The following is a 112,876-nucleotide window of genomic DNA, read 5'->3' on the forward strand; positions in this document are numbered from 1 at the left end:
CCCGCGGGGATCGCGATGGAATCACCCGGGAAGATGATCGATGCCAGGGAGAGCCCGTTGGCCGCGAGGACCGCGGTCAGGTCGGCACCGTAGCTGGCGGAGATCGCGCCGAGGGTGTCCCCTGCGACGACCGTGTGCGTCGCACCGGTCGCAGCTGCTGCCGGAGCGGCGGCGACAGCGGGAGCGGCCGGGGCCGCTACTGCTGCGGGAGCGGCCGGGGCCGCTACTGCAGCGGGAGCCGTCGTCGTGCCCTGGTCCGAGTAGGTGCCGGCGTTGGCGGTGCCGACGGCGCTGAGCGCGAGGCCCGACGTGACGGCGACGATGGCAACGGGACGGCCGATCATCGTGGCGTTGGCCTTGGCGGCGCGGGACAGGCCCTGCAGCGCGAGATTGCCGTCGATATCGGCACGGTGGCGCGCCGAAGAGATGTTTCGTGACATGGATGTATACCTCTCCCATGCCTGCGGGGTGAGCTGTCGGGTTCGGATGGGAGTCACCCGGTCGCGCGCGTCACCTGGTCGGCGTGTGCAGTGCGACTTAACCCCAAGGACGTCCGCAGTCAGAGCTGCGCGTCCACTGGAACTGTGGTTCCCCCGTCCCCGCCGTGGTGATTGCGAACGTATCCCGGACGACGGCAGGGCTCGGCATTCCGTCCAGGAGCACCTCTCATGGGCAGAGGCACCAGAAGAACATAGCTACTGCTCGAACGTTTTGTCACATTCCCGTAACGGCGGTTATCCTGCCCCTCCGACGCGGGCCGATCGCCACCGGCGGAGGGCGAGCGCGGTGCCTGCCACGGTGAGGACGAGCAGGACGGACTGCTGGAGATGGAACCAGAGGGCCGCCCCTGGTTCCGCGCTGATCGCCGCAGCGATGAGGCTGCTGGACAGTGCGGCCGTCAGCGCCACGCCGACGCAGAACAGCGTGCCCCAGAGCCTCCGCTCGTGGGCACGCTGCGCGTTCTTCCAGCTCTCCATGTCCTCCAGCCTAGGCGGCAGGGGCGTGCGCGGTGTGCTGGGACCGCGCACGCCCCTCGTGCATCAGCGCCGGGCGGGGGCGCCGGCGTTCCTGATCAGGTCGAGGGCCTGCTCCGGGAACCAGCCGCCTGCCGCGGGGTCCACCCGGCCCCACTCGGGATCGACCCCGCCGTTGGTGGTCAGGCCGCGGCTGCACTCGCCGTCCGACTCGCCGGGCACCTTGATCCACAGGAAGGCGTCGGCGAGGTCGTTGCCCGTGTCCGTGGTGGGCGTATGGCCCAGTCCGCGAGCCGGAGGATTGCACCAGACCTGCGGATCCGGGTAGGTCGCCGTCGGCACCCACGGCCCGCGGCCGTTGCGGCTGGTATCGACCACGAAGTGCGCCAGGTCCTCCGACGTCGGCGCGTTGCGGGCACCCGCCACGTTCTGGGCGTACCAGGCATCCGTCAGGCCCCACGTCGAGAAGTCGGAGGGTGAGGCCGGGTAGAACTGGCTGGCGCAGGAGCCGTAGGCGCCCGGGTCGATCTCGGTGGCGTAGTAGATGCACTGGGACACCCAGGAGCCGTACTTCAGCTGCCGCTCGGTGAGCTCGTAGTTGGAGACGTTGAGGAAGAACCCGTCCGCCTTCTGCACGCCGGCCTTCACGAGGCGGCTGGCGATCTCCCCCGTGCCGAGCCAGGCGCTGTGCGTGCCGTCGAGATAGACCTTCGTGTTCGGCAGCGCCTTGAGCCGGTCCACCGCGTAGTCGAGCATCTCGAAGCGTTCCGCGGCCGCGGTCGCGGCGTCGGCCTCCGCCGGCTGGCACCACTCGAGGTTGCCGTCGAGCCCGCGGTACCAGGGGATGATCCCGAGCCCGTCCGGCTCGAGCACCACCATCGCGGCCCGATCCTCGATACCTGCCGCGAGGGCGTCGATCCAGGTCTTGTAGCCGGCGACGTCGGTCGCCCCGCCGGCCGAGTACTGCGCGCAGTCGCGGAACGGCAGGTTGTAGGCGGCGAGCACGGGCATCTGCTTCTTGCCGGCGGCGCGATGCGTGGTGGCACGGACCTCCCGCGTCACCGTGGTGGGGTCGCCGTCCGTGACCCACACGGCCTGCGGCGTGGAGACCATCGCACTGAGGCCGTCCGCCGTCCGACGGTCACCCGAGGACCGCAGCCCGGCGATCTGGCGCTGTGCCTCGTTGCTCCTCATGTCGATGATGGGTGGTTTCGAGAACCCGAACGGAATGCGCCCCTTTCCCCGTGGAAGCGCTCCCACGGCCGGTCTTTGTTGCGCCGGTCAACTTTGTCAAGGGTCCCGGCACTCCCCGCACGAGCGGGTGGCGAGCTCTTCGGGGGACACATTGTTTGGTTCCGCGAGTGCACGGTGTCACACTCGTTCTGACCATCCCGAGCGGCTGAGAGATCTGGCTCACTGACGCCGCAGCAACCCTGGCCTCCGCGATCCGCGGCGACAGTAGGGTGCTACTGCCAGACCGATGGAGGACATGATGAGCGTCGCCGACCTTTCCACCCCGCTGAAATTCGCCTACTGGGTGCCGAACGTCAGCGGCGGCCTCGTGGTCTCGACCATCGAGCAGCGCACCGGCTGGGACTTCGAGTACAACCGGAAGCTCGCCCGGATCGCGGAGGACGCCGGTTTCGAGTACGCCCTGTCGCAGACCCGTTACGCCGCGTCCTACGGCGCGGACAAGCAGCACGAGGCGACGTCGTTCTCCCTCGCGCTCCTCGCCGCGACCGAGAAGCTGAAGGTCATCGCCGCGGTGCACCCCGGCATGTGGCACCCGGGCGTGCTCGCGAAGTTCATCATCACCGCGGACCACATCTCCAACGGCCGTGCCGCAGTCAACATCGTCTCCGGCTGGCTCAAGGACGAGTTCGTGAACTTCGGCCTCGACTGGCTCGAGCACGACGAACGGTACGTCCGCACGGAGGAGTTCATCCGCGTGCTGCGCGGCCTGTGGACCGTGGAGGGGTACAGCCAGTCGGGGAAGTACTACGACATCACCGACTTCACGCTCAGCCCTGCGCCGGTCGACGTGCCCGGGCGTCCGCACCCCGAGATCTTCTTCGGAGGCAATTCGACGGCGGCGCAGGCCACCGCGGGCCGGGTGGCGGACTGGTACTTCTCGAACGGCAAGGACCTCGAGGGATTCAGGGAGAACATCGCAGGCGTGCGGGCCTCCGCTGCCCAGGCGGGCCGGCACCCCCGGTACGGGCTCAACGGGTTCGTCATCGCCCGAGACTCCGAGAAGGAGGCCCGGGACACGCTGCGCGAGATCGTTGCGAAGGCGCACCGCCCCGCCGTCGAGGGCTTCCGTGACGCCGTCCAGGAGGCGGGCGCGGCCACGAAGGACGGCAGGGGCATGTGGGCCGACTCCTCGTTCGAGGATCTCGTCCAGTACAACGACGGCTTCAGGACCCGGCTCATCGGCACGCCCGAGCAGATCGCCGAGCGCATCGTCGAGTACAAGAAGATCGGCGTGAATCTCCTCCTGACCTGCTACCTGCACTTCCAGGAGGAAGTCGCCGCCTTCGGCACGGACGTCCTGCCGATCGTGCGGCAGCTCGAGGCGGACGCCGCGCGCGCCGCCGGAGTCGATTTCGATCCGGACGCCACCCTCGCAACCCACGAATCCACCAAGGCAGGTATCTGATGGCAGAACGTTCCTTCGGTTTCCGCACGCGTGCCCTGCACGCCGGCGGTACCCCCGACGCCACGCACGGCGCGCGCGCCGTGCCGATCTACCAGACGACGTCGTTCGTGTTCAAGGACACCAACGACGCCGCCAACCTCTTCGCGCTCCAGAAGTACGGCAACATCTACTCGCGCATCGGCAATCCCACCGTCGCGGCGTTCGAGGAGCGCATCGCGTCCCTCGAGGGCGGCATCGGCGCGGTGGCGACGGCGTCGGGCATGAGCGCGGAGTTCATCACCTTCGCGGCGCTGTGTCAGGCGGGCGACCACATCGTCGCCGCGTCGCAGCTGTACGGCGGGACGGTCACGCAGCTCGACGTCACCCTGAGGCGCTTCGGCATCGAGACCACCTTCGTGCCCGGCACCGATCCGGCCGACTACGCCGCCGCCATCCGCGAGAACACCAAGGCCGTGTACGCCGAGGTCATCGCGAACCCCTCCGGCGAGATCGCGGACCTCGCCGGGCTGGCGAAGGTCGCGCACGACGCCGGGATCCCGTTCATCGTCGACTCGACGCTGAGCACGCCCTACCTCGTGCGGCCCATCGAGCACGGCGCCGACATCGTCATCCACTCCGCCACCAAGTTCATCGGCGGGCACGGCACCACCCTCGGCGGCGTGATCGTGGAGAGCGGACGGTTCGACTGGGGCAACGGCAAGTTCCCCATGATGACCGAGCCGGTGCCCTCCTACGGCAACATCCAGTGGTGGGCGAACTTCGGCGAGTACGGGTTCCTGACCAAGCTCCGCACCGAGCAGCTCCGCGACATCGGGCCGTCGCTCTCGCCGTCGTCGGCCTTCCAGCTCCTGCAGGGGGTGGAGACCCTGGCCCAGCGCCTCGACGAGCACCTCGAGAACGCGCAGGCCGTGGCGGAATGGCTGCAGGCCGATCCCCGCGTCGAATATGTGAACTACGCGGGACTCCCCACGCACGTCCACCACGAGCGCGCGAAGACCTACCTGCCCCAGGGACCCGGGTCGGTGTTCAGCTTCGGCGTCAAGGGCGGGCGCAAGGCCGGCCAGAAGTTCATCGAGTCGCTGCAGATCGCCTCGCACCTGGCGAACGTGGGCGACGCGCGCACGCTCGTGATCCACCCCGGCTCGACGACGCACCAGCAGCTCTCGGCCGAGCAGCTCGCCGCGGCCGGCGTCCCCGAGGACCTGGTGCGCATCTCGGTGGGCCTCGAAGACCTCGACGACATCCTGTGGGACCTCGACCAGGCGCTCGACGTCGCGGCGAACGCCTCGGACGCATCGTTCGAGGACCTCCCGCAGGAGGCAGCCGGACAGGACGACGACGACGAATCCGCAACGCGGGCAGTGGGAGTGGGAGCATGAGCGGGACAGCAGCACCGCGTACCTGGGAGGGGCCCTCGGCTCCGGAACGCCTGGCCCTGCTGAGGAACGCGCGGTCGGTGGCGATCGTCGGAGCATCGGACAAGCCCTCGCGGGCCTCCTACTTCGTGGCCACCTACCTGCAGTCCTCCTCGCCCTACCGGCTGTACTTCGTGAACCCCGTGGCGAAGGAGATCCTGGGTCAGCCGGCCTACGCGTCCCTGAAGGACCTGCCCGAGGTGCCCGACGTCGTGGACGTGTTCCGCAAGCACGACGATCTGCCCTCCGTGCTGGCGGAGACGCTCGACGTCGGCGCGAGGACGCTGTGGCTGCAGCTCGGCTCGTGGCACGAGGGGGTCGCGCGGGACGCGGAGGCCGCGGGCCTGGACGTGGTGATGGACCGCTGCATCAAGATCGAGCACGCGCGCTTCCACGGGGGGCTCAACCTCGCCGGGTTCAACACCGGCGTGATCTCCTCGAAGCGGCAGATCACCTCATAGGGCGCCTGCCCTTCCCTCCCGGCTCTCGGTTCCGATCAGTGGGAATGGTCACACGTTCCCACTGATCGGGAGCAGGCCTCGGAGACGGCGACCCTGGATCGGGGCGGGAAGCCCTGAGCCGGCGTCATTCGGCGTGGTGGTCCGTCGACTCCGCAGGCACGACGTCGGGGGCTGCGGCGTTCGTCGCCTCGAGCCCGGTCACGGCGGCCTCGGGCACGATGACGTCGGGACCGGAGACGACGTCTACACCGGAGCTGTCCTGTGCTTCAGCTTCCAACGGCTCGACGGGTTCCAACGGCAGAGCGTCCTCCGGCAGAGCGTCCTCCGGCAGAGCGTCCTCCGGCAGAGCGACTTCCGGCAGAGCGTCCTCCGGCAGAGCGACTTCCGGCAGGGTGTGGGCCGGCAGAGCGTCGGCTGGTTCGACTGGTTCGGCCGGTTCGGCCGGTTCGGCCGGTTCGGCCGGTTCGGCCGGCTCGGCCGGTTCGGCCGGTTCGGCTGGTTCGGCCGGAAGCCCCGGCGCCGGGTCCGCCGGATCGAAGAGCGCATCGGCAGGGAACAGCGCGAGCCCTTCGGCGTCCAGGGCGATCGGTGCGTCGAGGAAGAACGCGTCGGCAGGACCGGCCGGTGCGCGGAGCCACGACCTGCGGTGGTGGACAGGAGCCGGCGTGTCACCGCTGATCGTCTCCGGACCGGTGCCGGTGCTCTCCTTCGGCACGCTTCTGTCCCGGCCCTGGCCGGGCGTGACCTGACCCCGCGTGACCTGGCCGGGCTTGACCTGATCCCGCGTGACCTGTCCGGGCTTGACCTGACCCCGCGTGACCTGTCCGGGCTTGACCTGACCCCGCGTGACCTGGCCGGGCGTGACCTGGCCCCGCGTGACCGGACCGGGCTTGACCTGGCCCGGCGTGACCGGACCGGGCTTGGCCTGGCCCGGCGTGACCGGACCGGACTTCTCCTGGACGGGCCGGGGCGGGGTCGAGCGCTGCCCGAGCATGCCCTGGCCCGACCGACCCTGACCGGCCCGCGCCTGATCGGGTCGGCCGGTCGCGCCCGGCGCCGTTCCCGTCGCGGGTGGCGTCACCGGGACCGCGCGCGGCTGCGGCCCATCCGGCGCAGGGGTCGCGGGGTCTGCTGGGAACGCCGTGCCGGCCGGTGGCCGGGCTTCCGGTGCGACGGGCGGCGCCGTCGGGGCAGCGGCAGCGACGCCCGCATCGGGCCACGCGGGAGCGGGAGCCGGTGCGGGGAGACCGCCGGCGTCCGCAGAGGCGGACGACGCCGGAGCGTGGGCGTGAGTGGGCGCCCCCGGGACAGCGGTGGGAACATGCCGTCGGCCCGCGTCGGCGAGCGGTCCCGGGGCGGGCTCGGCCCGGTCGACGTCATCGCGGACGGTGAAGCGGGTGATGGAGACGACGGCGTCGTCGAACCCGTCGCGGAGATGGAGCGTCCCCGCCGCGACCCCGGACATGCCCGCACCCATGGACACCGCGAGGGCACCACCGATGAACGTGATGCGGCGCTTGTTCCGGCGGCTCTGCGGCGCCCTGCCGCCGTCGGCCATGAGCTGCGCGAGCTCGGCGGAGGCGTCCGGTGCGGACCGCTCGTTCAGCGCCGCGATGCTCCGGACGGCGTGGACGAGCGCCGGGTCCTCGGCGATGCCCGCCTCCTCGAGGATGCGCGGCACGGAGTCCGGCGACGGCGTTTGGCGTCCAGTCATTGTGCATCCGATTCGTTGGGGTGTACGAGTTCCTTCAGCTTGAGCAGTCCCCGCCGCTGCAGCTGCTTGACCGATCCTGCCGACCTGCCGAGGATCTCCGCGACCTGCTCGATCGGCAGTTCGGCCACGATGCGCAGCAGGAGCACGTCGCGCTGCTCCGCATTGAGCTGTGCCAGCATGCCCGTGGCCTCTCCGGCATCGAGGTTCCCCAGCGCCACCATCTCCGCCGACTCGACGGTGCGCGTGTCGCCGTCGGCCTCGTAGCCCACGAGGACCGGTGCCCGCACCTTCCTCCGCACCTCGTCCACGTGCCGGGCGTGCGCCACCGAGAAGGTGAAGGTGCGCAGCCCCCGCAGCCCGCCGGAGACGGAGTCGAGTTTCGAGAAGACCGTGAGGAAGACCTCCTGCGTGAGTGCCTCCGGGTCCTCAGTGCCCCGGCCCGCGAAATAGCCGAGCACGCTCGGACTCAGTTCCTGGTAGATCAGTGAGAGTGCCGCAGGTTCTCCGGCCCGTGCGCGGTCGAGCGCATCATCAGGCAGCGGTGGGACCACGGTGTCTTTTCCTTGCTCGAGCGGGGCGGCGTGACCATCGTAACCGTTGGCCTCGACCGTCCTGCCGCGGGACGCACCTGTGCCGCGACACGAAAAGGCCGCACCGAGGCCCGTTGGGGGATAAGCCTCGGTGCGGCGCTTACATCTGGGTAATCGACCGGAGGGACGCAAAAGTTACGCCGCCGCCGGAATTTCTTCCGGCGTCCTCCCGGCCCTACTTCAGGGCGCTCGAGGCGCGGCGCTTGTTGAAGACGTCGAAGCCGACGGCCAACAGGAGCACCATGCCCTTGATGAACTGCTGGACGTCGATGCCGACGCCGAGCAGCGACATCCCGTTGTTGAGCACGCCCATGATCAGGCCGCCCGTGATGGCCCCGATCACGGTGCCCACGCCGCCTGTGACGGCCGCTCCGCCGATGAATGCCGCGGCGATGGCGTCGAGCTCGAAGAGGTTTCCCGCCCCTGGGCCGGCCGAGTTGAGGCGACCGGTGAAGATGAGCCCCGCCAGGGCTGCGAGCACACCCATGTTGACGAAGAGCATGAAGTCGATGCGCTTGGTGTTGACCCCCGAGAGCTGTGCAGCCTGCAGGTTCCCACCGCGGGCGTACACGTGGCGGCCGAACACGCTGTTGCTCATGACCAGGCTGTAGGCGACGATCAGGACGCCGAGGACTACGAGCACGATCGGCGTACCGCTGCGCGAGCCGGCCAGCAGGTAGGTCAGGCCCAGGATGATGGCGGCGATGAAGGCGAGCTTGGTGAAGAACCAGGCCGCGGGCTCGTCCTCGAGCTTGAGGCGGGCGCGGGTGGCGCGCCCACGGAGCTGGCTGGCGACGAGGAGGACGACGGCGAGGACGCCGAGGGCCACCGTGGTCCAGTCGAGGAGGTTCGTCTCCGGCGGGAAGAGCCCGGGGAAGAGGAAGCCGCCGCCGAGCTGGCGGTACTCCTCCGGGAACCCCGTGATGCGCTGGTTCTCGAGCACGATCTGCGTGAGGCCGCGGAACACGAGCATGCCTGCGAGCGTCACGATGAAGGCGGGGATGCCCACGTAGGCCACCCAGAAGCCCTGCCACGCGCCGACGAGCCCGCCGATCACGAGCGAAGCGATGAACGCCACCCACCAGGTGAAGCCCCAGTCCTGGATCATGATGCCGGACATCGCGCCGACGAAGGCCGCCACGGACCCGACGGACAGGTCGATGTGCCCGGCGACGATGATCATGACCATGCCGATGGCCAGGAGCAGGATGTAGCTGTTCTGCACGATGATGTTCGAGACGTTGTCCGGCATGAGCAGCGCGCCCCCGGTCAGCACCTGGAACAGGGCGACGATGACGATGAGCGCTACGAAGATGCCGATCTGCCGCAGCCGGCTCGTGAGGAAGGCCAGCCCGTGCTTGACGGGAGGCGGAGGTGCGGTCACTGCGGGGTCTTTGACGGTGGTAGCCATGGAATCAGTCCTTTTCCTTGGTCATGTACTGCATGAGGAGTTCCGGGGTCGCCTGCCCGATGGGCACCTCCGCGGTGATGCGGCCTTCGGCGAGGGTGTAGATGCGATCACAGATGCCGAGGAGCTCGGGCAGCTCGGAGGAGATGACGATCACCGCCTTCCCCTCTGCGGCGAGGCGGTTGATGATCGTGTAGATCTCGTACTTGGCGCCGACGTCGATCCCGCGTGTGGGCTCGTCGAGGATCAGGACATCGGGGTCCGAGAACATCCACTTGGAGAGCACCACCTTCTGCTGGTTGCCGCCGGAGAGCTTCCCCGTGATCGCGGCGACGGAGGGCGCCTTGATGTTCATGGACATCCGGTAGTCGCCCGCGACCACGGCCTCCCGGCCGCCGTCCACCCAGCCGCGCTTCGCGAGCTTGCCGAGCGCGGCACCGGAGATGTTCCGCTTGATGTCGTCGATCAGGTTCAGCCCGTACCGCTTGCGGTCCTCCGTGGCGTACGCGATGCCGTGCCGGATCGCCTCGCCCACGGTGCGCGTGGTGATCGGGGTCCCGTTCTTGTAGAGGGTGCCCGTGATGTGCGAGCCGTAGCTGCGCCCGAAGATGCTCATGGCGAGCTCGGTCCGCCCGGCACCCATGAGACCGGCGATACCGACCACCTCACCGGCACGGACCGAGAGGTTCGCGGCGTCGACGACCACGCGCGCGCTCTCCTGCGGGTGGTGCACCGTCCAGTCCTCGACGCGGAGGACCTCCTCGCCGATGACCGGCGTGCGCTCGGGGTAGCGGCTCTCCATGTCGCGCCCCACCATGCCCCTGATGATGCGCTCCTCCGTCACCGAGCCGTCGTGGAGGCTCAGTGTCTCGATGGTGCGCCCGTCGCGGAGGATGGTCACCGAGTCCGCGATGGCCCGGATCTCGTTGAGCTTGTGGCTGATGATGATGCAGGTGATGCCCTCGGCCCGCAGGCCCTTGACGAGCCCGAGGAGGTGCGCGGAGTCCTCGTCGTTCAGGGCCGCGGTGGGTTCGTCGAGGATCAGCAGCTTGACGTTCTTCGACAGCGCCTTGGCGATCTCCACGAGCTGCTGCTTGCCGACGCCGATGTCACCGGCGCGGACCACCGGGTTGAGGTCCAGGCCCACGCGGCGGAGCAGCTTGGCCGCCTCGACATTGGTCTCGTTCCAGTTGATGAACCCGCGCTTCTCCCGCTCGTTGCCGAGGAAGATGTTCTCCGCGACGGACAGGTACGGGGACAGTGCCAGTTCCTGGTGGATGATGACGATCCCGTCGCGCTCGCTGTCGCGGATGTCCTTGAACTCGACGACACCGCCCTCGAATTCGATGTCGCCGTCGTACGTGCCGTGCGGGTAGACCCCGGACAGCACCTTCATGAGGGTCGACTTCCCGGCCCCGTTCTCCCCGCAGATCGCATGGACTTCTCCGCGCTCGACGTCGAGATTGACGTCCTGCAGTGCCTTCACGCCTGGGAAGGTCTTGGTGATGCGGCGCATCCGAAGGATGTTCTCCGCCATGGTGGAGCCTCGCTTACTTGAGTGGAAGTCCCGGCAGGGCCGGGCGAGGTACAGCGCCTGTGGCTCCGGACCAGGAACGGTCCGGAGCCACAGGCATCAGGGGTGCTGCGGGACGGCTACTTGAGCTCGTCCTCGGTGTAGTACTCGGTCTCGACGAGCGCGGCCTCGTAGTTGTCGACCGTGACGATCTGCGACTCGAGGAGGTAGGACGGGACGACCTTGACGCCGTTGTCGTACGTCTCGGTGTCGTTCACCTCGGGCTCCTCGCCCTTCATGAGGGCGTCGACCATGGTGACGGCCTGCTTGCCGAGCTCGCGGACGTCCTTGAAGATCGTGGAGTACTGCTCGCCGGCGATGATGGACTTCACCGAACCCACCTCGGCGTCCTGACCCGTGACGACGGGCAGCTCGTCGGTGGCGTAGCCGCCGGAGGTCAGCGCCGAGATGATCCCGATGGACAGACCGTCGTACGGGGAGAGCACACCCTCGAGGCGCTCGCCGCCGCCGACGGTGAGCAGGTCCTCCATGCGGTCCTGGGCCGTGTCGGGCAGCCAGCGGAGGATGGCCGCCTGCTCGAAGTCGGTCTGCCCGCTGGGTACGCGGAGCACACCGCTGTCGAGGTAGGGCTGCAGGGTCTTCATGGCGCCGTCCCAGAAGAACGTCGCGTTGTTGTCGTCGGGGCTGCCGGCGAAGAGCTCGACGTCGAACGGACCGGCCGCGCCGGTCTCCTTGCCCTCGGCGTCGAGGATGCCGAGGCCCGTCAGCAGCGAGGTGGCCTGCTGGACGCCGACCTCCTCGTTGTCGAAGGTGGTGTAGTAGTCGACGGTGTCGGACTCGTTGATGAGGCGGTCGTAGGCGATGACCGGGATGTCCTGCGACTCGGCCTGGTCGAGGACGCTCGTGAGCGTGGTGCCGTCGATCGACGCGACGACGAGGGCCTTCACGCCGCCGTTGATCATGTTCTCGATCTGGCTGACCTGCGTGGGGATGTCGTCGTTGGCGAACTGGAGGTCCACCTCGTAGCCGAGGTCCTCGAGCTGGCTCTTGACGTTCTCGCCGTCGGCGATCCAGCGCTCGGACTGCTGCGTCGGCATGGCCACGCCGATCTTGGCACCCTCGTTGGACCCGCCCTCGGCGGCGGCGTCGCCGCCGCCCCTGCTGCCACCGCATGCGGTGAGGCTGAGGGTCAGGATGCTGGCGGCCGCGATGCCGGCCAGGTATTTCCGATTCATGGTGGAACTTTCTTGTGAGTGGTTTCCGGCGGCAGTGCCGGCTTTCGGGGAGTGGCTCCTACAGTTTCTGCGCCAGCCGATAATAGGCCGCGTTCCAGCGGAGTTCGCGCTGGAAGTCCCGCAGCTTCGTGTCGGCGTCGATCCGCAGCAGTTCGACCTCGGCGATGTCCGCGAAGTCCTCGAAGACCTCGAGGCCCACCGCGGTGGTGAGGACGGTGTGGTGCGCGGCGCCGGCGCTCAGCCAGGCTGCCGCGGAGGTCTCGAGGCTCGGCTCCGGCTTCCACACTGCGCGCGCGACCGGCAGGTTGGGGAGCGAGGCGTCCGGCGGGACGATCTCGACGGCATTGGCGGTCAGGCGGAAGCGGTCCCGCATGTCCGACATCGCGACGACGACGCCGGCACCGGAATCGGTGTCGAACACGAGCCGCACGGGGTCCTCCTTGCCGCCGATCCCCAGCGGGTGCACCTCGAGGGTGGGCTTCGACGTGGTCAGGGTGGGGCAGATCTCGAGCATGTGCGCCCCGAGGATCTTCTCCTCCCCCGGAACCAGGTGGTACGTGTAGTCCTCCATGAGGGAGGCCCCGCCGGGCAGCCCCGCACCCATGACCTTCGCGGCCCGCACCAGGACGGCGGTCTTCCAGTCGCCCTCGGCACCGAACCCGTAGCCACGGGCCATGAGCCGCTGGACGGCGAGGCCGGGCAGCTGCCGCAGCGCCCCGAGGTCCTCGAAGTTCGTGGTGAAGGCGCCGAAGCCGCCCTCCTCCAGGAAGGACAGCAGGCCGAGTTCCTGCCGGGCGCCGTAGCGCAGCGACTCGTGGCGCTCGCCGCCGCGGCGGAGTTCGGGGACGACGTCGTACGTCTCCTCGTACTCGGCCACGAGGGCATCGACGTCGTCCTCCGACTGCGCCTCGACGGCGGCGACGAGGTCGTTGACGCCCCACGTGTTGATCGAGACGCCGAACCGGAGCTCGGCCTCGGTCTTGTCACCCTCGGTCACCGCGACGTTGCGCATGTTGTCGCCGAAGCGCGCGACCTTGAGCTCGTGGACGGCGGCCCACCCGGCGGCGGCGCGCTGCCACGTGGCGACCTTCGCGCAGACGTCGGGGCTGGAGACGTGCCCGACGACGGTCTTCCGCGGCACGCCGAGGCGCGACTGGATGTACCCGAACTCGCGGTCGCCGTGGGCGGCCTGGTTGAGGTTCATGAAGTCGAAGTCGATCTCGCCCCACGGGAGGGCCACGTTGATCTGCGTGTGCAGGTGCAGCAGCGGCTTGCGCAGCGCGTCGAGGCCCGCGATCCACATCTTCGCCGGGCTGAACGTGTGCATCCAGGCGATCACGCCGATAGCGTTGTCCGCCGCGTTGACCTCGAGCGCCATCCGCCGGATCGAGGCGGAGTCCTTGAGCGTCGGCTTCCAGACGACCTTCACGGGCAGGCCGGCGTCGCCGAGCATCCGTACGATCTCCTGGGACTGCTCCGCGACCTGCTGCAGGGTCTCCTCGCCGTAGAGGTCCTGGCTGCCGGTGAGGAACCAGACTTCGTAGGCGTCGAGGGTGGTGCTGAGGGGGCTCATGCAGGGGCTCCTGGGGTCGATGACTGACCGTACACGTTCTGGTACCGGTCGAAAAGGGAGTCGATGTGCTCGGCCTGGATGCCGGCGGGCGCGCCGAGCTGGCGGGAGATGTGGACGGTGCGGGCGACGTCCTCGAGCATGACCGCGGCCTTGACGGCGTCCTTCGCGTCCCTGCCGATGGTGAAGGGGCCATGGCTCTTCATGAGGACCCCGCGGGAGCGGTGCCCGGTGAGGGTCTCGACGATGCCGCGGCCGATCGAGTCGTCTCCGATGATCGCGAACGGACCGACCGGGATCTCCCCGCCGAACTCGTCGGCCATGGCGGTGATGACGCACGGGATGGGCTCGCCGCGGGCGGCCCAGGCGACGGCATAGGTGGAGTGTGTGTGCACCACGCCGCCGACGTCGGGCATGTGGCGGTACACGTAGGCGTGCGCCGCGGTGTCGCTCGAGGGCGAGCGCTCGGATCCGGGTGTCCCGTCGATGACGTTGCCGCCGAGGTCGCAGAGGATCTGGTTCTCCGGCGTCAGCTCGTCGTAACTGACGCCGGAGGGCTTGATGACGAACAGGTCGGCGCCGGGCACGCGGCCGGAGACGTTGCCGCCGGTCCAGACCACGAGTCCGTAGCGCACGAGTCCGGCGTGCAGGGCGGCGACGTCCTCGCGGACCGCCGCGATGGCGGCCTCCACGTCGGGGGTGAACCGGCTCATGCGGACACCGCCTGCTGTGCAGGAGCGGTCCGGGCCGAGCGGCGCAGGGCCTTGAGCCGGTGCATGACGTCGTTGGCGCCGCGGCCGAAGTAGTCATGGAGCTGCGTGTACTCGCGGTAGAGGGCGTCGTACGCCTCGGCGCGCTCCGGGTCGGGGATGTACGCGGCGCGGTCCAGCCGACCCATCGCGGCGGCGGCGGCGTGGATGTCCTCGTAGGCTCCCGCCGCGACGGCGGCGTGGATCGCGGACCCGAGGGCAGGGCCCTGGGAACTGCCGATCACGGAGATGGGCATGTTCAGCACGTCGGCGTAGACCTGCATCAGGAACGGGTTGCGGATGAGCCCGCCCGCGGCCACGAACTCGGTCACGGGGACGTCCGAGGCGTTGAAGGTCTCGACGATCTTCCGTGTGCCGAACGCCGTCGATTCCAGCAGGGCGCGGTAGACCTCGTGGGGCTTGGTGGCGAGGGTGAGGCCCACGATGGTGCCGGAGAGCTCGTGGTCCACGAGGACCGAGCGGTTGCCGGAGTGCCAGTCCAGGGCCACCAGGCCGTGGGCCCCGACGGGCTCGGTCTGCGCCTGCTCGGTCAGGTACTCGTGCACGCTCAGGCCCCGGGCGGTGGCGGCGTCCTTGATCTCCCCGGGTACCTGGTTCGCGACGAACCACGCGAAGATGTCACCGACGCCGGACTGGCCGGCCTCGTAGCCGTAGAAGCCGGCCACGATCCCGCCGTCCACCACGCCGCACATGCCGGGCACCTCGGCGAGGCGGTCGGAGTTCATGACGTGGCACGTGGAGGTGCCCATGATGGCGACCATCTGGCCGGGGTCGGTGGCCTGCGCGGCGGGCGACGTGACGTGCGCGTCCACGTTCCCGACGGCGACGGCGATGCCGGCGGGCAGCCCGGTCCAGCCGGCGGCCTCCTCGGACAGGGAGCCTGCCCTCGACGCGAGGGCGCCGATGGTGTGCTCCACCTTCTCGCGGGCGAACCCGGCGAAATCGGGGTTGAGCGCGGCGAGGAACTCGTCCGACGGGTAGGCGCCGTCCTGGTAGATGCCCTTGTACCCGGCGGTGCAGGCGTTCCGCACGTACTGCCCCGTCAGCTGCCAGACGATCCAGTCGGCCGCCTCGACCCAGTGGTCCATGAGGTCGTACAGCTCGCGGTCCTCCTCGAGCAGCTGGAGCCCCTTCGCGAACTCCCACTCGCTCGAGATCAGCCCGCCGTAGCGGGGCAGCCAGGCCTCGCCCCGTTCGGCGGCGAGTTCGTTGATCCGGTTGGCCTGGCCCTGCGCGGCGTGGTGCTTCCACAGCTTCACGTAGGCGTGCGGACGCCCCTCGTAGCCCGGCACCTCGTTGAGCGGCGTGCCGTCGGCGAGGGTGGGCACCATGGTGCAGGCCGTGAAGTCGGTGGCGATGCCGATGACATCGTGCGGGTCGATGCCCGCCTCCCGCACGGCGGCCGGGACGGCCGTGCGGAGCACGTCCACGTAGTCGGAGGGCACCTGGAGGGCCCAATCGGGCGGGAGCTGCTCGCCCGTGGCGGCGAGCGTGGAGTCCATGACGGCGTGCGGGTACTCGAGCGTCGAGGCGCCGAGTTCGGCGCCGTCGGAGACGCGGACGACGACGGCACGCCCGGAGAGGGTGCCGTAGTCGACGCCGATGACGTAGGTGGGCCGGCCGGTCGGTCCGGCAGTTGCGCCCGGGATGGAGTCACTCAAGGGAAGGACCTCTTCGTTCTTCTCGAGACCGCAAAGCAGTGCTCTGGTGGATCGTCGATGCTCGCAGTCATGTGACCGTTCACATTCGCGGACACCAGTGTAGGCGCGAAGTGGTGGTGCGTGTCAACGATCGGGCGGGACAACCCCCGCGGTCACGGCGCCGCAGGCGCCGTGGAGGCCCGGACCACCAGCTCCGGGACGACGTCCCGCGCCGCACCCGCGGGTGGTCCCTGTGCGCCCGACCGGGCCGTGTCCTCGCCGATGAGACCCAGCAGGCGTGCCACGCAACGCCTGCCCAGCTCCGGGAAGTTCTGCCGGACGGTCGTCAGGGGCGGCCAGTAGTGCGCGGCCTCCGGGACGTCGTCGAACCCCACCACGCTGATGTCCCGGGGCGCGTGGCGTCCGTGCTCGCGGAACGCGTGGAGGAGTCCGAGTGCCATCTGGTCGTTCGACGAGAAGACGGCGGTGACGCCCGGGTCCCCCACCAGGGCGAGTCCCGCACGGTAGCCCGACTCCGCCGTCCAGTCCCCGGAGAGCAGCGCTTCCGGCCGGCTCCCCCAGGCCTCCATCTCACCGCGGTATCCCCGCACGCGCGCCTCGGTCTCGAACCAGCCGTCGGGGCCCGAGATGTGCGCGATCCGCCGGTGCCCGAGCTCGAGCAGGTGGCGCGTCGCGAGGGCGGCCCCGCCCGACTGGTCCACGGAGAGTCGGTGGTCGTCGTACGCCCGGGCGGAGTGGACCGTCACGAACGGCAGCGTGATGGAGAGTCGCTCGATCTCCGCGAGCGTCTGCGTCTGCGGCGCCAGGATGATCAGGCCGTCCACGTTGTGCGCCAGGAGGCGGTCCAGCGCTGCGCGGATCGAGCCGCCCTCAGCGTCGTCGAGGTGCGCGACGTCGAGGGCGTACCCCGCCACGCGGGCCGCACTGTCGATGGCCTGCAGGCTCGCGGCCGGACCGTACTCGAAGCCCTTGCTCACGAGCACGCCCACGGTGGTGGACCGGCTCGTCACGAGGGCCCGCGCGGCACGGTTGGGGCGGAAGCTGAGCTCGTCCATGGCCGCCAGCACGCGGTCGCGGGTCTCCACGCGGAGGCTCGGATGCCCGTTGATCACCCGCGAGACCGTCTGGTGGGAGACGCCGGCCCGGCGCGCCACATCACGGATGTTGGCGGCACGGCCCGGCTCCGTCGGCCGGCTGCGCCGCCCCGTGGCGGGGCCGGTCGCCGCGGCGTCCTGAGCGTCAGTGGGCGTCGACAATGGTGTCGTTCCGGCCGAAGCGACGGTTCCTGAGGACCGGCAGGAACTCGCGGACGTCGTCGACCCTGCGGTGCGACACCTCGGTGGTGACGACGCCGCGTTCCTCGTCGTCGAGGTGGACCTGCGGGATGCCCATGGGGTCGAGGATGGCGGAGTGGCCGATCGTGTGGCTGCTGGAGGTGCCCGCGGCCGCCACCCAGAGGGTGTTCTCGATGGCGCGGGCCTTCAGCAGCGTCTCCCAGTGCTCGATCTTGTGCTCCCCCTTGAACCAGGACGCCGGCACGCAGAGGAGGTCCGCCCCGGCGTCGGCGAGCGCACGCGCCTGCTCGGGGAACCGGAGGTCGTAGCACGTCATGAGCCCCACGCGGACGTCGCCGATCTCGGCGACCGTGATGCCGCCGTCGCCCGGCTTGATGCGCGTCGATTCCTGGTAGCTGAAGGCGTCGTAGAGGTGCAGCTTGCGGTAGGTGTCCACGATCCGGCCGGTCGCGTCGATCAGCACGAGCGTGTTGAAGGGCCGTTCCTCGCCGCTGGGCTCGTAACCGCCGGCGATGATGCCGAGGGAGTGCTCGGCGGCGATGAAGGACAGCTGCTGCACGAAGGACGTCCAGGTCGCCTCGACCGCCTGCTGGAGCGGGCCCTCGACCTGCCCGATGGAGAGCATGGACTCCTCGGGGAAGACGATCAGCGCCGAGCCCTCGGAGGAGGCCTCCGCGGCGAGCTCCCGCATGACCGCCAGATTCGCCGGGACATCCCCACCCGGCCGGAACTGCCCGACGCTGACCAACATGTTGCCGCCCTCACGTGTATGCCGTGCCTTTCGACCAGCCTACAGACTCCCCGGGCGGCACGCCGGAGTAGCCTTCTCACCATGAGGAACCCGATGCAGGGCAGGCGGACCCCGCCGGGTCCCGGCCAGGAATCAGTGTGGGACTACCCGAGGCCGCCGCGGGTGGAGCAGGCGACGGCGATGATCGAGGTGCGCTTCGGCGGGCAGCTGATCGTCACCACGGACCGCGCGGTCCGGGTGCTCGAGACGAGCCACCCGCCGGTCTACTACCTGCCGATCGCGGATTTCGTGCCGGGCGTCCTCGTCCCTGTCGAGGGCACCACGCACTGCGAGTTCAAGGGCGCCGCGAGCTACTTCGACGTCGTCGCCGGCAGCGCGCGGAGCCCGCGCGGCGCGTGGACGTACCCCTCGCCGGTGGCGGGGTACGGGGAGCTGGCCTCACGAGCGGCCCTGTACCCGTCGCGGATGGACAGCTGCACCGTGGACGGTGAGACGGTGCAGGCGCAGGAGGGTGATTTCTACGGGGGCTGGATCACGGCGGCGATCGTGGGACCGTTCAAGGGGGGCGCAGGCACCTGGGGCTGGTGACGGACTGGTGCCCGGTTGATGCCGACTGGTGCCCGGCTGGTGCCCGTGGGCGCCCAGCGCGCGTTCAGGATCCACCGAGGTCGCGGACATGCTGCGTTGCTAGGCTTGTCGGCCGACCCCGTACGCAACGTCAGGACATCTCTCATGACCATCTCACGATCAGTGCGGCGCGCACGGCTGCTCACCGCGGCCCTCGTGGCCTCGGCGGCCCTCCTGGGCGGCTGCAGCGGCTCGGCGGAAGCACCCGAGGACACGGCGGCGTCGACCGCAGCGCCCTCGGAGGCGCCCGAGCAGGCGGCACTCCCCGAGCCCGACCTCGAGGGCATCCCGGACGTCGTCGCCGTGGTGAACGGCACGGAGATCAGCCGCGAGCTCTTCACCACCACCTACGAGGGCCAGTTCAGCCAGGCGGCGGGCCAGGCACAGGCCGGCGGCCAGGAGGTCGACCAGGACCAGCTGAAGACCACCGTCGCGGACAACCTCGTCAGCACCGAACTGCTCCGGCAGGAGGCGGAGGCCCGCGGGATCGAGGCGACGCCGGAAGCCCGCGCCGCCGCGATCGACGAACTCCTGCAGTCCAGCGGGCTCGGTTCGGAGGAGGAACTCCGTGCGGCAGCAGCCGAGCAGGGGCTCGACGACACCGCGTTCGACCGCCAGCTCTCCGACCAGGTGAAGCTCGACGCGCTCCTCGCCGAGGAGGCCGGCGACACCACGCCCACGGACCAGGAGATCCAGGACGCCTACGACGCCGCGGTGGCCCAGCAGGAGGCCGGCGGTGACACCACGGCGATCCCGCCGCTCGAGGAGGTGCGGTCGCAGGTCGAGGAGCAGCTACGGGGCGGGAAGACCTCGGAGGCCGCGCAGGCGCTCATCGGCAGGCTCCGCGAAAGCGCCGAGATCACGGTCAACCTCTAGCACCCGGTGCACGGCGAAGGGCGGCTCCCGCGGGAGCCGCCCTTCCTGTGTCCATGCCGCAACGGTGCTGCGGGATCCGCGTCAGCCGCCGATGAGGTCGTTGACCACGATGGTCTGGTCGCGGTCGGGCCCCACGCCGATGGCCGAGAACCGGGTCCCGGAGAGCTTCTCGAGCGCCCGCACGTAGGTCTGCGCGTTGTCCGGCAGGTCCTCGATGGTCCGGGCACCCGTGATGTCCTCGGTCCAGCCGTCGAAGTACTCGAAGATCGGCTTCGCGTGGTGGAACTCGGTCTGCGTCATGGGCATCTCGTCGTGCCGCACGCCGTCGACGTCGTACGCCACGCACACCGGGATGCTCTCGATCCCTGTGAGGACGTCGAGCTTCGTCACGAAGTAGTCGGTGAAGCCGTTGACGCGCGACGCATGGCGCGCCAGCACGGCGTCGTACCAGCCGCACCGGCGCGGGCGGCCCGTGTTCACGCCGAACTCACCGCCCTTGGTCTGCAGGTACATGCCCATGTCGTCGAACAGCTCGGTGGGGAACGGGCCTGCGCCCACACGCGTGGTGTACGCCTTGATGATGCCGATCGAGCGGGAGATGCGCGTGGGCCCGATGCCCGAGCCGACGGACGCGCCGCCCGCGGTGGGGTTCGACGACGTCACGAACGGGTAGGTGCCGTGGTCCACGTCGAGGAACGTGGCCTGGCCGCCCTCCATGAGGACCACCTTGCCGGCGTCGAGTGCCTCGTTGAGCACGAAGGTGGAATCGATCACGAGGGGCTTGAGGCGCTCGGCGAAGGACAGGAAGTACTCCACCACCTCCTCGACCTCGACGTCACGGCGGTTGTAGACCTTGACCAGCAGTTCGTTCTTCTGCTTGAGGGAGCCCTCCACCTTCTGGCGCAGGATCGACTCGTCGAAGACGTCCTGGACCCGGATGCCGAGGCGGGCCACCTTGTCCATGTAGGCAGGGCCGATACCGCGGCCCGTGGTACCGATGGCGCGCTTGCCGAGGAAGCGCTCGGTGACCTTGTCCAGCACCTGGTGGTAGGGGGCCACGAGGTGTGCGTTGGCGGACACGCGCAGCTTCGAGGTGTCGGCGCCGCGCGCCTGGAGCCCGTCGATCTCCTCGAAGAGCGCCTCGAGGTTGATCACGCAGCCGTTGCCGATGATCGGGACGGCGTTGGGGCTGAGGATGCCGGCGGGAAGGAGCTTCAGCTCGTACTTCTCGCCGTTGACCACGACGGTGTGGCCGGCGTTGTTGCCGCCGTTCGGCTTCACGACGTAGTCGACCCGGCCGCCCAGCAGGTCCGTGGCCTTGCCCTTACCCTCGTCGCCCCATTGGGCTCCGACGATCACGATTGCTGGCATGGGATCCTCCCCCATTCGGCACGGGTCCTCGCCACGCAACCGCGGCAGGCACGCCGTGCATCAGAACGCCCCAACCGGCCGCACGACGTGCGACCACTGGGGCTCTTACCGTCCGAGTTTAGCCGAGCGGCCCGAGCGGCGGCGAAATAAGCGGACCGTGACGGCCGCGGGCGGCTGCAGGTGGTGCCGGGCGGTCCACCGGCGCCCCGGTCCGGTGCGCCGGTGGCCCGTGCACAATGGGGTCATGGACCGCTTCGAAGGACACATCGCCGCGATCGGCACCACGTCGGGCACGCGACTGGTGATCGGACGGTGGGACACCTCGCCGTTCGGGGCGTTCACGGACGTCATGCTCGAGGAGGCTTCCGGCCGGCGGACGCTGCTCGCGCCCAGCCACGAGATCGCGGAGTACGTCCGGGCCACCTACACGTTCGACGACGTCGTGCTCACACCCGTGGCCTCGACGCTCACGGGTGACCGGCTCGTGGTCGACGCCGGAGAGCTGCGGGTCCGGGCCGGGATCGGGGGTGCCACCCTTCTCGGCCGCCTCCTCGGCCTCGTCCCGCGGCGCCTCGCCACGCACCCCCGCTGGCTCGGGCCCATCAGTCCGGTGGCGTCACGGCTCGTGAAGGGCGTCGCGACGGCCGGGTCCGCGGGGAACGGGCGCACCGAGTACTACGGCGTCACCTCCGCCCGGGCGATCGCCGGCGCGACGGCGACATGGCGCGGTGCCGACCTCGGCACCCTGGCCCCGGTGAGCCCGCCCGTGCGGTTCGGCTTCAGCTCCGCCCCTGCGCGTCCGCAACTGGTGACGGTGACGACGACGATCCGCCGCCCGGAGGAGTGACCGGCCCGCCTCCCGGGCTCCGTCCACACGTCTCGGCGGGTCGACGGCGGGCAGTGCCACGACACGCCGCCTCCCGGCGAGGCGCCCGGAACCCGTGCACGACGAGCCCGCAGGCCGGGCGCCGGTCCGTCAGCCGTCCGCACGTACCATCCGGTCCCGCGCCACCCGGTAGTGCGGCCAGTACCGGATCGGCCCGGGCAGCAAGGGCACGGCGAGCCGGGCGGTGAGGCGTACGACGGCGAACACCACGCGCTCGCGTCGGCGCCACGGAAGCGCATAGGCCTCCCGCAGGACCGGCGGCAGGACGCCCGCGGCCAGCAGGGAGGGCATGCCCCTCAGCGGCCACGGCACGATCGGCGGGTCCGGCGCGAGGACCTGCCGGGCGATCTGCCGTCCGGCCCCGCCGACGTGGAGCACGGCGCGGACCTGCTGCTCCACATACTGCTCGAGCCCGCCGTAGTCGCCGGGCAGGAGCCGGTCCGGCACGGCGAAGAAATGGGCGAACTGCCGCATGTCCCGGTAGTAGGCGTCGCGCTCTCCCGCCGGGACCGGCCGATGGAACGCGTGCGTCACCTCGATCGCCGACCAGACGAGGGTCGAGAACACCCAGAGGGACAGTTCCGGGTCGGTCGCGCTGTAGGGCGTCCCGGCGGGCATCGGTCCGCCGGGAACAGGGAGGGTCCCGCGGACGGGGCGATGCCTGCGGGCCACGTGGCCGGCGGCAGCGCGTACCTGGGCCCTGTCGCCGAACGTGACGGTGAGGACTGCATCCAATGTCCCGCGCAGGCGCTGCAGCGGGTCGGTCGCGAACCCGCTGTGGGCCCGCACCCCCTCGGCGACGAGCGGGTGTGCGACCTGCAGCAGCAGCGCGGCCGGACCGCCGGCGACGATCAGCCGTTCGCGGGCGATCCGCCAGGCGGCCGAATCAGGGCCGAACAGCCCGGCATCTCCCGCGGTGCCGGGCGCGGGCGCCGCCGGGAAGTACCGGGCACGGCCCTTCATGCGCCGCCCTCCGTCCGCAGGGTCGCACCCTCGTCATCGGACCTGTCGTCGGACCTGTCATCGGGCCAGTCACCGGACCCGTCCTCCGAGGCGCCGTCGTCGGTCCACTCGAGCAGGTCACCGGGCTGGCAGCCCAACACCCGGCACATGGCCTCGAGGGTGCTGAAGCGGACGGCCTTGGCCCGCCCGTTCTTCAGGACCGCCACGTTGGCAGGCGTCAGGCCCACCCGCTCCGCGAACTCGCCGACGCTCATCTTCCGCTTCGCCAGTTCGACGTCGATCCGCACCACGATCGGCATCAGATCACCTCGTCCAGTTCGGTGCGCAGCTGGCGGGCCTCGGCGTCCCGGTCCACCGCCTGCACCAGCAGTGCCTTCAGGACCAGGACGATCAACGCAACGGCCGCGATCGACACCGCCACCCCGCCGATCAGCAGGACGACGCCCGGCGCGACGGCCTCTCCGGGGGCGAGTGCCACGCCGAGCCCGAAGGTCAGCAGGCTCGCGGCGGCGAAGGCGCCGATCACCACGTTCACCAACCGGAAGGCATCACCCGAGAAGACGGTCCCCTGCCGCACCATGGTCAGCAGCCCCCAGACGCACACCACCGCGACCTGCAGGGCGAGGATCACCAGGACGGTGAGGACGACGAGCGGGGTCCGGATGAGCGCCACATCCGGATCCGCCTGCTCCAGGTCCACGCCCAGCAGCGGCACCATGACCACCTGGATGAAGACGGACCCCGCGAACATCATGCACAGCACGATCCGCAGCGCCAGGACGGCGAGTTTTCCCATGACAGCTCCTCCTACTGATTTCCAGTACGAAGCTATCGTTAATCGACACTATTCACAAGGCTATCGATATCAGTGGGTGTCCTTCACCGGACCGGGCGGACGCTCACGATCGCCCCGCGGCGTCTGTCCGTTCCTGCTGTGCGGCATCCCCGCCCTGTCCGCGGGCCGCGGTGACGTCCGCGACCCGTCGCGCAGGAATCAGATCGTGTAGTCCGAGCCGGGGTTCGCGGCGTCGATGTAGTCCCGGACCGCGCTCTGCGGCACGCGGTAGGACCGCCCGAACCGGATGCTGTTGATGGTGCCGGACTGCACCATCCGGTAGACGGTCATCTTCGAGACGCGCATCATGGCGGCCACTTCCGCCACCGTGTACAGCTGTCCCGTGCTTGTGCTCGTGGCCATGTCAGCCCCACTTCCCTTCGCCTCACCACGGTCTGTGGAGCCTTTAACATTGGTCGCGCTGGTAACAGCGGCACAAGGACAAGGACTACTCGTTTATCACAGGGCTCATCGAGTAATGGCGTGCGGGCAGCTCCCGCCTCGGAGACCTCCGAGCACCTCCGCGTGGGCCGGCTGCCGGTCCTGCCGGGGGCCCCGGACGCTGGAGGCGCGGGCGCCGGGCGGGAGCGTGCGGACCGCCCCGTCAGGACCCGGGGCAGCAGGAAGGACGGCCTTCCAGGAGCGGAGACCGTCCTTGCTGCTGCCCCGATGCGGGCGGGCGGTGGGGTTCAGCCCGCCAGCTGCGTGCTCGCCTCGGGATCGGACTCCCTGAGGAACACCGCGATCCGCTCGGCCTCCTCGATCTCCCCGATGGACGCCGCGGCCCGCCCCAGTGCGTAGAGCGCACGGAGGAATCCGCGGTTGGGCTCGTGCGAGTACGGGATGGGGCCGGCGCCGCGCCAGCCGCTGCGCCGGAGCGCGTCGAGGCCGCGGTGGTAGCCGGTACGGGCGTAGGCATAGGACTCGATGGTCCGGCCCTCGGCGTACGCCTCGTCGGCGAGGATCGCCCAGACGAGGGACGACGTGGGGTGCTTCGCCGCGAGGTCCACGGCTTCGTCGCCGGCCGCGAGGCGGCCGACGACGTCGGGCTCCTCGGGCAGGAGGGTGGGCTCGGGGCCCAGCAGGTTCTTCCGGAATTCGTCGGACATGGCTACAGCTTCTTCCCGGCGGACCCGAGGGAGGCCGCGGCCTCGACCACGCGGGCGGCGAGGCCGGCCTCGGCCGAGGCGCCCCACACGCGGGGGTCGTAGGTCTTCTTGTTGCCGACCTCGCCGTCGACCTTCAGGACGCCGTCGTAGTTCTTCAGCATGTGGTCGGCCACCGGGCGCGTGAACGCGTACTGGGTGTCGGTGTCGATGTTCATCTTGATGACGCCGTAGGAGACGGCGTCGGCGATCTCCTGCTCGGAGGAGCCGGAGCCCCCGTGGAACACGAGGTCGAAGGGCTTGTCCTTGCCGAGCTTCCGGCCCACCTGGTCCTGGATGTCCTTGAGGATCTCGGGGCGGAGCTTGACGCCGCCGGGCTTGTACACGCCGTGGACGTTGCCGAAGGTCAGCGCCGTGAGGTAGCGGCCGTGCTCGCCGGCGCCGAGGGCGTCGATGGTGGCGAGGGCGTCGTCCACCGTGGTGTAGAGCTTGTCGTTGATGGCGTTCTCGACGCCGTCCTCCTCACCGCCGACGGTACCGATCTCCACCTCGAGGATGATCTTCGCGGCCGCCGCGCGGGGCAGGATCTCCCGGGCGATCCGCAGGTTCTCCTCGAGGGTCTCGGCGGAGCCGTCCCACATGTGCGAGTTGAAGACGGGGTCGTGGCCGTTCTTCACGGCCTCCTCGGACGCGGCGAGCAGCGGCAGCACGAAGTCGTCGAGCTTGTCCTTCGGGCAGTGGTCGGTGTGCAGGGCGATGTTGACGTCGTACTTCTTCGCCACCTCCTTCGCGAAGGCCGCGAACCCGAGCGAACCGGCAACCATGTCCTTGACGCTCGCACCCGACCAGTAGGCGGCGCCGCCCGTGGAGACCTGCACGATGCCGTCGGAACCGGCCTCGGCGAAACCGCGCATCGCCGCGTTGAGGGTCTGGGAGGAGGTCACGTTCACAGCCGGGAATGCGAAGCCGCCCGCCTTCGCGCGGTCGATCATCTCGGCGTAAACATCAGGGGTTGCGATAGGCATGCTGAGGACTCCTTAGTGGTGGGAAGTGCTGGCTTCATCCTAGCGAGCGGGTCTGCCGGGCGCAGGAGGAGCCGTCGGGCTCCGTTCGAGGGCGTCGGCCGGACGCCGCCCGACGGGGGTGCCAGGCTTCCTCAGACGCGCTGGCCGAACACGTGCCGGCGCACCCAGCCGTGCATGGCGATCGCCGCGGCCGCCGAGGCGTTGATGGACCGCGTGGACCCGAACTGGGCGATCGAGAGCGTGGCCTCGGCCGCCTCGTGCACCTCGGGGGTAAGGCCCGGGCCCTCCTGCCCGAAGACCAGCACGCAGCGCTCCGGGAGGTCGTAGGTCTCGAGCGGCACCGAGTCGGGGAAGTTGTCGATCCCGATCACCGTCAGCCCTTCGGCGGCAGCCCAGGCCGTGAAATCGGCCACCGTGGGGTGGTGGCGGACGTGCTGGTAGCGGTCGGTGACCATCGCGCCGCGCCGGTTCCACCGCCGTCGTCCGATGATGTGCACCTCCCTGGCGAGGAAGGCGTTGGCCGTGCGCACCACGGAACCGATGTTGAGGTCGTGCTGCCAGTTCTCGATCGCCACGTGGAAGCCGTGGCGCCGCTCGTCGAGGTCGGCGACGATCGCCTCGTGCGTCCAGTACCGGTACCCGTCCGTGACGTTGCGGGTGTCCCCGGCGGCCAGGAGGTCGCGGTCCCAGCGGTCGCCGTCCGGCCACTCGCCCTCCCACGGTCCGACGCCGACCGTCGGTGCGTCACCGACCACCGGTGCGTCGGGGGCGGGCAGGTCGGGGCCGGTGTTCGGGAGGGATTGTTGCACCGTTCAAGCGTAGACGGCGCCGGAGATGGAAGACTGGCCCAGGACGGTCAACTCCCCCGGAAGGACGCCCATGCGCGAGAACGAACACATCGAGTGCTGGCTCACCGACATGGATGGCGTGCTGGTGCACGAGAACCATGCCATCCCCGGTGCCGCCGAACTGATCGACCGATGGGTGGCAACGTCGAAGCGGTTCCTCGTCCTGACCAACAACTCCATCTACACGCCGCGTGACCTCGCGGCGCGCCTGAAGGCGTCAGGGCTCGAGATCCCCGAGGAGAACCTCTGGACCTCGGCGCTGGCCACGGCGCAGTTCCTGAAGGACCAGCTGCCGGGCGGCAGGGCCTACGTGATCGGTGAGGCCGGCCTGACGACGGCGCTGCACGATGCGGGGTTCATCCTCACCGACACGAATCCCGACTACGTGGTGCTCGGCGAGACCCGCACGTACTCGTTCGAGGCCATCACGAAGGCGGTCCGCCTGATCCTGGAGGGCGCACGGTTCATCGCGACGAACCCCGACGTGACCGGGCCGTCGAAGGAGGGACCGCTGCCCGCCACGGGCGCCATCGCTGCGATGATCACGGCAGCGACGAGCCGCGACCCGTACGTCGTGGGCAAGCCGAACCCGATGATGTTCCGCTCGGCGATGAACCGGATCGACGCCCACTCGGAGACGACGGCGATGATCGGCGACCGCATGGACACGGACATCATCGCGGGCATGGAGGCGGGCCTGCACACCGTCCTCGTCCTCACCGGCATCACGCAGCCGGAGGACATCGACGCCTACCCGTTCCGGCCCGCGCAGATCTGCTCGTCCGTGGCGGACCTGATCGACCAGGTGTGACCGGTCAGGTCCGAGCCGGCCGCCCGTCCGGCGCACCGAGAGCTTCGAAGGCGCGCTTCGAGCCACCGCCGCGCGGCACGGGGATGTACTCGCGCTGCACCGCGGAGAGGATGCCCTGGTAGATGCCCGGATTCCACTGCGGACTGGCGTGCGCGGGCAGGGCGCCCTCGGTCACGCGGTCCACGGACACCACGTTGTCCGGCAGCTCCCGCGCCCAGCCGGCGCGCGCCGTCGCGTAGTCGACGACGCCGTCGGCCGGGTTCCCGGCGAACACCACCTTCGTGTCGCCGAGGGACAGCCGGAACCGCGTGACGTCGAAGTGGTAGATGTACGAGGACTCCGACTGGATGAGCTCGCTGCTGGGCGCCAGCGGGGAGAGCTGCTCGAGGGTCTGGTCCACGATCTGGCTCCAGGTCCGCTCGTCCTTATGGACGATCCGCTCGCCCAGCTCATAGGTCCCGCGCACACTGATGGGCACCCGCACACCGGCCTCGTAGAGGCGCACCACGCCGTCGAACATGCGCTGGTCCCTCACGTCGTACCGGCTGGACGGGGAGGAGTCGAGGAGGATCAGCTCCACGGGGATCCCGCGGTCACGCAGGCGTGCTGCGACTTCGACGGCCACCATGCCGCCGAAGCTGTGGCCGTAGAAGTAGAGCTTCTCCAGGCGGAAGTTCTCCACGTAGCGGTTCATGGTGGCCACGATGTTGTTGATGTCCAGCCCGCGGTTGGAGTAGCCCATCACGGCCAGCTGCGCCCGCTTCGACAGCACGGGGCGCAGCGCGTTGAGGATCCAGAGACCCTCCTCCCAGCTGGTCTTGTAACCGGGGAAGAGGACCCAGCGGTCGTTGGGGAACCGGGCCCGCGCGGTGTCGTCGTCGAGCGGCAGGATGCGGGTCTGCTCCCGCTGCGACTGGATGACGCGCGTGACCACGAGGTCCGTGGTCACCAGCGCGGCGGCCGCCGAACCGATCAGGAAGGACCGGCGGGAGGATTCACGGAAGGCCCGCGCCCGCAGCAGGGCCCGGTCGTCGTCATCGTTCACCTGCCGTCCCCCGCGGCCCTGGCCTTCGTCAGGCGAGTCCCAGCTCGTCCTTGCCGAACGCGAACAGGTACGGCACGCCGGCCTCGGACTCGATGCGCTCCTTCGAGCCCGTGCTCCGGTCCACGATTACCGCGACGGCCCGCACGTCGCCGCCGGCACGACGCACGCCCTCGACGGCGGTGAGCGCGGAGCCGCCCGTGGTCGAGGTGTCCTCGAGCACGACCACGCGGCGCCCCGCGATGTCGGGCCCCTCGACCTGCCGACCCATCCCGTGCGTCTTCTGGGTCTTGCGGACCACGAACGCGTCGATCGGGCGGCCGTCCTGCGCGGCGGCGTGCATCACGGCGGTGCCCACCGGGTCGGCGCCCATCGTCAGGCCGCCGGCGGCCTCGAAGGAGATGCCGGCGTCGTCGAGGAGCCGGAGCATGACACGGCCCACGAGGGCGGACGCCTCGTGGTGCAGCGTGATGCGGCGGAGGTCGATGTAGTAGTCGGCCTCGACACCGCTGGAGAGCGTGACGCTCTCGTGCACCACGGCGAGTTCCCTGATGAGCTCGAGGAGCCGGGTGCGGTCGGTGGTCTGCGCGGAGGTCTCGGCGGTCATGCGGCCAGTCTATCGACGGGCCGGCGGCGTCCTGAAACGGCCGGGGCGGGAGGATCAGCCGGCCAGGCTCGCGCTCGCCGCATCGATCGCCTCGGGCGAGAGGACGTGCGAGATGGCGAGCACGGCTGCCCCGGCGACGCCCGCGTTCTGCCCCGAGACCGAGGGGACGATGCGCAGGTGCTCGGTGGCGAGCGGGAGCGAGCGCGTGTACACGACCTCCCGGATGCCGGCGAGGAGGTGCTCGCCGGCCTGCGCGAGGGCTCCGCCGACGACGATCACCGACGGGTTGACGAGGTTGACGCACGTGGCGAGGACGTCGCCGATGTCCCGGCCCGCCTGCCGTACCGCCTGGAGCGCCTGGATGTCACCGGACCGGACCAGTTCGACGACGTCCTGGCTGCCCGAGAGGGCCTGCTCCCCGGATGTGCTCAGTGCTGCGGCCAGCGCCGGCCCGCCGGCGATGGCCTCGAGGCATCCCGCGTTGCCGCAGCGGCAGATGGTCTCCCCTCCCCGCGCCACCCGCACGTGCCCGAGGTCGCCCGCCGTACCCTGCGCACCGCGCTGCAGCACGCCGCCCAGGATGATGCCGGCCCCGATGCCCGTGGCCACCTTGATGAACATCAGGTCCGCCACCTCGGGCCAGCTCGCGTTCAGTTCGCCGAGGGCCATGATGTTCACGTCGTTGTCCACCAGGACGGGGACGGGGAAGTCGCGCTGGATGAAACCGGGCACGTCGAACCGGTCCCAGCCGGGCATGATGGGCGGATTGATGGGCCGCCCGGTGTCGTGCTCCACCGGCCCGGGCAGGCCGATCCCGACGGCGGCGAGATCGTCGGCCGTGCGGCCGTCGCGCTCCAGCAGGCCGGTGATGGCCGACGCCAACCAGCCGAGGACCGCCTCCGGTCCGTCGCCGATGCTGATCTGCTGCTGGGCGCGCCCGAGCTCCCGGCCGGAGAGATCCGCGAGGATGACGATCGCGTGGGTGGCACCGAGATCGGCACCGACCACCACGCGCGCCCCTGGGTTCAGCGCGAACAGCGACGGCGGACGGCCGCCCGTGGACGCCGCACCGCCGAAGGGGGCGACGAACCCGAGGGACATGAGCGTGTCGATCCGGGCGGCGACGGTGGAGCGGGCGAGGCCCGTCAGCTGCGCCAGCTCGGCCCGGGTGCGTGGTTGGCCGTCACGCAGCATCTGGAACACTTCGCTGGCACCGGATGGGCCCGGCGCCGACGGCCGCGGGGCGAATCCCCCATCGCTGGGCAGCCGGGTCGATGACGTGATGGACACCCTTTCAGTAAACCACTCGGCACTTCCAATGGCGCCTTCGACATCTCATAACATTCGCGAAGCATCTTTTGACGGTCTCTCGACAAAAGGGGGAGGCCGTGTCACAGTGGCCGCGTGGACGATGAAGTCAACACCTCAGGGGCTTCCACCCCGATCCTGCGTGTGACAGGGCTCTCGAAGAACTTCTTCGGAGTGCCCGTACTGAAGGACGCCTCGCTCGACCTCTTCCCGGGCGAGGTCCACGGCCTGGTCGGCGAGAACGGGGCCGGCAAGTCGACCCTCATGAAGCTGCTCGCCGGCGTCTACGCCCGCGATGCCGGCCGGGTGGAGCTCGACGGCGAACCGGTCGAGTTCACGCATCCCGTGCAGGCGCACCAGGCCGGCCTGTCCACGGTGTTCCAGGAGTTCAACCTGCTGCCCGAGCGCACCGTCGCCCAGAACATCTACCTCGGACGGGAGCCGCGGAAGGGGCTGCTCGTCGACCGCCGGGCCATGAACCGGGCCGCCGCCGACCTGCTGGAGGAGCTCGGCATCAGGAGCATCCGCCCCACCGCGTCGGTCAGTTCGCTCTCCGTGGCGCAGCAGCAGATCGTGGAGATCGCGAAGGCCGTGAGCTACGACGCCAGGATCATCTCGATGGACGAGCCCACCGCGGCGCTCGCGGGTCCGGAGGTCGACCTGCTCTACGGCATCATCGACCGGCTCCGGAAGCGCGGGACGGCCATCCTCTACGTGTCGCACCGGCTCAAGGAGATCTTCGACCTGTGCGACACCATCACGGTGCTCAAGGACGGCCGGATCGTCACCTCGTCGCCCGCGTCCGGGCTCGACGACGCCTCGCTGGTCCGCGCGATGGTCGGCCGGCCCATCTCGGCCTACTTCCCCGAGTCCCTACCCGGCACCACCGTGGGGGGCGCACTGCTGCAGGTGGGCGGGGGCGGCAACGACCAGCTCGACGGCGTGGACCTGACCCTCCACGCGGGCGAGATCGTCGGGGTCGCGGGACTGCAGGGCTCGGGGCGGACGGAACTGGTCGAGGCGATCTTCGGGGCCGCCGGCTTCACCCGCGGGGAGATGACCCTCGACGGCCGGCCGTACCGGCCACGGTCGCCGCGGCACGCCATCCGGCACCGGATCGCCCTGATCACCGAGGACCGCAAGGCCCAGGGACTCAGCCTGAACCAGTCCATCCTCGACAACGCCCTCAGCGTCGTCCGGTCCGTCGACCCCCGCCGCACCGCGCTCGCCCGCCGCCAGGCCCCGGGCGTGTTCTCGTCCCTCGAGGTCGTCGCCCGCGACCTCGACCAGGAGGTGCAGTTCCTCTCGGGCGGGAACCAGCAGAAGGTCGTCCTCGCGAAGTGGCTCGCGATCGACCCGCAGGTGGTGCTGCTCGACGAACCCACGCGCGGGATCGACGTCGGCGCGAAGGTCGCGGTCTACTCGCTGATGCGCCGGCTGGCGCAGGAAGGCAAGGCCATCCTCATGGTCTCGAGTGAACTCCCCGAAGTCCTCGGTATGTCCGACCGCGTGATCGTGATGCGGGACGGGCGGATCGCCGGGGAGATCCCGCCGTCGGCGTCGGAGGAACAGGTCCTCCAGCTCGCGACCGGCGCCCGGGGCGTGGCCCCGTGAACCGGCTGAGCTCGACGCACATCGTCTACCTCGTCGCCCTCGCGACGATCATCGCGGGCACCGTCCTCGTGGGGACCACGGGCCGCAACTTCTTCAGCACCGGCAACATCTCCGACATCCTCACCGGGACGAGCATCCTCGGCTTCATCGCGATCGGCCAGACGCTCGTCATCCTCGTGGGCAGCCTCGACCTCTCCGTCCCCTACGTCATCAGCCTCTCGAGCCTCATCGGGGCCGGGGTCATGGCGAACCAGGCCGGGAACATCGTGCCCGGGGTACTCCTGGCGCTGCTCGTCTCCGCCCTGATCGGCCTGGCCAACGGTGCGGTGGTGGCGGGGCTGAGGGTGCACGGCTTCATCGCGACCCTCGGCATGGGACTGATCGTGAGCGGATACCTCGGCTCCACCTACCAGGGCAGCGCGGGGCAGGCGCCGCTCGCGTTCCGTCTCATCGGGGCCACGGGCATCGGACCGGTCCCCGTCTCCACGCTCATCATGCTGGCCTGCGCCGCCGTCGTGCTCGTCATGCTGAACACCACCCGCCTCGGCCACGCCATGTATGCCGTCGGGGGTGACTCCGCCGTGGCGAGGATGTCCGGTGTCAGGACGCGCACACCGGTCATCGCGGCGCACGTGATCTGCTCCACGATGGCGGGCCTCGCCGGCCTGCTGCTGGCCGCGCGCCTCGGCGTCGGCAGCCCGACCATCGGGTCCCAGGGCGGGTACGACCTGCTGTCGATCGCCGCCGTCGTGCTCGGCGGGACGCTCCTGGCCGGCGGGAAGGGCTCGCTCGTGGGCACCCTCGGCGGCGTGCTCATCTTCGCCATGCTCGACAACATCATGAGCGTGCTGCAGGTCAACCCGTTCCTCAAGGACGTGGTCCGCGGCATCGTGATCGTGGTCGCCGTGGCCGTCTACTCGCGGCGCAGGACCGTGCCCCGGCCCGCACGGTTCGGCCGGGGCACCCACCAGGGCGATACCGCGCCACCGCGGGGACCGGGAGACTCGTCGCAGGGCGACGGGCCGGCCCACGGCGACGGCACGGACGCGCGGAACGAGGTGTCGGCATGAGCGTCGCGACCGAACGCGCCGTCCTGCAGCAGAACCGCTCGCCCCGGGGCGAACGCGTCCTCCGGGCCCTGCGCACACCCAGCGGGGCGGTCTTCGTCCTCACGGCCGTCCTCTTCCTCGCCGTCCTGGCCGCGAACCCCTCCTTCGGGGAGCCGAGCTCCCTGATCCGCTTCATCGGCCGCACGGCGCCCATCGCGATCGCCGCGATCGGGCAGTACTTCGTCATCGTGTCGGGCGAGTTCGATCTCTCGATGGGCTCGGTGGTCACCGCGCAGGTCATCATCGCCGGCAACCTGATCGGCCAGGACGAGTCGCGGGTCCTTCCGGTGCTCGCCCTGATGATCGTGTTCGGGGCCTTCGTGGGACTCGTGAACGGCCTGGCGACGACGCTCCTGAAGGTGCCGAGCTTCATCGTGACCCTCGGCACCATGCTGGCGCTGCTCGGTCTCGTGCTGTTCTGGACGGGCGGTGCGGCCACCGGCAACCCGGCGGACAGCTTCCGGCAGATCGGCCGCGGCGGCATCCAGGACATCCCGGTCCTCGAGGTGCTGCCCTACCCCGTGATCATCCTCGCCGTCGTCGCCGCAGCAGCCTTCTGGCTCATGCGCAGGCCCTACGGGCGCACGCTCGTGGCCGTGGGCGACAACTCCCGTGCCGCCGCCCTGACCGGTGCCTCCGTCTGGTGGATCCGGACCCGGGCCTTCATGCTGTCTTCCCTGGCGGCCACCGTGGCGGGCGTGATCCTCGTGGGCTACGCCGGGGTCCACCCGTCGGTGGGCCAGGGTTACGAGTTCACGGCGATCACCGCCGTCGTGCTCGGCGGTGTGGTGATCGGCGGCGGGCGCGGCTGGGTCCTCTCCGCCGCCGCGGGAGCCTTCGCCCTCGAACTGCTGTTCACCCTCCTGAACTTCCTCGGCGTCGAATCCACCTGGCGCGAAAGCGTCCAGGGCGCGATCATCATCGTCGCCGTGGCAGCCGCGTCCCGGAACTGGCAGCGCAGACGCCGCGGCGCGAGTGCCGAGGCCCACGACGAGCACCGTCCACTAACAGCACCGACGCCCGCACCGGGCACCAATGAGGGAGGAACATGATGCGCACAAGCATCCTGGGCAAGGTCACGGTGATCGCAGCGACGTCGCTGCTCGCCCTGACGGCCTGCACCACCGATTCGTCCATCGAGGATCCGCCGGCCGCCGAAGGCGGCGCGAGCGCGGAGTCCAGCGAGGCCGCGCAGCCCAGTGAGGACAGCACGGAGTGGTTCGACCAGGCCGTCTACGACGAGCAGGACGCGCAGCGCTCGGCCACCTTCGAAGGGGACCCGGAGCAGCCGTACCTGCAGTACATCGACGGGGAGATGACGGACACCGCGGCCTTCGCTGCCGAGGGGCCGCAGAAGGCGTGCTTCTCGAACGCCTCGATCTCCAACCCCTGGCGCCAGACGGGCTGGATCACCATGAACCAGCAGCTCCAGGTGCTGCAGGAGGCCGGCGTCATTTCGGAGATGGAGACGCGCGACGCACAGGACGACGACAACACGCAGATCGCCGACATCGACTACTTCATCGCCGAGGGCAACTGCGATGCCTTCATCATCTCCCCGAACTCCACTGCGGCCATGACGCCCGCCGTCGAGCGCGCGTGCGAGACCGGCAAGCCCGTGATCGTGTTCGACCGCGGCGTGCAGACGGACTGCGCCGTGACGTTCATCCACCCCATCGGCGGCTTCGCCTGGGGTATCGACACCGCCGAGTTCCTGAGCGAACGGCTCGGTGAGGGCGACAAGGTGGTGGCGCTGCGCATCCTCCCCGGCGTCGACGTGCTGGAACAGCGCTGGGCGGCGGCGGAGCGCATCTTCGAGGAGAACGGCATCGAAGCTGTGGACTACTTCACCGGCGCCGATCCGGTGGAGATCAAGTCGATCATCTCGGACGAACTCGCCACCGGTGACGTGCAGGGCGTTTGGATGGACGCGGGCGACGGCGCCGTCGCCGCGATCGAGGCGTTCGAGGACGCCGGGGCCGACCTTCCCGTCATGACGGGCGAGGACGAGATGAGCTTCCTGCGCAAGTGGGACGAGACCGGCATCGACGCCCTGGCGCCGGTGTACTCGAACTTCCAGTGGCGCACCCCGCTGCTCGCGCTGCAGAAGATCTTCGCCGGTGAGGAGGTCCCTGCCGAGTGGGTCCTCCCCCAGTCCCCCATCACCGAGGACGAGCGCGCCGAGTTCCTGACCGCGAACGAGGGCATGCCCGACGGGCACTACGCCAAGTTCGGCGGCGAGGACCTGCCCGGGTACCCGACGGTGTGGCAGGAGCGCCAGATCCCCTGACACGACGTTCCGGGACAAGGATCGGGAAGGAGGCAGGACCATGGACGACGGCGTGCGCCCCATCGGCATCAACACGTGGGTATGGACATCGCCCCTGACGGACGCGGACCTGCCTCCCCTCCTCTCCCGGATCGCCGATCTCGGCTTCGACGGCGTGGAACTCCCCCTCGAGAACGCGGGGGACCTCACGGCCGGGGCGGTGCGTGACGCCCTCGCCGTGATGGGTCTCTCGGCCACCGTCGTCGGTGCGATGGCGCCGGGTCGGGACCTGGTCGGCGCCTCTCCCGCGGACGTCCGCAGGACCCAGCGCTACCTTCTCGCGTGCATCGACCTGGCGCAGGCGATCGGCGCCCGGAGCGTGTGCGGCCCGTTCTACTCCGCAACGGGCCGCGTATGGAGGATGGGCGACGACGAACGCGCCGCGGCCTACGCCGAACTGCGGGAGAACCTCGCGCCCGTCGCCGACCGGGCGGTCGCCGCGGGAGTCGTCCTCGGCATCGAGCCGCTGAACCGGTACGAGACCTCCCTCGTGAACACCGTGGACCAGGCACTCGAGGCGCTGGGGCCGCTGCTCGGCAGCGGTGTGGGGCTCGCACTCGACTCCTACCACCTCGCCATCGAGGAGCGGTCCTCGGCCGGGGCCATCAGGGCGGCCGGCCCGCACCTGGTGCACCTGCAGGTGTGCGGCAACGACCGCGGCGCGCCGGGCGGCGACCAGACGGACTGGCCGGCGCTCTTCGCCGCGCTCGACGACGTCGGGTACGGCGGGCCTGTCAACATCGAGAGCTTCACCGCCCACAATGCGAGCATCGCGGTCGCCGCATCCATCTGGCGTCCGCTCGCCACGAGCCAGGACCGCCTGGCCGAGGACGGACTGGCCTTCCTGCGCCGGATGGGCGCCGGGCAGCGCCGGCATCCCCCGGGCGCTGCGCTGCAGGACGCCTCCTCCGAGTTCTGACTCTCGACGTGTCATGATTCCTCAAGACTTGTGCGTCTTTTGATTGACGCTCGTCAAAAGCTCGGCATACTGGGAGGGAACCAGCTCACAACAGGGGTCCGGCACGTCAGGTGTCACGGAAACCGTCGAGATGTGGGCTCGGCCGATCGCAGTTACTCAAAGGAGAGATGAACCGTGAAAGTACCCGTCAAGGCCCTGTCTACGCTCGCCGTCCTGGGGCTCGGCATGACGAGCCTCGCAGCCTGCGGCTCCGGATCCGGCGAAGCCACCTCGGGAGACACCCTCACCTACTGGGCGTCCAACCAGGGCACCACGGTCGAGGACGACCGCAAGGTGCTCGAGGAGTCGCTCGCCCGGTTCACCGAGGAGACCGGCACCGAAGTGGAGCTCGAAGTCATCCCGTGGACCGACCTCTACAACCGCATCCTCACCGCCGTCAGCAGCGGCGAAGGTCCGGACGTCCTCAACATCGGCAACACCTGGGCCACCACGCTCCAGGAGACCGGCGCGTTCCTGCCCTTCGAGGGCGACGCGCTCGAGGCCGTGGGCGGCCAGGACCGCTTCATCCAGAGCAGCTGGTCGACCGGCGGCGCGGAGGGCGAGGCCCCCACCTCCATCCCCCTGTACGGCCTGAGCTACTCGCTCTACTACAACACCGAGATGTTCGCGGCCGCGGGCATCGAGGCGCCGCCGGAGACGTGGGACGAGTTCGTCGAGACCGCGAAGAAGCTGACCATCGACACAGACGGCGACGGCAAGATCGACCAGTGGGGTGTCTCCCTCGCGGGCAGCTCCATCTCCAACAACGCGCACCAGGCATTCGTCCGCGGCCTGCAGGCCGGCGGGTCGCTCTTCGACGAGAACGGCGAACCCACGTTCGCGAGCGACGAGCAGGTCGCCGGGGTGAAGCAGTGGGTGGACCTGATGGCCGTCGACAAGGTGGTCTCGCCGTCGAACGCCGAGTTCACCGGCGGCAGCCAGATGGTGGAGGACTTCGCCGCGGGCAACGCGGCCATGTTCTTCGACCAGGCGCCCGCCAAGACCCTCAACGCCCGCGGCTTCGAGAACTTCGCGGCCGCACCCGTCCCGCTGACCGACCCGGCCGCCACGGGTGACGAGGCGACCATGAGCCACGTCGCCGGGATCAACCTCAGCATCTTCAACGAGACGGACAACGAGGAGGGCGCCCTGAAGCTGGCCGCGCACCTCACGAGCGACGAGGAGCAGGTCTACCTCAACAAGGCCTTCACCGCGCTGCCGGTGCTGTCGGCCGCGTACGAGGACGAGGCGTTCAAGTCCGAGGAGATCACGCTCAAGCAGGGCATCCTCGAGAACAACGCCAAGCCGATGCCGCTCATCAGCCAGGAGGGCCAGATGGAGACCCTCGTGGGCACCGCGATCAAGAACCTGTTCGCGCAGGCCGCCACGGGGACCGTCACGGAGGACGACATCCGCACGGCGCTCGAAGACGCCAACAGCCAGATGGCGGCCGCCCAGTAACTCAGCCTCCGCAGGTGCCCGCCCCCCCGGCGGGCACCTGCTCCTGATCCCGCTCAGTCCAAGGAGCACGATGTCCCAGCTCATCGAGAAGCCGCCCGCCCCAGGCAGTGAGCCCGGGGGGCCGCAGCGCCCGGCCCCGGCGGCCCGGCGCAAGCGCAAGTCCCTGTTCGCCTACGTCCTGATCGCCCCGGCGGTGATCATGGAGCTCCTGATCCATATCATCCCGATGGTCCTGGGCGTCTGGATCGCCTTCCTGGGTCTCAGCCAGCTCAACATCCGCAACTGGCTCCGCGCGCCGTTCGTCGGCTTCGACAACTTCGTCGCGGGCCTCGACCCGAACGGGCCCATCGGGGGCGAGTTCCTCGCCAGCTTCGGCCGCACCCTCGTGTTCACCGTCGTCGTGCTGGCCATCGTCTGGGTCCTCGGCATCATGGCCGCCGTCCTGCTGCACAGCTCCTTCCGGGGCAACGGCTTCCTGCGCACGTTCTTCCTCATCCCCTACGCCCTGCCCAGCTACGTCGCGACGATCGCCTGGGCGTTCATGTTCAGCCAGCGCGACGGCGCCATCAACAAGATCCTCGTGGACGACCTCGGGATCCTCGACGAACGTCCCTTCTGGCTGCTCGGCGGGAACGCCTTCTGGGTGACGGTGATCGTGACCGCCTGGCAGATGTGGCCCTTCGCCTTCCTGATGCTCCTGGCTGCGCTGCAGAACATCCCGAAGGATGTGTACGAGGCCGCCGCGATCGACGGCGCGTCACTGTGGAAGCAGTTCCTCCTCATCACGCTGCCGATGATCCGCCCCGCCAACGGCGTCCTGCTGCTCGTCATGAGCCTGTGGATCTTCAACCAGTTCAACGTGCCGTTCGTGCTCTTCGGCGCGGCCCCTCCGGAGTCGGCGAAGCTGATCTCGCCGCTGATCTACCAGCACTCGTTCTCGAACTGGAACTTCGGGCTCGGCGGTGCCATGAGCGTGCTGCTGCTCATCCTCCTGTTCATCGCCTCCGTGATCTACGTCCGCATGGTCCTCCCGAAGGGAAAAGACATTGATTGAGACACCGGGCTTCCGCTGGTTCCGTCGCATCGGCCTGACCTTCCTCTTCCTCCTCGTCGCCCTCCCCCTGTATGTGGTGGTCGTGACGAGCTTCAAACCCCTCGCCGACGTCCGTGGCCTCTTCACCTGGGTGCCGTCGACGGTCACCATCGGGCCCTACATCGAGATCTGGCAGACCGTCCCGCTGGGGCACTACTTCAAGAACAGCCTGATCGTGACCACCCTCGCCACGGTCTTCTCCGTGATCATCGCGATCATGGCCGCCTACGCGGTGGCGCGGCTGAACTTCCGGGGCCAGCGGTCCTTCAGCCTCGTTGTCCTGTCCACGCAGATGTTCCCCGGCATCCTGTTCCTCCTGCCGCTGTTCCTGATCTTCACGCAGATCCAGCGGACGGTGGGACTGCAGCTCAACGGGTCGTACACGGGACTCGTCATCACGTACCTGACGTTCACCCTGCCCTTCGCCATCTGGATGCTCGCCGGCTATTTCGCATCGATCCCGCGGGAACTCGAGGAAGCGGCGATGATCGACGGAACGAGCCGCGCGGGGGCCTTCATCCGGGTGGTCATCCCGGTGGCCAAGCCGGGGATCATCGCCGTCGCCGTGTACTCCTTCATCACCGCGTGGGGCGAGGTCCTCTTCGCGTCGGTGCTGACCAACAACGACACCCGGACCCTCGCCATCGGCCTGCAGGCCTACGCCAACCAGACCGACGTCTACTGGAACCAGCTCATGGCGGCATCCGTCGTCGTCTCGCTTCCCGTCCTCATCGGCTTCATGCTGGTCCAGCGGCACCTCGTCGCAGGACTGTCCGCAGGCTCGGTCAAGTAGCCGGCACCCCCTCGCACCCCTGGAGAAACACCATGACATCCCCCCTTTCCGGTCAGGTACCGGATCGTCCCGCGTCCCGCCCCCTCGGCGTCGCCATGATCGGCTACGCCTTCATGGGCAAGGCGCACTCCGCGGCCTGGCGGACGGTCGGCAGCCACTTCGACGTCCCCGCCACCGCACGACGCGTCATCGTCGGCCGGGATGCCGGGCGGACCGCCGAGGCCGCCGCGCTCTACGGCTGGGAGGACTCCTCCACGGACTGGCGGGAGGCGATCCACCGCGACGACATCGACATCGTGGACATCTGCACCCCCGGCTACCTCCATGCCGAGATCGCCATCGAAGCACTGAAGGCGGGCAAGCACGTGCTGGTGGAGAAGCCGCTCGCCAACACCATCGCCGAGAGCACCGAGATGGTGTCCGCGGCGGCCCGGGCGCGGGAGCACGGCGTCCAGTCCATGGTCGGGTTCAACTACCGGCGCGTCCCGGCCCTCGCCCACGCCCGGGATCTCATCGCCGACGGCCGGTTGGGTGCCGTCCGCCAGCTGCGCGTCGCCTACCTGCAGGACTGGCTGGTCGACGCCGAGTCCCCGATGACATGGCGCCTCCGCCGCGAGACCGCCGGATCCGGTGCCCTCGGGGACATCGCCTCCCATGCCCTGGACCAGGTGCAGTTCCTCACCGGCGAGAACGTCACGGAGGTTTCGGGCCGCCTGCGCACCTTCGTGGAGGAGCGGCCCGGCCCCGACGGTCCCGAACCCGTGACGGTCGACGACGCCGCGTGGATCACCGCTGAACTCGCCGGCGGCGCCATCGCCACGGTCGAGGTCTCGCGCGTGGCCACCGGGGTGAAGAACGGGCTCCGCGTCGAGGTCTTCGGCGAGCGCGGCGCCCTCCGCTTCGACCTGGAGAACCTCAACGAGCTGTGGTTCATGGAGGCGACCGGCCCCGTGACCGAGCAGGGCTTCCGCCGCATCCTCGTGACCGAGCCGGGCCACCCCTACCTCGAGGCCTGGTGGCCCCAGGGACACATCATCGGCTGGGAGCACACCTTCACGCACCAGCTGCGCGACTTCCTCACCTCCATCCGCACGGGCAGGCCCGTCCAGCCGTCCTTCGAGACCGGCCTGCAGATCCAGCGCGTGCTCGCCGCCGTCGAGGAGAGCGCGGCGGCCAAGAGCGCCGTCGTCCAGGTCGGCTCCGCCACCCCCGCCCACTAGTCCATCCCATCCAAGGAGACTGCATGACCCGCAACTTCACCCTGTTCACCGGCCAGTGGGCCGATCTCCCCTTCGAGAAGGTCGCCGAGCTCGCCGGCCAGTGGGGCTACGACGGACTCGAGATCGCCGTCTCCGGCGACCACCTCGACGCCTGGCGGTGGGACGACGACGCCTACATCCAGGACCGGCTCGACATCCTCGAGCGCAACGGCCTGAAGGTCTGGGCCATCTCGAACCACCTCAAGGGCCAGGCCGTCTGCGACGACCCGATCGACTTCCGCCACCAGGCGATCGTCGGTCCGACGGTCTGGGGCGACGGCGACCCCGAAGGGGTGCGCCGGCGTGCCGCCGAGGAGATGAAACTGACCGCGCGGCTGGCGAAGAAGCTCGGTGTGGACACCGTCGTCGGCTTCACCGGCTCCTCCATCTGGCAGTACGTGGCCATGTTCCCGCCGGTGCCCGCCGGCATGATCGATGCCGGCTACCAGGACTTCGCCGACCGCTGGAACCCCATCCTGGACGTCTTCGACGAGTGCGGTGTCCGTTTCGCCCACGAGGTGCACCCCTCCGAGATCGCCTACGACTACTGGTCCACGCAGCGCACCCTCGAGGCCATCGGCCACCGGCCCGCGTTCGGCCTGAACTGGGACCCCAGCCACTTCATGTGGCAGCAGATCGACCCGGTGGCGTTCATCTCCGACTTCAAGGACCGCATCTACCATGTGGACTGCAAGGACACGAAGATGCGCATGGGCGGGGGCCGCAACGGCATCATGTCCTCGCACCTGCCCTGGGGGGATCCGCGGCGCGGCTGGGACTTCGTCTCCACGGGCCGCGGCGACGTGCCCTGGGAGGACAGCTTCCGGGCGCTGACGGCCATCGGCTACACCGGGCCCATCTCGGTGGAGTGGGAGGACGCCGGCATGGACCGCCTTCAGGGCGCACCGGAGGCGCTGGCCTTCCTGAAGAAGTTCGACTTCGCGCCGTCGGAGACCTCCTTCGACGCGGCCTTCAGCCAGTAGCCGCCGGCACGGGATCGCCGCGCCGGGCTCGCACAGCCGGCGCGGCGGCCCCTGCCCCGCAGGAGATGCCCGATTTTCGTAACCTCGTAGAAATCGAAGCGGGGTAGCCTTGGGCCATGCGTGAACTCCAGGCACAGATCATCGAGGAAATGGGCGTCAAGCCCACCATCGACCCCGCTGCGGAGATTCGCAGCCGCGTCGCCTTCCTGAAGGACTATGTACGGTCCACAGGTACCCGCGGATTCGTCCTCGGCATCAGCGGAGGGCTCGACTCGACCCTCGCCGGCAGGCTCGCCCAGCTCGCCGTCGACGAACTGCGGTCCGAGGGGGCCGACGCCGACTTCGTCGCGATGCGCCTGCCCTACAACGTCCAGAAGGACGAGGAGGACGCCCAGGCGGCCCTCGCCTTCATCCAGCCACGCACGTCGAGGGTGTTCAACGTGGCGCCCGCCGTCGACGGCTTCCAGCAGGAGTACGCGGACACCACCGGCGAGCGGATCTCCGACTTCACCAAGGGCAACACGAAGGCCCGCGCCCGCATGGTGGCGCAGTACGCGTTCGCCGGGCAGCACAACCTGCTCGTGATCGGCACCGACCACGGCGCCGAGTCCGTGACCGGCTTCTTCACGAAGTTCGGCGACGGCGGAGCGGACATCCTGCCCCTCTTCGGCCTCAACAAACGCCAGAACCGTGCCCTGCTGAAGGAACTCGGAGCGCCCGCGTCCCTCTACGAGAAGATCCCGACGGCGGACCTGCTCGACGACCTGCCCGGCCGCGCCGACGAGAACGAGCTGGGGCTGACCTACGAGCAGATCGACGACTACCTCGAGGGACGCGAGGTGGACGCCGACGCGGCGAAGGCCATCGAGCACCGCTACTGGATCACGCGACACAAGCGCACAGTGCCGGTGACCATCTTCGATTCCTGGTGGCGGGAGTAAACACGGCCGTTGGTAACGTAGGGTCCGTGAAGATCGCCACCTGGAACGTCAATTCCCTCCGAGCCCGTGCCGACCGCGTCGAGGCCTGGCTCGACAGGTCCGACGTCGACGTCCTGGCCATCCAGGAGACGAAGTGCAAGGACGACAACTTCCCCTGGGAATTGTTCGAGAACAGCGGCTTCGAGGTGGCGCACTTCGGCCTGAGCCAGTGGAACGGGGTCGCCATCGCCTCCCGCGTGGGGCTCGACGACGTCGAACGCACCTTCCCCGGCCAGCCCGCCTTCGGCAAACCCGGGACGGAGGCGGTGCAGGAGGCCCGTGCCATCGCCGCGACCTGCGGCGGCGTGCGCGTCTGGAGCCTCTACGTGCCGAACGGCCGGGCGCTCGACGATCCGCACATGCCGTACAAGATCGAGTGGCTCGACGTCCTCCGGGGCCACGCGCAGCGCTGGATCAGCGAGGACCCCGAGGCGCAGATCGCCCTCATGGGTGACTGGAACATCGCGCCGCAGGACGAGGACGTCTGGGACATCGACCTCTTCGTCAACGGCGGGTACACGCATGTCAGCCCGCCCGAGCGCGCCGCCTTCCAGGCGTTCCTCGACGCCGGATTCGCCGACGTCGCCCGCCCCTACACGCCGGGCCCCGGCCTCTACACCTACTGGGACTACACGCAGCTGCGGTTCCCGAAGAAGGAGGGCATGCGCATCGACTTCGTCCTCGGCTCACCCGCCCTGACCAGGCGCGCCACGAACGCGTTCGTGGACCGTGAGGAGCGCAAGGGCAAGGGTGCCTCCGACCATGCTCCCGTCGTCGTGGAACTCAGCGGGCCGTGAGCCCGATGGGCGGTGCCGCCCGACCGTTCCCGTACGTCTCCTACCTGCGCGTGTACGAGCCGCTGGACGCGTTCTCCGACGCGCAGCAGCTGATGATCCTCGAGCAGCGCGCGCGGGAGCGGGCGCTCACCGAGACGCTCGAGCACGAGCAGTCGCTCCGGCGCATCCTGCGCAGCGTGTCGGACCCCTTCCCGCACCATGAGCCGGACCTCGTCCGTGTCACCCACTTCCCCGCTCTCAGCGGCACGACGGCGCCCTACTACTGCCCCAACCAGCTGGCCGTCCGCACCACGCTGGCCGCCGAGTCACTCGACCAGAGCCTGCGCGGACCCCTGATCGACGTCCTCGTGCCCGAGGCGGCCCGTGAGGCGCACCAGGCGAGACTGGACCCGGACACGTTCGCCGATACCGTCGCCAAGCTGCACACCCGCTCGGCCACGTGGGGTGTGCCGTTCGCGTGGTTCGTCCTGATCCACGAGGACGACCTGACGGAGGTGGTCGAGGACGACGGCCGGGTGTCCACGGTCCGGGTCTCCGCGAGGATCGGTGACTGCATCGACCGGGGCAGGCGCTCCGTGGCTCAGCTGGCCATCGGTGCGCCGGAGATGGACCTCCTCGACGAACTCACGGAGATCGTCGAGTGGCTCGAGGTGTTCCGGCGCGACGCCGTGGTCGAGGTCGACTACGGTCCGGTGGCGGACCGCGTATTCCCCGACGACTCGCCGATGGACGTGCGCCTGGGCATCGAGAGCCTGGCCGAGGCCGACATGATGGGTGCGGCCGCCTCCTACCGGCGCCTCGCCTCCCGGTGGATCCCGATCCGCCAGCTCGCCCGCGCCTCCTGACGCCGCATCGGCCGGCGGGAGGTCAGGGCAGGACGGGCCCCGTGGACGCCCGCTCGACGAGCACATGGGGGCGCGACGGAGGGTACTCGGCGGGTTCGTGCCGCAGCAGCTCTCCCAGCAGCAGATCCGCCGCGTAGGCGCCCTGATCCCCCGGGTCCTGCCGGATGGTCGTCAGGCCCATGGGCTCGGCGAACTCGTGGTCGTCGATCCCGATGACGGACAGCTCGCCCGGCACGTCGATGCCGAGCTGCGCCGCGGCCCTCAGTACCCCGAACGCCATCTCGTCGGAGGAGCAGAACACCGCCGTCGGCCGGTCCGCCGGATCGGCGAGCAGGGCCAGGGCGGAGACGCGCGCGGTGGCGAACGTGAAGTCGCCGAACGCCGACCAGTCCTTGCGGACGGGAAGGCCGTGGTCCGCCATGGTCTGCTGGAACGCCTCGCCACGGAGGCGGGGCACCTCGAAGTCGATGTCGAACGACCCTCCACCGCGCATGTGGGCGATCCTCGTGTGGCCGTGGCCGATGAGGTGCTCGACGGCGTCGCGTGCCGCCCGCGCGTCGTCGATCCCCACGTGCCGCACGCCCTCCACCGCGCCGCCCACCACGATATGGGGGTACTCGAGCTGCTGGACGGCCTCCCGTTCCTCGGCCGTCAGGTGCATGCACATGACCACGAGGGCGTCGATCCGCTTGCGCAGGATCGAGCGGTGGAACACGCGGTCGCGGTTCACGCCGTCGCCGCCGAGGCTGAACACGATCAGGTCGTACCCTGCGGCGCGGAGCTGTCGGTCGATGCCCTCGAGCACGGCGGAGAAGTACCAGCGGTCGATCGCCGGGACGAGGACGCCCATCGCCATGGTGCGGCCGGACGCCAGACCGGACGCCGCCGACGACGGCACGTACCCGAGGCTCCTGGCGGTCGAGGTGACCCGGGCACGCGTCTCCTCGGCGACCCCCGGCAGCCCGCGCAGTGCGCGGGACACCGTGGCGGTCGAGACTCCGAGGGCCGCAGCGACGTCATCGATGCTTGTCATGCCTCAGCCTTTCAGACCGCCCGCCAGAAGTCCTCCCACGAAGTAGCGCTGCAGCCCGAAGGACACGCTAGCTGACCCTCTCGGGCCGTGTGAAGCGTACGCGGGCGCCCGAGCCGATGCTCACGAGGACCGGCGGACGGGAACCGGTCACGGCGTCGAGGGCTTCGACGAGGCGGGAGACTTCCGCGGCCACGGCGTAGGGGGGAACGCCCTTCCGGGGATAGACGCGGACCCGCAGCCCCGACACCCCCCGGATCTGCCACGTGCTCACCGACGCGCCGGCGAGATCGGAGCGTTCGAGCAGGGCGGCCTTCAGCGCCTGCTCCGCCGCGGCCGCCGTGATCGTCACGGAGCCCGCGGTCGCGCCCTCGTCCCCGTCCGGTCCGCGGGAGGAGTCCGCCCCGGACCCGGCACCGGTCGCGAACAGGCCGGTCCGGCCCCTCCCCTGGGCGGCGATCCAGGCGGCGAGCATCACGATCAGGAACACCAGGACCACCGCGAGCGCGATCCACAGCCACGTGTCCGTCTGGCCCTCGAGCGTGGTCCGGGTCCGCAGCCCCTCGATCGCCTCACCTGCGCACGGAGCCGCGGACCGCCACCACGCGGCGACGGCGGGCAGCAGGAGGAGGGCGAGTCCGGCGGCCCCCAGGGCCAGGAGGACGAGCCCGACGACGGCGAGCACGAGGCGGTTCAGGAGCCGCGGCGTGGTGTTCACTGCCCGATCACCCCCGACTCGGCGACGACGACGCCGATTCTCGGCTCGGGTTCCACACTGGAGCGCCGGAGGTCATCGGCGACGGCCGCGCGGACCGCCTCGGCGTCCACGGGGACCCCGGAGGTGGGCCTGATCTGCACCGTGACGGTACTGCGCCCCACCGTGACGAGGACCTGCTCGGGTGCCACGCCCGCCGCCACGCGTGCCCGCCGGGCGAGGGACGACGCCACCACCTCGGCGTCGACGACGACGGCGGTGCGCTCGTTCGGGATGGTGTAGCGCGCCCGGCGCCCTGGCAGGACGGCGAGGAGGAGCAGCAGACCACCGACCACCAGGAGCAGGACGGAGGCCGCCCCGAGCAGCGATCCCGGGACTCCGGAGGGAAGCGCGCCGAGCCATGCGGCCGCCGCCTCGACGTCGAGCAGGAACGGCTCGTCCCCCACGGCCTTGAGCACGGCCTCGAACAGGAGGACCAGGCACCCGGCGATCAGGAGGACGGCGACGACGACCGAGGGAAGGGCGCGTGACGAATGCAGTTCCCGGCGCACGAGCCGGGCCGTCGACGCCGGCGCAGGTGGTGTGCGCTGGAGCGGGTCGGCGCTCACAGCACCCTCGCCCCCTTGGTCACGGTGCTGCCGATGATGCGGATGTCCACGCGGCTCAGCCGCGCTCCACTGAGTTCCTGGATCCGCTCGAGGATCGGGGTGCGGGCGGCCTCGGCACGGCTCAGGAGCGGGCCGCCGAAGGAGTCGATGATCCCCGGGTCGTCGAGGACGCGGGCGAGGGGCGGAACGGGCAGGGACAGGGCGAGGAGGAGCGCGAGGAGTCCGCGGTCGTCGGAGAACGACGCGCGGACCTGCCCGGGCGGCACCGCGAGGACATCGGCGGCAGCGCCCTGGGCGAGGCTCGTGAGCGCCTGCGTGGTGATGCGGTTGTGGCCGGCGAGCGGTACTGGTTTCCGGAGGGGTGGGGCCTGGGTCATCGGGGAGGGGGCTGCCGGGAACGACGCGGTGGTCACGAGGAGGAGCGTCGGCCGGACAGGGCGTCGAGGACACCACGGAGATCGAGCTTGCCCTCGGCGATCCTGCCGATGACGGCTCCGCACAGTACCAGCACCAGGGTGAGGAGGAAGCCCCAGAAGCCGAAGACCAGGGCGGCGAAGGCGAGGACCGCTCCGGCGGCCATGCCGATGATGGTGGGTGTCATGGCTTCCTCACTCGACGGGCGGCTTGGTCTGCGTGGACCCCGTGTGCGCCACGGGTGCCGCGGGTCCGGTGGTGCGGACGCGCTCCGCCTTGGTCTCGGCCGGCTGCGGCACGTGCACGTCCAGGACCTCGACGTTGACCTCGATGACCTCGAGCCCGATCAGGTCGGTGAGGGCGTCGTAGACCGCGGCCCGCACGGAGTCTGCGAGGGCGTGGAGGGCGTAGCCGTACTCGGCGACGAGGCTGACGTCCACCGCGAGCTGGGTCTGCCCGACCTCCACCTTTACGCCGTGGGACGGGTCGCTCGCTCCGACGGCGTCGCGGATCGCCCCGAGCGCGCGCCCGGCACCGGGACCCAGGGCATGGACGCCCGGCACGGAGCGGGCGGCGATGGTCGCGATCTTCACGGCAGCGGGATCGCCGATGACGGTCCGGCCGGCCGGTGCGCCGGGGAGGGCGGGCAGTGACCGCCCCATGGGTTGCTCGATCATCGACGTGGACCCCTTTCGCTTGTGCCCAGCCTAAGCCACCGCGCCCGGCGCCGGGCGGGACGGCCCGCGGCCCTGCACCGCCGGCGTCCGGGCGGCACAAGGGCCTCAGGAGCGCGTGCAGTGCTTCCCGAGCCACTCCTGCACGGGCGCCATGGCGCGGCGGAAGCGCTTCTCGTCGAAGGTGCCGGAGCCCTTCGGGGGCGCCTCCACGGAGTACGCGAGGGTGGTGAAGTCGTCGTGCAGCTCTGCGGGGACCTTGTCCCTCAGATCGAGGATCTGCTGCTCCAGGGCGAGGAGTTCCTCCGGATCCGTGGTGGGGCGCAGGCTCAGCGGCGCGAGCATGGCGGTGGTGACCCCGCCGGCCACGATCACGCAGTGCGGGTCGGCCGCCGTCGCGGTCGCTGTGCCGGCGCCGCTGTCGGGCGCGGCGGTGGAGGGCGCCCCGGTGACGGCGTCCGATCCGGCCGACGGGCTGGCCGGCATGGTGAGCATGGTCTCCTCGGGCGAGGGGGAACCCGGACCGCATCCGGTGAGGACCACGGCGAGCGCGCACAGCCCGGCTGCGGAGTGCAGGAGTCTCACAGATGCCCTTTCGTCTCGGCGCGATCCCGGAGGTTCAACGCTTGAAGCCTCCACTACTCTCCCGGGTGGTTCTCCCGGGCAACCGGAAAGGCGGCGAGTCCGGCGGGAGGTGTCCCGCGTGATGTTACGGCGCGAACCACCGCGTTGGCTGGGAGAACGGAGGCCGCATCGGAACAGGGCACGAAAAAACCCCGCGTTCCGGAGGGGAACTACGGGGTTTTGTGGTGGCTCCGACCGGCGTCGATCCGGTGACCTTTCGATTTTCAGTCGAACGCTCTACCAACTGAGCTACAGAGCCTTGCGACCATCGCGATGATGATCACCGTATCCAGCCCGGCCGGCTCCCCGAAGGGATACAGCCGCCTGAGCGACCCTGACGGGACTTGAACCCGCGACCTCCGCCGTGACAGGGCGGCGCGCTAACCAACTGCGCTACAGGGCCTTGCTAACTTCACTTGCTCGTTTGCAAGAGTTCCAGCCTACCAGCACTTTTCGTACCGGTTGACCGCCCGCGAGGGCCTCTCCTGCGTACCCCCAACGGGATTCGAACCCGTGCCGCCGCCGTGAAAGGGCGGTGTCCTAGGCCGCTAGACGATGGGGGCCTGGACCACAGTTCGGATTCCTGCGACCTTCCGGAGGGCAAGCATTTCCGGCGGATCTTTCCCTGTCGTGGACCTATAAAACTATAGGGGCACTTCCGCGATTACACAAAATCGCCGGCGGGCGGGCGAACCGAGGGGTGCGCAGCGTCCTGCGGGACCGCCTCGGGCGATCGGTACGATCAGGGCGTGCCGTTCAACGTATCGCGTGAAGAGTTCGAGGAAGCCGTCGACGACGCCATCGACCTGATTCCGGACGACCTCGCCCGCTCCATGGACAACGTGGCGATCTTCGTGGTGGAGGAGTACGAACCGGCACCGGGCGAACCCGCTGAGACCGAACTACTGGGCCTCTACGAGGGGACCCCGCTCACCGAGCGCGACTCGTGGTGGGATGCCGGGTCCCTGCCGGATCGCATCAGTATCTTCAGGGGACCCCTCATGCGTATGTGCGCATCCCGCGAGGAACTGGTGGAGGAGATCCTGGTGACCGTGGTCCACGAGGTGGCCCACCACTTCGGCATCGATGACGAGCGGCTCCACGATCTCGGGTGGAACTGACGCGACACGCCGTCGGATGCAGCGGCAAATGACACCCGTGTTGTTTATGATACTGATGTGGCCGCTGTTGCCATTGTGACTTGCGCACCCTAGGGTCGTCTCTGTGTTGGCCATCCGCCAGCGACGGATCCGGGCGAAAGAGCGTTGCAGCGTGCAGTCATCGAGAACCACCCTCCTCCGCAGGATCGCCCCCGTCCTGGCCGCCGCCGTCCTGATCGGCTGCACCGCCGGTACGGCCCTGGCAGCCCCCTCGCTCGAGCCGCCGCGCGCCACCGCGCTCCCCTCCGCCGACGAGATCCGGCGTGCACAGGACGACGCCGATGCTGCCGCAGGGCTCGTCACGGAGATCGAGGGCATCATCGCGGCAGCGGGCGAGCAGCTGCAGGAGGCGCAGCTGACCGCGTTCCGCTCCCAGAACACCTACAACGTCGCCCTCGCCGTCCTCCAGGAGCGCCGTACCGCCGCCGACGCGGCGGACCGGCGTGCGGCGGAGGCGGCGCGGAAGCACGACGCCGCCGAGCAGCAGGTTGGTCGGCTCGCCGGTGACCTCTACCGCTCCGGCGGGATGAACCCCGGGATCGAGAGCGTGCTCGACGGCAGCGGCCCCGACGAGGTCATGTACCGGGCCTCGACGCTGTACGGACTGTCCAGCAGCAGCACGCGCACCCTGCAGGACGCCGAGTCCGCCAGTGAGGCCTGGGGGTCGCTGACCGAGGACGCGGAGGCTGCACGGCAGGCGGCCCAGGAGGCGGCAGACCTCGCGGCAGCGGCCGGGAACGACGCCCGGGACGCGGCCGAGGACGCCGAGGAGCTCGTGGCTCGGAAGGAAGCCGAGCGCTCCACCCTCGTGGGTCAGCTCGCCGCTCTGCGGGACACCACCGCCGAGCTCGAGGACGAGCGCGTCGCGGGCCTCGAGCAGGCCCGGCGCGAGCGCGACCTCGCAAGGACCATCGCGGAATCCGCCGCCGCGGCGGCGACTGCCCCGGCACCCGGTCCCGGTCGGCCCGCGGTTGCGGCGACGGACACTCCCCCGCTGCGTGAGCCCGCTCCGATCGCGCCCCCCGCCCGGACGCCGCCGTCCGCTGCGGTCACGCCGACGCCTCCTGCGCAGCCGGCGCCCGCACCGGTTCAGCCGGCGCCCGCACCCGTCCGACCGGCTCCGGCGCAGCCCGTTCCGGCTCCGCCTGCCCCGCCGGCTCCCGCTCCGCCCGCGCCTGCCCCGCCGGCTCCGGTCCAGCCGGCCCCAGCACCCACTCCGGTCCGGCCCGCGCCGGCGCCGGCACCGCCGTCAGGGAGTGGCGCCGGGGTGACCGCCATGAGCTACGCGCTGTCCAAGACCGGTGACCCCTACTACTACGCCTGGGGCGGCAACGGCCCGCGCGGCTACGACTGCTCCGGGCTCACCCAGCATGCCTTCGCGTCCGCCGGCGTGGCCCTGCCGCGGACCGCTGCACAGCAGTACTCGGCCGTGCAGCATGTGCCGCTGTCGCAGATGCGGCCCGGCGACCTGGTGTTCTGGGGCAGCGGTGCCGACATCTGGCATGTCGCGATCTACCTCGGCGGCAACAGGGTGGTCAACGCGCTGAATCCCGAGCAGGGCATCCTCGTCACGGACCTCGCCTCGATGGGCGGCATGGGACCGCTGAACCCGTCCGCGGGACGCGTCTGAGCGCTGCTCCTACCGGACCGGGGCGATCATCGGTCCGAAGGAGCTGCGGTCCTCGAGGCGCGGGTCGGCCTTGTCCGGGACGACCAGCACCGGGCCGCGGGCGTGGTGCAGGACCCCCTGGCTCGTGGAGCCCATGAGCATCCCTGCGAATCCCCCGCGACCCCGCGTACCCACCACCAGCAGCTCCGACGTGGCGGAGGCCTCGATGAGCACTTCCGCCGGGGGCCCGTCCACGAGGTCCACACGGATGTCGACGTCGGGGAAGTGGCTCTTGAGCCAGTCGCGGCCCGCGGCGAGCTGGACGGCGAGGTCAGCGTGGAGGGCCTCCCGGTCCACAGGCGCCGGCACCCACGCGAGGGAGCCGTTGAAGGGTGCAACCGAGCAGACGACGCGCAGCGCCAGCCCTCTCGAGCGTGCTTCCTCGGCTGCGGCCAGGGAGGCCGTGCGTGCCTGTTCCGAGCCGTCGACACCGACGACCACGACGGGCTCCACCGGCGCGGCCGCCTGGTCCCTGTCCTTGCGAGGCTTCCTGTCCAGCTCCGGATGGCCGAGGCGCGCACCCGTGCACACGGGGACGACCGCCGTCGGGCACTTGGCGTGCGCGGGCAGAGCGCTGCTGACGGATCCGAGGAGGCGACCCACGAAGCCACCACGGCCCCGCGAACCCACGACCATGAGCTCGGCCTCCTCGGAGAGGTCGAGGAGCACGCCCGCGGCGTCGCCCGTCTCGATCCTGGGGTGCACGTCCACGCCCATACCCTCGATGTGCGTCAGCGCCTCGTCGAGGACGGCCCGCGCACTCTCCCGGATGACGTCGTCGTCCACGGTGGCGTAGCCGGCGTCCATGCTCGACGCCGCGAAGACCGGCACCGTGTACGCGGTGACCACGTACAGCGGCGAAGCGCGCCGTTCCGCCTCGCGCGCGGCCCAGAGAAGGGCGCACGTGCTCTGGTCCGACCCGTCGACGCCGACGACGATCCCGTGCTGCGCGAGCCCGTGCGACAGTTCTTCTGCATGCTCGCTGCCCACGGCAAGCCTCCCTCGATTGCGTGTCCCACCGCCTGTAGCGGCCGGTCCATCATTTGTAGCGCACCGGCTCGGCCGCGGTCTATCCACCGGTCTGTTCATCGTCTGTTCATGTCCTGAAAAGTTATATAGGCTGCGAGGACCCGTTGCGGGGGCCGGGCCATGAGACGGTTGCCTCTGTGCGTAGTGCTCTTGGATGACCCGTTCGCAGCCAAGAGTCCGTACGGTCCGGAAGAGGCGCCGGACCGTACGGGACCATTGCTCTGTGGAGAGGCGACCCTGTGGATCCCTTGCCCCTTGACCCGGCCCGCTCTGCGTCCGCGCACCCCGCGTCCGCGGAGCATACGAGCACCGTGGTCATCGGCACGGGGCTCTCCGGCCTCGCCGTCGCCAGCGAACTCAGCCGCCGCGGTATCAGCTCGATCGTGGTCGAGAGCATCGAATGCTCCGACTCCGGCGCGATGCGCACCGTCATGACGGACTCCGTCTCCCTGTCCGAGCGGACCGAACTCATGCGGCTCCTCCGCGCCTATGCCGCCTCCCACCGGCTCGACGTCCGGCAGACAACCGTCGCGGAACACCTCAGCGTCATCGGTCACCCGAAGCTCATCAAGGGCCCCGTGGGCCGCAAGAAATGGGCCGTGCAGACCGCCGACGGCGTCCTCCTCGCCGACCATGTGGTCCTGACCAAGTACCCGCAGAACGAGTTGCGGAGGTTCCTGCGCTCCATGGGCATCGCGATCGGCAGGGATCTGAAGGCCGCCCTGCGCGCGATCGGCCTGCACCTCGTCGGCGTCGGGGAACTGCTGACGCCCACCACGCGCGAGATCGTGCGCCAGGCGAAACTCGCGAGCGACGCGATCGTGGCCGAGGGGCCCGCAGCGCTCAACCGGATCGTTCCGCCCCGCGCGGCGATCTCACCGCTGAGGGCGTAGGTCACCGGCCCCGGGGACGGGGCATCCGGCGGTGCTACTTGCCGGCGCCGAGCCGTCGGCGGGCGGTGACCGCGAGCGCGACGGCGATGACCACCAGTGCCGCGATCATCAGCACGATGCTCCACGGGAAATCGCTCACCCCGGCCGTCTGCGTCTCGTTGTCGGGCGCGTCCTGTGCGTCGACGGGACCGGCGGTGCTCGCCGCATCCGGCACCGTCGTCGAGCCCTGCTGGGTCCGGAAGGCGAAGGTGCCCTCGATCGGGTGCGAGTCCGAACTCACCACGCGCCAGTTGACGGTGTATGTGCCGGCCGGTGCGCCCGACCGCAGCGGTTGGCTGGCGGACCGGTCCACGATCGACACCGGGCCGTCGGCCCAGTCGGTCCCTGCCTCGTCGAGGACCTGGACCTGCGCGCCGATCCCGGACGGGACGTTCGAGAATTGGAGCTCGAGGGTGGGCGGCAGCACCTCCACCGTGGCGCCCTCGGCCGGGTCGCTGCCGGTCAGTTCATCATGCGCGTTCGCCGCACCGCCCGTGCCGAGGAGCACGGCGAGGACGAGCAGGACGGCGGGCACGATCGCGGTGAGGGAGCGGAAGGGGCGACGACGCGTCGATCGGGGGCGCTGGGCGTGCAGGAGGGCGGACATGTTCCAAGCCTACGTGGAGTCCCTGACCGGGCGCTGGGACCGGTGCCGTCACGAACCGCGTCCCTCGAGGGGCCCGGGATAGACTTTCCCCGACCGTCCCCGCCCCTTCGCCCGAGGATCCCCCATGCTCAAAACTGGTTCCGCGCTGGATCGCTACTTCGACATCACGCAGCGGGGGTCCACGTTCTCGAGGGAGATCCGCGGCGGTCTCGCCACCTTCTTCGCCATGAGCTACATCGTGGTGCTCAACCCGCTCATCCTCGCCGGCGCCGACTCCTCCGGGACGGAGCTCGGCTTCGAACGCGTCGCCGCCGTGACGGCGCTCGTGGCGGGCATCCTGACGATCCTCATGGGCGCGTGGGCCAGGTACCCGTTCGCCCTGGCCACGGGCCTCGGCGTCAACGCCTTCGTCGCCATCACCGTCGCGACCAACCCGGGACTGGCCTGGGCGGACATCATGGGTCTCGTGATGCTCGCCGGGCTCACGATGCTCGTGCTGGTCCTCACGGGCTTCCGGACGGCGGTCTTCAACGCGGTGCCCGAGAGCCTCAAGACCGCGATCGTGGTGGGCATCGGCCTGTTCATCGCCCTGATCGGCCTCGTCAACGCGGGCTTCGTACGCCGCGTGCCCGACGTCGCGAACACCACCGTGCCCGTGGGCCTCGGCTTCGGCGGCGCGCTCATCGGCTGGCCCACCCTGGTCTTCGTCTTCGGCCTCATCCTGACCATCGCCCTCGTGGTCCGCCGGGTGCGCGGCGCCATCCTCATTGGCGTGCTCGCCGCGACCGCGCTCGCCGTCGTGCTCGAGGCCGTGTTCGACGTCGGCCCCAGCGTCGCACCGGGCCAGGAACTGAACCCCGCGGGCTGGTCGCTCGTGGTCCCCGAGCTGCCCGCCGGATCGTGGGTGGGCGTGCCCGATCTGAGCCTCGTGGGCAACGTGAGCCTGTTCGGCGCGTTCGGCCACCTCGGTGGCACCGCCGCCGTCCTGCTGACCTTCACCATCCTGCTCAGCATCTTCTTCGACGCCATGGGCACCATGGTGGGCCTCGCGAACGAGGCGAAGCTCGTCGACGCCAAGGGCAACATCCCCGGCGTGAACCGGGTCCTGGTGGTGGACGCACTCGGTGCGGTCGCCGGCGGCGCGGGCTCGGTGTCCTCCAACCAGATCTACGTCGAGTCCGGCGCCGGGATCGGCGAGGGCGCCCGCACGGGACTCGCGAACGTCGTCACGGGCCTGCTGTTCCTGCTCGCGATGTTCTTCACCCCGCTCATCAGCCTCGTCCCGTTCGAGGCCGTGGCCCCCGCCCTCGTGGTGGTGGGCTTCATGATGGTGGCCCAGGTGGGGCGGATCGACTTCGAGGACTGGGGCGTCGCGATCCCGGCCTTCCTCACGTTCATCCTCATGCCGTTCACCTACTCGATCGCCAACGGCCTCGGCGCCGGCTTCATCGCCTTCGTGCTGATCCGCGGCATCCAGGGCCGCGGGCGCGAGGTGCACCCGTTGATGTGGGCGGTCGCGGCGGCGTTCGTCGTGTTCTTCGGCATCGGGCCCATCGAGCAGCTGCTCGGCATCTGAGCCCCGGGCCGGCCTCCGCCGTCCGCGGGGGCGTCGCCCCGGCACGTCGGCACGGGAGAGCGACGACGGCGGGTGGGGCCGCCGTCGCTGGTTCCGGGGTGGATCGGGCTCGGCTCAGCGCGCGGACCAGCCGCCGTCCATGACGTAGGAGGACCCCGTCACCATCCCGGCATCGTCACCCGCCAGCCAGGCGACGAGCGAGGCGACCTCCTCCGGTTCCACGAGACGCTTGATCGCCGATTCGGTGAGCATGATCCGCTCGAGCACCTCCTCCTCGCTGATGCCGTGCACGCGGGCCTGGTCCGCCAACTGGTTCTCCACGAGGGGCGTGCGGACGTAGCCGGGGTTGACGCAGTTGCTCGTGACGCCGTGCGCGCCGCCCTCGAGGGCCGTGACCTTGGAGAGCCCCTCGAGGCCGTGCTTGGCCGTGACGTAGGCGGCCTTGAACGGCGAGGCCCGCAGCCCGTGGACCGAGGAGATGTTGATGATCCGGCCGGAGCCCCGGGCGTACATCCCCGGGAGGGCGGCGCGGATCAGGAGGAACGGCACCTCGACCATGAGCCGCTGGATGCGCCGGAAGTCCTCGGGATCGAAGTCCTCCAGAGGGCTGACGGTCTGGATGCCCGCGTTGTTCACGAGGATGTCCGCCTCGAGGGTCAGCGTCTCGAGTGCCCCCGTGTCGAGCAGGTCCACCGCCCACGCCTCGCCGCCGAGGTCGGCGGCCAGGTCCGCCGCGCCGGCCTCGTCGCGGTCCGCGACGACGACGTGCGCTCCCCGTCCGGCGAGCGCGCGGGCGCAGGCCGCGCCGATCCCGCTCGCGCCGCCCGTGATGAGGGCGCGACGCCCGGACAGGGGCCCCGGGGTCAGGGCCGCCGTCGGCCGGGATGCCGTCGTGCTCATGGCCTGGCCTGTCCCACGAACGGCTCGTCCAGCCCGTGTCGCCGCGCGTCCTCCGCATCGACCTCGCGGAGCGATGCGCCGCGGGTCTCCTTGAGGGTCAGGACCGCGACCAGGGTGATGCCGCAGGCGGCCACGAGGTAGAGGGCCACGGGCACCCAGCTGCCGTACTCCTGCAGGAGCGCCGTCGCGATGATCGGCGCCAGGGATCCGGCGAGGATGGACGTCACCTGGTACCCCAGGGAGACGCCGGAGTACCGCATGCGCGTCGGGAACATCTCCGACATGATGGCCGGCTGTCCCGCGTACATGAAGGCGTGGAAGACGAGGCCGATCGTGACGGCGAGGATGATCAGGAAGGGGTTCAGGGTGTCGAACATCGGGAAGGCGAAGAACGCCCACGTGGCGCCGAGGACGACCCCGAGGAGGTAGACCGGCTTGCGGCCGAAGGCGTCGGACAGTCTACCGACCTGCGGGATGACGGCGAAGTGGACCACGTGCGCGATCAGGAGTGCCAGCAGGAGCTGGGAGGTGTCGTATTGGTGCACTGTCTTGAGGTAGACGATCGTGAAGCTGACGATGATGTAGTAGAGGATGTTCTCGGCGAACCGCAGGCCCATCGCTCCGAGGACACCCTTGGGGTACCGCTTGACCACTTCGAGGACGCCGTAGCTGACAGCCTTCTCGGATTCGATCTTCTCGCGTGCCTCGAGGAAGATCGGCGCCTCGCTGACATGCGTCCGGATGTAGTACCCGATCACCACGATGATCGCGGAGGCCCAGAACGCCACGCGCCAGCCCCAGCTGAGGAACTCGTCCTGCGGCAGGATCCAGCTCATGCCCAGCAGCACGAGCGTGGCGAGGAGGTTGCCCACCGGGACAGCCGCCTGCGGCCAGCTGGACCAGAACCCACGGGATCGGTTGGGACTGTGCTCGGCGACGAGGAGCACCGCGCCACCCCACTCCCCTCCGACGGCGAAGCCCTGGATGAAGCGCAGGATCACCAGCAGTGCGGGGGCCCAGTAGCCGATCGAGTCGAACCCGGGGAGGCAGCCCATGAGGAAGGTGGCGACGCCGACGAGGATGATGGTGAGCTGGAGCGTGTGCTTGCGGCCGAGCTTGTCGCCGATCTGACCGAAGACGATCCCGCCGAGCGGCCGGGCCACGAAGCCGACGGCGTACGTGAGGAAGGCCGCGATGATGCCGTCGAGCTCGGAGCCCGCGTTGGGGAAGAAGAAGGTCCCGAAGACCAGGCTCGCCGCGGTGGCGTAGAGGAAGAACTCGTACCACTCGACGACCGTCCCGACCATGGCGGCCGCGACGATCCGCTTGAGGCCTGACGCCTCGCCGGCTGTCCCGTCGCCCTGCTGGTTACCCGGGGTGTTCGAGCGTTGATTGACGCTCATGAAGATCTCCTCTGTCGACGCTGACATGGCGGGCCCGCATGTCGGGACCCTGCTGGGTTTCTTCGAGTATCCCTGCGCCCTTTCGGTCCGCCAATGGCCAGATCGGCACCCTCGCTCTGCAATACTGCAGATGTGCTTCCACCCAATGCCCAGGACCTCGTGGTGCTGCTCGCCGTCGCGCAGAGCGGACGCTTCACCACGGCCGGTGATGCGCTGGGGCTGAACCACACGACGGTGTCCCGGCGGATCGCGGCGCTCGAGAAGGCGCTCGGGGGGCGTGTCGTCTCCCGCGGCAGCGGGGGCTGGGAGCTGACGGACCTGGGCCGCCGGGCGGCGGACGCGGCGGCCGCCGTCGCGGAAGCGGTCGCCCGGCTGGGCGACGACGACGGCGCGCTCTCGGGGGTGGTGCGCATGAGCGCCACGGACGGCTTCAGCGCCCTCATCGCCGCTCCCGCCTTCGCCCGGCTCCGGGCCGCCCACCCCCGGCTCAGCATCGAGATCATCACCGCGACACGGCGGGCCTCGCAGACCCGGACGGGCCTCGACTTCGAGGTGGTGGTCGGCGAACCGCAGGTACACCGGGCGGAGGCGGAGCGGCTGGGCACCTACGTCCTCGGCCTGTACGCGTCCGAGGAGTACCTCGCCACCCACGGGACGCCGGGCACGCTGGAGGAGGCCATGCGCCACCCGCTCGTGTACTTCATCGACTCGATGCTGCAGGTGGACAGCCTCGATGCGCCCCGGCGGCTCCTGCCCACCATGCGCGACGCCCTGAGCTCGACCAACGTCTTCGTCCACGTCGAAGCCACCCGGGCGGGTGCCGGGCTCGGCCTGCTGCCGTGCTTCATGGCCGACCGGCACGGCGACCTCGTGCGGCTCCTTCCCGCCGACGTCGCGGAGGAACTCGACTACTGGCTCGTGGTGCGGGCGGACGCTCTGCGACAGCCCGCGGTCGCCGCAGTCGTCGACGCGCTGCGGCACGCGACCGCGGCGATGGAGCCGCAGCTCCTGGGACGCTGACGGCCGTTGCCCGTCGCCTGCCGTCGTCCGACGGGGCGCGAACAGTCGGAAGCGACCACGGGCCGCTACGAGGCCCCGCCCCTCGGCCGGAGGCGCGTCTCCTCGACGTCGAGCACGCGCTGCGCCCTTTGCAGGACGCGCGAGGAGTAGGTGCCGCGGGCCCTGGCGGCGAGCAGCGCCTGCCGCTCCGCTTCGAGGACAGCGAGACGGAGGTCCCTGTACTGCCGGTGCGGGGAGCGCACGAGCTTCTGCTCGGGCAGCCGCGCCTTCTCCCACTCGATCTCCGATCGCATCCCGGTGTCGGCCCGGACGCGCTCCAGCACGTCGTCGTCCACCTCGACGTCCTCGCCCATGATGGCCTGCGGATCGTCCAGCACGCGCAGGCCCTCCTTGCGCAGCTCGTCGAACAGCGTGGCGGACTCCTCACGGTCGGCCTCGACGTCGATCCCCTGGATCTTCAGCACGCGGATGAGCGCCGGAAGGGTGCTGCCCTGCACCAGCAGGGTGGTGACGGCGACGGTGAAGGCGATCAGCACGAGCTGCTCCCGGTACGCGAACGTCTCCGGCAGGGACTGCGCGGCCGCGAGCGTCACCACGCCGCGCATCCCGGACCAGCCGAGCACCGTGGCGCCCTTCCAGCCGAGCCCCTCGCGCCGTTCGAGATCGAGGTCCGCCTTGCGGCGCTGGTACAGCCGCGTGAGGGCGCGCCGGCGTCGTTCCTGCCGGGCGTCGAGCGTGCGCAGCTTCCTCAGCCTGCCGAGTCCGCGGCGCAGCTGCAGCGTGCGGCGCTCGGCCCGGCTCGGCAGGCGCCGCATGAGCAGCACGAGGGAAAACACCCAGAGGAAGCGCAGCAGGATCAGGGCGAGCGTGACGACGAGGCCGATGATGATGGTCTGCCCGACGGTCAGCAGCGACTGGTCGATGCTCTGGAGCAGTCCGCGGACCTCGAGGCCGATCAGCAGGAACACGCCGTTCTCCAGCAGGAACTGCACGGTCCGCCAGTTCACGTTGTCGCTGATGCGTGCGCGGGCGTCGATCCGGCTGGCGCTGTAGTGCCCCGTGTAGATGCCGGCGACCACCACGGCCAGCACCCCGGAGGCGTGGAGCTCCTCGGCTGGCAGGAACGCGATGAAGGGGACGGCCAGGGACAGGGCGGTGTCCAGGACGGGGTCGTCGAGCCGTGACCGGATGAAGACGGTCAGGGCCCCGACGGCGTATCCCACCACCACCGCGACGACGACGGCGAAGGCGAAGTCGGCCACCGCCGCACCGAAGCCGCTGAGGGCACCGGCGGACGCGGCGATGGCGCTGCGCAGGAGCACGAGGGCGGTCGCATCGTTCACGAGGCCTTCGCCCTCGAGCACGGTGAGCAGCCGCGGGGGCAGGCCGAGGCGGCGGCCGATCGAGGTGGCGGCGACGGCGTCGGGCGGGCTGACGACGGCGCCGACCGCGATCGCGGCCGCGAGCCCGAGGCCGGGCAGCAGGGCGTGGAGGAGCAGTCCTGTGGCGAAGGCCGAGACGACGACGAGGGCCACGGAGAGGCTGGCGATCGGGGTGACGTTCCGGCGGAAGTCCGTCACGGGCGTCTTGATCGCCGCGGCGTAGAGCAGGGGCGGCAGGATGCCCGTGAGGATCCATTCGTCGGGGATGCTGAAGCTCGGCACGCCCGGCACGAAGGACAATCCGATCCCGACGACGACGAGGATCAGCGGTGCCGCCACGCCCACGCGCTTCGAGAGCACGGCGACGCCGACCAGGACGGCGATCCCCATGATTCCCAGCAATCCCAGTTCCACCCGGCCAGCCTAGTGGGCGAGCGCGCACGGCCCGGGCCGGGTGCGGCGCTTGACGATCGCGGGCGCTGGGCCCGACGCCGTCGCGCCTCAGTCCGTGAGGACCTGCGCTCCCGCGGCGAAGGTGCGCACGCGGGCGTCCTGCCAGAGGTGTGCCGGCACTCCCCCGCCGAGCAGCTCGCGGGCGAGCCCCGGGCTCCCGCCGAGGGGCGCATCGCTCCCGGCGATGATCACGTTCCCGTAGCGCCTGCCCTTCAGCATCGCGGGGTCCGCGATGATCGCCGTCGAGGTGAACGCGGCGGCGATGGTCGCGGCTTCCCGCCGCGCCATCGCGAGGTCGGGGCCGTCACCGCAGTTGACCACGTACACGCCGTCGGGCGCGAGCACCCGCTTGGCGGCCCGCGTGAACTCGCGCGTGGTCAGCGGCGCCGGGGTCAGGGCTCCGGCGAACACGTCGCGGATCACCAGGTCGCGGCTGTTCTCGCTCAGGGCTTCGGTCACGGCGCGCGCCTCCCCCACCCGGATCCGGACGAGGGGTGCCCGCGGGAGGTCGAACCACTCGCGCACCAGCTCGGCCAGGCGTCCGTCGAGTTCGACGACGACCTGGCGGGCCTGGGGGTGGCTGGCGGCGAACCGTCGCGCCAGCGAGCAGGCTCCACCGCCGAGGTGCAGCACGCGGAGCCGGTCGGAGGGTGCCCAGCGGGAGTCGACGAGCGAGGCGATCCACCGCATGTACTCGAAGTCGAGCTGCAGCGGGTCCTCGAGGTCGATGTGCGAGCTGGGCACGCCGTTGATGCGCAGCACCCAGCCGTGGGAGTTGTACGGGTCGGGTTCGAGCTCGCACGTCCCGGTGTCGATGGGGAACTCGCCGATCTCGGGGCGGGGCCCCGCGGGCTTCGCCATCTTCGAGGGCCTCGTCATTCCTGGTCGGGGCGGTGCATCCGGAACATGGGCCTGTGGTGCCATGTCGGTCCGCACAGCATGGACGTGCCGTCCGGCGTGAAACCGTTGCGGACGTAGAAGCGTTCGGCCCGCGGGTTGCCGTTGAGGATCCACAGGTAAGCGGCTCTCGTGCCGATCGCGGTGTCTAGCAGCCGCTGCCCCAGGCCTGTGCCGTGGGTGGAGCGCAGCGTGTAGATGTGGTGCAGCTCGAAGTCGGGCCTGTCCTCGTCGCGCCCGGGGCCCGACGTCGCGATCGCCACCGGCTCGCCGCCGTCGTCGAACGCCAGCCAACTCCGGGGGCTGCCGGGAGTGGGCTCGGCGTCCTCGAAGGCCCTCCTCCGCCGCTCGATGATCGCGGGCAGCTCCGCGTCGTAGTACTCGTGGTACTCGCGCGGCATGATCTGCTCGTACGTCTCGTGCAGCCCGGCGACGTGCGTGCGCGCGTAGGCCTCGGCGTCGTCGACCATGGCCGGCCGGATGACATAGGGCAGGGTCAGCAGGGGCTGTGTCACCGTGCCAGTTTAGTGGCCTGAAGACACCGAATACGGCGGGCGGGCGGTCGTCACGAGTGGCCCTCGAACTGTTCCTGCTCGGCGAGGGCCGCCTCCAGCCGCTCCACCTTGCCGGTCAGCTCGCCGGTGCGCCCGGGGCGGATGTCCGCCTTCAGCACCAGCGACACGCGGCTGCCGTAGCGGGCGACGGCGTCGGTGGCGTTCTTCACGACCGCCATCACCTCGTCCCACTCGCCCTCGATGGTGGTGAACATGGAGTCCGTGGAGTTCGGCAGTCCGGATTCGCGCACGACGGCGACCGCTGCGGCGACGGCGTCGTGCACCGACCCGTCGGGGTTCTCGCGGGTGAGGTCGGAGGAGCCGGACGGGGCGACGCTGAAGGCTACGAGCATGGTCCCAGTCTGGCATGCGGTGACCCGGATCAGCCCCCGACGACCGCCTTGACGAGTTCGTTCGCTCCGAGGGAGAGGAAGACGACCGTTGTGATGCCGAGGAACACGTTGGACAGCCACCTGTTCCGCCATTCCTTCGCCAGCCGGGAACTGTTCAGCAGCACCAGGAGCGTGATGGCCAGGAACGGCATGAACAAGGACCCGAGGACCCCGTACATGAGGATGAGGAAGAAGGGGCGGCCGAGCAGCAGCAGCAGCATCGGCGGGATGGTCAACCACAGCATGTATGCGCGGGCGGGCTTGCTGTGCGAGCCGGGGGCGTCGTCGTCGGACAGGTCGTCCGCCTTCTTCCGGAAGTTCGCCCAGAAGTCGGCGAACATGAGGCTGACGCCGTGCCACACACCGAGGAGCGAGGAGAACGACGACGCCCAGAACCCGATGAGGAAGACCTTCGCCCAGACCACCCCGTAGCGCTCCTCGAGCACCACGCCCATGTCCAGCAGGCCGCGGTCGCCGCTCTGGAGCGAGATGTTCGCGGTGTAGAGCAGTTCGGCGCCCAGGATGAGCATGCACACCACGAAGATGCCGGTCATCGTGTAGGCCACGGAGTTGTCGACCCGCATGACCTTCATCCACTTGGGCTTGTTCCAGCCCTTCTCCCGCAACCAGTAGCCGTAGGCGGCGAGGGTGATGGTGCCACCGACACCACCGGCGAGTCCGAGGACGTAGAACACCGACCCCGCCGGGAGGGTCGGTACGAGTCCGGTCAGCATCGAGGGGAGGTTCGGGGTGGCGAGGATCGCGGAGCCCACGACGGAGACGAACATGATGCCGACCATGACCGTCATGATCTTCTCGAAGAGCCCGTACCGGCCGAACCAGACGAGGGCGAGGCCGATCAGCCCGGATGCGATGGCGAAAACGTTCAGAGGGATGGCGGGGAACAGTGCCTGGAGCGGCAGGGCCGTCGAGCTCATCGCCGTCGCCCCGTAGACGAAGCCCCAGATGATGATGTACGGACCGAAGTACCAGCTGGTCCAGACGCCGAGGGTCCGCCAGCCCTGGAAGATCGTCTTGCCCGTCGCGAGGTACCAGCGGCCCACCCCCTCCACGAGGATGATCTTCAGGACACACCCGATGACCGCGGCCCACAGCAGCGCGTACCCGTACTGGCTGCCGGCGATCAGGGTGGCGACGAGGTCACCGGCGCCGACGCCGGTGGCCGCCGCGAGGAGGCCGGGTCCGACGAGTCTCCATTTCGGTTTCTCGAGTCCGTCGACGTCCGTTCCCGCGCGATCAGCGCTCATGCTGCTCCCTCGAAGTCCTGATGGTCGGGATGAGCCTAGCAAGGGTGATGAGCATTGTGCCTGTTCTGGGTGCGGGTCGGCGAGGGCCGGGGCTTCCGCCACCGTGCGCCCGGGGGCTGCCGTGCGTTCCGCAACAGCCTTGGTGACGGTCACGGGTGGACACCGGACCCGGGGGAAGGCCCGGGCGTGCCCGGGCCTTCCCCTTCCGTGCCGCGCTCAGGGACCGGTGACCCGCAGGGCCTCCCAGCCGTAGAGCTCGCCGTCACCCGAGAAGACGACGACCTTGTTGTTTCCGGGACGCGTGCCGTCCGGCGTGGTCACCGTCACCTCGCCGTCGTCCGACGCCTGCCGCCAGCCGAGGCCCGCGTCATTGAGGTAGACGTAGAACCACGCGCCGGCCTCGAGGTTCTCGAGCGTGACCTCGTTCGCACCGCGGTCGAACTTCACGCCGGCCAGGCCGAGGTCGACGCGCGTGCCCTCCTTGAGGTCCTTCGCGCCGGCAGGTTCCGGGACGAAGGACGGTTCCTTGTTCACCGGTTCACCGGGCCCCGTGTCCTCACCGGTGTAGGCGATGCTCGGCGCCGGTGGTGCCTCCATGTCGTGACCCAGGAAGTAGGAGGTGTGAGGTGGCTGGTTGTAGGAAGTGTTCTGCCATGCCACGCCGAGACGGTACACAGGGTCCGACTGCAGGGTCCGCAGCCGGTGCTCGATCAGGTCCACCGTCGTCGAGATGCGCAGCGCCGTCGAATCCTCCGTGCGCGTCACGATCTCCTCGCGCCAGTCGCCGAACAGGTCCGCCTGAAGGGCGGGATTCGCCTTCGTGGTGTTGTTGCTCAGCGTTCCCTCCGCCCGGTAGATCTCCTCGGCCGCCTCGGTTTCGGGGTTCCACTTCGAGATCGTCGGCACCCCGGCCGCAGCCGCGGCGTCGTAGTCGTTGTCCGTGATCTCCCGGAGCAGGTCGCCGTCCCACCAGGTGACGAAGTTCGCCGCGGGGATCTTCTCCGAGATCAGCTCCCCAGCCGACGAGCGCAACTGCCCGACGGGCGAGTTGTAGGCGGCGTCGCCGCCGATGGCCCAGCCCTCCGCACCGGCGTGGTTCGGGTCGATGTCCGCCATCACTGCACGGCCGGTGTCCCGCGCGGCCGGGATGGACCAGAGGATCTCCCCCGTCGCGGCGTCGCGATAGGTCGCGCCACGGTTTCCCGACGCACCCATGTCCTCGTGGGCCGCGAAGACCTCGAGGCCCTCTCTGGACGGATCGAAGTCCGCGACGTGGAGCGCGTCGCCGTGCCCGAGGCCGGTGTTGTGGAGCGCATCACCGTCGTCGTCGATGGTCATCGACCCGAAGACGATCTCGTCCTTCTGGTCGCCGTCGACATCCGCCACGGAGAACTGGTGGTTCCCCTGGCCCCGGTACTCGCTGCCGGACTCGTCGGAGTCGAACGTCCAGCGAGAGGTGAGGTTCGTGCCGTCGAAGTCGAAGGCCGCGATGACCGCGCGGGTGTAGTAGCCGCGGCTGAAGATGACACTCGGCTTCTCACCGTCGAGGTAGGCCACGCCCGCCAGGAAGCGGTCCACGCGGTTGCCGTAGGTGTCCCCCCACGAGCCGACATCGCCGCGGGCCGGCACGTAGTCGATGGTGTCGATCGCAGCACCGGTCGCGCCGTCGAAGACGGTGAGGAACTCGGGGCCGCTGAGCACGTAACCGGAGGAATTACGGTGGTCGGCGGTCGCGCTGCCGATCACCGTACCTGCGCCGTCGACGGTACCGTCGGCGGTCTTCATGCTCACCTCGGCCTTGCCGTTGCCGTCGAGGTCGAAGACCTGGAACTGCGTGTAGTGCGCGCCGGCCCTGATGTTCTTCCCCAGGTCGATCCGCCACAGGCGCGTGCCGTCGAGCTTGTAGGCATCGACGTAGACGGTGCCCGTGTACCCGGCCTGCGAGTTGTCGCGGCCGTTGGTCGGGTCCCACTTCAGGATGATCTCGTACTCACCATCGCCGTCGACGTCGCCCACGGAGGCGTCGCCGGCCTTGTAGGAGTAGGGCTGACCGTCCTTGGTGACGGCGTCGGCCGGCTTGTCGAGGGGCACGTCGAGGTACTGCTGGTCCCACACGGTGAAATCCTCCGTGGCCCAGCGCTCCACGCCGTCGACCACCGAGCTGACGCGGTAGGTGGCGTCGGCCGAGCCCTCGGCGTCGAGCAGGTTGGTGCTGCCCGTGACGGGCTTGCTCGTGACGCGTTCGCCGTCACGGTAGACGTGGAAGGCGATGGCGTCGTCGTCCAGCCCGAGCATGCGCCATCCCACGTACACCCCGTCCGTGCCGTCGACGGCGACGGGCGCGCGGTTCAGCCGCTCGGCCTGGCGCTTCAGGGTCGTCACAGCCGGGGAGGTGATGGTCGAGGACCGCTCGGATGCACCGCCCGCATTCACTGCAGTCACCGCGTAGGTGTACTCGATGGTCGTCAGCACGTCGGTGTCCTCGAACGAGGCGTCGTCGGTGCGGCCGACCAGCTCGAAGTCGCCGAGTGACCCGTCCGCCGTCGGCTCTGCGCGGTACACCTGGTAGAACAGGGCGCCGTCCGACGGTGTCCACGTGATCGTGACGTCGTTCTTGTTGACCGCACCGAGGGCCAGGCCGGTGGGGACGGGCGCCACGGGGACATCCGGATCGACCGTGGTCAGCTCGAGCGGGTCGGAGGGAACGGATTCAGTGCCGGCGGCGTCGAGCGCCACCACGGTGTAGGTGTACTCCAGTCCGACGTCCGCGGTGGTGTCCTTGAAGTCGGGGGCGTCGGTGTCGCCGACGGCGACCGGGGCATTGCCGGCCGATGCCCGGTACACGCGATACCCCGCAGCGCCCTCGGTGGCCTCCCAGCCGAGATCGACCGTGACGACGGAGCCGTCGATGCTGAGATCGTCGAGCACCAGGCCTGACGGCGCCAGGATCAGCGGGGTGATCTCGATGCCGTTGAGCCTGGACGACGATCCGGTGAGCACGAGGTTCAGCTGCCCGTCCGTGACCTGCACCGGCTGGCTGACCTTCTGGGAGACGGCGGCGCGGCCCGCGTTCGAGTCACCGAAGTTCTTGCCCTCGAGCTGGATGGTGGAGCGGCTGGTACCGATCCAGTCACCGTTGTAGGTCGTCACCGCGTAGGACCCGTTCGGCACGTCCACCGCGAACTCGTGGGCCGTGGTCGGGAGCAGGAAGTCCCGCTCCAGGTCGTTGGGTGCCGGGGTGAAGTTGATGCCCCGGTCTCGGCCGCCGAGACCCGAGACGTCGAGGAAGCCCCATCCGCGGTCGACGTCGTAGATGCTGTTCTGGTTCACCTCGAGGTAGCCCGGCATCACCGGGTTGCCGGCGAGCTGGACGTCGAAGGCGTAGAGGGGTGCCTTGGTGGTGATCCTGACAGCCGCGGAGGGCGCCGAGTCACCGCGCCCGTTGACCGCGACGACGCGGAGATCATAGGACTCCCCCTCGGTCAGACCACCGATCGCTGCCTGCGGGAGGGTCGACGTCGTGACCAGCTCGTAGGCGTCATCGGCGTCGGAGGCCTTCTTGCTGAACACCTTGTAGATGTCCGATCCTTCGACGGCAGCCCAGGTCAGCTGCGCGCCGGCGTTGGAGACGTTGCTGGCTGCGAGCCCGGTGGGGGCGGCAGGCACAGCGGCAGGAGGTTCGACGGCGGCGACGTTTCCGGCGAGCGGGATGTCCAGGGCCGCGACGTCGGTGGCGACGAGCCGGGCCATCTGGATGGCTCCGTAGTCCTGGAAGTGGGTGTCGTCCGCGGTCCCGGTCGGGCGGCTCGGATAGACCCCCGCCGGGACGTGGAGGAAGACGGACTTCGCGGCCTCGGCGCCGATCCCGGACAGGTAGTCTCGGCTGGAGGCGGAGAGGTCGACGACGGGCGTGCCCGTGTCGGCTGCGAGGGACTTGACGGCTTCCACGTAGGCAGGGAAGGAGACGTTCGCCTCTCCCGTCGTGGCGTCGAAGGACCGGCGGGAGACGGGGCTCACGAGCACCGGCGTGGCCCCTCGCTGACGGGCACCGTCGACGTAGGTGCGGAGGTACTCGTAGTAGTCACCCGGAGCCGCGTACCGGTCGTCGACACCGTAGCTGTTGTCGTTGTGGCCGAACTGCACGAAGAGGTAGTCGCCCGGGCGGATGGTGCGGAGCACCTCGTCGAGGCGCCCCTGGCTGATGAAGTTCTTCGAGCTGCGACCGCCGATCGCCTTGTTCTCGACCGTGACGCCGTCGTCGAGGAAGCGGTCGATCATCTGTCCCCAGCCGGCCTGCGGCGCGTAGTCGCTGGTGTAGGTCTGGACCGTCGAATCGCCGGTGATCCACACCGTCGGTTCGGCGCCTTCGGTGCGCTCCGCCTGACGCGTGAGGACGAGGCCGTTGAGGTTGGGGGCGGTGCCCGCGAACTCCAGGTTCAGCTGGCCGTCCACCACGGCGATGTCGAACGACATCTCCAGGAAGGCCCCCGCCGCCCTGGTGGTGGGCTGCACCTTGGCCATCTGCTCGGCGGTGATGGCGATGTCGGTCGGTCCACCGGTATCGCCCGCGATGAGATCCACGGTGTAGTCACCGTTGGGCAGATCCACGACGAGTTCGGTATCGCCCACGGTGACGAAGTCGCCGCGGGTGGCGTCCGCACCGCCGCGATCAGTGGCCGTGACCTTCGAGGAGTCGATGAATCCCACCCTCGAGTCCGCGGAGTAGGCGGAGGTGGTGTCGATCCGGGTGGCACCCGGCGCCGTCGACCCGCTCCCGAGGTCGAAGGTGAGGACGCCGCCGTCCGGCAGTGCGGGAGGATCGTCGAGCGGGTTGGAGACGGTCGGGGCCGACGGCGACGAGAGGCCGTCCGCTCCGCGGGCCTGGACGCGGTAGAAGTTCGGGGTGGAGGTGTCGGCCGTCGGGTCGGTGACGAAGACGTCGCGGCCGGCGGCGGTCTCTGCGACCTGCGTGAACGGACCGGCCGCGGATGCGGCGCGGGACAGTACGTAGCCCGCGGCGCCGGCCACCTCGTTCCAGCGCAGGACGACGCCTTCCGCGCTGACGTGCGCGAGGCGGAGGTCCGCCGGGGCTGCAAGGGCGGACACCGGCTCCTCCGGATCCGGCTCCGCGGGCGGTGCCGCGGCCTCGGTGATGACGATCCCGTTCACGTAGCCGCCCGCGCCGGGGCCGCTGATATCGACCGTCAACTGCCCGTCGCTCACCGTGGTGCTCCACGTCTGCTGTTCCACCGCTTGGCGGGCCTGGACGACGCCGGCGGGTGCTCCCTCGAGGGAGACGGAGGTCTTGGTGGTGCTGGTGCCGGCGAGCTGGTCGCCCGAGAGCACCGTCACGTCGTAGGTGCCGTTCGGCACGTCGGCCACGAACCCCCAGCTGGCCCCGAGCACGAAGTCGTTGGCGACGGCGTCCGGTGTTCCACCGGTGCGGTAGCGCGATACGGGGGTGATCCCGTCGACGGGAACGATGCCGAAGCTCGCACCCGGCGCGTAGGTGGTCGTCTCAGTGACGCGGCTCCAGCCCTCCCCTACCGGACTGGAGGCGGTCCCGAAGTCGAAGGAATAGGTGCGGGGTGGATCGGCGGCGTGGGCCGGGGTGCCCACGAGTGCAAGGCCGAGAATGGTCACCCCTGCAAGGAGCGGAGACGCAAGACGGGCGCGTTTGAGACCGGAGTGTGGCATGGAGGTAGTACCTTCTCGTTTCGTCATTGAAAACGGATGCGGGTGTCCACCGCCCTTCCCATACCCCGGGTACGGCGGGGTGAGGGAGCGGATCAGCGGTGACGTGCCGCCAGCCTAACCGGGCCCGTTACAGCGATCAAGGGTTTGGGAAAACGCTTCCCAAACCCGGTATTGGTACCCGCAGGGGCCATGAGCGTCACGCTTCCTGCGTTCCGGGCGCGACGCACTAGGTTCTAAGGGGGCCGGAGGGGCCGTGCGGAGGGAGAGGGCATGCTGGGACTGCTCGGCGGTTTCGCCGTCGTCGGCGCCGTCATCCTGGTCGGCTACATCGCCGGACGCCTCGTGATCGGCGGACCCCAGGCCGGGTTCGCGCTGAACCAGGTGGCGTTCTTCGTGACCAACCCGGCGCTGCTCTTCATCGTCCTGGCGGAGGCCGACCTCGGGTCGGTGTTCACCGAATACGTGCCGATCGCCCTGATCTCCTCCCTCGCCATCGCCGTCCTCTACGTGCTCGTCAGCAGGCTCCTCTTCCGCCGGGCGGCGGCCGAGACCGCGATCGGCGCCATGGCGAGCTCCTACGTCAACGCCAACAACATCGGCATCCCCATCACTGTCTACGCGCTGGGCGACGCGACGCTGATCGCGCCCGTGCTGCTGGTGCAGCTCCTGCTCCTGGCACCCCTCTACCTGACGATCCTCGACCTGACCTCCCACCGGAAGCCCTCCGTGCGTGCCGTCCTGACGCAGCCGTTCCGCAACCCGATGATCATCGCCTCGCTCCTGGGGGTCGCCGTGTCCGCATCCGGGTTCAGGCCGCCGGCCCCCCTCTGGGAATCCATCGCGCTGCTCGGTGGCGCCGCCGTCCCGATGGTGCTGATCTCCTTCGGCATGTCGCTGCCGGGAAGCCGGCCCCTCAGACCGAGCCCGGACCGCCTGCAGGTCTTCACGGCCACGATCCTCAAGAGCGCACTCATGCCGGTGGCCGCGTACCTCATCGCGCGGCACCTCTTCGGGCTCGACGGCGAAAGGCTGCTCGGCGCCGTCGTCGTGTCAGCGCTGCCCACCGCCCAGAACGTCTTCATGTTCGCGTCCCGGTACGGTCGCGGTGTACCGCTGGCCCGCGACACCGTCCTGCTGTCCTCACTGCTCGCGATCCCGGCGCTCGTCGTCGTCGCGGCCCTCCTCGCCTGACCCGGGCCCGGGCTTCCGCGGGCAAAACCGCGGCGGCACCACTTCCGGAAGCCGGAGCAGGAATGCTTCGCCGCCCCGACGTGTTACCACCGGTGGAGTCAGGCTCCGATCGAACTTGGCTCCACGCCTCCCGGTTCTCGACGGCGCAACCGGGGCGACGACCGCCGGCACTTCCCATGATTGGTACCCCTTGTCTGTCTCCCTCCCGCCGAGAACCACCGCGAAGGCCTCCGCGCCGTTCCCCTACATCGGGCTGCTGTCGCTCGCGGGAGCGATCTTCGTCTCCGTGACCAGCGAGTTCCTGCCAACCGGCCTCCTGCCCGCGATGGCCCGCGACCTCGACGTCGGCATCTCCACTGCCGGCTACCTCGTGACCATCTTCGCGGGCACCGTGGTCGTCGCCACCACACCGCTCGCCGCCGTCACGCAGCGGTTCTCGCGCAAGTCGCTGATCGTCGTCGTGCTGCTGGTGATCGCGGCGGCGAACATCCTCGCGGCCGTGGCCCCCACGTACGGCGTCCTCGTCGCCGCCCGCATCCTCGGCGGGCTGGCGCACGGCCTCTTCTGGGCCGTGGTCGCCGCCTACGCCGCGCACCTCGTCCCGGCCCATCAGCTCGGCAAGGCGGTGGCCATCACGGCCGGCGGCGGGACGGCGGCCTTCGTGCTCGGCGTCCCCGTGGGGACGGCGATCGGCAACGCCCTCGGCTGGCGCGCCACCTTCACCATCATCGGCGTGGTCGTGGCCGTCCTCGCCCTCGTGATCGTGAAGTACCTGCCGCCCGTGAACCACCACGTGGAACGCGCGGCCGGTGAGGCGCACGTCCCGCTGCGCCGGGACCCGAGCTTCCGCGGCGTCCTCCTGCTGTGCGCGGTCATCCTGATCCTGCTGACGGGCCAGAACACGTTCTACACGTACATCGCCCCCTGGCTGACGGACGTCTCGTCCTTCGAGCCGGGCTCCGTGGCCCTGGTCCTGTTCCTCTACGGCGGCGCGGGCATCATCGGGCTCGTCGGGGCGGGCTACGCCGCCGACCGCTTCCCCCGGAAGGCCTTCGCCGGCGTCGTGCTGCTGGTGATGGCCGCAGTCCTCACGCTCGCCCTCTTCACCGCCAACACCGTGGTGGTCCTGATCGCCGTGATCGTCTGGGGCGCGGCCTTCGGCGGCATCCCGGCCATGCTGCAGACGAGGATGCTGCGCACCGCGTCCTTCCGCACCCGCGACCTCTCGGCGGCCCTGCAGACGACGGCGTTCAACGTGGGGATCGGCGGCGGCGCGCTCCTCGGCGGGCTGCTCCTCGATGGCATCGGGCTCGAGGCCCTGCCCTTCGTGATGATCCTGCTCGTGGCCGCCGGCCTCGCCCTGAGCCTCTCCACGGACACCGTGAAGGACCGCCGGGAACGCCACCGGCTCCACGCGGGCTGACCCGCGCGGGGCATCCTCGCACACCTGCGAGCCCCTCGGATGGGTCCTTCGTCACAGTCGGAGGTCGTGGTAGGCCTCCCCGACCGGCGGCGGCGGGGGTTCGGTCCGCCGCCCTCCGCCCGGCGCCGGCCGCCCCGCCGGCGCCGGGCGGAGACCTCAGGATCGCCGCGGGTACTGGGAAGCAGTGCTCTCCCGACCCGCGCGGCCGATGCCGTCCGGCGGGCCCCTCCGGCCGGTCGGAACCACCGGCCGGAGGCCCGGGCAAGCGGCTTTTCGCCCCGGACCCGCGCGGACCCTGCCCTCGTGGTCCGCGTACCGTAAGCCGTATGTCTAATTCCACCGAGCCCATTCACGGATCACCGCCCAGCGAGGACACACCCTTCGAGGTCCCTCCAGGAGAGGCTCCCGCCAAGGCTGCGCTGGACAAGCCGGTTCTGTTCGTCTCGCTCTCGATCGTCATCCTGCTGATGCTCGCGGCCGTGGTGTTCCCCACCCCGTTCTCGGGGTTCACCTCCTCCGTGCTCAACGGCCTCGTCGTGAACCTCGGCTGGGCGTTCGTGCTCACTGCCACCGGTTTCGTGGTGTTCGCCCTGTTCCTGGCCTTCAGCAAGTACGGGCGCATACCCCTCGGCAAGGACGGCGAGAAGCCCGAGTACTCGCGGGCGTCCTGGATCGCGATGATGTTCAGCGCGGGCATGGGCATCGGGCTCATGTTCTACGGCGTCACTGAGCCCATCTCCCACTACCTCGCACCGCCCGTCGAGGGCATCGAGCCCGGCAGCCAGGAGGCTGCCCGGCAGGCCATGAACTACACGCTTTTCCACTGGGCCATCCACCCCTGGGCCATCTACGCCGTCGTCGGCCTGGCCCTGGCCTACTCGGCGTTCCGGAAGGGCCGCGGCGCCGGCTTCAGCGGCGCTTTCACGGCGCTCTTCCGCGGCCGCCCCACACCCGCCGGGATGCGCGCCATCGACGTGTTCGCGATCTTCGCGACCCTCTTCGGCTCGGCCACGTCCCTCGGCCTCGGCGTCCTGCAGATCAACGGCGGACTCACCGAGGTCTTCGGCATGGGCAGCAGCCTGGCCCTGCAGATCACGCTGATCGCGATCCTGACCGTCTGCTTCGTCGTCTCCGCCGTCAGCGGCGTGAGCCGGGGCATCAAATGGCTCTCCAACGGCAACATGATCCTGGCCCTGGCCCTGCTGTTCTTCCTGTTCGTCGTCGGCCCCACTGTCTTCATCCTCGAACTCATCCCGGCGTCGGCCGGCAGCTACCTCATCGACCTGCCCCAGATGTCGTCCCGCACCGGCGCGTTCGGCGGCCACGAGTGGCTGGCGGCGTGGACCATCTTCTACTGGGCCTGGTGGGTCTCGTGGACGCCCTTCGTCGGGTCGTTCCTCGCGAAGATCTCGCGTGGGCGCACCATCCGCGAGTTCGTGATCGGCGTCGTCGCCGTCCCCAGTGTCATCAGCATCATCTGGTTCGGCGTGTGGGGTGGCTCGGCCCTGCACCTGCAGAACAACGGGGTGGACATCGCGGCGGCCAACGCCGAGAGCCAGGAGTCTGCGATGTTCGCGCTCCTCGCCCAGTACCCGCTGGCGTCCGTGACCTCCATCCTCGTGGTCGTGCTCGTAGCGATCTTCTTCATCTCGGGTGCCGACGCCTCCTCGATCGTGCTCGGCTCGCTGTCCTCCTTCGGCGCGGCCGTCCCGCGCAAGTGGCTGACCATCCTGTGGGGCACCCTGACCGGAGCCGTGGCCGCCGTCCTGCTCTCCGTGGGGAGCCTCGAGGCCCTGCAGACGCTCACCATCATCGCCGCGGCCCCGTTCCTGCTCGTCATGATCGGCCTGTGCGTGGCGCTCATGATGGACCTCGCGAAGGACCCGCTCATCACCGGCGCCCGGCGCACGGGGTCGCGGATCGCACGCAGGGTCGCCCCGCCGCAGGGCTGACCCGGCGTCGGGAGTGATGCACCGGGCGGGGAACGCGCGAGGCAGAATGGTGCGATGCGCGCTGTCTGCTTCGACGGGTTCTCCGCCCGCCCCGTCCTCCGGGACGTCCCCGCCCCCGTCCCCTCGCCCGGCGGCGTCGTCGTCCGTGTGGAGGCGACGGGCCTCTGCCGCAGCGATGTGCACGGCTGGCTCGGGCACGACGCCGGCATCACCCTCCCGCACGTCCCCGGCCACGAACTGGTGGGCACCATCGTGGCGGCGGGCGGCGACGTCCGGCGCTTCTCCGTCGGCGACCGGGTCACCACACCGTTCGTCTGCGCGTGCGGCCGCTGCCCCGAGTGCCGGTCCGGCAACGGCCAGGTGTGCCGCAACCAGACGCAGCCGGGCTTCACGCACTGGGGCTCGTTCGCGGACCTCGTGGCGCTCCACGACGCCGACACCAACCTGATCGCCGTCCCCGCCTCCCTCGATGCCGGCGCCGCCGCACTCCTCGGGTGCCGCTTCGCGACGTCCTACCGCGGACTGGTCCACCAGGCCCGCCTCGAGGGCGGGGAACACCTCGTGGTGGTGGGGTGCGGCGGGGTGGGACTGAGCGCCGTCATGATCGGCGCGGCGCTCGGCGCCCGCGTGGTGGCGGTGGACATCGACGACGCCGCCCTGGCACGCGCGGCCCGTTTCGGCGCCGTCCACACCATCGACTCCTCCGGTCTCTCCCGAGCCGCGGTGCTCGCCGCCCTGGCCGAGGCCGCGCCCTCGGGGTTCGACGTCTCGGTGGACGCCCTCGGCCGGGAGGAGACCGCCGCCGCGGGGATCCTCTCGCTGCGGCCACGCGGCCGGCACGTGCAGATCGGCCTGTTCCCCGCCGACCCCGTGATCCCCATGGGCGCCGTGATCGGCCGGGAGCTGTCGATCCTCGGCAGCCATGGCATGCCTGCACAGGACTACGCGGGACTGCTCGATCTCGTGGCCGCGGACCGGCTGCGTCCCCAGGACCTCATCGAGCGCAGGATCACCCTCGACGAGGTCCCGGGCGCCCTCGTCGCGATGGCGGGCGACCGCTCCGCCGGCGTGACCGTCATCGACGTCGGGGCCTGACCTACGCGTTCAGGTCGAGGACGAACCGGTAGCGCACGTCGTTGCGCCGCAGCCGGTCCAGTGCCTCGTTGACCTCGGCCACGGGCAGCACCTCGACGTCGGCCGTGATGCCGTGCTCGCCGCAGAAGTCCAGCAGTTCCTGCGTGGCACGGGTGCCGGCGCTTCCCGCCGCGGCGAGGCTCTTGCGGCCGATCAGCAGCGCCATGGGGTCGAATTCGAGGCGTTCGGTGATGCCGAGGCTGCACAGCGTGCCGTCCATGGACAGAGCCCGCAGGTACGGCGTCATGTCGTGAGGGGCGGACGCGGTGTCGAGGATCAGGTCGTGGGTGTCGGACTGCGCGGCCATGGCGGCGTCGTCGGTGGAGAGTACGACGTCGTCGGCCCCCAGCAGGTAGGCCGCGTCCGCCTTCGCGGGTGAGGTGGTGAACACCGTGACACGCGCGCCGAGCGCCTTGGCGAGCTTGACCGCGAGATGCCCCAGCCCGCCGATCCCGACGACACCCACCGTACTGGCCGGGCCCACCTGCCAGCGCCGCAGCGGCTCCCAGACGGTCACCCCCGCGCACATCAGGGGCGCGACGGCGGCGGGGTCCAGCTGCGCGGGGACGGCGTAGGCGAAATCCTGCCGGACCACGTACTCCTCGGAGAAGCCGCCCTGCGTGGGCAGGCCGTCGTGCCGGTCCACGCCGCCGTAGGTGAGGGTGGGGAAGGCATGGCAGTAGTTCTGCTGATCGGCCAGGCATGCCGCGCACGTCCCGCAGGAGTCGACGATGTTGCCGACCGCGACGCGCTGGCCGACGGCGAAGCGCGTGACGGCCGCGCCGATCCCGGTGACCGTCCCGGTGAACTCGTGGCCGGGCACGAGGCGCGCCGGTCCCTGCGCGGCCGAGGCGAGCGCGTCGAGGTCGCTGTGGCAGACGCCGCAGTAGTCGATCCCGACGGCGATGTCGTCGGGGCGGAGGTCCCGCCGCTGGAAGGTCCACGGCGTCACTCCGCTGCCGCCGTGCACGGATGCGTATCCGTTGATGTGTCTCATGGGACTCCTCCAGAACTAACCGTTTGGTTGGATTGACCCTACGCGACGTCGACGGAGAAAGAAACCAAACGGTTGGAATAGGGTGGAGGGATGGGCAACAGCGACGCGACCAGGAAGCGGATCCTCGAGGCGGCCACCGCGGAGTTCGCCGAGCGCGGGATCGCCGGGGCGCGGATCGACCGCATCGCCACGGCCGCCCGCGCCAACAAGGCACAGCTCTACGCCTACTTCGGCAACAAGGAGCAGCTCTTCAGCGCCGTGCTCCGCGACCAGCTGCGCGCCATCGTCGACGCCGTGCCGATCGACGGCGAGGACCTTCCCGGGTACGCCGTGCGCCTGTACGACGACTACCTCGCGCACCCCCTCATCGTGAAGCTGGCCGTCTGGACGCGGCTGGAGCGCGCGCCCTCCGGCGGGCTCGGCCCCGAGATCGGCACACTCGACGGACCGAAGTTCGAGGCGATCGCGGCAGCCCAGGCTCGGGGGCTCGTCGACCCGGCCATCCCCCCGGCCCACCTGTTCTCGCTGGTGATCGCCCTGTCGATGACGTGGTCCCCCGTCAGCACCACCATCGCGGCCTCCCCCGACGACGACGAGGCGCAGCACGAGGAACGACGGCAGCTGATCCGCCTCGCCGTGCAACGCCTGATCACCCCCTGACGAACCCTCGCCTGACCGCCGCGTGTCCAGGCGGCCCGCCCGCCGCGCTCCCGGAACGCTTCCGGATGCCGACCGGACGTGGTGATACTGGGTCATGCAGCCCTCGAACGCGGTCACCCTGCGATTCCTCGCCTCCCCCACCGACCTCGGCCACAGCGGGTCGGTGGACGCCGGCACGGTACTCGAGTGGGTGGACAAGGCCGCCTACGCGGCCGCCGTCGGCTGGGCGAAGACGTACTGCGTGACCGCCTACGTGGGGAACATCCACTTCGCGGACCCGGTGAGGGTCGGCGACCTCGTGGAGGTCGAGGCGACGATCGTGCACACCGGCACCTCGTCCATGCACATCCGGACCGTCGTCTCCTCCGGCTCGGTGTCGGGGGACGACGGCGGCAAGCGCACGGAATGCCTCGTGATCTTCGTGGCGGTCGGCCCCGACGGCAGGCCCGTCCGCGTGCCTCCCTTCGAGCCGCGGACCGACTCCGAGCGGCTCGACAGCGAGCACGCCGTGGCGCGCATCGACGTCCGGAAGCAGATCGTGGAGGAGATGGACCGCCAGGTGTACACGGACGCCGGCACCGCCGAGCGGACGGTGCTGCGGTTCCTCGCCGCTCCCACCGACGTGAACTGGGGCGGGAAGGTGCACGGCGGCACGGTGATGGATTGGATCGACGAGGCTGCGTACGTCTGCTCCACGCGCTACTGCGGCCTGGACACCGTGGCGGTGTTCTCCGGCGGCGTGCGGTTCCTGAAGCCGCTGCACATCGGGGACGTCGTCGAGGTGGAGGCGCGCCTCGTGTACACGGGCTCCAAGGGCATGCACGTGGCGGTCCACGTCCGCTCGGGCAACCCCCGGGCGCGGGAGATGGACCTCACCACCACGTGCCTGACGGTCATGGTGGCGCGCGACGACGAGGGCTCGGCCGTTCCGGTGCCGCCATGGGTGCCCCGCTCGGAGGAGGACCGGCGCCTGCACGAGCATGCCCGGAACCTGGCCCTCATCCGCAGCCGTGCGCCGGGTAGCGTGCTCCCGACCCACCTTCGGGCGGCGGCCGACCCGGCGTAGGCGCGGACCGCAGCGCGCCGGACGAACGTCAGCGCGGCCGGTCCGCCATCGCGTCAGCCATCGCGTCGGCCGTCGCGTCAGCCGATGGTCGCCGATCGTGCGGGCACGCTGAGCGTCCTGCCGTGGGCGGTGACCGTGCGTGAGGCAGTGGTGGTGTTGACCGCGACCACGCTCCCGTTCGAGAGTTTCACCACGTTCACCCCGCTGAACCTCGTCGGGCTGACGGTGGCGTAGGCCCCGCCGGTCACGGCCTTCGTGAGGGCGGTGACCTGCGCGTCGGCGGCGTCGACCGAGGCCGTCGTCACGGTCTCGAAGTTCGCGTCGTCGTCCCACGCGTTGTCCTGACAGGTGGGCTCCGCCTGGGAGAGCGTGGCCGTCATCTGCCGGGCGGCGGCCGTCCGGGTCTGCAGCAGGTGCCCGAGCGTCATGCGGTGGTCGAGGGTGCGCCGCACCTTGCCGGCCGCCACGACCGAGGCCCTGGACCCGAACGTGTCGCGCAGGCACGGGGCCGAGGAGCCGATGTCGGCGCCCTGGCGGTACGCGGTGGCCGGGAGTTCCCGCAGCGGCACCGAGTAGTCGTGTTCCACCACCGGCATCCCGGCGGCCGTGATGGCCCGGTACGCCGTCGTCGCCTGCTCCAGGTCCACGAGCGGCAGCGGCCTGCCCGTGCCGCCGGCCACGGTGTGCTCGCGGAGCGCGAAGTCCACGCTGCCCGTGGCGGCGAGCTGCCGGGCGAGGCCCACCTGGTTGCTCCACGCGGGGTAGACGCCGAGGTTGACGGCCACGGGGACGTCGCGCCCGAGGGTCCGGGTGAGTGTCGCGTCGAAGCGCTGCACGGCCGAGATCAGGGCCCTGCCGTAGGCGTCGTCGCTCGCCCAGGGCCCCCACTGCCCGACGTCGACCATGTCCTGGCCGTGTGATGGGGACATCGAGGCGTCATCGAGGAAGATGCCGTCGAACCGGGCGGGAGGCGCGTTCGTTGTGCCCCGCTGCGCGTCCGTGGTGAGGATGGTGCGCGCCGTCGCCGCGCAGGCGTCGGCGTAGGCCGGGGAGAGGTCCGCCACGGTGAGGTACGGGAAGCCCGGGTAGGACGCGAAGCCGTCCTCGTTCCGCGTCACCTTCGGATTGGGCGTGGTGACGGCGAACCGCTTCCCCGCCGCCGTCGCGGTGTCCGCGCAGGAGTTGCGGAACACCCCGTTCCAAGGCTCGGCGTCCCGCATGGCGCCGATGTTCAGGTACGCGAGGAAAGTGGTGCCGGGGTTGGCGGCCTTCATGTCGGAGAGCGTGCAGTCGCCCGGCGCATCCGTGGTGGCCATCATGGGATCCACGATCGCGACCGAGACCTTGCCCGTCAGCGCCTGCCCCGGGCAGAGCAGCTGGCCCTGCCGGTACCCCTGCAGGTAGGCCGGCAGCTGCTGGCCAGTGCCCGTGGGCACGGTGCCGGCGCTCGCGGGTGCGGTGAGAGAACAGATGGCGAAGGCGGCGGCCAGCGCGGTGGAAACGATTCTTGCCCCAGCGGCACTCGGTTTCATACGCACATCATGGGTGCGCCGGGAGGGCCGGGACAGCGCAGGAGTGCGACCGTCGGCAATCCTGAGCAGAACCTGAGCAAGGGGCCCCGGAAGACGCCGGTCAGGCGACGTGTGTCAGGAGGCCGGGCGGCGGAACAGGATGCCGCGCTGCGGCTGCAGGACCACCGACTTCGGCGCGGGCCGGCCCTCGGCGTCCACCATGCCGGCCGGGACGCGCACCCTGCGGCGCCGCCTGCCGTCCCGGTTGAAGTTCACGGCGGCGAACCCGCCGTCGAACTCCCGCCACCAGGCATGCCTGCCGCCCTGGGGCGCGGTCCGCGGTGCGCCGAGCTGCCAGTCGAGTTCGGGCGCGTGCTGGAGGCGGCTGTAGTCGTCGTGGGCGGTGGCGCTGTAGGCACCGCGGCCCTCCCCGAAGATCCAGAACGCCGAGAGTCCGTAGGTGAAGTTGGGGTGCCGGTCGTCGCCGTCGGTGGGGACGCGGAGGATGGACAGCCCTGGCCCCGCGGCCTGCGCGAGCTGCGCCTCGGCCGTGACCGGGTCGAACAGATCCGCGGGACTGTACCCCAGCCAGACCTCCTCGAAGCCCCCGCCGAAGGCGGCGTGCGCCTGCCACCGGCCCGGTTCGCGGCGCGACTCGGCGATGTTCGGTACGACGATCTTGCCGACGGCGTTGAGCGCCGTCCCTGCCGCGTGCACGAGGTCGCCGAGGGCCACCCGCAGCTCCGCCATCTCCGTGGCCCCCTCGATGGGCAGCCGCAGACCGTAGTAGTCCTCGAACACGTCGTTGTCCGCCATGATGCCGTCGAACGGCGAGTCCCGCAGTTCCTCGACGACGTTGTCCACCCAGCGGCGCTGGTAGGCGGGATCCCACACCCGCATCTGCCAGTGCCCCGGATAGCGCTCCCACTCGATGCGCGTGCCGTCCAGACGCGTGGCGAACCAGGCACCGTCGGCGTCCGCCTCCCGGTAGGAGACGCCGGAGGTGAAAACCGGTCCGGGCTCGTAGCTCCGCACCGAGGACAGGCACTTGTAGCAGAGCACCGTCATGTCCGGCCGGAGGCGCTTCAGCTCCTCGGCGGCCTGCAGCTCCCACGGCTGGAGGATGGCCACCCGGTAGTGCTCCGCCGCGAACGCGAGCTGTCCCGGGAGCAGGGGGTCGCCGTAGCGGATCCAGGCGCCGACCCCCGTCATGAGCCCGACCGCACGAAGTCGCCGAGCCCGGTGGTGGTGAGCGTGCCGAGGTCGGTGATGTCACCGACCGTCCGGTAGATCTCGTTGTAGGAGGACATGATCTCGTGCATCTGGAAGAACTCCTGGACGCGGACCCGGGCGTTCTCGGCGTAGGTCCTGTAGAGGTCCAGGTCGCCGATGACCGCACGGATGTTGTCCGCCATCGCCTCCACGTCACCCGCGAGGACCAGTTCACCGCACGGTCCCACCGTGCGGCCGTCCCGCGTGTTGAGCTCGTCACCGATCAGCTGGCGCATGCCGCCGACGTCGGTGCCCACGGTGGGGATGCCGGCCGCCATCGCCTCGAGCACCACGATGGGCTGTCCCTCGTTGTAGCTCGGGAGCACGAGGAGGTCGAACCGGTCGAGCATGTCCCGGACGTTGACGGTCCCATGGACGGTGACGTGGTCGTGCAGTCCGAGGCTCTCGATCTTCGCGAGGCACGCCTCGTAGTACTCGGGCACGTGCTCGGTGGGGCCGAGGACGTCGAGGTGGAGGTTCGGGAAGCCATGCCGGCGCAGGAGGTCGATGCTCGAGAGGAGATCGAGCAGCCCCTTGATGGGGACCACGCGGGCGATGTAGACCAGCCTCCAGGTGTGGTTGTCGCCGTGCCGTTCCAGGAGCTCCTGGGCGGCCCGCCGTGACCGGTACTTGTCGTCGAACTCCTCGATGACCATGGCGTTGGGCACCACCACGGCCTTGTCGATGTCCGTGCCGAGGCGCGCGGCCTCCGTGATCGCCGTCGGGTACAGGTAGGTGATGAGGGTGGCGCTCGGGTAGCAGAAGTGGCCCATCTCGGTCCACCATGCCATCCAGGCCCGCTGGTCCGGCGTGACGTCGAACGTCCGGTAGTCCTCGGAGGTGATGGACAGCGCCATGTTGCGGTCCAGCAGGGTGTTGACGGTGTCACGCACGTACAGGTTGTGCTCGGTCAGCAGGAAGGACGTGTCGTGGTCCCGGGCCGCCGCGGCGCCCAGGAGCGAGGCGTAGCCGGTGGTGTGGGCGTGGTAGACGCGCGCCTTCGGCATGGTCTCGCCGAGGATGGCGAAGGCGAGCGAGAGGAAGTTCCGCAGCGTCCAGAAGGAGTCGGCCAGGGACAGGTCGAGCTGGGGCATCCGCACGGAGAGTGCCTCCATGAACTCCTTCGACCCCAGCAGGGCCCACAGGGGGTACGCGCGGGTGCGCTCGTTGAAACCCTCGTCGATCAGCTGCCACAGCGGCTCCACCTCGCGCCGCTCGGACAGCGCGTACAGCGCGTCGAACAGGCGGTCCGCGAGCGCCGACCTCTCGGCCGGGCTCATGCCCAGGTCCTTCGAGGAGACCGCCATGAAGTCGTGCCGGTGCTCCTGCATGCTCAGGTACACGGGGCGCACCCACACCACGTTCTCCGGCATGCCGTACAGGTCCTCCTGGGGCGACGAGGAGTCCCAGGTGATGTGGATGATGCCGTACGTGAGGTCCGGGTTGTGCGTCACGATGTCGTGCACCACGGCCGAGACGCCGCCCTTGAGGTACGGGTAGGTGGACTCCATGACGATGGCGACGTCGACGTCCGCGTAGGAGGCCTGCGCGGCGGCCTGGGCCGGATGGACGGCTGCCGGGGACTGCGCGAGCGCGGCGCGGCGGGTTTTCGGGGTCTTGAACACGTACATGGGGCTTCCTTGTCGCTGGGTGCGGGTCGGTAGGGCGGGGTGGGGCTACCAGGACGTGGCGTGGCGCCAGAACAGCGTGTACTCGGGCTGGGTCCAGTGCCGCTTGTAGAGCACCCAGGCGACGGCGACGAGCACGAGGTCCGCCACCACGAGCGAACCGTACGCGAGCACGGCTCCAGCGGAGCCCTGCACCGCGCCGACCAGCAGGAAGGCCGCGGCGCACAGTGCCACGTGGATGCCGCCCAGGACCTGCGGCAGGACCTTCTCGCCGATGTAGTCCAGTTCGTAGCTGAGCAGCGTGAGGATCATGAAGGCCCAGGATGCCACGCCCACCGAGACGGCCAGCAGCACGTTGACGGGCTGGATCCCCTCGAGGAGGAGCACGACGACGAGGGTGAGGATCATGCCGACGGCGCCCGTGCTGAGGATGGCACGGTCCACGGTCCGGCTCAGCCGCTTCGACCGCGTCGCGAGGACCGTCAGCGGCTCCTCGGCGATGGTGCGGTGCAGGGTCGCCACGGCCCGGTCAACCCGCGGGGCGAGATTCACGAAGTAGTAGTTGTAGGCGATGACGGCGGGCAGCATCGCCAGGAACACGATCACCACCTGGAAGTCGCCGTCCGTGACGAGGAACAGGACGAACTTGTCGGCCCAGAGCACGGCACCGAGCAGGAGCCCGCGGACGAGGTCGGTCGAGAAGTGACGGGCATCGAGGCGGCGGGCGAGCCGGACGGCCACCAGGCCTCGTCCCATGGCGGCGATCTGAGTGAGGGCCCCGAGCAGCGGCGGGAGCCACCAGATGGTGGGCACGGCGAAGAGTGCCGCGGCGTACGCCGCCCAGGCGATGGCCCACAGTCCGCGGCGCTCCCCGACGTTCGCGAGGATGAGCGACTGCACGAAGAGCAGGTGGAGGGCGCAGAGTGCTGCGTAGGTGGCGAGGGCCGGGAGCGACCAGCGCGTGGCGAGCCACAGCGGGACGGCGAACACGACGACGAGCGGCAGCGACTGGACGAACATGGCGGGCCACGTGGTGCAGAAACGGCGCGTGATGGCGGTCATGTCCCGTTCCGCCATGAGGTCGCCGATGGCGCGGTAGGCGGGCAGGCAGGCGGCCTGCGCGAGCCACGGCACGGTGATGGAGGATGCGAGCACCACGAGCGTGAGCTGCACGCCTCCGACGTTGACCGCAGCCATGGCGGGGCTCACGAGCGGGTACACGAGGTTCAGGAGGATGACCGGCGAGAGGTACAGCAGCAGCCCGGCGCCGCGGCGGTTGCCGCCGTCGGACTGCCGCGGATCGATGCCGCCGGAGGAGCCGGGGCGCGCGAGCATCAGCAGCGTGGCCATCAGCAGCAGGACGCCCGCTGCCAGCAGCACGGAGGACCAGCCGGCGGGCAGGAGGGTGTCGGCGAGCGGCACGAGGGCCGTCAGGAGGAGCGCGACGATGATGGCCACCGTGCGGCGTCGGGCGTACGAGTCCTGGAGGAGGGACTGCAGAGAGGTCATGATTTCCCCTGGGCCGGTCGCAGCCGGAACGGCATCGACGGCCTCGTGTGAGACGGAAGTGGGACAGGAGTTCTTCCAGCCGCGGGCCGGCGGAGGCCGCCCGGTAGCTGTGTGCCCTGGCCGGGCCGGTTCGTCCACCCGCCCCGAAGGGGTAGGGTGCGTCGTCGCCGGCTCTGCCAGCGAGCACCTGGCTCAAGGTATCGAGCACGCGGGGGCCGCCTCACGAGTACGGGTCCCGCGACCTCGGGAGGCCACCTGCACCCCTTCCTCCCCTTCCCTACCTGACAGCGGGTACCGCCCTACTCGCGAACCGGGCCGCGCACTACCTGCATCGCCGCTCCGGCGGGACTGCTGCGGCACCCCGGCGCCCTCGCCCTGTGATCAACGCCACAGAGTGTCCCGTCCGAGGGATCACCGCCGGGCGGACACCTCGCCGGCGATCCTGTAGGACTCCTCGATGAGCTCCCCGAGCTGGTCGTGATCGAGACGTCCGAGGCGCACGAGGACCAGGGAGTCGTACCGCTCGTGGTGGGGGTGGAGCAGGAAGACGCCCGGCTGCGTCGCGAGCAGCGCGGGACGCTCGTCCGTCTTGACCGTCAGGACGGTGTCGTCCCACATGCGCGCGAAGAGGGTCCGGGCGAACCACGCCGGACGGTTCCAGCTCAGCCGCTCCGAGGTGCCGGGCAGGGCGAGGCACATGGACCGGACGTCGTCTTCGCTGACCATGGACCAACCTTCGCACCGGCCACCGGGCCGGTCCAGTGATTCCGGGCCCCCCCGGAAGATCACGGATCGCCTACGGAGTGCACACGGAACGGCAACGATCCCGCGTCCGGTGCCACGATTCGGTCACCGCCCTGTACCGGCGCCCGGGCAGACCGCACCATGGAACGGTCCACCCGCGATACGAAGGAGTAGCCATGGGTCGTCCGACCGCACCAGTACTGACGTCATCCGGGGCCGTGGGCCTCGCAATCCTCCTCGCCGGCTGCGGTGCCGGTCCGGGCGCCGCGCCCGAGGGCTCCGAGTCGCAGCAGGCCCGTCCCGCGGCCGCCACCTCGGCCCCGTCCCCCGCCCCGACCCCCACCCCTACCCCCACGCAGGACTCGACGACGCCGGCGGGAACGCCGTCGGAGCCGGGCGCGGCCGGGCCGCCGGAGGGGTGGGTGACCTACACGACGGCGGACGGGAGCCTCGCGTTCGACCACCCGGCCGAGTGGACCGTCGCGGACGCCCCGGAGCCTCCGCCCGCGGGGGTGTCCGTCGTCGTCGGGGACGCCACGGGCCGGCACCTGGCCACGCTGCAGACGGACCTGGTCACCGGGGCCGTGTGCCCCGCGGAGCTTCCGTACTCCCTGCTCGACGCGGAACCGCTCCCGGCCCTCGCCCAGGGGACGGTCACCCCGCGGTTCGTGTTCGAGGGACGCACCGACCCCGCCGTCGCGGACCCGGTGGCCGCCTCCACGCTGGCGTACGGCATCACGGCGGCCCCCGAGCCCACGGGGGCGACGGCCTGTCCCCTCGCCCATTTCTTCCCGTGGCCGCCGTCGGGCGCCGCCTTCGGCGGCATCTACGACCCCTTCCTCGTGTACCCCGGGAAGCCACCGCACATCGACACGCCGCACGCCTACATGGAGACGGCGGAGTACCAGGGGATCAGGGCGATGATCACGTCGCTGCGTCCCGCCGGCTGATCGTCCTACCGCGTCACCGGACGATCACCGCCGGCCGCCGGTGGTCCGGATCGGGCAGCAGGAACGCGGCGATGGCGGCGGCGATCTTGCCTCCACCCTGGACGGACGGCTCGATCGGGTTCGCGTAGTCGCCGTCGTCGTCGCACACCAGCCGGAGGTCCACGACGGACACACCGCGCGCGAAGGCCTCCCGCGTGATGCAGTCGTTGAAGAAGGTCAGCGCCGTACGGATCACCGCGGAGCCCGGCTCGGAGGAGGGCGTGTCGTAGACGGTGCACACGCTGGTAGGCAGACCCGCCGCGAGGACGCCGTCGAGCATGGCCCCGTAGTCCTGCGCGAACGCTCGCCGGGGTCCGTCGAAGACCAGCAGCGCCTCGACGACACCTCCCACCGGGCGCTGGAGCAGGTGGCGGTATCCGAGCGCGTCATTGCCGCCGGCGCTGACCACGAGGTGCGTGGCGTCGGGCGGCAGGGCGCGCAGCTGACGCGCGACGCCGGAGGTGACATCGCCATCGACGGCCAGCAGCGTGGCCCGCCACCCCTGGGGCAGGGCGTGGCGGACCTGCGCGATGACGTCGGGCCCGCCGGACACGTACCGACCGTTGTCGAGGATGGAGTCCCCGAGCAGCACCACGTGTCCCGTGCGGCCTCCTGGTGCGCCCATCCCCCCATCGTGGCCCGCCCGGTGGTCCTGCCGCCAGCGCGCACCGCATGCACCGCGGCGCGGGAATCGGGGTACAAGCGCCCGGCGTCGCTCACCGCGCCCGCCGCGTCCGGCACGCAGCCCGGCCGTCCCGGGGCAATCGCCCATCCGGGCCGGTGAACCCCGTGCGGCACGGCATGATGGACGGAACGAGCGGCACCGTACCGCCCCCGATCCCTGAAGGAAGTGCCGTGGCCAGGATGTCCGTCCGCAACGCCGCCGAACTGCGCGGGATCCTCCCACGCCCCGTGGACGGCGGGCGGGCGCTGCTCGGGATCGTCGGCGCCCCGGGCGCCGGGAAGTCCACGATCGCCGTCGCGGTCGCCGCGCTCGACCCGGCCGCCCATGCCCTGGTGCCCATGGACGGATTCCACCTGGCAGACCAGGCCCTCACGGGTCTCGGGCTCCTCGACCGGAAGGGCGCCCCGGAGACCTTCGACGCGCACGGCTACGCCGCCCTGCTGGCACGGCTCCGCGGCCGGCCCGATCACACCGTCTACGCGCCTGTCTTCGAACGGGACCTCGAACAGCCGCTCGCCAACGCTCTGCCGGTGCCGCCGTCGTCGACCCTGCTCGTCACCGAGGGCAACTACCTGCTGCTCGAGGAGCCCGGCTGGCAGGACGCACGGGACCTCCTCGACGAGGTCTGGTTCATCGACGTGGACCCCGAGGTGCGCCGCCGCCGGCTCGTCGCCCGGCATATCCTGTTCGGGAAGACACCGGCCGCCGCCGAGGAATGGGTGCGCCGCGTGGATGAGCCCAACGGCGCGCTCGTCGCGGCCACCCGGGACCGCGCGGACCGCGTCCTCGACGTCTCCGAGTGGCAGCTCACCTGATCCAGCCAGCCCACCGACTACTACCGACTACTACGCAAAGGCGCGCAATGACCCGACTCTCGGCCTCCACGCTGTCCTCCCTCCCGCCCACGCTGTCCGTTCCCACCTACGACCGGTCGGGGCTGACCGCGGGCATCGTGCACTTCGGCGTCGGCGGGTTCCACCGTGCGCACCAGGCCATGTACCTGGACCGCCTGCTCGAGACCGGCCAGGCGCGCGACTGGGCGATCCTCGGCGTCGGGGTGCTGCCCTCCGACGCCCGGATGAAGGCCGTGATGGACAGTCAGGACGGTCTCTACACCCTTGTCTCCAAGGCCCCCGACGGCTCCCGGGAGGCCCGCGTCATCGGGTCGATCATCGGTTTCCTCCTCGCCCCCGAGGATCCGGAGGCCGTCATCGAGGCGATCGCGGCACCGTCGGTCCGCATCGTGTCCATGACCATCACGGAGGGCGGCTACTGCATCGACCCCGTGACCGGCATGGTGGACCCCGACCATCCGACCCTGCGCGCAGACCTGGAGCCGGGTGCGGTGCCGAGCACCGTCTTCGGCCTCGTCACGGAGGCGCTGGCGCGTCGACGCCGTCGCGGCCTGCCGGGGCTGACCGTGATGTCCTGCGACAACATCCAGGGCAACGGCGATACCGCCCGGTCCGTCTTCGCGGCCTTCGCCCGGCTGCGCGACCCGGACCTCGCCGCGTGGATCGAGCATGAGGTCACCTTCCCGAACTCCATGGTGGACCGGATCACCCCGGCGACACGCGACGAGGACCGCGACGAGGTGGCGACCGACTTCGGGCTCACCGACGCCTGGCCGGTGGTGTGCGAGGACTTCGAGCAGTGGGTGCTCGAGGACCACTTCGCGCAGGGACGCCCCGCCTGGGAGGACGCGGGCGTGCAGCTCGTGGACGACGTCGAACCGTACGAGCTCATGAAGCTCCGGCTGCTCAACGTCAGCCACCAGGCGCTCTGCTACCCCGGCTACCTGGCCGGGTACCGCCTGGTGCACGAGGTCTGCCAGCATCCGGACTTCGCCGGGTACCTCCTGAACTACATGGAGCAGGAGGCCACTCCCACGCTCCGGCCCGTACCGGGTGTGGACCTCGACGCCTACCGGCGCCAGCTCATCTCCCGGTTCTCGAACGCTGCCGTCCGCGACACCGTCCCCCGGCTGTGCGCCGAGAGCTCGGACCGCATCCCGAAGTGGCTCGTCCCCGTGATCCGGGACAACCTCGAGGCCGGCAGGAGCATCCGCTACGGCGCCGCGATCATCGCCACCTGGGCCCGCTATGCCGAGGGGACGGACGAGGCGGGAGAGCCCATCGAGGTCGTCGACCGGCTGCGGGACCAGGTCACGGCGGCAGCCGCGCGCACCCGGACGGACCCGCTCGCGTTCCTCAGGCAGCAGGACCTGTTCCTCGACCTCGCCGAGCAGCCCGTGTTCGTGAAGTCCTACCTCGAGGCGCTGGACACGCTCCACACCCAGGGCGCCGCGGCGCTCGTGGCCGCGCTGGCGGACTAGCCCTCCGCGCGGCCTGCCCGATCAGGTCAGGAACCAGTTCCGGGCCGGGTTCCCGACGTCGGGTGCCTCGCGCCGCGCGCGCTCCGTGCCAGGCTGCGCCACCCAGTCGACGGCGTTGGCGAGCACGCGCTGCACCTGCGGGTGGTGGTAGACCGGGTACTCCTGGTCGCCGGGGCTGAAGTAGAAGATCCGGCCCTTCCCGCGGGAGAACGTGACGCCCGAGCGGAACACCTCGCCGCCCTCGAAGGAACTGATGAAGATCAGGTCGTCGGGTTCGGGGATGTCGAACAGCTCGCCGTACATCTCCTGCTCGGGGATCACGATCGGGCTCTCGATGCCCGCCGCGATCGGGTGCGACGGCTTGACGGTCCACACGAGCTCGCGTTCGCCGTCGTTCCTCCACTTCAGCGAGCACGTGGTCCCGAGGAGCCGCGTGAGGATCTTCGAGAAGTGCCCCGAGTGCAGCACCACGAGGCCCATGCCGCCGAGGACGTGGCGGTGCACGCGCTCCACGACGGCGTCGGACACCTCGCCGTGGGCGATGTGCCCCCACCACAGCAGCACGTCGGTGCCCGCGAGCCGTTCCTCGGTGAGGCCGTGCTCGGGGTCGGTGAGGGTGGCCGTGCTGATGTCGGAGCCCGGGAAGTAGCCGGCGAGGGCGTCCGCGATGGCCCCGTGGATGCCCCCCGGGTACATTTCTCCGATGGTGGCGGGTTCGTTGCGGGCCTCGTGGACGCCCTCGTTCCAGACGACGACGGTCGGTTTGCCGTCGAACGTGGTGCTCGCTGTCGTGTCGGTCGTCATCAGAGCTGGATCTCCCGGTGCTGGGCTGCGGATGCGTAGCAGGCGTCGATGATCCGGGCACGGCCCAGCGCGAGCGAGCCGTCATGGCGGCCCCACTCGGATTCGCCCGCGCGGATGGCGGCGAGGAACTCGTCGACCACGCCCCGGTGGCCGAGCGACGGACCGACCTCCGGGTCGTAGTCGCCCTCCTCGCTGAAGACATGCAGGGATTCCCGGGCGTCGTCCGGTCCGCCCAGCCGGGTCAGCTCGGCCCCGCCGTCGGTGCCGTAGACGCGGAAGTCCAGCAGGTCGTCGGCGTCGCGGTAGGCGGCCCAGCCCGCCTCGACCAGCAGCGTGGCGCCTCCTTCGAGGCGGATGAACGCGGAGGCGAAGTCCTCCACCTCGAACGCCGAACCCATGGCCTGGGCACTGTATCCGCCGCCGCCGCGGCCCTGCGGTCCGAGCTCGGAGTAGGCCGACGCCGAGACGGACAGGACCTTCGGCTCGCCGAGCAGGTGCAGCGCGTAATCGATCACGTGCACGCCGATGTCCGCGAGCGGACCGCCACCGGCCATCTCCCGGTTCGTGAACCAGCTGCCCAGGGAGGGGATACCGGAGCGGCGCAGCCAGGAGGCCTTGGCGTAGTAGGGGCGGCCGAGCCCGCCGTCGTCGATCACGCGCTTGAGGGCCGTGATGTCGCCGCGGCGCCGGTGGTTGAAGGCCACCTCGAGGACGCGCCCGGCACTGCGGGCGGCGTCGACCATGAGCTGCCCCTCGTCGCCGTTCCGGGCGATCGGCTTCTCGCTGAGCACATGGAGGCCGCGTTCGAGGGCTGCGACCGTGATCGGTGCGTGCAGGAACGTGGGCACGGCCACGCTGACGGCGTCGAGTCCCTCGAGGGCGATCAGGTCCTCCCAGCGCTCGACCGCGTGCGGGATGCCGTACTCGTCAGAGAGCTCGGCGAGGAGGTCCGGCTCCATGCCGGCCAGTCCGAGGATCTCGACGTCGGCGCTGTTCGCGTAGGCCTCGAGGTGCTGGCGGCCGGCCCAGCCGATGCCCACCACCCCCACCTTCAGGCGGCGTTGCTTCGGGCGCTGCGGATCGGGCGGGGTCTGGTGCACGGCGGAGGTCCTTCGTGGGTGGGAGTCTTCTCCCTGCAGTCCTACCGCCTCGCCGCGGGTACTGTACACGCGGCGTCCCGGGAAGTTCTTTCGGCCGCACCCCGTTACCGCTGGTAGACGCACCGTCCGGGTGCCCGAATCGGAGGACAGCCATGACCATCGCCATCACCGGAGCCACCGGCCAGCTCGGCCGCCTCGTCGTCGAGCAACTGCTGGCGCGCGGCGTCGACCCGTCGACCATCGTGGCCGGCGGACGCAACGAGGACGTACTCGCCCGCCTGGCCGGGCAGGGCGTCCGCACGGCACGCATGGACTACGCCGACGCGTCCACGCTGGACGCCGCCTTCGCCGGCGTGGAGAAGGTCCTCCTCATCTCGGGCAACGAGCCGGGCAAGCGGTCTGTGCAGCACAAGGCCGTGATCGACGCCGCGCGCCGGGTGGACGCGTCGCTGGTCTACACGAGCGCGCCGAGGGCCACGACGACGCCGCTCGTCCTCGCCCCCGAGCACAAGGCCACCGAGGGACTGCTCGAGGGGTCCGGCCTTACGTACACCGTGCTGCGCAACAACTGGTACACCGAGAACTACGACGGCGTCATCCGCCAGGCCGCGTCCACGGGGGGCCTCCTGACGGGTGCAGGCAACGGGAGGGTCGCCAGCGCACCGCGGCGCGACTTCGCCGAGGCGGCCGCCGTCGTCCTGCTGTCCGACGACTACGCGGGCGAGATCCTCGAACTCGGCGGAGACGAGCCCTGGACGTTCGACGAGCTCGCCGCGACGGTCACCGAGGTGAGCGGCACACCCGTCACCGTGGAGAAGGTCTCCGGGGACGAGTACGTCGCGGCGCTCATGGCCGCGGGGCTCGACGAGGGCACGGCACGCTTCACGGCCGCGCTGGACGCCAACATCGCCGACGGCGTCCTGGCCGACAGCGACGGCACCCTGGCGCGCATCATCGGCCGCCCGACGACGCCGCTGAGGGAGTACGTCGCCGAACTGCTGGGCCGGTAGGTTCCCGCGGTCCTGCCGGCCGCCGTCTTCCTGGATGTCGGGCCTGCTGGTGCGTGACGGCGGGCCCGACGGACGCGGCGCTACGCTGGCAGGACGACGGCGCAACCGGAAGGACGCAGCGTGCCCCCTGAGCAGGGCCTCTCCGTAGGACAGCTGGCCGCGCGCAGCGGCATGAGCGTCTCCGCCCTGCACTTCTACGAACGCCAGGGCCTGATCCAGAGCCGCCGCACTTCGGGCAACCAGCGCCGCTACGACCGCGCGATCCTCCGCCGCGTCGCCGTGATCCGCGCCGCGCAGCGCGCCGGCATCCCCCTCGCCACGGTCGCGAAGGCGTTCGCCGAGCTGCCGAAGGACGGCGTCCCGGATCAGGAGGACTGGCAGCGGCTGTCCGCCGCGTGGCAGCAGGAGATCGAGCAACGCATCGCGCAGCTCGAACACCTGCGGGACCGGCTGGGCGGCTGCATCGGCTGCGGCTGCCTGTCCCTGGCGACCTGCGGCTTCGTCAACCCCGACGACGACGCCGGGCGGCGCGGCATCCCGTCCACACTCCTCGACCCCTGATCCCTCGATTTGACCTCGACCTTTGTTGAGGTTCTAGCGTTGACGGCATGACTGCCCCCGCGGACCACGCGCTCCTCACCGCCGACCTCTTCAAGAACGCCTTCCGCACCCACCCGGCGGGCATCGCGGTCATCACGGCGCAGGGACCGGACGGACCGGTGGGCCTGACGGCGTCGTCGGTGTCCTCGGTCTCGGCCGAGCCGCCCGTCCTCGCCTTCTCCGTGTCGACGGCGTCGTCGTCGGCCGCAGCCCTCGTCCGGTCGGACACCCTCGTGGTGCACCTGCTGGGCGCCGACCAGCTCGAGATCGCCCGGCTGTTCGCGACCCGCGGCGCCGACCGCTTCGGCGGGGCAGTCGCCTGGCGCCCGCTACCGACGGGCGAGCCGCTGCTGGCCGATGCACCGTGGGCGCTGCGCTGCAGCATCCTGCACCGGCTTCCGGTCGGCGGATCGATGATCATCGCCGCGGAGGTCCTGTCCATCGAGCAGAGCGGGCCCGACGGCTCCGCGCCGCTCGTCTACCACAACCGCTCCTACCACCGGCTGGACGACCGGTCCATGATGGCCTGACTCCTCAGGGCACCGGGATCAGCCGGATGGGGTTGCCCGGCGCCCACCCCTCGACACGGCCGCCCGGGCGATCCACGCTGCCGGATGCCGCGCCTTGACGAAGCACCGAGGGCAGTGCATTCAATTAGTTGCTTAGGCAACCTAAGGAGTAGGATGGAGCGTCGTCATTGAAGGAGGAAAGCCGTGAGCGGAGCACTGCAGCGCCTCGGCTCCTTCACGGTCGTCGGGACGGTCGCGTTCGTCGTCGACATCTCGGTGTACAACATCCTCGCCTCGGGCTTCGGCGTCGGGCCGATCACGTCGAAGATCGCCTCCGTGACCCTGGCCACCGGGGTCTCCTGGCTGGGCAGCCACTACGTCACCTTCCGCCAGTTCGCCGGTCGCCCGAAGCGCGAGGAGGCCGTCCTGTTCGGCCTGACGAACCTCGTGGGCCTCGGCATCGCGGCCGCCTGCCTCTTCGTCTCGCACTACGTCCTCGGGCTCACGAGTCCGCTGGCCAACAACATCTCCGGGAACGTCGTGGGCGTCCTGCTCGGCAACGTGTTCCGCTACCTCGCCTACCGCTACTTCGTCTTCCGCCCGTCGGCCCTCGAACACGCCTGCGCGCGGCGGCTCGACCACCGGTCGCCGTCGTCGTCCGGCCGAGGCGCCGCAGGCACACGCACTAGGGCGCCCGCGCGGGCCCGGCCCGCCGTCGTTCGTCCCTTCCGGCACCGGAGCCGCTCGTCGCAGGGAAAGATGCCGCACCCCGGCCCTCGGACGCGCAGGACCCGGGAAGGACGGCGGGGCGGACGGGAACGCAGAAGGAGCCGGGAGTGACCTCCCGACTCCTTCCGTGCGTTCCGCTGTCGCGAAGGGACTAACGGACCTGCAGGGTCAGCATGCCCGTCGAGTTGGACTGCACCACTTCGATCTTCGTCCCGGTACCGGCGACGACGACGGAACCCTGCGGGTTCGTGGCGTCGTAGTAGGCGTTGGGGTTGGTGTCGTCGAAGACGGGGACGCCGGGCTGCGACGGCACGGTGGCCGTCGTCATGCCCGCAGCCGTCTCACGGTGCAGGCTCAGCGGATCGGTGGCCTCCTTGCCGAAGGTGGCGTCGAAGCTCTGGATGCGGTTGCGGAGCGCGGTGCCGTCGGACCAGGTGAGGGCCTTGGGGTGTGCGTCCACGGGCAGGGCCAGGCCGGCGCCGGGATGCTGGCGCGTGTTGTTGTTGGCCTGCGCGGTGTTCCAGTACGTGATGCTCAGGCCGTCCTGGTACCTGTAGTGCTCCACGGTGTCGGGCGCGGTCACGCCCCAGCCGAAGTTGTACGGGCCGGTGGCGAGCGTGGCGTCGTAGCCCGCGTACACCCGGTTCTCGGCGATGTAGAAGCGGTTCTTGCCGGCGGCGTCCTTCGGCAGGTTCACCACGACGGCCTGCGGGGCCTTGGTCGCGTGGAACGAGGGGCCGATCTTGTGGGTCGACTTCACCCCCGTCGTGGCGACGTCGTAGTCGAGCCAGCCGAGCTGCAGCTTCTCCCAGGCGCCCATGTGGTTGGGCGTGGTACCGATCGATCCGTCGCCGTGGCCGAGCCATGAACCGGAACTCATGAGCGTCCAGAAGCCGGTGCCGTTCTCGCCGCCGCTCGTGTCGTACAGGTCGGGCAGGCCGAGGTCATGGCCGTACTCGTGCGCGAAGACACCGAGGCCGCCGTTCTCGGGCTCCGTGGTGTAGTCGCGGATCCAGACGTTCGACTTGCCGATCTTGATGCCACCGAAGGGGTTGGCGGCGGGGCCGGCAGTGCCGCGGCCCGCCTGGCCGACCGCCCAGCGGTGCGACCAGATGGCCGACGACGCCGCGCCGGCCTCCTCGCCCTCACCGGCGTGGATGGCCTGGAAGTGGTCGATGTAGCCGTCGGCCTCGTTGAAGTCGCCGTCCTTGTCGAAGTCGTAGCGATCCCACTGGTCGAAGCCCGCGAGATACGCGTCGATCTCGGCGGCCGTCTTGCCGGCCGCGATCTGCGCGTCGTACCAGGCGTTGGCGGTGTCCTGCACGAAGCGGGTCATGTCCGCCTGGCTCTCGGTCTCGCCGTAGCTGGCCGAGGTGTAGGGGACGGTCACCCAGTCGCTGACGTCGCCGTCGACCGTGTACCGGCCGCTCGACATCTCCTCGTAGACGCCCTTCAGCGACTCGCCCTCCGTGCCGAAGAACAGGTCGAGGTAGTGCTCACGGTCGAAGGTGTCGGACCAGTAGGTGGAGTTGTCCACCGCGCGGTTCGGCTCCTTGATCGCGCCGTGCGTGGGGCCCGGGGTGGAGGCCGGGAAGCGGGGGTCCACCTTGTCGCCGAAGTCGACGAGGAAGGACAGGATCTGATCGCTTTCCTGCAGGCCGTACTGCGCCCACTGGCCGGGAGCGACCTTGACGGACTTGGAGCCGTTCCGGTCCTCGACCTTCGCCTCGCCGGAGATGACCTTCTCCACGCCCTGCTGGTTGAGGTCGCGGCGCTCCTCGGCCGCAGGATCGGAGCGGTCATCGAGCTTCTGCGCGGCGCCGTCGGCGCTGGGCGAGGACGTGAACGACGACGCCGCGGTCGGCGAGTCCGCCGCGATGCCGGTAGTGGCCTGCGCGCTCACGGGAGCGAGCACGACGGCGGTGGTCACGGCGAGCGCCATCGCGCACCGTAGCCCCCGGGGACGAGTGATGAGATTCAAGGGTTCTCCTTCATGAAATATCCCAGCTGATGTGAAGCACGCTCAGGTCAGATGCCTGAGATCACGAACATGTTGCCTAGGTCACATGTTCTGACTGGGACGCTAGCACCGGCCCCGGACACTTTCAGGATCGGTTGCGTTCTGTGAACCATCGGCGTGCTGCAGTCTGGCGTGATGGCGATCGGCGTCCTATAGTGCCGCGCGGGAACGACGGCCGGGCGCAGTGATGACCCGGGCGCAGCAGCGCGACACGTCAGGCGAACGGCGCCAGGACCTTCGCGGCCTCGCCGAGCACCTCGGAGCGCGTGGTCGCATGGACGGAGAAGCGGATGCGGTCCTCCCCGTGCAGCGTCACGGTGATGCCGGCGTCCGCCAGCGCCGCATGCGCCTCGGCCGCGCGCCCGGGGATGCCGGCCACCACGATCCCGGCGCGGTCCGCACGCTCCCGCGGTGAGAGGACGTCCACGCCCGCGGTATCGAGCTGCTCGATGAGCGCCTGGGCGTGGGTGGCGATGATGCCCTCGATCGCCGGCACGCCCACCGACTCGATCAGGGCGAGGGCCTCCGCGAAGCCCCCGGTCGCATACGGCGAGAGGTTCGAGATGGAGAAGCGCTGCGCTCCTGGCAACGGCGGGTGCTCCTCGCCGTCGTACCGGCGCGACCCGGTGACGCCCGTCCATCCGGTGAGCAGCGGGTCGATCCGCTCGAGGGCCCGCGGAGAGACAGCGAGCGCCGCGACGCCCCAGCCGGCGCGGATCCACTTCTGCGCCCCGGCGACGAGCACGTCGGCGAGCGTCCACTCCAGGTCCGCGACGCCGAAGCCCTGGATGCCGTCGACCACCAGCAGCCGGTCGGGTCCGATCGCTGCGCGGATCCCCGCGAGGTCGGCGCGGTAGCCGGTGCGGAAGTCGACGGCGCTGACGCTCACCGCGACGGTGTCGTCCGTCAGCCCGCGGGCGACGACGTCGGGCGTCATCCGGGTGCCGGGTCCACCGACCAGCTCCACGCGCGCCCGTCCCGCGGCGCTCGTGCGCAGCCAGGGATAGGTGTTGGCCGGGAATTCTCCGGCGCTGACGAGCACCGATCCGCCCGTCAGGCCGAACGCCACCTGGAACAGTCCGAGCGAGGTGCTGGCGGTCAGGCCGACGTTCTCGAGGGGGAACCCGCTGAGCCGCGCGAAGGCTTCCCGGGCGCGGAGGTCCTCCCCGTACAGGGCCTCACCCGCGCCGCCCCCGTCGCCGGCGATTCCCAGGAGGTGTGCCATCCGCTCGCGGACGGCACGCGACGGCGGGCCGAAACTCGCGAAGTTCAGGTACCCGTGCGCCTCGGTGAAGGACGCCTGGTAGGAGGCGAAGGCCGCGGCGTCGTGCTCGGCGGGGCTGCTCATCCGGCCATGATCCTCTCGAGCGCTTCGGTGTGTCCCAGCAGCCCGGGCAGTCCCCCGGTGTGCCAGAACACGACGCGCCGACCGCGGACCAGCTCGCCCTGCCGGGCCGCGCGCAGGAGCCCGGCCATGGCGCGTGCCGTGTAGGTGGGATCGAGGACGAGGCCCTCGGTGCGCGCGGCGAGGCTCATGGCCTCGAGGACGGCGTCCGTCACGGAGCCGTAGCCCGAACCGAGCAGGCTCCCGTCGATCCGCAGGGCCGCGGCATCCGCGGGCTGTCCGGTCAGCTCCGCGACCATCCGGGCGACAACCGGGGCTGGCTCGGACATCGCCCCGGTATCCACCCCGAGGACGCGGCCGGCGCCGAGCGACGAGACGAGGCCTGCCATGGTTCCGCCCGAACCGACCGCCACCACGACCTGCTCCACGGCGGGCTCCTGGCCCAGGAGTTCCTGGCCTGCCGTCCGGTAGCCGGTGGCACCGAGGGCGTTCGACCCGCCGAAGGGGATGACGGCGGGCCGTCGGCCCTGCGCGGCCAATCCGTCCGCCACGTCCTGCACACGGGCGGCCAGCTCCTCGTCCGCGACATCGCCGCACCAGTGCACGGTGGCGCCGAGCAGGGTGTCGAGGGCGATGTTGCCGATCGGTGCGGACTCCCCCGTCAGCACGAGGACGACCTCGACCCCGAGCCGGGCGCCCGCAGCAGCGGTCAGGCGGGCGTGGTTGCTCTGGGCCGCCCCACTCGTGACCAGCACGTCGGCGCCCTCCGCGAGCGCGGTTCCGGCGGTCCACTCGAGCTTGCGCACCTTGTTGCCGCCACCGCCGAGGCCGATGAGATCGTCCCGCTTGATCCAGAGGTCCTCGGGATCGAGGCCGAGGGCGGACGAGAGGCGGGGCGCGGGTTCCAGCGGCGTGGGCCAGGATCCCAGGCCTGCCCGGACAGGGGTGCCCGCGGGCCGGACGATCGGACTGGTCATATGTTCCTCCACGTGCTCGTCGGCGTCTTCCCAGACGCTAGCGGATCCGCCGGCCACCCGGGGCCCTCAGCTTCGAGCGGGCCCCCGGGCGGCAACCGGCCCCCTCGGTCTCAGCGCCGCTTGTTCCTGCCCTTGAGGAGCGCGTTGGGGCTGTTGGTGACGATCCTGCCGGACTCGTCCTCGGCCGCCTGTCCGCGGCCTGCACTACCGGCCGCGCGCCGCCCGCGGCCCTTGGCGCCCCTGGAGCCTCCGGCACCGGCATCGAGATCGGTCATCGCCTCGCCGTCCACACTGCCGGCGATGCGCTCCTTCCGCACCTGCTCCCTCACCGTCGTCCTGCCGGTGACGGTGGCCTTGCCCAGCCGGACGCGTTCCACGGGCACGGTCTCCTTGCCCACCAGCACGGCATGCTCCTCGTGGCCCACGAACTCGACGATCTCCTCCTGGAACAGCGAGTCACCGGAGGCTGCCTCGGACCTCGTGACGGGCTCGCGCTCGATCCGCAGCTCCTCCCGCTGCACCGGCACGCGCAGTGCGGCCTCCTCCGTGATGACGTGCTTCCGCAGCCGGACACGGGCCGCCTCGTACGTCTCCGTCCCGACGCGGAGCCGTTCCTCCGAGCGGATCATCCACGGTTCGCCGTCGTCGTCGCGCCCCTGGTGCAGCGCCGGGTCGTCACTCGCAGACGCCGTCGTCGCCGGCGTCGGCGTCGTCGTCGTCGTCGTCGTCGTCGTCGAGTCCAGGCCGTAGTGCCGGAACAGCGTGCTCTCGTCCTCGGGGCTCAGCCGGCCGTCGCGCTCGGTCGAGGGGGCGTGGCGGATGAGGTCCCGTGGGTACGCGACGACGAGCCTGCCGTCCTGCACCGTGGCGCCGTCGAGCGGCACGAAGGACTCCCTGGTGCCGAACAGGCCGGTGTGCACGGTGATCCAGGCCGGCGTGTCGGTGGCGTCGTCCAGGAACACCTCGCCCACCGTGCCCACCTTGTCCCCCTGGTGCGTGACGACGGCGCTGCGGTGGCCGAGAAGGGGTTCGAGATCGGGCATGGTGAGCATGGGGGGTTCCTGTCGTCGGTGCCGCCCGCCTGAGGCGACGCATCTCGACAGAATAGAGCGGTTCAGCCCAACACAACAAGCATGCTTACTATCCGTGTCGGAGCCTGGCACACGGACGGCGCTTGCGCTCCGGCGCGCGTCGCCGCCCCGCGCGTGCCCGGATGGTCCGCGTCAGCGTAGGGCGAGCGTGGCCAGCAGTTCGTCGGAGGCGGCCTGCGCCTCGAGGTCGTACGCCCCGCCGCTGACGAGCAACTCGTCGGCCCCCGTACGGGCCTTCAGCTCGACGAGTTGTCGCTCCACCTCGGGCGCCGTCCCGTACACGGCCGTGGCGAGCGATTCCCCGACGAGGCCCTCCTCCCGCGCGGACAGCGGTCCGTCGGCGGCCTCGAGCGGCGGGAAGTACCCCCGTGTCCGGGAGACGGCCAGCGCACGGGCCTCCGGCAGGAGCAACCGCCGCGCCTCCGCCGTCGTGCCCGCGACGGCCACGTTCAGCGATGCCGTGACGTGCGGGGCGCCCCACCACGCGGACGGGCGGAAGGAGGCGCGGTAACGGTCGAGGGCGGGCTGGCTGTCACGGAACAGCGCGGGCCCGCCGAGCACGACGGCGAGTCCGGCCTCCGCGGCGAGATCCACGCCCCGCCCTGTGGCGAGGACGAAGACGGGCGTGCGACCGCCGTCCTGCGGGCGGGCCGTGATGGACGCGGTGCCGCCCAGGAAGGCGAGCAGCTCCGCGATGTCCTCCCCGAACCGGTCCGCCTCCTCCTTCCCGGTCCGCAGCGCGGCCCGGACCGCCTCCGTGAAACCGAGCGACCGGCCGATCCCGAGGTCGAAGCGCCCGCCGGACAGAGCGGCCAGCGTCGCGGCCTGCTCGGCCACGACCAGGGGCTGATGATTCGGCAGCATGATGCCGCCCGTGCCCACGCGGATCGTCGTCGTGGCCGAGAGGACGGCTGCTGCAAGCACGGCGGGCGCCGACCCCGCGATGCCGGGCACGCCGTGGTGCTCCGCGACCCAGAACCGCTGGAAACCGGACTGCTCGGCCCGGCGGGCCCGCACGATGACGTCCTGCAGCGTCCGGGCCTCGGGGGAGCCGAGGCGTGACTGGGCGCGGTCGAGGAGGGACACGCCGGCGAAGAGGGAGGTCATATCCGTGGAACCAGCGACGCCGCCGGGCCATTCCGGTAGTGTTGCGCCACGGGCGACGTCGACGTCGCCCGAGCCAGTCGAACAACGGGGTCCGGCCGGCCGACCACCAGCGGAGTCAGCGTCATGGGCATCTTCACCAGGGACCGTCGTCCGCAGCAGCCCGCGCCGGCACCTCCGGCGCATGACGGGAACCGCGCCCTCCGCCTCGCGGACAGCATCGCCCACTCGCAGGCACGGCTCCTGCTGGTCGCCGACCGCATCGCCGCGGGCCGCGCGGAGCCCGGCGACGAGGCCCGGGTGCGCATCCAGTGCGAGATCACGGAGAGCTTCCGGAGGAGCCTGGAGAAGGTCGCAGTGCCGACCGGCCTGGGCGACGACGCCGAGGAGTGGCTGTGCACCATCACCACGCCGTCCGGCGCCGACGACCGGCAGCTCCGCCCCCACTGACGTCGGCGGTGCTCCCCTTTCACGATAATGACGGTGGCGCGGGTCAGGATGGGATCTCGTCGCCGGCTGCGATCCTGCAGCCGGCGCGGTCTCACCGAAAGGACTCCCGCGATGATGGGCGCCCACCATGCTGCCTGCGGCGCCGCCGCCTGGGTAGCCGCCACCACCCGGATCGACGTGCACCCGGGCCACCTGCTGCCCGTCCTGCCCGACACCGTCACCCTCGGCCTCGGGCTGCTGGAGGTCAGCCCCGTCGGCGTCGTCACGGGCGCCCTCGTGACCGCGGGTGCCGCGCTGCTGCCGGACGCCGACCACCACAGCGCCACGATCGCGCACTCCCTGCCGCCGCTGTCCAACCTGCTGTGCGCCGGGGTCGGGGCCATCTCGGGAGGGCACCGGCGCGGCACGCATTCGCTGCTCGGTGTCGCCGCGTTCGTCGCCGTCGCATTCGTCGCCGGCCTGTGGACCGTGGAGACGGCGGACTTCGGCACCATCTACCCGGGTGCCGGCCTGCTCACGGTGCTGCTCGTCTCCTTCGCGGCCAAGGCCCTGAAGATCATCCCGGACAGCATGCGGCGCTCACCGTGGGCTGTCGGCCTGACCGCGGGCGCGTTCGTCACGGCGTTCGCGCCCGAGGAGCAGTTCTGGTTCCCGCTCGCCGTGGGCATCGGCGTCGTCGCCCATATCCTCGGCGACATGATGACCACCGGCGGCTGCAATCCCGTGTACCCGTTCCGGCTCCGCAGGCCCCGCGGCCTGGCGAAGGTGCCCGTGATCGCCCAGGTCTGGCGGCCCAACGGCAACATCGCCGTGCCCGTGCTCGGCAACGCCGGCTCCCTTCGTGAGTGGTGCCTCCTCGTGCCGATCTCCCTGTATGCCGTCTGCGGTATCGGCTGGGCCATCGCGCGCTTCGACGACGGCGCGATGGTGGTGGCGCGCGTGACGGGAGCCGGCTGAGCCGGCTCCGTAAAGTGCCGGAAACACAGCAGGGCTAGGGTCTGCTCTGACACCGGACGAAGGGAAGGTCAATGCACCGCGACGGATTGTTCTTCGATCCCCTCGAGGCGGAGGAGGAGGCGCCCGTGCGCGAGCCCGGGCCGACGCGGCGCAGGCGGCCGGACCCCGAGGACCTCAAGGCCCAGCGTCAGCGCGAACTGGCACGCGTCCAGGACGAACTACGGAGGATGGCTACGGGGTCACCGCGCCGCTGAGGCGGCAGAGCGCCGTCAGCGCGTCGGTCGGACCGGGCTCAGCAGCCGTCCGGACCGCAGGCGGGGCCGTCGGGCGACGGCGTGAGTGACACCAGGGGGTGGGACTCGCGCCAGGCCTGGTCGAGTGCCTGCCGGAACAGCTCGACGGGCTGTGCGCCGGAGATCCCGTACCTGCGGTCGATGACGCAGAAGGGGACACCCTGCACGCCGAGCGTGCGGGCTTCCTCGATGTCGTGGCGGACGTCGGCTGCGAACCGGTCGCCTGCGACGGTCTCGCGGATCTCGTCCTCGCCGAGGCCGATGCCCACGCCGAGGGGGACGAGCACCTCGACGTCGGAGGTGTCCAGTCCCTGCTCGAAGTGCGCGGACATGACGGCCTCCTTCGCGGCGTCACCCTGACCGTGGGATTTCGCGAGGTGGAGGAAGCGGTGCGCGGTGAAGCTGTTACCCACCACCACCCGGTCGAAGTCGAAGGAGAGTCCTTCACCCTCGGCCTGCCGGGAGAGATGCTGCCACATCTCCCGGACCTGCTCCGGAGCGATGCCCTTGCGCTCGGCGAGGTACTGCTGCTCGGTGCCGTCGTAGTGATCGGGAAGGGAGGGGTCGAGCTGGAAGCTCTTCCAGGTCACCTCCACGGTGTCCCGGTGGGGGAACTCCGCGAGGGCTTTCTCGAAGCGGCGCTTGCCTACGTAGCACCAGGGGCATTTGACGTCGGACCAGATCTCTATGTGCACATCCAGCGCAACCGCGGAGCGCCCAGGCCCTATTCCCGGAGGGGGCCTGAGCGTCTTCGCTACTTGCGGTTGAGCAGGTTGCGGATGAATCCGCCGGTCTTGCCGGAGGGGACGGGGGTGCCGCGCCGGCCGGCCGTACCTCCGACGGGCTTGCCCGTCGTCCCGGTGCCCGACCTGCTGAGGTAGCGGTTCGCGGCCGTCCTGATCCTGTTGCTGATACCCATGCTGATCTCCTTCGATCATCGCCTCGTCACCCCGAAAACATCAGGTGGCTTGTCAGTTTAGGGCGCGACTGCGCGGGCGGCCAGCCCTCGGTCCGAAACGCGGCGCCGGACCGCCCGGCGTACGGTGGAAGGATGAGCGTGCCTACAGAGTCCAGGGTCACCTTCGACGGCCGCTTCGCGCGGGAACTGCCCGAGATGGCGGTCGCCTGGCAGGCCGACGCCGCCCCGGCGCCGCGCCTGCTGGCCCTCAACGAACCGGTGGCGGCGGAGCTGGGGTTCGATCCCGGGTTCCTCCGCTCCCCCGACGGCCTCGCCCTGCTGCTCGGCACCTCGGTGCCGGACGGCGCGACCCCGGTGGCCCAGGCCTACTCCGGCCACCAGTTCGGCAGCTTCAACCCGGGCCTCGGTGACGGCCGGGCGCTGCTGCTCGGCGAGGTCACCGACGCGGCGGGCCGCCTCCGCGATCTCCACCTCAAGGGCTCCGGCCGTACCCCGTTCGCGCGCGGCGGCGACGGACTCGCCGCCGTCGGGCCCATGCTCCGCGAGTACATCGTCAGCGAGGCCATGCACGCGCTCGGCATACCGACCACGCGCTCCCTCGCCGTAGTCGCCACGGGGCGTGACGTACGCCGCGAGACTCTGCTGCCCGGTGCCGTCCTCGCGCGCGTCGCGAGCAGCCACCTGCGCGTCGGGAGCTTCCAGTACGCGGCCGCCACCGGCAACGCGGACCTCCTCACGCGCCTGGCCGACCACGCGATCAACCGCCACTACCCGGATGCCGCGTCCGCCGAGCGCCCCTACCTCGCACTGTTCGAGTCGGTCCTGTCCGCGCAGGCGTCGCTCGTGGCCCGGTGGATGCTCGTGGGGTTCATCCACGGCGTGATGAACACGGACAACATGACCATCTCGGGCGAGACCATCGACTACGGACCCTGCGCGTTCATGGACGTCTTCGACTATGCCACCGTCTACAGCTCGATCGATCGCGGCGGCCGCTACGCCTACGCCAACCAGCCGCTGATCGCCGAGTGGAATCTCGCCCGCCTCGCCGAGACCCTGCTGCCGCTCATCGACGACGACCAGGAGCGGGCCGTGGCCCTCGCCGTCGGCGTGCTCGAATCCTTCCGCCCCCGGTACAGCGGCGCCTGGCTCACGGGCATGAAGGCGAAGCTGGGGCTGCCCGGCGACGTCGAGGACGAGGTCGCCTCGGCACTGGCCAACGACGTCCTCACCCTGCTGCAGGAGAACCACGTCGACTACACCTCGTTCTTCCGGGGCCTCGGCTCCGTTGTGCGCGGCGACGCTCGCCCCGCGCGGGACAAGGTGCTCGACGTCGCCGCCTTCGACGCCTGGGCCGAGCGGTGGCTCACCCTCGGGCCCGACGCCGACGCGATGGACCGCGTGAACCCCGTGTACATCCCGCGGAACCACCTTGTCGAGGAGGCGCTCGACGCCGCCACCGTCGGCGACCTCGAGCCGCTCGAACGGCTCGTGGACGTCGTCATCAGGCCCTTCGAGGAGCGCCCGGGGCTGGAACGGTACGCCGCCGGGGCGCCGGAGGACTTCGGCAAGTACACGACGTACTGCGGCACCTGAGGCCGCAGGCACCACCAGGGCACCGCTGCATCAGCGGTGGCCTGGAGGCGGTGAGAGGCACCGGCACCCGAGAGAAGATTCGTTCCCAGCGCCTGCGATCTTCGTGGCGGCCAGGGCGTCGTCTTCGCCGGCGCCCGCACCGACTGCCCTGAGGGGTTGTGATCTGTAGCACGTTAAATATAGGATAAACACGCTTCCTATATGAGAAGGGCATTCGCCGATGAATACCCAGCAACTCCTGCCCCCGCAGGACCTCGTTCGCTTCGCAACCGATGCACTGACCGCTCGGGGTGTTCCGCGGAATGACGCAGAGCTCACCGCCCGCTCGCTCGTGCAGGCCGATCAGCGCGGCATCTACTCCCATGGCCTGCTTCGACTTCCGCTGTACTGCGAAGCGCTGCGGCTCGGAGGCATCAATCCGCTGCCGGACCTGAAGTTCTCCAAGGACCAGGGCAGCGTCGCAGTACTCGACGCCGATGCCGCGCTCGGTCAGGTCGCGATGCAGGCTGCTGTGGACCGCGTGATCGACGTCGGTCGCGTGCAGGGCATCGCCGCCGTCGCCGTCCACAACAGCAGCCACTACGGCGCCGGCGCCTTCTGGAGCGACCAACTCGCAGAGGCGGGCTTCCTGTCCTTCCTCACCTCCTCGACCGGACCGGTCGTGGCGCCTCACGGCGGCACGAGCAAAGTCCTCGGCACCAATCCGTTGACCCTCGGGGTTCCCAGCTCTTCCGGTTGGCCCCTCACAGCCGATCTGGCGACCAGCAACGGCGCCTACGGCAAGGTGATCGCCGCGAAGAACGAAGGCACCCAGCTGCCCGAGGGCTGGGCCGTCGACGCCGACGGCAACCCGACCACCGATCCCGTCGAAGCGGAGAAGGGGTCGATGATTCCTTTCGGCGGACACAAGGGTTCAGCAGTCGCCGTCCTGCTCGAAGCCTTTGCCGCGTCCCTGACGGACGCGACCTTCGCCTTCGAGACGATCGACATCTGGTCCAACCCGGCCTCCCGCATGAACAACGGCCACCTGCTGATCGGACTCGATACCGCCGCCTTCGCCGGGAGCGCACGCACCGCTTCACGGGTCGCCACACTTCAGGACCGCGTGCGCTCCTCCGGCCCGGGGGGCGCGCCCGTCGACGCTCCGGGAGATCCGGAGCGTCGACGCCAGACGGAAGCCGCAGACGCGGTCCCCCTGCCATCCTCGACCATCAGGCAACTGGCCACCCTGGCCGACGAGCTGTCCCTATCGCCCCTCGAAACTCATCCAGCACCGTAACCACCGCACTTCCCGGAAGGATTCAGCAATGAAGCTTGAAACTCACTCCACCTGCAATTCCACAGCTCGCCGCGGCAACCGTAAGGCCGTACTGGGCGTTGCCGCGGCAGCGGCCCTACTGCTGTCCGGGTGCAACGTCGGTACTGCGGTGGACCGCGACAGCGTGGAAGAAGTGGACACAGAAGCGAAGACCCTGCGGCTGGCCCATGTCTACGACGCGGCCCACCCGGTCGAAGAGTGCGGCGTCGCCGCCCTGAAGGAGGAGTTGCAGGGAAGCGGTCTGCAGATCCAGAGCTTCCCGTCCGCACAGCTCGGCAACGAGTCCGAGTTGCTCGAGCAGGTCGCTTCGGGCAGCCTCGACATGGCCGTGGCGGGCCCGTCCTTCCTCGGCGTCTGGGAGGAGAACGCGGCGGTCCTCGATGCGGCGTACCTGTTCCAGGACGTGGACCACTTCGTCGAGACTGCGAATGGCGAGGAGATGCAGGGTGTCTTCGACGACCTGTACGAATCCTCCGACATCAAGGTGCTCTCGAGCTGGTACTACGGCACACGCCACGTGACGGCGAACAAGGAGATCAGCACCGCAGCCGACTTCAGCGGCCTCAAGATCCGGACGCCCAACGCCCCCCTCTACCTGACGAACATCAGCGCGATGGGTGGCACGGCGACCCCCATGGCGCTCGACGAGGTGTACCTCGCGCTGCAGCAGGGCGTCATCGACGCACAGGAGAACCCCATCCCCACCATCGCGACGGCGAAGTTCAACGAGGTCCAGGACTACATCAACCTGACGGGGCACATGATCCAGGGCGTCGAGCTCACTACCGGGCGCGCCGTCTACGAGGGCCTGACCGACGAGGAACGTACCGCGCTCGAGGACGCGATGCAGACCGCCGCGGACGCCACCCGCGAATGCGTCGAGGAACAGGAGCAGTCCATCCTCGAGGAATGGAAAGCCGGTAGCGGTATCCAGGTCAATGAGGACGTCGACCGTGAGTCCCTCGCCGCCGCGGCCGGGGAAGCCATGCGCGAGCAGCCCTGGGGTGACCTGTACGAGCAGATCCAGGCGTCCCGATGAGCGAAGCGGTCGACCCGCGGCCATCCTCCGGCAACGAGAACAACCTCGCCACCGGCCTGCGGGTGCCGCAGGAGCCTGACGACCCGGATTTCCCGGAGCAACGGAACGGCCTGTACCGGTATCTGGTCGTCGCGGAGCGGATCGCCGCCTGCACCTTCCTCGTGGGCACCCTGGGCCTGATCATCCTGCAGGTCGTCAGCCGCTACATCTTCGATTCCCCTTTCACCTGGACGGAAGAACTCGCCCGGTTCGCCCTGCTGTGGTTCACCTTCGTGTCCGCCGGATTCGTGATGGCGCGTCGCATCCACATCGCGGTGGACATCGTCGCCAGCAAACTCGGGCGGCGAGGAACCGTGGTCCTCGACACCTTCGCCCTGCTCATGGTGATCATCGCTTCAGGAATGATGGCCTTCGCCGGGGCGGAATTCGCCGCCGGGGCGGCACGCCTGCAGGCTCCTGCGACGTCGTTGCCCATGAGCCTGGTCTACAGCTCGGCGGTGGTGGGATTCATCCTGATCTGTTTCCACGCCCTCGTGCACATGTACCTCAACATCCGCCATCCGGAGCTCGTTCCGGATGCGATGGAGAACCTCGAACGGGAAGCGGTCTAGGAAGAACATGACTCTCCTCATCATGGTGATCAGCCTGTTGCTGCTCCTCGCCCTCCGTGTCCCCGTGTCCTTCGCGCTCCTGATCCCTTCCCTCGGGTATGTGATCACGGATCCCTCCGTGCAGCTCGGCACCGCCGTTCAGCAGACCGTCTCCGGTGTCGACAGTTTCTCGATCCTGGCCGTCCCGATGTTCATCCTGCTGGGAAACCTGGCCAACGTGTCCGGCGTCACCGACAAGCTCTACGATGCCGCGGTTGCCGCGATCGGACACCTCCGGGGAAGCCTGGGCTACGTGAACGTAGCCACCAGCTTCGGGTTCTCCTGGATGAGCGGCGCCGCGATCGCCGATGCCGCGGCCATGGGGCGGGTGCAGGTGCCGGCGATGGTCAAGCGTGGCTACAAGCAGGAGTTCGCCCTCGGAGTGACGGGTGCCTCCAGCCTGATCGCCCCGATGATCCCGCCGAGCATTCCGGCAGTGATCTATGCCGTCACGGCAGGTGTGTCCGTCGGCGCCCTGTTCATGGCCGGCATCGTCCCGGCATTGATCCTGGTGGCCGCGCTGTGCCTGACCGTATGGATTCTCATGCGGAAGAGGAACGAACTCCGCCTGCCCAAGGCGACCTGGGCTACCCGTGGCAAGACAGCCCTCGGTGCAGTGCCTGCCCTCGGATCTGCCGTCATCATCCTGGGCGGAATCCTCAGCGGCATCTTCACCCCCACCGAGGCAAGTGGCATCGGCGTGGTCTACATCGCGATTCTTGCCGTCGTCTACAGGGCGCTGACGTGGCGGAAGCTGTACCGCACGCTGCTGACCACCGTCGAGACCTCCGGCTCGGTCCTCCTGATCGTCGCCGCAGCGGCACTGTTCGGCTGGGTACTCGCGCGGGAGCAGGCGCCGCAGGTGGCCGCGAACCTCATTCTGGACATCACGAACCAGCCGATCATCTTCCTGATCCTCGTCAATGTGCTGCTCCTGCTGGTGGGCTGCGTGCTTGAACCGACGGCCGCGATCCTGATCCTGGTCCCGGTACTCCTGCCCGTCGCGGAGACGTTCGGTATCGATCCGGTCCATTTCGGGATCATGGTCATCTTCAATCTCCTGATCGGACTGATCACCCCACCTGTGGGACTCGTGCTGTTCGTCCTCTCGAGCGTGACCAAGGCACCGGTCCCCGTCGTGATCAAGGGCATCCTCCCGTTCTTCGGTCCGATGGTCCTGACCCTGCTGTTCATCACCTTCCTTCCCGCCGTCACCCTAGGCCTGCCGGTACTGCTCGGCTTCCTCTGACCCGCCCCGACCGACCTCCAAGGAGACCTTCATGTCGAAAATCGAATCCGTCCGCACCACGGACGTCCGCTTCCCCACGTCGCTCGAACTGGACGGCTCGGACGCCGTCAACGTCGACCCCGACTACTCGGCGGCCTACGTGGAGATCAACACCGACGACGGTGAGAGCGGGTACGGCCTCGTCTTCACCTGTGGCCGCGGCAATGAGATCGTCACCGCCGCGATGGACAGCTACGGCGAGCTACTCGTGGGCCGGGACACGGATGAACTGGTCAACAACCTCGGAGAGTCGGCGCGGCGCCTCGTCCACGACTCGCAGATGCGCTGGCTCGGCCCCGAGAAGGGCGTCTCCCACATGGCAGCCGGTGGGCTGATCAATGCGATGTGGGACATCCGGGCACGGCGGGAGAAGAAGCCGCTGTGGCTGCTGCTCAGCGAGATGTCCTCGGAGGAGGTCATCAGTGCGGTGGACTTCACCCACATCCGCAATGCCCTCACTCCCGAAGATGCCGCTGACATCCTCCAGCGGGGCCAGGAGGGCAAGGAGGCTCGCATCGTGGAGCTCAAGGAGGACGGCTACCCCGCGTACACCACGACGCCCGGATGGCTCGGATACAGCGACGAGAAGCTGGTGCGCCTGTCCAAGGAGGCGGCGGCCGACGGCTTCGGCATGATCAAGCTCAAGGTCGCCGGCAGCATCGAGGACGACCGCCGCCGGCTGTCCCTGGCGCGGGAGGCGGTGGGACCGGATGTCCGGATCGCCATCGACGCCAACCAGCGCTGGGAGGAGCAGGAGGCCATCGACTGGGTCAACCAACTCCAGGACTTCAAGCCCTACTGGATCGAGGAACCGACGAGCACGGACGACATCCTCGCCCACGCGGCCATCCGCAAGGCCGTCCACCCCATCAAGGTCGTAACCGGAGAAGCGGTCCACAACCGCATCATCTTCAAGCAGATGCTCCAGGCCGGGGCGATCGACATCATGCAGATCGACTCGACCCGAGTGGCCGGCGTCAACGAGAACATCGCCAACCTGCTGCTTGCGGCCCGCTTCGAGACACCTGTATGCCCCCATGCCGGTGGCGTCGGGCTGTGCGAACTGGTGCAGCACTTCTCCTTCTTCGACTACGCCGCCATCACGGGAACCATGGAGGACCGCGTCATCGAGTTCGTGGACCACCTCCACGAACACTTCACGGAACCGGCAGTGGTCTCCAACGGCCGGTACCAGGCACCGAAGCTTCCCGGCGTCGGCGCCGAGATGCTGCCCGAGTCCACCTCACGCTGGTCGTACCCGAGCGGCGCGGTCTGGCAGGAACTGAACGCACGCTGAGATTCCGGAAGGATTTCCATGAGCACCACGACCCTGACCATCGCCACCACTCCCGAGCAGGTGGACCAGGCCGCGAGGGAGGCGCACGCCGCCTTCCTGAGCATCGCCGATGAGTCCCCCGCGACACGAGCCGCACGACTGAACGCTATCGCTGATGCGCTCCGTGCCAACGTCGAGGAACTCGTCGCACTCGCCGCCACCGACACGAACCTCGCCGAAGCCCGGCTGCAGGGAGAGCTGAAGCGGTCGGCGTTCCAGTTGGACCTGTTCGCCGACGAGGTCCGCACCGGAGTCGCCCTGGACGCAACCGTCGACCACGCGGATCCTGACTGGGGCATGGGCCCACGGCCGGACATCCGCAGGGTCAACGTGCCACTCGGCGTGATCGGTGTCTTCGGAGCGTCCAACTTCCCCTTCGCGTTCAGCGTCATGGGCGGTGACAGCGCCTCGGCTCTCGCCGCCGGATGTGCCGTCCTGCACAAGATCCATCCTGGGCACCAGAAGCTTGCGCGGCGGACGGGCGAGATAGTGGTCGCTGCCCTCGCGGACGCCGGTGCCCCTTCCGGACTGTTCGCCCTGGTGGACGGTCGTCCCGCCGCGGAGGCGCTGGTGGATCACCCACTCGTCAAGGCCATCGGGTTCACCGGCTCCACGATCGGGGGCCGGGCGCTCTTCGACCGTGCCAATGCACGGCCCGTACCGATCCCCTTCTATGGAGAACTGGGCAGCATCAACCCGGTCTTCGTGCTGCCGACGGCCTGGGACGCCCGGGCCGAGGACATCCTCACCGGCTATGCCGGCTCGTTCACGATGGGCATGGGCCAGTTCTGCACCAAGCCAGGCGTGCTCTTCGTGCCGGACTCCGCGTCCGAGGAGCAGTTGCGCAGCACCCTGGGAAATGCGCTCGAGAACGTTCCGCTGGCCAAGCTACTCACCCCCGGCCTGCGGGAGTCCTTCGGCAAGGCACGCGACGAGGTGGCTTCGTTCGACGGCGTCCAGGCCCTCGTACCCGGCTCCGACGGCGAAGTGCCCGCCCCCACCGTCCTGCTGGTCGATGCGGAGTCGGTCGCGTCCGACCCCGAGGTGCTGCAACGGGAGATGTTCGGTCCTGCAACCGTGGTGGTCCGGTACCGCGACGTCGCAGACCTGCCCGCGCTCGCGGCTCGCATGGAGGGCCAGCTGACGGCCACCATCCACGCGGACGACGGCGACCCGGCCGGCGAGTTGCTTGCGACCCTGACCGGCATCGCCGGCAGGGTGCTGTGGAACGGCTGGCCCACCGGCGTCACCGTCTCCTACGCGCAGCAGCATGGCGGGCCCTACCCGGCGACGACGGCACCGGGTACGACCTCCGTGGGCACTGCCGCGATCGGCCGCTTCATGCGCCCGGTGGCCTACCAGGATGTGCCCGATGCCGCGCTGCCACCGGCGCTCCAGGAGTCGAACCCCTGGGGCATCGCCCGCCGGGTGGACGGCAGCATGGAACCGGCAGGAGGATCCCGATGACGCCGGTCGAACCCGAGGCGATCCTGCCCGAGGACGCCTCCGAGGCCCTGCTCATCGGCCGACTATGGGACCCGGAGACCCGGGGCCCCCGCCCCGTCCTGTTCCACGAAGGCGTTCTGCTCGACCTCTTCGACCAGGCTCCCACGGTGTCCGCCCTGCTCAACCGCGACGATCTGCCCGACATGCTGGAGCGTGTACGACGGGACGGGGCGCGTGCGTGGGAGCTCCGCGATGCCCTGGACACGCCCCGTGGCAGCGGTGACGACGCACTCCACCTCCTCTCGCCGGTGGACCTGCAGGCCGTGAAGGCGTGCGGTGTCACCTTCGTGGACAGCATGATCGAGCGCGTCATCGAAGAGCGGTGTGCCGGGGACCTGACTCTCGCGGAGCAGATGCGCTCGCAGGTGCTGGCGGCGATCGGAGGAAGCCTCGCCGGGGTTCGGCCGGGCTCGGAGGAAGCCGCACGGGTCAAGGAAGTACTCGTTCGTGAAGGCTTCTGGTCCCAGTATCTCGAGGTCGGCATCGGCCCGGACCCGGAGGTGTTCACCAAAGCGCCTGTCCTCTCGACGGTCGGCTACGGCGAGCACATCGGCATCCCCTCCTTCTCCTCCTGGAACAACCCCGAACCCGAACTGGTGCTGATGGTCGACAACCGGGGGCGGATCCGTGGTTGCACCCTGGGCAACGACGTGAACCTGCGCGACGTCGAGGGGCGCAGCGCGCTTCTGCTCGGCATGGCGAAGGACAACAACGGATCCGCCGCGCTCGGCCCGTTCCTCCGCCTGTTCAATGATTCCTACACACTCGACGACGCCCGGCAGGAGACGATCCGGCTGACCGTAACCGGAACCGACGGGTACACCCTCACCGGGACCAACAGCGTGCAGCGACTGAGCCGCCCCTTCGAGGAGCTCGTCGGCGCTGCCTACGGCCGGCACCACCAGTACCCCGACGGGTTCGCCCTGTTCACCGGGACGCTCTTCGCCCCGAACGAGGACAGGAACGCGCCGGGCATGGGTTTCACCCACGAGACCGGTGACGTCGTCGAGATCAGCAGCAGCCGCCTCGGAACGCTGAGCAACTCGGTGGAGCCCACCGAGGACCTCGCACCGTGGACCTACGGGATCGGCAACCTGCTGGAGTATGTACTGCATGATGGAAAAGCCCGCCCCGCCGTCCCTGCCGGCACACCATGACTGACGGCTCTCTCGAACTCGACAGCCGGGCACGGCCCTCCGTCGACGTCTATGCCGCGCTGCGGACCAAGATCCTCGACCTTCAGATCCCACCCGACGAGAAGGTGAACATCGATGCCCTCGCCCGCGAATTCGGGGTCTCCCAGACACCTGTCCGGGAGGCACTGAGCCAACTCGAGGGTGACAACCTCATCATCAAGACCCCCGGCAAGGGATACAGGACCACAGAGCTGCTGGGCATCGCCGAGCTTCGTGAACTCTTCGAGTTCCGGCTGATGGTGGAGCCCTGGGCCGCCCGGGTCGCGGCGGTCAACCGGTTGAGCAATCCGGCTCGCGCGCTGCAGAAGTCACTGTCGAACTTCGAGGAGGGCACCGAGACGGCGCCCAGCGTACGGCACCTCCTCGTGGCTCACGA

The 112,876-nt window shown here is 70.1% G+C and carries 107 protein-coding genes, 3 tRNA genes and 2 riboswitches (2 of these 112 only partly in view); of the genes, 50 read left to right on the forward strand and 60 right to left on the reverse strand.

The genetic code is table 11. From position 1 onward, the window contains the following. From AC4D2O_RS01050 to AC4D2O_RS01060, 3 genes are all read right to left on the reverse strand, one after another. Positions 1-440 carry the 5' portion of a LysM peptidoglycan-binding domain-containing protein gene (locus tag AC4D2O_RS01050; protein WP_490904669.1) on the reverse strand. 556 nt of this gene lie to the left of the window's left edge, so 440 of the gene's 996 nt are visible here — the first part of the coding sequence; it begins with the start codon at positions 438-440; its stop codon lies off the left edge, out of view. A 5-nt stretch (positions 441-445) separates the two neighbouring features. Beyond that, positions 446-626: riboswitch (cyclic di-AMP (ydaO/yuaA leader) on the reverse strand. Positions 627-734: 108 nt separating this feature from the next. Further along, the gene (locus AC4D2O_RS01055; RefSeq protein WP_490904670.1) at positions 735-977 is read right to left on the reverse strand and encodes a hypothetical protein; all 243 of its coding nucleotides are present in this window, start codon (positions 975-977) and stop codon (positions 735-737) included. A gap of 63 nt (positions 978-1,040) precedes the next feature. Next, a complete protein-coding gene (locus tag AC4D2O_RS01060; RefSeq protein ID WP_490904671.1) occupies positions 1,041-2,168 on the reverse strand; it encodes a glycoside hydrolase family 6 protein in 1,128 nt (375 codons plus the stop codon). 189 nt (positions 2,169-2,357) lie between these two features. Further along, a riboswitch (SAM riboswitch) is annotated at positions 2,358-2,461 on the forward strand. Positions 2,462-2,466: 5 nt separating this feature from the next. Here AC4D2O_RS01060 and sfnG point away from each other — a divergent pair. The 3 genes from sfnG to AC4D2O_RS01075 are packed head-to-tail and all read left to right on the forward strand — an operon-like array spanning position 2,467 to position 5,509. Beyond that, positions 2,467-3,633 carry a dimethylsulfone monooxygenase SfnG gene (gene sfnG / locus AC4D2O_RS01065; RefSeq protein WP_490904672.1) on the forward strand — a complete coding sequence of 389 codons (1,167 nt, stop codon included), beginning with the start codon at positions 2,467-2,469 and terminating at the stop codon, positions 3,631-3,633. Continuing rightward, the gene (locus AC4D2O_RS01070; RefSeq protein WP_490904674.1) at positions 3,633-5,012 is read left to right on the forward strand and encodes an O-acetylhomoserine aminocarboxypropyltransferase/cysteine synthase family protein; all 1,380 of its coding nucleotides are present in this window, start codon (positions 3,633-3,635) and stop codon (positions 5,010-5,012) included. Before sfnG ends, AC4D2O_RS01070 begins: the two co-directional genes overlap by 1 nt. Beyond that, a complete protein-coding gene (locus tag AC4D2O_RS01075; protein WP_490904675.1) occupies positions 5,009-5,509 on the forward strand; it encodes a CoA-binding protein in 501 nt (166 codons plus the stop codon). The genes AC4D2O_RS01070 and AC4D2O_RS01075 overlap by 4 nt, the downstream gene beginning before the upstream one ends. 124 nt (positions 5,510-5,633) lie before the next feature. Here the strand turns inward: AC4D2O_RS01075 and AC4D2O_RS01080 are convergent, their stop codons facing one another. The 10 genes from AC4D2O_RS01080 to AC4D2O_RS01125 form a co-directional block, all read right to left on the reverse strand. Further along, positions 5,634-7,223: a hypothetical protein gene (locus AC4D2O_RS01080; protein ID WP_490904677.1), complete on the reverse strand. Its 1,590-nt coding sequence runs from the start codon at positions 7,221-7,223 to the stop codon at positions 5,634-5,636. Continuing rightward, on the reverse strand, positions 7,220-7,774 hold the full coding sequence (locus AC4D2O_RS01085; protein WP_490904678.1) for an RNA polymerase sigma factor: 555 nt from the start codon (positions 7,772-7,774) through the stop codon (positions 7,220-7,222). The genes AC4D2O_RS01080 and AC4D2O_RS01085 overlap by 4 nt, the downstream gene beginning before the upstream one ends. Positions 7,775-7,988: 214 nt before the next feature. Next, positions 7,989-9,224, reverse strand: a complete 1,236-nt coding sequence (mmsB, locus tag AC4D2O_RS01090) for a multiple monosaccharide ABC transporter permease (protein ID WP_490904679.1) — start codon at positions 9,222-9,224, stop codon at positions 7,989-7,991. A gap of 4 nt (positions 9,225-9,228) precedes the next feature. Beyond that, positions 9,229-10,758, reverse strand: coding sequence for a multiple monosaccharide ABC transporter ATP-binding protein (gene mmsA / locus AC4D2O_RS01095; RefSeq protein WP_490904680.1), 1,530 nt, complete (start codon positions 10,756-10,758; stop codon positions 9,229-9,231). A 116-nt stretch (positions 10,759-10,874) separates the two neighbouring features. Beyond that, complete coding sequence (chvE, locus tag AC4D2O_RS01100) at positions 10,875-11,990, reverse strand: multiple monosaccharide ABC transporter substrate-binding protein (protein ID WP_490904681.1); 1,116 nt, start codon at positions 11,988-11,990, stop codon at positions 10,875-10,877. 58 nt (positions 11,991-12,048) lie between these two features. Beyond that, positions 12,049-13,563, reverse strand: a complete 1,515-nt coding sequence (gene araA / locus AC4D2O_RS01105; protein WP_490904682.1) for an L-arabinose isomerase — start codon at positions 13,561-13,563, stop codon at positions 12,049-12,051. Beyond that, positions 13,560-14,273 (reverse strand): L-ribulose-5-phosphate 4-epimerase, encoded by a 714-nt coding sequence (locus tag AC4D2O_RS01110; RefSeq protein WP_490904683.1) that lies wholly within the window; start codon positions 14,271-14,273, stop codon positions 13,560-13,562. The genes araA and AC4D2O_RS01110 overlap by 4 nt, the downstream gene beginning before the upstream one ends. Continuing rightward, the gene (gene araB, locus AC4D2O_RS01115; protein WP_490904684.1) at positions 14,270-15,991 is read right to left on the reverse strand and encodes a ribulokinase; all 1,722 of its coding nucleotides are present in this window, start codon (positions 15,989-15,991) and stop codon (positions 14,270-14,272) included. Before araB ends, AC4D2O_RS01110 begins: the two co-directional genes overlap by 4 nt. A 152-nt stretch (positions 15,992-16,143) precedes the next feature. Next, entirely contained in the window at positions 16,144-17,154 is a 1,011-nt protein-coding gene (locus tag AC4D2O_RS01120) for a LacI family DNA-binding transcriptional regulator (protein ID WP_490905163.1), read from the reverse strand. A gap of 76 nt (positions 17,155-17,230) precedes the next feature. Further along, positions 17,231-18,037 (reverse strand): carbon-nitrogen hydrolase family protein, encoded by an 807-nt coding sequence (locus AC4D2O_RS01125; RefSeq protein WP_490904686.1) that lies wholly within the window; start codon positions 18,035-18,037, stop codon positions 17,231-17,233. A gap of 81 nt (positions 18,038-18,118) precedes the next feature. On the opposite strand from AC4D2O_RS01125, the gene AC4D2O_RS01130 reads away from it, so the two are divergent. Both AC4D2O_RS01130 and AC4D2O_RS01135 read left to right on the forward strand, forming a co-directional pair. Beyond that, positions 18,119-18,625, forward strand: a complete 507-nt coding sequence (locus AC4D2O_RS01130) for a DUF427 domain-containing protein (RefSeq protein WP_490904687.1) — start codon at positions 18,119-18,121, stop codon at positions 18,623-18,625. 144 nt (positions 18,626-18,769) lie between these two features. After that, the gene (locus AC4D2O_RS01135; RefSeq protein WP_490904689.1) at positions 18,770-19,540 is read left to right on the forward strand and encodes a SurA N-terminal domain-containing protein; all 771 of its coding nucleotides are present in this window, start codon (positions 18,770-18,772) and stop codon (positions 19,538-19,540) included. An 81-nt stretch (positions 19,541-19,621) separates the two neighbouring features. On the opposite strand, the gene AC4D2O_RS01140 is transcribed toward AC4D2O_RS01135, so the two are convergent. Beyond that, complete coding sequence (locus AC4D2O_RS01140; protein ID WP_490904690.1) at positions 19,622-20,911, reverse strand: adenylosuccinate synthase; 1,290 nt, start codon at positions 20,909-20,911, stop codon at positions 19,622-19,624. 244 nt (positions 20,912-21,155) lie between these two features. Here AC4D2O_RS01140 and AC4D2O_RS01145 point away from each other — a divergent pair, with 244 nt between their 5' ends. Then, entirely contained in the window at positions 21,156-21,758 is a 603-nt protein-coding gene (locus AC4D2O_RS01145; protein ID WP_490904691.1) for a hypothetical protein, read from the forward strand. A 129-nt stretch (positions 21,759-21,887) separates the two neighbouring features. Here the strand turns inward: AC4D2O_RS01145 and AC4D2O_RS01150 are convergent, their stop codons facing one another. From AC4D2O_RS01150 to AC4D2O_RS01180, 7 genes are all read right to left on the reverse strand, one after another. Then, a complete protein-coding gene (locus AC4D2O_RS01150; RefSeq protein ID WP_490904693.1) occupies positions 21,888-22,760 on the reverse strand; it encodes an oxygenase MpaB family protein in 873 nt (290 codons plus the stop codon). Then, entirely contained in the window at positions 22,757-23,059 is a 303-nt protein-coding gene (locus tag AC4D2O_RS01155) for a helix-turn-helix domain-containing protein (protein WP_490904694.1), read from the reverse strand. Before AC4D2O_RS01155 ends, AC4D2O_RS01150 begins: the two co-directional genes overlap by 4 nt. Further along, the gene (locus AC4D2O_RS01160; protein ID WP_490904695.1) at positions 23,059-23,556 is read right to left on the reverse strand and encodes a DUF2975 domain-containing protein; all 498 of its coding nucleotides are present in this window, start codon (positions 23,554-23,556) and stop codon (positions 23,059-23,061) included. Before AC4D2O_RS01160 ends, AC4D2O_RS01155 begins: the two co-directional genes overlap by 1 nt. Before the next feature lie 198 nt (positions 23,557-23,754). Next, positions 23,755-23,958, reverse strand: a complete 204-nt coding sequence (locus AC4D2O_RS01165; protein ID WP_490904696.1) for a helix-turn-helix domain-containing protein — start codon at positions 23,956-23,958, stop codon at positions 23,755-23,757. 326 nt (positions 23,959-24,284) lie between these two features. Then, a complete protein-coding gene (locus tag AC4D2O_RS01170; RefSeq protein WP_490904697.1) occupies positions 24,285-24,704 on the reverse strand; it encodes a DUF3151 domain-containing protein in 420 nt (139 codons plus the stop codon). Positions 24,705-24,706: 2 nt separating this feature from the next. Beyond that, positions 24,707-25,726, reverse strand: a complete 1,020-nt coding sequence (gene fbaA, locus AC4D2O_RS01175) for a class II fructose-bisphosphate aldolase (protein WP_490904698.1) — start codon at positions 25,724-25,726, stop codon at positions 24,707-24,709. A gap of 131 nt (positions 25,727-25,857) precedes the next feature. Further along, on the reverse strand, positions 25,858-26,502 hold the full coding sequence (locus AC4D2O_RS01180) for a TrmH family RNA methyltransferase (protein ID WP_490905164.1): 645 nt from the start codon (positions 26,500-26,502) through the stop codon (positions 25,858-25,860). Between the two features lie 103 nt (positions 26,503-26,605). On the opposite strand from AC4D2O_RS01180, the gene AC4D2O_RS01185 reads away from it, so the two are divergent. After that, positions 26,606-27,385 carry an HAD-IIA family hydrolase gene (locus AC4D2O_RS01185; protein WP_490904699.1) on the forward strand — a complete coding sequence of 260 codons (780 nt, stop codon included), beginning with the start codon at positions 26,606-26,608 and terminating at the stop codon, positions 27,383-27,385. 4 nt (positions 27,386-27,389) lie between these two features. Here the strand turns inward: AC4D2O_RS01185 and AC4D2O_RS01190 are convergent, their stop codons facing one another. From AC4D2O_RS01190 to AC4D2O_RS01200, 3 genes are read right to left on the reverse strand one after another with little or no spacing between them, the layout of a single operon-like run. Then, positions 27,390-28,430, reverse strand: a complete 1,041-nt coding sequence (locus AC4D2O_RS01190) for a thioesterase domain-containing protein (RefSeq protein ID WP_490904700.1) — start codon at positions 28,428-28,430, stop codon at positions 27,390-27,392. Positions 28,431-28,458: 28 nt separating this feature from the next. Next, positions 28,459-29,034, reverse strand: a complete 576-nt coding sequence (gene pyrE, locus AC4D2O_RS01195) for an orotate phosphoribosyltransferase (RefSeq protein WP_490904703.1) — start codon at positions 29,032-29,034, stop codon at positions 28,459-28,461. 54 nt (positions 29,035-29,088) lie between these two features. Next, positions 29,089-30,228, reverse strand: coding sequence for an ROK family transcriptional regulator (locus tag AC4D2O_RS01200; RefSeq protein WP_490905165.1), 1,140 nt, complete (start codon positions 30,226-30,228; stop codon positions 29,089-29,091). Positions 30,229-30,438: 210 nt separating this feature from the next. On the opposite strand from AC4D2O_RS01200, the gene AC4D2O_RS01205 reads away from it, so the two are divergent. From AC4D2O_RS01205 to AC4D2O_RS01265, 13 genes are all read left to right on the forward strand, one after another. Then, on the forward strand, positions 30,439-31,956 hold the full coding sequence (locus tag AC4D2O_RS01205) for a sugar ABC transporter ATP-binding protein (protein WP_490904705.1): 1,518 nt from the start codon (positions 30,439-30,441) through the stop codon (positions 31,954-31,956). Next, the gene (locus tag AC4D2O_RS01210; RefSeq protein ID WP_490904706.1) at positions 31,953-33,026 is read left to right on the forward strand and encodes an ABC transporter permease; all 1,074 of its coding nucleotides are present in this window, start codon (positions 31,953-31,955) and stop codon (positions 33,024-33,026) included. Before AC4D2O_RS01205 ends, AC4D2O_RS01210 begins: the two co-directional genes overlap by 4 nt. Further along, complete coding sequence (locus AC4D2O_RS01215; RefSeq protein ID WP_490904708.1) at positions 33,023-34,117, forward strand: ABC transporter permease; 1,095 nt, start codon at positions 33,023-33,025, stop codon at positions 34,115-34,117. The genes AC4D2O_RS01210 and AC4D2O_RS01215 overlap by 4 nt, the downstream gene beginning before the upstream one ends. Then, the gene (locus AC4D2O_RS01220; RefSeq protein ID WP_490905166.1) at positions 34,117-35,355 is read left to right on the forward strand and encodes a substrate-binding domain-containing protein; all 1,239 of its coding nucleotides are present in this window, start codon (positions 34,117-34,119) and stop codon (positions 35,353-35,355) included. The genes AC4D2O_RS01215 and AC4D2O_RS01220 overlap by 1 nt, the downstream gene beginning before the upstream one ends. A 40-nt stretch (positions 35,356-35,395) precedes the next feature. After that, the gene (locus AC4D2O_RS01225) at positions 35,396-36,313 is read left to right on the forward strand and encodes a sugar phosphate isomerase/epimerase family protein (RefSeq protein WP_490904711.1); all 918 of its coding nucleotides are present in this window, start codon (positions 35,396-35,398) and stop codon (positions 36,311-36,313) included. 174 nt (positions 36,314-36,487) lie between these two features. Beyond that, on the forward strand, positions 36,488-37,813 hold the full coding sequence (locus AC4D2O_RS01230; protein WP_490904712.1) for an ABC transporter substrate-binding protein: 1,326 nt from the start codon (positions 36,488-36,490) through the stop codon (positions 37,811-37,813). A gap of 70 nt (positions 37,814-37,883) precedes the next feature. After that, positions 37,884-38,867: a carbohydrate ABC transporter permease gene (locus AC4D2O_RS01235; protein WP_490904714.1), complete on the forward strand. Its 984-nt coding sequence runs from the start codon at positions 37,884-37,886 to the stop codon at positions 38,865-38,867. Next, a complete protein-coding gene (locus tag AC4D2O_RS01240; protein ID WP_490904716.1) occupies positions 38,860-39,699 on the forward strand; it encodes a carbohydrate ABC transporter permease in 840 nt (279 codons plus the stop codon). Before AC4D2O_RS01235 ends, AC4D2O_RS01240 begins: the two co-directional genes overlap by 8 nt. A gap of 32 nt (positions 39,700-39,731) precedes the next feature. Next, positions 39,732-40,919, forward strand: a complete 1,188-nt coding sequence (locus tag AC4D2O_RS01245; protein WP_490904717.1) for a Gfo/Idh/MocA family protein — start codon at positions 39,732-39,734, stop codon at positions 40,917-40,919. 23 nt (positions 40,920-40,942) lie between these two features. Then, positions 40,943-41,941, forward strand: coding sequence for a sugar phosphate isomerase/epimerase family protein (locus tag AC4D2O_RS01250; protein WP_490904718.1), 999 nt, complete (start codon positions 40,943-40,945; stop codon positions 41,939-41,941). A gap of 116 nt (positions 41,942-42,057) precedes the next feature. Next, a complete protein-coding gene (gene nadE, locus AC4D2O_RS01255) occupies positions 42,058-42,882 on the forward strand; it encodes an NAD(+) synthase (protein WP_490904719.1) in 825 nt (274 codons plus the stop codon). 26 nt (positions 42,883-42,908) lie between these two features. Continuing rightward, complete coding sequence (locus AC4D2O_RS01260; protein ID WP_490904720.1) at positions 42,909-43,718, forward strand: exodeoxyribonuclease III; 810 nt, start codon at positions 42,909-42,911, stop codon at positions 43,716-43,718. A 5-nt stretch (positions 43,719-43,723) separates the two neighbouring features. Next, positions 43,724-44,563 (forward strand): DUF8083 family protein, encoded by an 840-nt coding sequence (locus AC4D2O_RS01265; RefSeq protein ID WP_490905167.1) that lies wholly within the window; start codon positions 43,724-43,726, stop codon positions 44,561-44,563. 22 nt (positions 44,564-44,585) lie between these two features. Here AC4D2O_RS01265 and AC4D2O_RS01270 read toward each other — a convergent pair whose 3' ends face one another. The 10 genes from AC4D2O_RS01270 to AC4D2O_RS01315 all read right to left on the reverse strand — a co-directional run bounded on the left by AC4D2O_RS01270 (position 44,586) and on the right by AC4D2O_RS01315 (position 49,191). Further along, on the reverse strand, positions 44,586-45,596 hold the full coding sequence (locus tag AC4D2O_RS01270; RefSeq protein WP_490904722.1) for a LacI family DNA-binding transcriptional regulator: 1,011 nt from the start codon (positions 45,594-45,596) through the stop codon (positions 44,586-44,588). 67 nt (positions 45,597-45,663) lie between these two features. Next, on the reverse strand, positions 45,664-46,311 hold the full coding sequence (locus AC4D2O_RS01275; RefSeq protein WP_490904723.1) for a hypothetical protein: 648 nt from the start codon (positions 46,309-46,311) through the stop codon (positions 45,664-45,666). Next, a complete protein-coding gene (locus tag AC4D2O_RS01280; protein ID WP_490904725.1) occupies positions 46,308-46,916 on the reverse strand; it encodes a DUF6286 domain-containing protein in 609 nt (202 codons plus the stop codon). The genes AC4D2O_RS01275 and AC4D2O_RS01280 overlap by 4 nt, the downstream gene beginning before the upstream one ends. Continuing rightward, positions 46,913-47,329 (reverse strand): hypothetical protein, encoded by a 417-nt coding sequence (locus AC4D2O_RS01285; RefSeq protein WP_490904726.1) that lies wholly within the window; start codon positions 47,327-47,329, stop codon positions 46,913-46,915. The genes AC4D2O_RS01280 and AC4D2O_RS01285 overlap by 4 nt, the downstream gene beginning before the upstream one ends. Next, positions 47,326-47,517, reverse strand: a complete 192-nt coding sequence (locus AC4D2O_RS01290; RefSeq protein ID WP_490904728.1) for a DUF2273 domain-containing protein — start codon at positions 47,515-47,517, stop codon at positions 47,326-47,328. Before AC4D2O_RS01290 ends, AC4D2O_RS01285 begins: the two co-directional genes overlap by 4 nt. 7 nt (positions 47,518-47,524) lie before the next feature. Next, on the reverse strand, positions 47,525-48,007 hold the full coding sequence (locus tag AC4D2O_RS01295) for an Asp23/Gls24 family envelope stress response protein (protein WP_490904730.1): 483 nt from the start codon (positions 48,005-48,007) through the stop codon (positions 47,525-47,527). Between the two features lie 105 nt (positions 48,008-48,112). After that, entirely contained in the window at positions 48,113-48,589 is a 477-nt protein-coding gene (locus AC4D2O_RS01300) for a hypothetical protein (RefSeq protein ID WP_490904731.1), read from the reverse strand. Positions 48,590-48,811: 222 nt separating this feature from the next. Continuing rightward, positions 48,812-48,887: transfer RNA gene (locus tag AC4D2O_RS01305), tRNA-Phe, on the reverse strand. A 70-nt stretch (positions 48,888-48,957) separates the two neighbouring features. Continuing rightward, positions 48,958-49,031, reverse strand: a tRNA-Asp gene (locus AC4D2O_RS01310). 87 nt (positions 49,032-49,118) lie between these two features. After that, positions 49,119-49,191: transfer RNA gene (locus tag AC4D2O_RS01315), tRNA-Glu, on the reverse strand. Between the two features lie 186 nt (positions 49,192-49,377). On the opposite strand from AC4D2O_RS01315, the gene AC4D2O_RS01320 reads away from it, so the two are divergent. Both AC4D2O_RS01320 and AC4D2O_RS01325 read left to right on the forward strand, forming a co-directional pair. After that, the gene (locus tag AC4D2O_RS01320) at positions 49,378-49,749 is read left to right on the forward strand and encodes a metallopeptidase family protein (RefSeq protein ID WP_490904733.1); all 372 of its coding nucleotides are present in this window, start codon (positions 49,378-49,380) and stop codon (positions 49,747-49,749) included. 151 nt (positions 49,750-49,900) lie between these two features. Continuing rightward, the gene (locus AC4D2O_RS01325; protein WP_490904735.1) at positions 49,901-51,418 is read left to right on the forward strand and encodes a C40 family peptidase; all 1,518 of its coding nucleotides are present in this window, start codon (positions 49,901-49,903) and stop codon (positions 51,416-51,418) included. 9 nt (positions 51,419-51,427) lie between these two features. On the opposite strand, the gene AC4D2O_RS01330 is transcribed toward AC4D2O_RS01325, so the two are convergent. Beyond that, complete coding sequence (locus AC4D2O_RS01330; protein WP_490904736.1) at positions 51,428-52,447, reverse strand: universal stress protein; 1,020 nt, start codon at positions 52,445-52,447, stop codon at positions 51,428-51,430. A 278-nt stretch (positions 52,448-52,725) separates the two neighbouring features. Here AC4D2O_RS01330 and AC4D2O_RS01335 point away from each other — a divergent pair, with 278 nt between their 5' ends. Further along, on the forward strand, positions 52,726-53,379 hold the full coding sequence (locus tag AC4D2O_RS01335) for an FAD-dependent monooxygenase (RefSeq protein WP_490904737.1): 654 nt from the start codon (positions 52,726-52,728) through the stop codon (positions 53,377-53,379). Between the two features lie 34 nt (positions 53,380-53,413). Here the strand turns inward: AC4D2O_RS01335 and AC4D2O_RS01340 are convergent, their stop codons facing one another. Beyond that, the gene (locus tag AC4D2O_RS01340; RefSeq protein WP_490904738.1) at positions 53,414-54,025 is read right to left on the reverse strand and encodes a copper resistance CopC family protein; all 612 of its coding nucleotides are present in this window, start codon (positions 54,023-54,025) and stop codon (positions 53,414-53,416) included. Between the two features lie 124 nt (positions 54,026-54,149). On the opposite strand from AC4D2O_RS01340, the gene AC4D2O_RS01345 reads away from it, so the two are divergent. Next, entirely contained in the window at positions 54,150-55,601 is a 1,452-nt protein-coding gene (locus tag AC4D2O_RS01345) for an NCS2 family permease (RefSeq protein WP_490904739.1), read from the forward strand. A 114-nt stretch (positions 55,602-55,715) separates the two neighbouring features. Here AC4D2O_RS01345 and AC4D2O_RS01350 read toward each other — a convergent pair whose 3' ends face one another. Together AC4D2O_RS01350 and AC4D2O_RS01355 are read right to left on the reverse strand one after the other, a co-directional pair. Then, positions 55,716-56,501: a 3-hydroxybutyrate dehydrogenase gene (locus AC4D2O_RS01350; protein WP_490904741.1), complete on the reverse strand. Its 786-nt coding sequence runs from the start codon at positions 56,499-56,501 to the stop codon at positions 55,716-55,718. After that, complete coding sequence (locus AC4D2O_RS01355) at positions 56,498-57,904, reverse strand: MFS transporter (RefSeq protein ID WP_490904742.1); 1,407 nt, start codon at positions 57,902-57,904, stop codon at positions 56,498-56,500. Before AC4D2O_RS01355 ends, AC4D2O_RS01350 begins: the two co-directional genes overlap by 4 nt. Positions 57,905-57,997: 93 nt before the next feature. Between AC4D2O_RS01355 and AC4D2O_RS01360 the strand changes: the two genes are divergently transcribed. Beyond that, positions 57,998-58,924 (forward strand): LysR family transcriptional regulator, encoded by a 927-nt coding sequence (locus AC4D2O_RS01360; RefSeq protein WP_490904743.1) that lies wholly within the window; start codon positions 57,998-58,000, stop codon positions 58,922-58,924. A gap of 65 nt (positions 58,925-58,989) precedes the next feature. On the opposite strand, the gene AC4D2O_RS01365 is transcribed toward AC4D2O_RS01360, so the two are convergent. From AC4D2O_RS01365 to AC4D2O_RS01390, 6 genes are all read right to left on the reverse strand, one after another. Further along, positions 58,990-60,720 carry a cation:proton antiporter gene (locus AC4D2O_RS01365; protein WP_490904745.1) on the reverse strand — a complete coding sequence of 577 codons (1,731 nt, stop codon included), beginning with the start codon at positions 60,718-60,720 and terminating at the stop codon, positions 58,990-58,992. A gap of 87 nt (positions 60,721-60,807) precedes the next feature. Continuing rightward, positions 60,808-61,620, reverse strand: a complete 813-nt coding sequence (locus AC4D2O_RS01370) for a spermidine synthase (protein ID WP_490904746.1) — start codon at positions 61,618-61,620, stop codon at positions 60,808-60,810. Between the two features lie 14 nt (positions 61,621-61,634). Further along, a complete protein-coding gene (locus AC4D2O_RS01375) occupies positions 61,635-62,171 on the reverse strand; it encodes a GNAT family N-acetyltransferase (protein ID WP_490904747.1) in 537 nt (178 codons plus the stop codon). Between the two features lie 50 nt (positions 62,172-62,221). Continuing rightward, positions 62,222-62,563: a thiamine-binding protein gene (locus tag AC4D2O_RS01380; protein WP_490904748.1), complete on the reverse strand. Its 342-nt coding sequence runs from the start codon at positions 62,561-62,563 to the stop codon at positions 62,222-62,224. A 29-nt stretch (positions 62,564-62,592) separates the two neighbouring features. Continuing rightward, complete coding sequence (locus tag AC4D2O_RS01385; protein WP_490904750.1) at positions 62,593-63,870, reverse strand: Nramp family divalent metal transporter; 1,278 nt, start codon at positions 63,868-63,870, stop codon at positions 62,593-62,595. 216 nt (positions 63,871-64,086) lie between these two features. Then, complete coding sequence (locus AC4D2O_RS01390; RefSeq protein ID WP_490904752.1) at positions 64,087-69,567, reverse strand: rhamnogalacturonan lyase family protein; 5,481 nt, start codon at positions 69,565-69,567, stop codon at positions 64,087-64,089. A gap of 270 nt (positions 69,568-69,837) precedes the next feature. Here AC4D2O_RS01390 and AC4D2O_RS01395 point away from each other — a divergent pair, with 270 nt between their 5' ends. From AC4D2O_RS01395 to AC4D2O_RS01410, 4 genes are all read left to right on the forward strand, one after another. Continuing rightward, positions 69,838-70,758 carry an AEC family transporter gene (locus AC4D2O_RS01395; RefSeq protein ID WP_490904753.1) on the forward strand — a complete coding sequence of 307 codons (921 nt, stop codon included), beginning with the start codon at positions 69,838-69,840 and terminating at the stop codon, positions 70,756-70,758. 190 nt (positions 70,759-70,948) lie between these two features. After that, entirely contained in the window at positions 70,949-72,181 is a 1,233-nt protein-coding gene (locus AC4D2O_RS01400; protein WP_490904754.1) for an MFS transporter, read from the forward strand. Between the two features lie 326 nt (positions 72,182-72,507). Further along, a complete protein-coding gene (locus tag AC4D2O_RS01405; protein WP_490904755.1) occupies positions 72,508-74,133 on the forward strand; it encodes a BCCT family transporter in 1,626 nt (541 codons plus the stop codon). 54 nt (positions 74,134-74,187) lie between these two features. Further along, complete coding sequence (locus AC4D2O_RS01410) at positions 74,188-75,228, forward strand: alcohol dehydrogenase catalytic domain-containing protein (RefSeq protein WP_490904756.1); 1,041 nt, start codon at positions 74,188-74,190, stop codon at positions 75,226-75,228. Position 75,229: 1 nt separating this feature from the next. Here AC4D2O_RS01410 and AC4D2O_RS01415 read toward each other — a convergent pair whose 3' ends face one another. Then, a complete protein-coding gene (locus AC4D2O_RS01415) occupies positions 75,230-76,264 on the reverse strand; it encodes an NAD(P)-dependent alcohol dehydrogenase (protein ID WP_490904757.1) in 1,035 nt (344 codons plus the stop codon). 90 nt (positions 76,265-76,354) lie between these two features. Between AC4D2O_RS01415 and AC4D2O_RS01420 the strand changes: the two genes are divergently transcribed. Both AC4D2O_RS01420 and AC4D2O_RS01425 read left to right on the forward strand, forming a co-directional pair. Continuing rightward, positions 76,355-76,924 carry a TetR/AcrR family transcriptional regulator gene (locus AC4D2O_RS01420; RefSeq protein ID WP_490904760.1) on the forward strand — a complete coding sequence of 190 codons (570 nt, stop codon included), beginning with the start codon at positions 76,355-76,357 and terminating at the stop codon, positions 76,922-76,924. A gap of 94 nt (positions 76,925-77,018) precedes the next feature. Continuing rightward, complete coding sequence (locus AC4D2O_RS01425) at positions 77,019-77,990, forward strand: acyl-CoA thioesterase (RefSeq protein WP_490904762.1); 972 nt, start codon at positions 77,019-77,021, stop codon at positions 77,988-77,990. A 77-nt stretch (positions 77,991-78,067) separates the two neighbouring features. Here the strand turns inward: AC4D2O_RS01425 and AC4D2O_RS01430 are convergent, their stop codons facing one another. From AC4D2O_RS01430 to AC4D2O_RS01450, 5 genes are all read right to left on the reverse strand, one after another. After that, entirely contained in the window at positions 78,068-79,522 is a 1,455-nt protein-coding gene (locus tag AC4D2O_RS01430; RefSeq protein WP_490904763.1) for a hypothetical protein, read from the reverse strand. Between the two features lie 114 nt (positions 79,523-79,636). Then, positions 79,637-80,713, reverse strand: coding sequence for a putative glycoside hydrolase (locus AC4D2O_RS01435; RefSeq protein WP_490904764.1), 1,077 nt, complete (start codon positions 80,711-80,713; stop codon positions 79,637-79,639). Further along, positions 80,710-82,404: a GT4 family glycosyltransferase PelF gene (gene pelF / locus AC4D2O_RS01440; protein ID WP_490904766.1), complete on the reverse strand. Its 1,695-nt coding sequence runs from the start codon at positions 82,402-82,404 to the stop codon at positions 80,710-80,712. Before pelF ends, AC4D2O_RS01435 begins: the two co-directional genes overlap by 4 nt. Positions 82,405-82,449: 45 nt before the next feature. Further along, the gene (locus AC4D2O_RS01445; protein WP_490904767.1) at positions 82,450-83,910 is read right to left on the reverse strand and encodes a hypothetical protein; all 1,461 of its coding nucleotides are present in this window, start codon (positions 83,908-83,910) and stop codon (positions 82,450-82,452) included. 411 nt (positions 83,911-84,321) lie between these two features. Beyond that, complete coding sequence (locus AC4D2O_RS01450; protein ID WP_490904769.1) at positions 84,322-84,636, reverse strand: MmcQ/YjbR family DNA-binding protein; 315 nt, start codon at positions 84,634-84,636, stop codon at positions 84,322-84,324. 194 nt (positions 84,637-84,830) lie between these two features. Here AC4D2O_RS01450 and AC4D2O_RS01455 point away from each other — a divergent pair, with 194 nt between their 5' ends. Further along, a complete protein-coding gene (locus AC4D2O_RS01455) occupies positions 84,831-85,604 on the forward strand; it encodes a hypothetical protein (protein ID WP_490904770.1) in 774 nt (257 codons plus the stop codon). Between the two features lie 13 nt (positions 85,605-85,617). Here the strand turns inward: AC4D2O_RS01455 and AC4D2O_RS01460 are convergent, their stop codons facing one another. After that, a complete protein-coding gene (locus tag AC4D2O_RS01460; RefSeq protein ID WP_490904771.1) occupies positions 85,618-86,268 on the reverse strand; it encodes an SGNH/GDSL hydrolase family protein in 651 nt (216 codons plus the stop codon). Positions 86,269-86,507: 239 nt separating this feature from the next. On the opposite strand from AC4D2O_RS01460, the gene AC4D2O_RS01465 reads away from it, so the two are divergent. Beyond that, on the forward strand, positions 86,508-87,143 hold the full coding sequence (locus AC4D2O_RS01465; RefSeq protein ID WP_490905168.1) for a nucleoside/nucleotide kinase family protein: 636 nt from the start codon (positions 86,508-86,510) through the stop codon (positions 87,141-87,143). 47 nt (positions 87,144-87,190) lie between these two features. Further along, positions 87,191-88,663: a mannitol dehydrogenase family protein gene (locus AC4D2O_RS01470; protein ID WP_490904773.1), complete on the forward strand. Its 1,473-nt coding sequence runs from the start codon at positions 87,191-87,193 to the stop codon at positions 88,661-88,663. A gap of 21 nt (positions 88,664-88,684) precedes the next feature. Here the strand turns inward: AC4D2O_RS01470 and AC4D2O_RS01475 are convergent, their stop codons facing one another. Together AC4D2O_RS01475 and AC4D2O_RS01480 are read right to left on the reverse strand one after the other, a co-directional pair. Further along, positions 88,685-89,467: a ThuA domain-containing protein gene (locus AC4D2O_RS01475; protein WP_490904774.1), complete on the reverse strand. Its 783-nt coding sequence runs from the start codon at positions 89,465-89,467 to the stop codon at positions 88,685-88,687. Beyond that, positions 89,467-90,567 (reverse strand): Gfo/Idh/MocA family protein, encoded by a 1,101-nt coding sequence (locus AC4D2O_RS01480; RefSeq protein WP_490904776.1) that lies wholly within the window; start codon positions 90,565-90,567, stop codon positions 89,467-89,469. The genes AC4D2O_RS01475 and AC4D2O_RS01480 overlap by 1 nt, the downstream gene beginning before the upstream one ends. A 152-nt stretch (positions 90,568-90,719) precedes the next feature. On the opposite strand from AC4D2O_RS01480, the gene AC4D2O_RS01485 reads away from it, so the two are divergent. The 4 genes from AC4D2O_RS01485 (at position 90,720) to AC4D2O_RS01500 (ending at position 93,526) form a co-directional block, all read left to right on the forward strand. After that, positions 90,720-91,577 (forward strand): SDR family oxidoreductase, encoded by an 858-nt coding sequence (locus AC4D2O_RS01485; protein ID WP_490904777.1) that lies wholly within the window; start codon positions 90,720-90,722, stop codon positions 91,575-91,577. A 120-nt stretch (positions 91,578-91,697) separates the two neighbouring features. Beyond that, positions 91,698-92,138 (forward strand): redox-sensitive transcriptional activator SoxR, encoded by a 441-nt coding sequence (gene soxR, locus AC4D2O_RS01490; RefSeq protein WP_490904778.1) that lies wholly within the window; start codon positions 91,698-91,700, stop codon positions 92,136-92,138. A 47-nt stretch (positions 92,139-92,185) separates the two neighbouring features. Next, positions 92,186-92,707, forward strand: a complete 522-nt coding sequence (locus AC4D2O_RS01495) for a flavin reductase family protein (protein WP_490904779.1) — start codon at positions 92,186-92,188, stop codon at positions 92,705-92,707. Between the two features lie 183 nt (positions 92,708-92,890). After that, complete coding sequence (locus AC4D2O_RS01500) at positions 92,891-93,526, forward strand: GtrA family protein (RefSeq protein ID WP_490904780.1); 636 nt, start codon at positions 92,891-92,893, stop codon at positions 93,524-93,526. Between the two features lie 40 nt (positions 93,527-93,566). Here the strand turns inward: AC4D2O_RS01500 and AC4D2O_RS01505 are convergent, their stop codons facing one another. From AC4D2O_RS01505 to AC4D2O_RS01525, 5 genes are all read right to left on the reverse strand, one after another. Then, complete coding sequence (locus tag AC4D2O_RS01505; RefSeq protein WP_490904781.1) at positions 93,567-95,396, reverse strand: immune inhibitor A domain-containing protein; 1,830 nt, start codon at positions 95,394-95,396, stop codon at positions 93,567-93,569. A 253-nt stretch (positions 95,397-95,649) separates the two neighbouring features. Next, a complete protein-coding gene (locus tag AC4D2O_RS01510; RefSeq protein WP_490904782.1) occupies positions 95,650-96,783 on the reverse strand; it encodes an aminotransferase class V-fold PLP-dependent enzyme in 1,134 nt (377 codons plus the stop codon). Continuing rightward, the gene (locus tag AC4D2O_RS01515; protein WP_490904783.1) at positions 96,780-97,757 is read right to left on the reverse strand and encodes a D-cysteine desulfhydrase family protein; all 978 of its coding nucleotides are present in this window, start codon (positions 97,755-97,757) and stop codon (positions 96,780-96,782) included. Before AC4D2O_RS01515 ends, AC4D2O_RS01510 begins: the two co-directional genes overlap by 4 nt. Positions 97,758-97,867: 110 nt before the next feature. Beyond that, positions 97,868-98,809 carry a PRC and DUF2382 domain-containing protein gene (locus tag AC4D2O_RS01520; RefSeq protein ID WP_490904785.1) on the reverse strand — a complete coding sequence of 314 codons (942 nt, stop codon included), beginning with the start codon at positions 98,807-98,809 and terminating at the stop codon, positions 97,868-97,870. A 171-nt stretch (positions 98,810-98,980) separates the two neighbouring features. Then, entirely contained in the window at positions 98,981-99,955 is a 975-nt protein-coding gene (locus tag AC4D2O_RS01525) for an MsnO8 family LLM class oxidoreductase (RefSeq protein WP_490904787.1), read from the reverse strand. A 123-nt stretch (positions 99,956-100,078) separates the two neighbouring features. On the opposite strand from AC4D2O_RS01525, the gene AC4D2O_RS01530 reads away from it, so the two are divergent. From AC4D2O_RS01530 to AC4D2O_RS01540, 3 genes are all read left to right on the forward strand, one after another. Further along, positions 100,079-100,402 carry a hypothetical protein gene (locus AC4D2O_RS01530; RefSeq protein ID WP_490904788.1) on the forward strand — a complete coding sequence of 108 codons (324 nt, stop codon included), beginning with the start codon at positions 100,079-100,081 and terminating at the stop codon, positions 100,400-100,402. A gap of 111 nt (positions 100,403-100,513) precedes the next feature. Further along, positions 100,514-101,359, forward strand: coding sequence for a metal-dependent hydrolase (locus AC4D2O_RS01535; RefSeq protein ID WP_490904789.1), 846 nt, complete (start codon positions 100,514-100,516; stop codon positions 101,357-101,359). Between the two features lie 71 nt (positions 101,360-101,430). Next, positions 101,431-101,613, forward strand: coding sequence for a hypothetical protein (locus tag AC4D2O_RS01540; protein WP_490904790.1), 183 nt, complete (start codon positions 101,431-101,433; stop codon positions 101,611-101,613). 38 nt (positions 101,614-101,651) lie between these two features. Here AC4D2O_RS01540 and AC4D2O_RS01545 read toward each other — a convergent pair whose 3' ends face one another. Next, on the reverse strand, positions 101,652-102,347 hold the full coding sequence (locus AC4D2O_RS01545; RefSeq protein ID WP_490904791.1) for a DsbA family oxidoreductase: 696 nt from the start codon (positions 102,345-102,347) through the stop codon (positions 101,652-101,654). Between the two features lie 59 nt (positions 102,348-102,406). Further along, positions 102,407-102,571 (reverse strand): hypothetical protein, encoded by a 165-nt coding sequence (locus AC4D2O_RS01550; RefSeq protein WP_490904792.1) that lies wholly within the window; start codon positions 102,569-102,571, stop codon positions 102,407-102,409. A 132-nt stretch (positions 102,572-102,703) separates the two neighbouring features. Between AC4D2O_RS01550 and AC4D2O_RS01555 the strand changes: the two genes are divergently transcribed. The 9 genes from AC4D2O_RS01555 to AC4D2O_RS01595 all read left to right on the forward strand — a co-directional run. After that, on the forward strand, positions 102,704-104,167 hold the full coding sequence (locus AC4D2O_RS01555) for a protein adenylyltransferase SelO (RefSeq protein ID WP_490904794.1): 1,464 nt from the start codon (positions 102,704-102,706) through the stop codon (positions 104,165-104,167). Positions 104,168-104,387: 220 nt separating this feature from the next. Further along, entirely contained in the window at positions 104,388-105,446 is a 1,059-nt protein-coding gene (locus AC4D2O_RS01560; protein WP_490904795.1) for an Ldh family oxidoreductase, read from the forward strand. 28 nt (positions 105,447-105,474) lie between these two features. Continuing rightward, a complete protein-coding gene (locus AC4D2O_RS01565) occupies positions 105,475-106,524 on the forward strand; it encodes a sialic acid TRAP transporter substrate-binding protein SiaP (RefSeq protein WP_490904797.1) in 1,050 nt (349 codons plus the stop codon). Continuing rightward, positions 106,521-107,135, forward strand: coding sequence for a TRAP transporter small permease (locus tag AC4D2O_RS01570; RefSeq protein ID WP_490904799.1), 615 nt, complete (start codon positions 106,521-106,523; stop codon positions 107,133-107,135). Before AC4D2O_RS01565 ends, AC4D2O_RS01570 begins: the two co-directional genes overlap by 4 nt. A 7-nt stretch (positions 107,136-107,142) precedes the next feature. After that, the gene (locus AC4D2O_RS01575; protein WP_490904800.1) at positions 107,143-108,423 is read left to right on the forward strand and encodes a TRAP transporter large permease; all 1,281 of its coding nucleotides are present in this window, start codon (positions 107,143-107,145) and stop codon (positions 108,421-108,423) included. A 31-nt stretch (positions 108,424-108,454) separates the two neighbouring features. Then, positions 108,455-109,759, forward strand: a complete 1,305-nt coding sequence (locus AC4D2O_RS01580; RefSeq protein ID WP_490904801.1) for an enolase C-terminal domain-like protein — start codon at positions 108,455-108,457, stop codon at positions 109,757-109,759. Between the two features lie 18 nt (positions 109,760-109,777). After that, complete coding sequence (locus AC4D2O_RS01585) at positions 109,778-111,265, forward strand: aldehyde dehydrogenase (NADP(+)) (protein WP_490904802.1); 1,488 nt, start codon at positions 109,778-109,780, stop codon at positions 111,263-111,265. Then, on the forward strand, positions 111,262-112,461 hold the full coding sequence (locus AC4D2O_RS01590) for a fumarylacetoacetate hydrolase family protein (protein ID WP_490904803.1): 1,200 nt from the start codon (positions 111,262-111,264) through the stop codon (positions 112,459-112,461). The genes AC4D2O_RS01585 and AC4D2O_RS01590 overlap by 4 nt, the downstream gene beginning before the upstream one ends. Continuing rightward, positions 112,458-112,876 carry the 5' portion of a GntR family transcriptional regulator gene (locus AC4D2O_RS01595; RefSeq protein WP_490904805.1) on the forward strand. The gene runs 295 nt beyond the window's last position, so 419 of the gene's 714 nt are visible here — the first part of the coding sequence; its start codon is at positions 112,458-112,460; its stop codon lies off the right edge, out of view. The genes AC4D2O_RS01590 and AC4D2O_RS01595 overlap by 4 nt, the downstream gene beginning before the upstream one ends.

The sequence above is a fragment of the Arthrobacter sp. TJ-238 genome (assembly GCF_058269215.1).

Coding starts and splice junctions, on each gene's coding strand:
- AC4D2O_RS01055 (WP_490904670.1), bottom strand. CDS start 977: ATGGAGAGCTGGAAGAACGCGCAGCGTGCCCACGAGCGGAGGCTCTGG.
- AC4D2O_RS01060 (WP_490904671.1), bottom strand. CDS start 2,168: ATGAGGAGCAACGAGGCACAGCGCCAGATCGCCGGGCTGCGGTCCTCG.
- sfnG (WP_490904672.1), top strand. CDS start 2,467: ATGAGCGTCGCCGACCTTTCCACCCCGCTGAAATTCGCCTACTGGGTG.
- AC4D2O_RS01070 (WP_490904674.1), top strand. CDS start 3,633: ATGGCAGAACGTTCCTTCGGTTTCCGCACGCGTGCCCTGCACGCCGGC.
- AC4D2O_RS01075 (WP_490904675.1), top strand. CDS start 5,009: ATGAGCGGGACAGCAGCACCGCGTACCTGGGAGGGGCCCTCGGCTCCG.
- AC4D2O_RS01080 (WP_490904677.1), bottom strand. CDS start 7,223: ATGACTGGACGCCAAACGCCGTCGCCGGACTCCGTGCCGCGCATCCTC.
- mmsB (WP_490904679.1), bottom strand. CDS start 9,224: ATGGCTACCACCGTCAAAGACCCCGCAGTGACCGCACCTCCGCCTCCC.
- mmsA (WP_490904680.1), bottom strand. CDS start 10,758: ATGGCGGAGAACATCCTTCGGATGCGCCGCATCACCAAGACCTTCCCA.
- chvE (WP_490904681.1), bottom strand. CDS start 11,990: ATGAATCGGAAATACCTGGCCGGCATCGCGGCCGCCAGCATCCTGACC.
- araA (WP_490904682.1), bottom strand. CDS start 13,563: ATGAGCCCCCTCAGCACCACCCTCGACGCCTACGAAGTCTGGTTCCTC.
- AC4D2O_RS01110 (WP_490904683.1), bottom strand. CDS start 14,273: ATGAGCCGGTTCACCCCCGACGTGGAGGCCGCCATCGCGGCGGTCCGC.
- AC4D2O_RS01125 (WP_490904686.1), bottom strand. CDS start 18,037: ATGTTGGTCAGCGTCGGGCAGTTCCGGCCGGGTGGGGATGTCCCGGCG.
- AC4D2O_RS01130 (WP_490904687.1), top strand. CDS start 18,119: ATGAGGAACCCGATGCAGGGCAGGCGGACCCCGCCGGGTCCCGGCCAG.
- AC4D2O_RS01135 (WP_490904689.1), top strand. CDS start 18,770: ATGACCATCTCACGATCAGTGCGGCGCGCACGGCTGCTCACCGCGGCC.
- AC4D2O_RS01140 (WP_490904690.1), bottom strand. CDS start 20,911: ATGCCAGCAATCGTGATCGTCGGAGCCCAATGGGGCGACGAGGGTAAG.
- AC4D2O_RS01145 (WP_490904691.1), top strand. CDS start 21,156: ATGGACCGCTTCGAAGGACACATCGCCGCGATCGGCACCACGTCGGGC.
- AC4D2O_RS01150 (WP_490904693.1), bottom strand. CDS start 22,760: ATGAAGGGCCGTGCCCGGTACTTCCCGGCGGCGCCCGCGCCCGGCACC.
- AC4D2O_RS01155 (WP_490904694.1), bottom strand. CDS start 23,059: ATGCCGATCGTGGTGCGGATCGACGTCGAACTGGCGAAGCGGAAGATG.
- AC4D2O_RS01160 (WP_490904695.1), bottom strand. CDS start 23,556: ATGGGAAAACTCGCCGTCCTGGCGCTGCGGATCGTGCTGTGCATGATG.
- AC4D2O_RS01165 (WP_490904696.1), bottom strand. CDS start 23,958: ATGGCCACGAGCACAAGCACGGGACAGCTGTACACGGTGGCGGAAGTG.
- AC4D2O_RS01170 (WP_490904697.1), bottom strand. CDS start 24,704: ATGTCCGACGAATTCCGGAAGAACCTGCTGGGCCCCGAGCCCACCCTC.
- fbaA (WP_490904698.1), bottom strand. CDS start 25,726: ATGCCTATCGCAACCCCTGATGTTTACGCCGAGATGATCGACCGCGCG.
- AC4D2O_RS01185 (WP_490904699.1), top strand. CDS start 26,606: ATGCGCGAGAACGAACACATCGAGTGCTGGCTCACCGACATGGATGGC.
- pyrE (WP_490904703.1), bottom strand. CDS start 29,034: ATGACCGCCGAGACCTCCGCGCAGACCACCGACCGCACCCGGCTCCTC.
- AC4D2O_RS01200 (WP_490905165.1), bottom strand. CDS start 30,228: ATGCTGCGTGACGGCCAACCACGCACCCGGGCCGAGCTGGCGCAGCTG.
- AC4D2O_RS01215 (WP_490904708.1), top strand. CDS start 33,023: ATGAGCGTCGCGACCGAACGCGCCGTCCTGCAGCAGAACCGCTCGCCC.
- AC4D2O_RS01220 (WP_490905166.1), top strand. CDS start 34,117: ATGCGCACAAGCATCCTGGGCAAGGTCACGGTGATCGCAGCGACGTCG.
- AC4D2O_RS01225 (WP_490904711.1), top strand. CDS start 35,396: ATGGACGACGGCGTGCGCCCCATCGGCATCAACACGTGGGTATGGACA.
- AC4D2O_RS01235 (WP_490904714.1), top strand. CDS start 37,884: ATGTCCCAGCTCATCGAGAAGCCGCCCGCCCCAGGCAGTGAGCCCGGG.
- AC4D2O_RS01245 (WP_490904717.1), top strand. CDS start 39,732: ATGACATCCCCCCTTTCCGGTCAGGTACCGGATCGTCCCGCGTCCCGC.
- AC4D2O_RS01250 (WP_490904718.1), top strand. CDS start 40,943: ATGACCCGCAACTTCACCCTGTTCACCGGCCAGTGGGCCGATCTCCCC.
- nadE (WP_490904719.1), top strand. CDS start 42,058: ATGCGTGAACTCCAGGCACAGATCATCGAGGAAATGGGCGTCAAGCCC.
- AC4D2O_RS01265 (WP_490905167.1), top strand. CDS start 43,724: ATGGGCGGTGCCGCCCGACCGTTCCCGTACGTCTCCTACCTGCGCGTG.
- AC4D2O_RS01270 (WP_490904722.1), bottom strand. CDS start 45,596: ATGACAAGCATCGATGACGTCGCTGCGGCCCTCGGAGTCTCGACCGCC.
- AC4D2O_RS01290 (WP_490904728.1), bottom strand. CDS start 47,517: ATGACACCCACCATCATCGGCATGGCCGCCGGAGCGGTCCTCGCCTTC.
- AC4D2O_RS01295 (WP_490904730.1), bottom strand. CDS start 48,007: ATGATCGAGCAACCCATGGGGCGGTCACTGCCCGCCCTCCCCGGCGCA.
- AC4D2O_RS01340 (WP_490904738.1), bottom strand. CDS start 54,025: ATGTCCGCCCTCCTGCACGCCCAGCGCCCCCGATCGACGCGTCGTCGC.
- AC4D2O_RS01345 (WP_490904739.1), top strand. CDS start 54,150: ATGCTCAAAACTGGTTCCGCGCTGGATCGCTACTTCGACATCACGCAG.
- AC4D2O_RS01350 (WP_490904741.1), bottom strand. CDS start 56,501: ATGAGCACGACGGCATCCCGGCCGACGGCGGCCCTGACCCCGGGGCCC.
- AC4D2O_RS01355 (WP_490904742.1), bottom strand. CDS start 57,904: ATGAGCGTCAATCAACGCTCGAACACCCCGGGTAACCAGCAGGGCGAC.
- AC4D2O_RS01360 (WP_490904743.1), top strand. CDS start 57,998: ATGGCCAGATCGGCACCCTCGCTCTGCAATACTGCAGATGTGCTTCCA.
- AC4D2O_RS01370 (WP_490904746.1), bottom strand. CDS start 61,620: ATGGCGAAGCCCGCGGGGCCCCGCCCCGAGATCGGCGAGTTCCCCATC.
- AC4D2O_RS01380 (WP_490904748.1), bottom strand. CDS start 62,563: ATGCTCGTAGCCTTCAGCGTCGCCCCGTCCGGCTCCTCCGACCTCACC.
- AC4D2O_RS01385 (WP_490904750.1), bottom strand. CDS start 63,870: ATGAGCGCTGATCGCGCGGGAACGGACGTCGACGGACTCGAGAAACCG.
- AC4D2O_RS01390 (WP_490904752.1), bottom strand. CDS start 69,567: ATGCCACACTCCGGTCTCAAACGCGCCCGTCTTGCGTCTCCGCTCCTT.
- AC4D2O_RS01395 (WP_490904753.1), top strand. CDS start 69,838: ATGCTGGGACTGCTCGGCGGTTTCGCCGTCGTCGGCGCCGTCATCCTG.
- AC4D2O_RS01405 (WP_490904755.1), top strand. CDS start 72,508: ATGTCTAATTCCACCGAGCCCATTCACGGATCACCGCCCAGCGAGGAC.
- AC4D2O_RS01410 (WP_490904756.1), top strand. CDS start 74,188: ATGCGCGCTGTCTGCTTCGACGGGTTCTCCGCCCGCCCCGTCCTCCGG.
- AC4D2O_RS01415 (WP_490904757.1), bottom strand. CDS start 76,264: ATGAGACACATCAACGGATACGCATCCGTGCACGGCGGCAGCGGAGTG.
- AC4D2O_RS01420 (WP_490904760.1), top strand. CDS start 76,355: ATGGGCAACAGCGACGCGACCAGGAAGCGGATCCTCGAGGCGGCCACC.
- AC4D2O_RS01425 (WP_490904762.1), top strand. CDS start 77,019: ATGCAGCCCTCGAACGCGGTCACCCTGCGATTCCTCGCCTCCCCCACC.
- AC4D2O_RS01430 (WP_490904763.1), bottom strand. CDS start 79,522: ATGAAACCGAGTGCCGCTGGGGCAAGAATCGTTTCCACCGCGCTGGCC.
- AC4D2O_RS01435 (WP_490904764.1), bottom strand. CDS start 80,713: ATGACGGGGGTCGGCGCCTGGATCCGCTACGGCGACCCCCTGCTCCCG.
- pelF (WP_490904766.1), bottom strand. CDS start 82,404: ATGTACGTGTTCAAGACCCCGAAAACCCGCCGCGCCGCGCTCGCGCAG.
- AC4D2O_RS01445 (WP_490904767.1), bottom strand. CDS start 83,910: ATGACCTCTCTGCAGTCCCTCCTCCAGGACTCGTACGCCCGACGCCGC.
- AC4D2O_RS01450 (WP_490904769.1), bottom strand. CDS start 84,636: ATGGTCAGCGAAGACGACGTCCGGTCCATGTGCCTCGCCCTGCCCGGC.
- AC4D2O_RS01455 (WP_490904770.1), top strand. CDS start 84,831: ATGGGTCGTCCGACCGCACCAGTACTGACGTCATCCGGGGCCGTGGGC.
- AC4D2O_RS01460 (WP_490904771.1), bottom strand. CDS start 86,268: ATGGGCGCACCAGGAGGCCGCACGGGACACGTGGTGCTGCTCGGGGAC.
- AC4D2O_RS01465 (WP_490905168.1), top strand. CDS start 86,508: ATGTCCGTCCGCAACGCCGCCGAACTGCGCGGGATCCTCCCACGCCCC.
- AC4D2O_RS01470 (WP_490904773.1), top strand. CDS start 87,191: ATGACCCGACTCTCGGCCTCCACGCTGTCCTCCCTCCCGCCCACGCTG.
- AC4D2O_RS01475 (WP_490904774.1), bottom strand. CDS start 89,467: ATGACGACCGACACGACAGCGAGCACCACGTTCGACGGCAAACCGACC.
- AC4D2O_RS01485 (WP_490904777.1), top strand. CDS start 90,720: ATGACCATCGCCATCACCGGAGCCACCGGCCAGCTCGGCCGCCTCGTC.
- AC4D2O_RS01495 (WP_490904779.1), top strand. CDS start 92,186: ATGACTGCCCCCGCGGACCACGCGCTCCTCACCGCCGACCTCTTCAAG.
- AC4D2O_RS01510 (WP_490904782.1), bottom strand. CDS start 96,783: ATGAGCAGCCCCGCCGAGCACGACGCCGCGGCCTTCGCCTCCTACCAG.
- AC4D2O_RS01515 (WP_490904783.1), bottom strand. CDS start 97,757: ATGACCAGTCCGATCGTCCGGCCCGCGGGCACCCCTGTCCGGGCAGGC.
- AC4D2O_RS01520 (WP_490904785.1), bottom strand. CDS start 98,809: ATGCTCACCATGCCCGATCTCGAACCCCTTCTCGGCCACCGCAGCGCC.
- AC4D2O_RS01525 (WP_490904787.1), bottom strand. CDS start 99,955: ATGACCTCCCTCTTCGCCGGCGTGTCCCTCCTCGACCGCGCCCAGTCA.
- AC4D2O_RS01530 (WP_490904788.1), top strand. CDS start 100,079: ATGGGCATCTTCACCAGGGACCGTCGTCCGCAGCAGCCCGCGCCGGCA.
- AC4D2O_RS01535 (WP_490904789.1), top strand. CDS start 100,514: ATGATGGGCGCCCACCATGCTGCCTGCGGCGCCGCCGCCTGGGTAGCC.
- AC4D2O_RS01540 (WP_490904790.1), top strand. CDS start 101,431: ATGCACCGCGACGGATTGTTCTTCGATCCCCTCGAGGCGGAGGAGGAG.
- AC4D2O_RS01550 (WP_490904792.1), bottom strand. CDS start 102,571: ATGGGTATCAGCAACAGGATCAGGACGGCCGCGAACCGCTACCTCAGC.
- AC4D2O_RS01555 (WP_490904794.1), top strand. CDS start 102,704: ATGAGCGTGCCTACAGAGTCCAGGGTCACCTTCGACGGCCGCTTCGCG.
- AC4D2O_RS01560 (WP_490904795.1), top strand. CDS start 104,388: ATGAATACCCAGCAACTCCTGCCCCCGCAGGACCTCGTTCGCTTCGCA.
- AC4D2O_RS01565 (WP_490904797.1), top strand. CDS start 105,475: ATGAAGCTTGAAACTCACTCCACCTGCAATTCCACAGCTCGCCGCGGC.
- AC4D2O_RS01570 (WP_490904799.1), top strand. CDS start 106,521: ATGAGCGAAGCGGTCGACCCGCGGCCATCCTCCGGCAACGAGAACAAC.
- AC4D2O_RS01575 (WP_490904800.1), top strand. CDS start 107,143: ATGACTCTCCTCATCATGGTGATCAGCCTGTTGCTGCTCCTCGCCCTC.
- AC4D2O_RS01580 (WP_490904801.1), top strand. CDS start 108,455: ATGTCGAAAATCGAATCCGTCCGCACCACGGACGTCCGCTTCCCCACG.
- AC4D2O_RS01585 (WP_490904802.1), top strand. CDS start 109,778: ATGAGCACCACGACCCTGACCATCGCCACCACTCCCGAGCAGGTGGAC.
- AC4D2O_RS01590 (WP_490904803.1), top strand. CDS start 111,262: ATGACGCCGGTCGAACCCGAGGCGATCCTGCCCGAGGACGCCTCCGAG.